The organism is Paenibacillus sp. EB106-05-06-XG162, assembly GCF_058791655.1.
This window is the reverse complement of sequence record NZ_JBYTDT010000015.1, coordinates 57,672-150,909: the sequence shown is the minus strand read 5'-3', so window position 1 is coordinate 150,909 and position 93,238 is coordinate 57,672. Positions and strand designations below refer to the sequence as shown.

The 93,238-nt window shown below is 44.2% G+C and carries 85 protein-coding genes; 63 read left to right on the top strand and 22 right to left on the bottom strand.

The window, feature by feature from the left end:
• The 3 genes from AC3WU2_RS24715 to AC3WU2_RS24705 all read left to right on the top strand — a co-directional run.
• Window positions 1-1,976, top strand: a 1,976-nt coding sequence (locus AC3WU2_RS24715; RefSeq protein ID WP_492457644.1) for a dynamin family protein, incomplete at its 5' end; no start/stop codon positions are given.
• Window positions 1,977-2,237: 261 nt separating this feature from the next.
• Complete coding sequence (locus tag AC3WU2_RS24710; protein ID WP_492457643.1) at window positions 2,238-4,010, top strand: ABC transporter ATP-binding protein; 1,773 nt, start codon at window positions 2,238-2,240, stop codon at window positions 4,008-4,010.
• A complete protein-coding gene (locus AC3WU2_RS24705) occupies window positions 4,007-5,845 on the top strand; it encodes an ABC transporter ATP-binding protein (RefSeq protein ID WP_492457642.1) in 1,839 nt (612 codons plus the stop codon). Before AC3WU2_RS24710 ends, AC3WU2_RS24705 begins: the two co-directional genes overlap by 4 nt.
• 66 nt (window positions 5,846-5,911) lie before the next feature.
• Here the strand turns inward: AC3WU2_RS24705 and AC3WU2_RS24700 are convergent, their stop codons facing one another.
• Complete coding sequence (locus AC3WU2_RS24700) at window positions 5,912-6,787, bottom strand: helix-turn-helix domain-containing protein (RefSeq protein WP_492457641.1); 876 nt, start codon at window positions 6,785-6,787, stop codon at window positions 5,912-5,914.
• A 144-nt stretch (window positions 6,788-6,931) separates the two neighbouring features.
• Between AC3WU2_RS24700 and AC3WU2_RS24695 the strand changes: the two genes are divergently transcribed.
• Both AC3WU2_RS24695 and AC3WU2_RS24690 read left to right on the top strand, forming a co-directional pair.
• The gene (locus AC3WU2_RS24695) at window positions 6,932-8,305 is read left to right on the top strand and encodes an MATE family efflux transporter (protein WP_492457640.1); all 1,374 of its coding nucleotides are present in this window, start codon (window positions 6,932-6,934) and stop codon (window positions 8,303-8,305) included.
• A gap of 65 nt (window positions 8,306-8,370) precedes the next feature.
• On the top strand, window positions 8,371-11,685 hold the full coding sequence (locus tag AC3WU2_RS24690; protein ID WP_492457639.1) for a DEAD/DEAH box helicase: 3,315 nt from the start codon (window positions 8,371-8,373) through the stop codon (window positions 11,683-11,685).
• A 65-nt stretch (window positions 11,686-11,750) separates the two neighbouring features.
• On the opposite strand, the gene AC3WU2_RS24685 is transcribed toward AC3WU2_RS24690, so the two are convergent.
• Window positions 11,751-12,926: an FAD-dependent monooxygenase gene (locus tag AC3WU2_RS24685; RefSeq protein WP_492457638.1), complete on the bottom strand. Its 1,176-nt coding sequence runs from the start codon at window positions 12,924-12,926 to the stop codon at window positions 11,751-11,753.
• A 92-nt stretch (window positions 12,927-13,018) separates the two neighbouring features.
• Here AC3WU2_RS24685 and purT point away from each other — a divergent pair, with 92 nt between their 5' ends.
• The 6 genes from purT (at window position 13,019) to gyrA (ending at window position 21,647) form a co-directional block, all read left to right on the top strand.
• Entirely contained in the window at window positions 13,019-14,197 is a 1,179-nt protein-coding gene (purT, locus tag AC3WU2_RS24680) for a formate-dependent phosphoribosylglycinamide formyltransferase (protein WP_492457637.1), read from the top strand.
• Between the two features lie 206 nt (window positions 14,198-14,403).
• Window positions 14,404-15,219 carry a GDSL-type esterase/lipase family protein gene (locus tag AC3WU2_RS24675; RefSeq protein WP_018755407.1) on the top strand — a complete coding sequence of 272 codons (816 nt, stop codon included), beginning with the start codon at window positions 14,404-14,406 and terminating at the stop codon, window positions 15,217-15,219.
• Between the two features lie 15 nt (window positions 15,220-15,234).
• Entirely contained in the window at window positions 15,235-16,203 is a 969-nt protein-coding gene (locus AC3WU2_RS24670; RefSeq protein ID WP_492457636.1) for an ABC transporter ATP-binding protein, read from the top strand.
• Window positions 16,196-17,182, top strand: a complete 987-nt coding sequence (locus AC3WU2_RS24665) for an ABC transporter permease (RefSeq protein WP_492457635.1) — start codon at window positions 16,196-16,198, stop codon at window positions 17,180-17,182. The genes AC3WU2_RS24670 and AC3WU2_RS24665 overlap by 8 nt, the downstream gene beginning before the upstream one ends.
• Before the next feature lie 35 nt (window positions 17,183-17,217).
• Window positions 17,218-19,200 (top strand): DNA topoisomerase IV subunit B, encoded by a 1,983-nt coding sequence (gene parE / locus AC3WU2_RS24660; protein WP_492457634.1) that lies wholly within the window; start codon window positions 17,218-17,220, stop codon window positions 19,198-19,200.
• 14 nt (window positions 19,201-19,214) lie between these two features.
• Complete coding sequence (gene gyrA, locus AC3WU2_RS24655; RefSeq protein WP_492457633.1) at window positions 19,215-21,647, top strand: DNA gyrase subunit A; 2,433 nt, start codon at window positions 19,215-19,217, stop codon at window positions 21,645-21,647.
• Window positions 21,648-21,766: 119 nt separating this feature from the next.
• Here the strand turns inward: gyrA and AC3WU2_RS24650 are convergent, their stop codons facing one another.
• On the bottom strand, window positions 21,767-21,934 hold the full coding sequence (locus AC3WU2_RS24650) for a hypothetical protein (RefSeq protein ID WP_018755412.1): 168 nt from the start codon (window positions 21,932-21,934) through the stop codon (window positions 21,767-21,769).
• Window positions 21,935-22,128: 194 nt separating this feature from the next.
• Here AC3WU2_RS24650 and AC3WU2_RS24645 point away from each other — a divergent pair, with 194 nt between their 5' ends.
• Window positions 22,129-22,539: a MarR family winged helix-turn-helix transcriptional regulator gene (locus AC3WU2_RS24645; protein ID WP_018755413.1), complete on the top strand. Its 411-nt coding sequence runs from the start codon at window positions 22,129-22,131 to the stop codon at window positions 22,537-22,539.
• On the opposite strand, the gene AC3WU2_RS24640 is transcribed toward AC3WU2_RS24645, so the two are convergent.
• From AC3WU2_RS24640 to AC3WU2_RS24625, 4 genes are all read right to left on the bottom strand, one after another.
• The gene (locus AC3WU2_RS24640; RefSeq protein WP_492457632.1) at window positions 22,536-23,837 is read right to left on the bottom strand and encodes a CapA family protein; all 1,302 of its coding nucleotides are present in this window, start codon (window positions 23,835-23,837) and stop codon (window positions 22,536-22,538) included. The two genes, AC3WU2_RS24645 and AC3WU2_RS24640, sit on opposite strands and share 4 nt — an antisense overlap.
• Complete coding sequence (locus AC3WU2_RS24635) at window positions 23,830-24,516, bottom strand: RluA family pseudouridine synthase (RefSeq protein ID WP_492457631.1); 687 nt, start codon at window positions 24,514-24,516, stop codon at window positions 23,830-23,832. Before AC3WU2_RS24635 ends, AC3WU2_RS24640 begins: the two co-directional genes overlap by 8 nt.
• A 2-nt stretch (window positions 24,517-24,518) precedes the next feature.
• Window positions 24,519-25,382, bottom strand: coding sequence for a class I SAM-dependent methyltransferase (locus AC3WU2_RS24630; protein WP_492457629.1), 864 nt, complete (start codon window positions 25,380-25,382; stop codon window positions 24,519-24,521).
• Between the two features lie 307 nt (window positions 25,383-25,689).
• Complete coding sequence (locus AC3WU2_RS24625) at window positions 25,690-26,397, bottom strand: response regulator (protein ID WP_018755417.1); 708 nt, start codon at window positions 26,395-26,397, stop codon at window positions 25,690-25,692.
• A gap of 135 nt (window positions 26,398-26,532) precedes the next feature.
• Between AC3WU2_RS24625 and AC3WU2_RS24620 the strand changes: the two genes are divergently transcribed.
• Window positions 26,533-28,614 carry a sensor histidine kinase gene (locus tag AC3WU2_RS24620; protein ID WP_492457628.1) on the top strand — a complete coding sequence of 694 codons (2,082 nt, stop codon included), beginning with the start codon at window positions 26,533-26,535 and terminating at the stop codon, window positions 28,612-28,614.
• Here AC3WU2_RS24620 and AC3WU2_RS24615 read toward each other — a convergent pair.
• The 3 genes from AC3WU2_RS24615 to AC3WU2_RS24605 all read right to left on the bottom strand — a co-directional run bounded on the left by AC3WU2_RS24615 (window position 28,607) and on the right by AC3WU2_RS24605 (window position 30,489).
• Complete coding sequence (locus tag AC3WU2_RS24615) at window positions 28,607-28,930, bottom strand: helix-turn-helix domain-containing protein (protein WP_018755419.1); 324 nt, start codon at window positions 28,928-28,930, stop codon at window positions 28,607-28,609. The two genes, AC3WU2_RS24620 and AC3WU2_RS24615, sit on opposite strands and share 8 nt — an antisense overlap.
• A gap of 171 nt (window positions 28,931-29,101) precedes the next feature.
• Window positions 29,102-29,650 carry a signal peptidase I gene (lepB, locus tag AC3WU2_RS24610; protein ID WP_379348020.1) on the bottom strand — a complete coding sequence of 183 codons (549 nt, stop codon included), beginning with the start codon at window positions 29,648-29,650 and terminating at the stop codon, window positions 29,102-29,104.
• Window positions 29,651-29,733: 83 nt separating this feature from the next.
• Window positions 29,734-30,489 carry a YwaF family protein gene (locus AC3WU2_RS24605; protein ID WP_492457627.1) on the bottom strand — a complete coding sequence of 252 codons (756 nt, stop codon included), beginning with the start codon at window positions 30,487-30,489 and terminating at the stop codon, window positions 29,734-29,736.
• Between the two features lie 196 nt (window positions 30,490-30,685).
• Here AC3WU2_RS24605 and AC3WU2_RS24600 point away from each other — a divergent pair, with 196 nt between their 5' ends.
• The 5 genes from AC3WU2_RS24600 (at window position 30,686) to AC3WU2_RS24580 (ending at window position 34,677) form a co-directional block, all read left to right on the top strand.
• The gene (locus tag AC3WU2_RS24600) at window positions 30,686-30,853 is read left to right on the top strand and encodes a hypothetical protein (RefSeq protein ID WP_379348016.1); all 168 of its coding nucleotides are present in this window, start codon (window positions 30,686-30,688) and stop codon (window positions 30,851-30,853) included.
• A 200-nt stretch (window positions 30,854-31,053) separates the two neighbouring features.
• Window positions 31,054-31,446 carry an SET domain-containing protein gene (locus AC3WU2_RS24595; protein ID WP_314590064.1) on the top strand — a complete coding sequence of 131 codons (393 nt, stop codon included), beginning with the start codon at window positions 31,054-31,056 and terminating at the stop codon, window positions 31,444-31,446.
• A 199-nt stretch (window positions 31,447-31,645) separates the two neighbouring features.
• Window positions 31,646-32,593 (top strand): DeoR/GlpR family DNA-binding transcription regulator, encoded by a 948-nt coding sequence (locus AC3WU2_RS24590; protein WP_492457626.1) that lies wholly within the window; start codon window positions 31,646-31,648, stop codon window positions 32,591-32,593.
• Between the two features lie 30 nt (window positions 32,594-32,623).
• The gene (locus AC3WU2_RS24585; RefSeq protein WP_492457625.1) at window positions 32,624-33,667 is read left to right on the top strand and encodes an aminoglycoside phosphotransferase family protein; all 1,044 of its coding nucleotides are present in this window, start codon (window positions 32,624-32,626) and stop codon (window positions 33,665-33,667) included.
• Window positions 33,668-33,801: 134 nt separating this feature from the next.
• The gene (locus AC3WU2_RS24580; RefSeq protein ID WP_492457624.1) at window positions 33,802-34,677 is read left to right on the top strand and encodes an AraC family transcriptional regulator; all 876 of its coding nucleotides are present in this window, start codon (window positions 33,802-33,804) and stop codon (window positions 34,675-34,677) included.
• A 39-nt stretch (window positions 34,678-34,716) separates the two neighbouring features.
• Here the strand turns inward: AC3WU2_RS24580 and AC3WU2_RS24575 are convergent, their stop codons facing one another.
• Complete coding sequence (locus AC3WU2_RS24575) at window positions 34,717-35,055, bottom strand: antibiotic biosynthesis monooxygenase family protein (protein ID WP_492457623.1); 339 nt, start codon at window positions 35,053-35,055, stop codon at window positions 34,717-34,719.
• Between the two features lie 126 nt (window positions 35,056-35,181).
• Between AC3WU2_RS24575 and AC3WU2_RS24570 the strand changes: the two genes are divergently transcribed.
• Entirely contained in the window at window positions 35,182-36,063 is an 882-nt protein-coding gene (locus tag AC3WU2_RS24570) for a LysR family transcriptional regulator (protein WP_492457622.1), read from the top strand.
• Between the two features lie 31 nt (window positions 36,064-36,094).
• Complete coding sequence (locus AC3WU2_RS24565) at window positions 36,095-37,207, top strand: DUF3626 domain-containing protein (RefSeq protein ID WP_492457620.1); 1,113 nt, start codon at window positions 36,095-36,097, stop codon at window positions 37,205-37,207.
• Between the two features lie 151 nt (window positions 37,208-37,358).
• On the opposite strand, the gene AC3WU2_RS24560 is transcribed toward AC3WU2_RS24565, so the two are convergent.
• Genes AC3WU2_RS24560 through AC3WU2_RS24550 form a run of 3 tightly spaced genes read right to left on the bottom strand, consistent with a single transcriptional unit; the run spans window position 37,359 to window position 39,590 of the window.
• Window positions 37,359-38,228 carry an RnfABCDGE type electron transport complex subunit D gene (locus AC3WU2_RS24560; protein WP_492457619.1) on the bottom strand — a complete coding sequence of 290 codons (870 nt, stop codon included), beginning with the start codon at window positions 38,226-38,228 and terminating at the stop codon, window positions 37,359-37,361.
• Entirely contained in the window at window positions 38,221-39,147 is a 927-nt protein-coding gene (locus AC3WU2_RS24555) for an FAD:protein FMN transferase (RefSeq protein ID WP_492457618.1), read from the bottom strand. The genes AC3WU2_RS24560 and AC3WU2_RS24555 overlap by 8 nt, the downstream gene beginning before the upstream one ends.
• Window positions 39,144-39,590, bottom strand: coding sequence for an FMN-binding protein (locus tag AC3WU2_RS24550; protein WP_492457617.1), 447 nt, complete (start codon window positions 39,588-39,590; stop codon window positions 39,144-39,146). The genes AC3WU2_RS24555 and AC3WU2_RS24550 overlap by 4 nt, the downstream gene beginning before the upstream one ends.
• A 180-nt stretch (window positions 39,591-39,770) precedes the next feature.
• On the opposite strand from AC3WU2_RS24550, the gene AC3WU2_RS24545 reads away from it, so the two are divergent.
• The 3 genes from AC3WU2_RS24545 to AC3WU2_RS24535 are packed head-to-tail and all read left to right on the top strand — an operon-like array spanning window position 39,771 to window position 42,250.
• Window positions 39,771-40,463: a response regulator transcription factor gene (locus tag AC3WU2_RS24545; protein WP_492457616.1), complete on the top strand. Its 693-nt coding sequence runs from the start codon at window positions 39,771-39,773 to the stop codon at window positions 40,461-40,463.
• On the top strand, window positions 40,345-41,793 hold the full coding sequence (locus AC3WU2_RS24540; RefSeq protein WP_492457649.1) for an ATP-binding protein: 1,449 nt from the start codon (window positions 40,345-40,347) through the stop codon (window positions 41,791-41,793). The genes AC3WU2_RS24545 and AC3WU2_RS24540 overlap by 119 nt, the downstream gene beginning before the upstream one ends.
• Window positions 41,783-42,250, top strand: a complete 468-nt coding sequence (locus tag AC3WU2_RS24535; protein WP_492457615.1) for a DUF2231 domain-containing protein — start codon at window positions 41,783-41,785, stop codon at window positions 42,248-42,250. Before AC3WU2_RS24540 ends, AC3WU2_RS24535 begins: the two co-directional genes overlap by 11 nt.
• Window positions 42,251-42,344: 94 nt before the next feature.
• Here AC3WU2_RS24535 and AC3WU2_RS24530 read toward each other — a convergent pair whose 3' ends face one another.
• Window positions 42,345-43,523, bottom strand: coding sequence for a serine hydrolase domain-containing protein (locus AC3WU2_RS24530; RefSeq protein WP_492457614.1), 1,179 nt, complete (start codon window positions 43,521-43,523; stop codon window positions 42,345-42,347).
• Between the two features lie 257 nt (window positions 43,524-43,780).
• Here AC3WU2_RS24530 and AC3WU2_RS24525 point away from each other — a divergent pair, with 257 nt between their 5' ends.
• From AC3WU2_RS24525 to AC3WU2_RS24515, 3 genes are read left to right on the top strand one after another with little or no spacing between them, the layout of a single operon-like run.
• Window positions 43,781-44,335 (top strand): TetR/AcrR family transcriptional regulator, encoded by a 555-nt coding sequence (locus AC3WU2_RS24525; protein WP_492457613.1) that lies wholly within the window; start codon window positions 43,781-43,783, stop codon window positions 44,333-44,335.
• A 4-nt stretch (window positions 44,336-44,339) separates the two neighbouring features.
• The gene (locus AC3WU2_RS24520; RefSeq protein WP_492457612.1) at window positions 44,340-44,711 is read left to right on the top strand and encodes a DMT family transporter; all 372 of its coding nucleotides are present in this window, start codon (window positions 44,340-44,342) and stop codon (window positions 44,709-44,711) included.
• A gap of 17 nt (window positions 44,712-44,728) precedes the next feature.
• Window positions 44,729-45,142 carry a YvaD family protein gene (locus AC3WU2_RS24515; RefSeq protein ID WP_492457611.1) on the top strand — a complete coding sequence of 138 codons (414 nt, stop codon included), beginning with the start codon at window positions 44,729-44,731 and terminating at the stop codon, window positions 45,140-45,142.
• On the opposite strand, the gene AC3WU2_RS24510 is transcribed toward AC3WU2_RS24515, so the two are convergent.
• A complete protein-coding gene (locus AC3WU2_RS24510; RefSeq protein WP_492457610.1) occupies window positions 45,114-45,377 on the bottom strand; it encodes a hypothetical protein in 264 nt (87 codons plus the stop codon). The two genes, AC3WU2_RS24515 and AC3WU2_RS24510, sit on opposite strands and share 29 nt — an antisense overlap.
• 176 nt (window positions 45,378-45,553) lie before the next feature.
• Here AC3WU2_RS24510 and hcp point away from each other — a divergent pair, with 176 nt between their 5' ends.
• The 5 genes from hcp (at window position 45,554) to AC3WU2_RS24485 (ending at window position 50,453) form a co-directional block, all read left to right on the top strand.
• Window positions 45,554-46,846: a hydroxylamine reductase gene (hcp, locus tag AC3WU2_RS24505; protein WP_492457609.1), complete on the top strand. Its 1,293-nt coding sequence runs from the start codon at window positions 45,554-45,556 to the stop codon at window positions 46,844-46,846.
• Window positions 46,847-46,972: 126 nt separating this feature from the next.
• Window positions 46,973-47,683 carry a DUF7002 family protein gene (locus AC3WU2_RS24500; protein WP_492457608.1) on the top strand — a complete coding sequence of 237 codons (711 nt, stop codon included), beginning with the start codon at window positions 46,973-46,975 and terminating at the stop codon, window positions 47,681-47,683.
• A gap of 74 nt (window positions 47,684-47,757) precedes the next feature.
• A complete protein-coding gene (locus AC3WU2_RS24495; RefSeq protein WP_492457607.1) occupies window positions 47,758-48,588 on the top strand; it encodes an AraC family transcriptional regulator in 831 nt (276 codons plus the stop codon).
• A gap of 76 nt (window positions 48,589-48,664) precedes the next feature.
• Window positions 48,665-49,885: a multidrug efflux MFS transporter gene (locus AC3WU2_RS24490; protein WP_492457648.1), complete on the top strand. Its 1,221-nt coding sequence runs from the start codon at window positions 48,665-48,667 to the stop codon at window positions 49,883-49,885.
• Window positions 49,857-50,453: a hydrolase gene (locus AC3WU2_RS24485; RefSeq protein ID WP_492457606.1), complete on the top strand. Its 597-nt coding sequence runs from the start codon at window positions 49,857-49,859 to the stop codon at window positions 50,451-50,453. The genes AC3WU2_RS24490 and AC3WU2_RS24485 overlap by 29 nt, the downstream gene beginning before the upstream one ends.
• A gap of 340 nt (window positions 50,454-50,793) precedes the next feature.
• Here the strand turns inward: AC3WU2_RS24485 and AC3WU2_RS24480 are convergent, their stop codons facing one another.
• Together AC3WU2_RS24480 and AC3WU2_RS24475 are read right to left on the bottom strand one after the other, a co-directional pair.
• A complete protein-coding gene (locus AC3WU2_RS24480; RefSeq protein WP_492457605.1) occupies window positions 50,794-52,128 on the bottom strand; it encodes a sensor histidine kinase in 1,335 nt (444 codons plus the stop codon).
• Window positions 52,125-52,817 carry a response regulator transcription factor gene (locus tag AC3WU2_RS24475; protein WP_492457604.1) on the bottom strand — a complete coding sequence of 231 codons (693 nt, stop codon included), beginning with the start codon at window positions 52,815-52,817 and terminating at the stop codon, window positions 52,125-52,127. Before AC3WU2_RS24475 ends, AC3WU2_RS24480 begins: the two co-directional genes overlap by 4 nt.
• 195 nt (window positions 52,818-53,012) lie before the next feature.
• On the opposite strand from AC3WU2_RS24475, the gene AC3WU2_RS24470 reads away from it, so the two are divergent.
• The 10 genes from AC3WU2_RS24470 (at window position 53,013) to AC3WU2_RS24425 (ending at window position 61,403) form a co-directional block, all read left to right on the top strand.
• Window positions 53,013-53,366 (top strand): DUF6220 domain-containing protein, encoded by a 354-nt coding sequence (locus tag AC3WU2_RS24470; RefSeq protein ID WP_492457603.1) that lies wholly within the window; start codon window positions 53,013-53,015, stop codon window positions 53,364-53,366.
• Between the two features lie 37 nt (window positions 53,367-53,403).
• On the top strand, window positions 53,404-54,168 hold the full coding sequence (locus AC3WU2_RS24465; protein WP_492457602.1) for an SDR family NAD(P)-dependent oxidoreductase: 765 nt from the start codon (window positions 53,404-53,406) through the stop codon (window positions 54,166-54,168).
• 50 nt (window positions 54,169-54,218) lie between these two features.
• Window positions 54,219-55,058, top strand: coding sequence for an SGNH/GDSL hydrolase family protein (locus AC3WU2_RS24460; protein WP_492457601.1), 840 nt, complete (start codon window positions 54,219-54,221; stop codon window positions 55,056-55,058).
• Window positions 55,055-55,687, top strand: a complete 633-nt coding sequence (locus tag AC3WU2_RS24455; protein ID WP_492457600.1) for an NAD(P)-dependent oxidoreductase — start codon at window positions 55,055-55,057, stop codon at window positions 55,685-55,687. Before AC3WU2_RS24460 ends, AC3WU2_RS24455 begins: the two co-directional genes overlap by 4 nt.
• Before the next feature lie 14 nt (window positions 55,688-55,701).
• Window positions 55,702-56,352 (top strand): DUF2306 domain-containing protein, encoded by a 651-nt coding sequence (locus AC3WU2_RS24450; protein ID WP_492457599.1) that lies wholly within the window; start codon window positions 55,702-55,704, stop codon window positions 56,350-56,352.
• Window positions 56,353-56,580: 228 nt separating this feature from the next.
• A complete protein-coding gene (locus tag AC3WU2_RS24445; protein ID WP_492457598.1) occupies window positions 56,581-57,165 on the top strand; it encodes a helix-turn-helix domain-containing protein in 585 nt (194 codons plus the stop codon).
• A gap of 47 nt (window positions 57,166-57,212) precedes the next feature.
• Window positions 57,213-57,953: a hypothetical protein gene (locus tag AC3WU2_RS24440; RefSeq protein WP_492457597.1), complete on the top strand. Its 741-nt coding sequence runs from the start codon at window positions 57,213-57,215 to the stop codon at window positions 57,951-57,953.
• A 12-nt stretch (window positions 57,954-57,965) separates the two neighbouring features.
• The gene (locus tag AC3WU2_RS24435) at window positions 57,966-59,651 is read left to right on the top strand and encodes a vWA domain-containing protein (protein ID WP_492457596.1); all 1,686 of its coding nucleotides are present in this window, start codon (window positions 57,966-57,968) and stop codon (window positions 59,649-59,651) included.
• A gap of 26 nt (window positions 59,652-59,677) precedes the next feature.
• Window positions 59,678-60,817 carry a toxic anion resistance protein gene (locus tag AC3WU2_RS24430; RefSeq protein ID WP_492457595.1) on the top strand — a complete coding sequence of 380 codons (1,140 nt, stop codon included), beginning with the start codon at window positions 59,678-59,680 and terminating at the stop codon, window positions 60,815-60,817.
• Between the two features lie 340 nt (window positions 60,818-61,157).
• A complete protein-coding gene (locus tag AC3WU2_RS24425) occupies window positions 61,158-61,403 on the top strand; it encodes a hypothetical protein (RefSeq protein ID WP_492457594.1) in 246 nt (81 codons plus the stop codon).
• A 151-nt stretch (window positions 61,404-61,554) separates the two neighbouring features.
• On the opposite strand, the gene AC3WU2_RS24420 is transcribed toward AC3WU2_RS24425, so the two are convergent.
• The 3 genes from AC3WU2_RS24420 to AC3WU2_RS24410 form a co-directional block, all read right to left on the bottom strand.
• Window positions 61,555-63,609, bottom strand: coding sequence for a serine hydrolase domain-containing protein (locus tag AC3WU2_RS24420; RefSeq protein ID WP_492457593.1), 2,055 nt, complete (start codon window positions 63,607-63,609; stop codon window positions 61,555-61,557).
• 136 nt (window positions 63,610-63,745) lie between these two features.
• Window positions 63,746-65,017, bottom strand: coding sequence for a GHKL domain-containing protein (locus AC3WU2_RS24415; RefSeq protein WP_492457592.1), 1,272 nt, complete (start codon window positions 65,015-65,017; stop codon window positions 63,746-63,748).
• A gap of 1 nt (window position 65,018) precedes the next feature.
• The gene (locus tag AC3WU2_RS24410) at window positions 65,019-65,759 is read right to left on the bottom strand and encodes a LytR/AlgR family response regulator transcription factor (RefSeq protein WP_492457647.1); all 741 of its coding nucleotides are present in this window, start codon (window positions 65,757-65,759) and stop codon (window positions 65,019-65,021) included.
• Window positions 65,760-66,181: 422 nt separating this feature from the next.
• Here AC3WU2_RS24410 and AC3WU2_RS24405 point away from each other — a divergent pair, with 422 nt between their 5' ends.
• The 6 genes from AC3WU2_RS24405 to AC3WU2_RS24380 all read left to right on the top strand — a co-directional run bounded on the left by AC3WU2_RS24405 (window position 66,182) and on the right by AC3WU2_RS24380 (window position 77,999).
• On the top strand, window positions 66,182-66,334 hold the full coding sequence (locus tag AC3WU2_RS24405) for a hypothetical protein (RefSeq protein WP_492457591.1): 153 nt from the start codon (window positions 66,182-66,184) through the stop codon (window positions 66,332-66,334).
• Between the two features lie 461 nt (window positions 66,335-66,795).
• Entirely contained in the window at window positions 66,796-69,681 is a 2,886-nt protein-coding gene (locus tag AC3WU2_RS24400) for a TrlF family AAA-like ATPase (RefSeq protein WP_492457590.1), read from the top strand.
• Between the two features lie 81 nt (window positions 69,682-69,762).
• Window positions 69,763-71,403, top strand: coding sequence for a hypothetical protein (locus AC3WU2_RS24395; RefSeq protein ID WP_492457589.1), 1,641 nt, complete (start codon window positions 69,763-69,765; stop codon window positions 71,401-71,403).
• A 258-nt stretch (window positions 71,404-71,661) separates the two neighbouring features.
• Entirely contained in the window at window positions 71,662-73,542 is a 1,881-nt protein-coding gene (locus AC3WU2_RS24390) for a hypothetical protein (protein ID WP_492457588.1), read from the top strand.
• A gap of 421 nt (window positions 73,543-73,963) precedes the next feature.
• Window positions 73,964-77,134 (top strand): GNAT family N-acetyltransferase, encoded by a 3,171-nt coding sequence (locus AC3WU2_RS24385; protein ID WP_492457587.1) that lies wholly within the window; start codon window positions 73,964-73,966, stop codon window positions 77,132-77,134.
• The gene (locus AC3WU2_RS24380) at window positions 77,121-77,999 is read left to right on the top strand and encodes an amidohydrolase family protein (protein ID WP_492457586.1); all 879 of its coding nucleotides are present in this window, start codon (window positions 77,121-77,123) and stop codon (window positions 77,997-77,999) included. The genes AC3WU2_RS24385 and AC3WU2_RS24380 overlap by 14 nt, the downstream gene beginning before the upstream one ends.
• Before the next feature lie 108 nt (window positions 78,000-78,107).
• Here AC3WU2_RS24380 and AC3WU2_RS24375 read toward each other — a convergent pair whose 3' ends face one another.
• The gene (locus tag AC3WU2_RS24375; protein ID WP_492457585.1) at window positions 78,108-79,046 is read right to left on the bottom strand and encodes an aldo/keto reductase family protein; all 939 of its coding nucleotides are present in this window, start codon (window positions 79,044-79,046) and stop codon (window positions 78,108-78,110) included.
• A gap of 185 nt (window positions 79,047-79,231) precedes the next feature.
• Here AC3WU2_RS24375 and AC3WU2_RS24370 point away from each other — a divergent pair, with 185 nt between their 5' ends.
• The 16 genes from AC3WU2_RS24370 (at window position 79,232) to AC3WU2_RS24295 (ending at window position 93,224) form a co-directional block, all read left to right on the top strand.
• On the top strand, window positions 79,232-80,560 hold the full coding sequence (locus tag AC3WU2_RS24370) for a hypothetical protein (RefSeq protein ID WP_492457584.1): 1,329 nt from the start codon (window positions 79,232-79,234) through the stop codon (window positions 80,558-80,560).
• A gap of 184 nt (window positions 80,561-80,744) precedes the next feature.
• Entirely contained in the window at window positions 80,745-81,311 is a 567-nt protein-coding gene (locus tag AC3WU2_RS24365; RefSeq protein WP_492457583.1) for an RNA polymerase sigma factor, read from the top strand.
• A 2-nt stretch (window positions 81,312-81,313) separates the two neighbouring features.
• On the top strand, window positions 81,314-82,042 hold the full coding sequence (locus AC3WU2_RS24360) for an anti-sigma factor (protein ID WP_492457582.1): 729 nt from the start codon (window positions 81,314-81,316) through the stop codon (window positions 82,040-82,042).
• A 140-nt stretch (window positions 82,043-82,182) separates the two neighbouring features.
• Complete coding sequence (locus AC3WU2_RS24355; protein WP_492457581.1) at window positions 82,183-82,407, top strand: hypothetical protein; 225 nt, start codon at window positions 82,183-82,185, stop codon at window positions 82,405-82,407.
• 150 nt (window positions 82,408-82,557) lie between these two features.
• Window positions 82,558-82,809, top strand: a complete 252-nt coding sequence (locus AC3WU2_RS24350; RefSeq protein ID WP_492457580.1) for a phosphoglycerate mutase family protein — start codon at window positions 82,558-82,560, stop codon at window positions 82,807-82,809.
• Entirely contained in the window at window positions 82,806-83,171 is a 366-nt protein-coding gene (locus AC3WU2_RS24345) for a histidine phosphatase family protein (protein WP_492457579.1), read from the top strand. Before AC3WU2_RS24350 ends, AC3WU2_RS24345 begins: the two co-directional genes overlap by 4 nt.
• Before the next feature lie 63 nt (window positions 83,172-83,234).
• Window positions 83,235-83,381, top strand: a complete 147-nt coding sequence (locus AC3WU2_RS24340; protein ID WP_492457578.1) for a DUF6463 family protein — start codon at window positions 83,235-83,237, stop codon at window positions 83,379-83,381.
• Window positions 83,382-83,645: 264 nt separating this feature from the next.
• Complete coding sequence (locus tag AC3WU2_RS24335; protein WP_492457577.1) at window positions 83,646-84,620, top strand: stalk domain-containing protein; 975 nt, start codon at window positions 83,646-83,648, stop codon at window positions 84,618-84,620.
• Between the two features lie 14 nt (window positions 84,621-84,634).
• Window positions 84,635-85,000, top strand: coding sequence for a hypothetical protein (locus AC3WU2_RS24330; protein ID WP_492457576.1), 366 nt, complete (start codon window positions 84,635-84,637; stop codon window positions 84,998-85,000).
• 48 nt (window positions 85,001-85,048) lie between these two features.
• On the top strand, window positions 85,049-86,362 hold the full coding sequence (locus AC3WU2_RS24325; RefSeq protein ID WP_492457575.1) for an ABC transporter substrate-binding protein: 1,314 nt from the start codon (window positions 85,049-85,051) through the stop codon (window positions 86,360-86,362).
• Between the two features lie 57 nt (window positions 86,363-86,419).
• A complete protein-coding gene (locus AC3WU2_RS24320) occupies window positions 86,420-87,313 on the top strand; it encodes a copper amine oxidase N-terminal domain-containing protein (RefSeq protein WP_492457574.1) in 894 nt (297 codons plus the stop codon).
• A 320-nt stretch (window positions 87,314-87,633) separates the two neighbouring features.
• Window positions 87,634-88,569 (top strand): LytTR family transcriptional regulator DNA-binding domain-containing protein, encoded by a 936-nt coding sequence (locus AC3WU2_RS24315; protein ID WP_492457573.1) that lies wholly within the window; start codon window positions 87,634-87,636, stop codon window positions 88,567-88,569.
• Window positions 88,570-88,707: 138 nt separating this feature from the next.
• On the top strand, window positions 88,708-89,553 hold the full coding sequence (locus AC3WU2_RS24310) for an ABC transporter ATP-binding protein (protein WP_492457572.1): 846 nt from the start codon (window positions 88,708-88,710) through the stop codon (window positions 89,551-89,553).
• On the top strand, window positions 89,550-90,266 hold the full coding sequence (locus tag AC3WU2_RS24305; RefSeq protein WP_492457571.1) for an ABC transporter permease: 717 nt from the start codon (window positions 89,550-89,552) through the stop codon (window positions 90,264-90,266). Before AC3WU2_RS24310 ends, AC3WU2_RS24305 begins: the two co-directional genes overlap by 4 nt.
• A 39-nt stretch (window positions 90,267-90,305) precedes the next feature.
• Window positions 90,306-92,588 (top strand): preprotein translocase subunit SecA, encoded by a 2,283-nt coding sequence (locus tag AC3WU2_RS24300; protein ID WP_492457570.1) that lies wholly within the window; start codon window positions 90,306-90,308, stop codon window positions 92,586-92,588.
• A 99-nt stretch (window positions 92,589-92,687) separates the two neighbouring features.
• Entirely contained in the window at window positions 92,688-93,224 is a 537-nt protein-coding gene (locus tag AC3WU2_RS24295) for an RDD family protein (RefSeq protein ID WP_492457569.1), read from the top strand.
• Window positions 93,225-93,238: the final 14 nt, after the last annotated feature.

Sequence of the window (93,238 nt, the reverse complement as noted above, 5' to 3'; positions counted from 1 at the left end):
GCGCTGCGGCACAGGCCGCGCCAGCGCCAGCGCAGCGCGCCACAGCGGCGCAGTCCGCGCCTGTGGCTACGCCCGCGGCTAGCGCCGCTGCCCGTGCGCGCGAGCACGCGCGCCAAGCGGCAGCGCGGCTGCGCAGCGCGCAGGCGCTGCTCGCGCCCTACCCCGCGATGAAATCGCTCGGGGCAGGGCTTGCGCGCAAAGCAGAGCGGCTCGAGGATAGCCGCTTCACGATCGCGCTGTTCGGCGCGTTTAGCGCAGGGAAGTCCTCCTTTGCCAATGCCCTCATTGGCGAGGACGTCCTGCCGGTATCGCCGAACCCGACGACGGCTGCCATCAATCAGCTGATGGCGCCAACCGAAGACTTCCCGCATGGGACCGCGGAGATTATCATGAAGACCCGCGAAGCGATGCTCGAAGATATCGCTTTCTCGTTATCCATGCTTGGTCTTGAGATGCCGTCCGAAGGTCGCCTGCTGGAGATCATCCGCAGCCTGAAGCCGGAGCAGGTGCAGCCTGCGGGCCGTCCGCATTACAGCTTCCTGAAAGCTGTCGCCAAAGGTTGGGTTGCTTCGGAATCACTTCTCGGCCAGAGCTTCCAAGCGGATCTGCCGCGTTATCGCGCTTATGTCGCAGAGGAAGATAAATCCTGTTTTGTGAGCGTGATTCATCTGCATTACAGCTGTCCGCTGACTGATCAAGGGATCGTCTTAGTGGATACACCGGGAGCGGATTCGATCAATGCGCGTCATACAGGTGTGTCGTTTAATTATATAAAGAACGCGGACGCGATTCTTTTTGTTACCTATTATAATCATGCATTCTCCCAAGCGGATCGGCAGTTCTTACAACAGCTTGGAAGGGTGAAAGATGCATTTGAGCTTGATAAAATGTTCTTTATTGTAAATGCAGCGGATTTGGCGGGTTCTGATGACGAATTGCAGGGGGTGTTAACTTATGTCGAGAACCAACTTTTGGAATATGGCATTCGATTCCCAAGGTTATTCCCTGTCTCTAGCCTTCAAGCCCTTGACGCGAAATTGAACAGCGATGAACCGGGATATATCGCATCGGGCCTACCTGCATTCGAGCAAGAGTTTATTCGATTTACGATTGAGGAACTGGGACAATTGGCGATTCAATCGGGTGAGCAAGATCTAGTCCGAGCGGAACGAATGATTCGTCAATGGATTGATGCGGCACAAGCGGATGAGCAAGAAAAGCAGCGCCAGCTAGCTCAGCTCCAACATAGCGAACAGCAAGCGGGACAATGTTGTGCCGGGTTACAACGGCAAGCTGCAGTCGATGCGCCGCTGTTGACCAAGGAAACGCAAGAGCTGCTCTATTACGTGAAGCAACGGATTCGCTATCGGTTCAGTGATTTGTTTAATTATGCATTCAACCCGGCAACGCTGCGGAGTGACAGTCAGGATCTGAAGCTCGCGCTGAAGAGCTGCGTCCTCGAAATCCATCGACTGATCGCGTTGGAGCTGTCTCAAGAGCTGCTTGCAACGACGATCCGAATTGAGCAAGCTGCGTTAAAAATGGCTGCACGCCATGCCGAACAAGCAATCCAAGACGTTCAGGCCGTGCTTCCGTCCTTCGAGATGGGCGCGCTTCTGTCGCCACAGAGTTCTCCACCCGCTGTGGATGAGAACTTGCGTTCACCGGAAGTGGATTTCAGAGAAATCTGGTCCATTTTCAAAAATCCGAAGTCATTCTTCGAAGGGGAAGGCAAAGCGCGTCTTCGCCAAGTGATGGAATCGGCCTATGTGGATTCAATTCAAGCAGCTGTTCAGGAACATGAGCGTGGATTCGTCACCCATTACTCGGCATTCTCGGAACAAGTCCTTGAGCATTATGCAGCGCAAATGCATGATGCAGCAGCAGAGCAATGCGAAGGGATTCGAAGCTCGTTAGTCCAACAGACGGACACTGAAAGCCTTGAGGAGCTTATACGAGCTCTTCGAGCGGCATAATGATTTAACCCAATTTTCAAAATGTCAAAGCCTCGTACAAAGCGTGTATTTGTACGGGGTTTTGTGTTTTTATGAATTGAATGTGCCAAAGAAAGCGATGTATTTGGATGATTTAAGAGAACACCGTACATTTGTTCCTTAATTCGCCATCACAATCTGGTTACAGGGATTAAATGACCTCAGATGCTCTTTGAAGTGATCTGAGCATGATGTTAAACTGCATGAAGTTAAAGAAGTTTTAACGAAAAAAGGAGAGAGAGAATGGACGTTTTCAGGAGACTTAAAACTTTTTACTGGCCGGAAAGACGTTTTCTCGGGTTATCGATTCTTTGCTTGGTTGTAGCAACGGCGTTAGGTCTGGTGTACCCCAACTTGCTGCGGATCATGATTGATGATGTGATCGGGAAAGAGAATTATGGCATCGTGTTACCGTTATCCCTAACCGTACTTGTTGTTGTCAGCATTAAAGGCTGCTTGCAATTTCTACACGGTTTCTTCGGAGGAAGATTAGGCAACCGGGTTGCTTACTCCATCCGCAACGCTTGTTATGAGAAGCTGCAGTACCTATCTTACCAGTACTATAACACGGCGAAGACTGGGGACTTGATGTCACGTCTTACGGCCGATTTAGAAGCCCTGCGGAACTTCGTAGGTTTTGGATTTGCGCAAATTCTAAACATGATCTTAATGGTCTTGTTCGGAACGATCATGATGGTGTCGATTAATTGGCAGCTGACGCTGATTACGATGGTCTGTATTCCACTGCTGGTATACACAGCCATTCGATTCGAGAAGAAGATTCACCCAGCATTCCGCGAAATGCGTCAAGCGATGAGTCAGTTGACGACAGCGGTACAAGAGAACATTACAGGAGTTCGGACGGTGAAATCGTTCGCTCGTGAAGCCCATGAAGTCGATAAATTTGGCACGAAGAATGAACTGTACAAAGCGAATCAAATTCGCACTGCGATGCTCTGGGGAACCTACTTCCCTGTGATGGAAATTCTCGCTTGTATGAGTGTCGTCATCTTGTTAGGGTTTGGTGGCGTACAGGTAATCCAGAAAAGTCTGACACTTGGTGAGCTGGTTGCATTCTTCAGTATGATTTGGTACATTATCGGACCGATGTGGGGGATTGGATACCATATCAACAACTACACGCAATCCAAGGCATCTGGTGAACGGATTCTCGAATTGCTCGATCATACGGTGGATGTGAAGAACCGCGAAGATGCGATTCAATTGCATCCTAATCAAGTCAAAGGTCATGTCCGCTTTGAGAACGTTTCCTTCGGCTACGGCGATGCACCGCATGCGGTACACAATATCTCGCTAGATGCGTCGCCTGGCAAAATTATCGGCCTACTCGGCGGTACGGGCGCAGGGAAATCGACGATTATCTCGCTCATTATGCGGGCATATGATGTGCAAGAAGGTCGGGTAACAATCGATGGTGTTGATCTACGTGATCTAGAAATCGAGAGCTTGCGCAGTCAAATTGCAACCGTATTTCAAGAAACGTTCTTGTTCTCAGCGACCATCCGCAGCAACATTGCTTACGGACTTCGTGATGTGACCGATGAGCAAATCGAACGTGCGGCAAGACTTGCGAAAGCGCATGACTTTATTACCGAACTTCCTGAAGGCTACGACACGGTTGTAGGTGAACGGGGGATGGGACTCTCAGGGGGTCAGAAGCAGCGGATTGCTATTGCGCGTGCGATCCTGATCAATCCGAAAATTTTGATTCTTGACGATGCGACAAGTGCTGTTGATATGGAGACAGAGCATGAGATTCAAGCTGGTTTCCGTGAAGTCATGCAAGGCAGAACAACATTTATTATCGCGCATCGGATTTCCTCGTTACGTCATGCGGATGAGATCCTCGTCTTGGATCAAGGTCACGTCGTACAACGTGGTCGTCATGAAGAATTGATTGCAAAATCAGGTCCTTACCGTGATGTCTATGATATACAGTATGCGGATCGCGCGGAACTCGAAGCGATTGCATTAGGGAAGCAGGTGATATCATGAGTGTACAGGCGGAGAAAGCACAAACGAAGCGAGGCGTGAATCAGCGATTCATCTACCAAGATGATGACCAGATCGAGAAGTCGTTCAACTGGGCGCAGTTCACGAGATTATTCGCTTTTATGAAACCGTACGCGAAGCAGATGTTGCCGGTTATTATTGTGATGATGATTCTAGGAACCATTACACGACTTGCCGTGCCACTCTTGATCAGTCTCGCGATTGATAAAGCGATTAATCCACAAATCGGTATCGATAATCCGAGCTATTCCTTGCTCTATACTTACACCGGTGTTGTGCTCGTGCTCTATATTATCCAATGGGCAGCGAATACGTACCGCATTAAATTTACGAACATTATCGGACAACGTGTCATTTATGACCTACGTTCAGCATTGTTCAAGCATATACAGAAATTATCGTTCCGTTTCTATGACACAAGACCTGCGGGCTCCGTACTTGTACGGATTACGAATGACGTCAACTCGCTGCAAGACTTGTTCACGAACGGGGTCGTCAACTCGATGATCGACTGTGTGCAGCTAGCTGGGATTATTGTCATCCTGTTGTTCCTGAACTGGAAGCTGGCGATCGCCGTGATGATTACGGTTCCGCTCATGTTCATCGTCTCGACGAAGCTGCGGAAGAGAATCCGTATGGCGTGGCAGGATGTACGTGTGAAGCAATCGCGGATTAACTCGCATTTGAACGAAGCCATTCAAGGGATTCGTGTTACTCAAGCGTATACACAAGAGAAAGAAAACATCAGTTTCTTCACAGAAATGAATACCGTTAACCGCAAATCTTGGGACAGAGCTTCGATGATGAACCAGACGTTCGGTCCTGTCATTGAGATCACCGGTGCGATCGGAACGTTCATCTTGTTCTTCTACGGGGCGTATCTTCTTAAGTCAGGAGCGATGACTGTAGGTTTGCTCGTAGCCTTCGCGAACTACGTCGGGAACTTCTGGGATCCGATTAACCGTCTTGGACAATTGTATTCGCAGTTGCTTGTTGCGATGGCATCCTCAGAGCGGATCTTCGAATATTTGGACGAAGTACCGAATGTTGCGGAAGGCAAAGAAGCGAAGGAATTACCTCCGATTCGCGGAGACGTGAATTTCAAGAATATCGTATTCGAATATGAGAAGGGCCGTCATGCCTTGAAGGGGATCTCACTTGATGTCACAGCAGGCCAATCGATTGCACTCGTCGGACATACCGGATCGGGTAAGAGTACGATCATCAACCTGTTAAGCCGATTCTATGATCCGGTTGAGGGGCAAATTCTCGTGGACGGCATCGATATTCGCGATGTCACGATCGAAAGTCTACGCTCGCAAATCGGGATTGTGATGCAGGATACGTTTATTTTCTCCGGCTCGATCCGGGATAATATTCGATTCGGACGGTTGGATGCGACCGATGAAGAAGTCGAAGCGGCAGCTAAAGCTGTCAACGCGCATGAATTTATTACGAATATGCCAGGTGGGTACGATACGCAGGTCGAAGAGCGAGGGAATGTGCTCTCGATGGGTCAACGTCAGCTCTTGTCCTTCGCACGGGCATTGCTCGCCAATCCACGCATTCTGATTCTGGATGAAGCGACTGCAAGTATCGATACCGAGACGGAAGTGAAAATTCAAGAAGCGCTGAAGACCTTGCTGCAAGGACGTACATCCTTCATTATCGCGCACCGGTTATCGACGATTCGCCATGCGGATCATATCGTTGTTCTGGATCACGGAAGAATCCAAGAGCAAGGTACACACGAATCGTTAATGACGCAACGAGGTACTTATTTTGGATTGATCGAAGCGCAATATCGTTTCTTATAATTCATTGCTTCACCTTGACGCTTACCGCCCTTACAAGGGACGGTGAGCGTTTTTGTTTGTGCTGTGCTAAGATCTGAATCGCTGCCGATATTTGCTAGGTGAGATGCCTTCCAGCTTCGTGAAGCAGGAGGTGAAATAAGCGCCTTGATTGAAACCGACTTCTTCAGCGACTCTCGCGATGGAGTCATCCGTCTGCAAGAGCAGCAGCTTGGATTGTTCGATGCGGTAGCGCTGTAAATACTCCGTAGGTGAGCAGCCGAATTGCCGATGCATACAACGAGCGATATAGACAGGATGGAAATTCGTATCTTCACCGAGCCTGGCTGCGGAGATCTCCTCACGATAATGCTGCCTGAGGTAAGCGGCGGCAAGCTCTGCACAGTGTGTTGAAGTATTCGATCCCTGTGCTTTCATGGAAGCATAGAGGCTCTGAAGCAATTCTTGAAATACGACCTGCTGCTGCCAACGAACCTGCTGCGAATCAAGCCCTTGATCTAATGCAATCAATTGTTCGATCATGCCAAAAACTTTACTCGGTTGATCGAGTAAGGTAAATTGCGGCAAATACAGGTCAAAAGTACGGGTAAGAAATTTAGATACGGGTTTTCTGGAGTTTTCGTCCGTGACCGGATCCATATGCTGCTGTTGCAAAAGTGACCAAGGCCCGTCCGTCTGGAAATGCAGCCAGTAATAATCCGTGGCTACGTCACACGCAGCTGTAGCGTAATGATAACGGTCAGGCAGAAGAATGAGTGCATGATCTTTGCGTACCTCGAAGGTCTCTTGCTCCTCTCCCATATACAAGCATCCGCTTTTAATGACGAGTAGGTCAAATACTTGGATATTGGAGCGGCTCGGGTGCTTCTGGCCTTTCAATAGGGTATGTGGTCCGCTTATTATATAATGCGGCAGAGGCGGGGCAGTAAATTTAAGCATAGGCATCGGATCCCCTTTTTCGAGTCAGTTGCTAGGTTTGAATTTTATAAATATGCGTTGGTATCTTAATATTCAATCCACAGTATACCATTTATAATTTAGACGATCTATCATGTGCAAGATGAACATCAGGAGGTTTGTATTATCGATATGGAAGATAAGAAATTTACATTGTGGGTGCTAGCTTGGCCTATATTTATTGAGGTTTTCTTGCAGTTTCTGCTGGGTACGGCAGACACGTTAATGGTGAGTCGGATATCGGACGATGCTGTTGCTGTTGTCGGCTTTTCCAATCAATTATTTAATGCGCTAATGATACTGTTCACGACGATCGCGAGCGGCGCCGGAATTCTCATAGCTCAGAAAATCGGCTCAAGGCAGCAAGAGCATGCACGCACCATCGGCATGATGGCCCTGAACGTCGGGACTGCGATAGGGCTGCTGCTTAGCCTGCTGCTTATTTTCTTTCCAGTTCCGATTGCAAGAATGCTGCAAATGCCTGAACCATTGCTTCCGCTAGGGAAAATCTATATCTCCATCGTTGGCGGGGGGATGGTCCTGACGGCGATCATGTCGACGTTAAGTACGGTCATTCGCAGTACGGGGAATACGAAAGGCCCGATGTTCACGGCCATTGGGATGAATGTTGTTCATATCTTTTTTAACTATGCATTCATATTCGGCGCGTTCGGCTTCCCACAATGGGGGTTAACCGGAGTTGCGATCTCCACCTTGCTGAGCCGTATATTGGGCACGATATTGCTGTTCATGATGTTCTTGAATGCGTTTGAACGGCGGGTAAATTGGCAGGATTTATGGAGCTTCGATTCGAAGCTGTTCAAGGATGTCATGCGAATTGCTTGGCCGTTAGGCGTGAATATGGCAAGTTGGGTATTCTCGCAACTCATTATTTTTTCCTTTATTTCGATGCTGGGTCCTAAAGAAATGGCAGCACGAACCTATATGAACACCCTTGAGTCCTTCTGCTTCTTGCTTGGTTCCTCCGTCGCGATGGCATTGCAAATTCAAGTTGCACATCTGTTTGGTGGTAAACGTACGGATGAGGCCTATCGGAGTGCGTACCGAGCACTGGGAATCGGGCTTGTACTCGTAACGGTGAATGCGTTCATTATTTATTTGTTCGGGCGACAATTTCTTGGCATTTTCACAACCGATCATGAAATTATTGCGCTTGGCGCATCGCTTCTTGGACTGAACCTGATCTTGCAGCCAGGCAAAATGATGAATATGGCGATGGGGAACTCGCTGAATGCAGTGGGGGATTCGAGGTATACGATGACGATTGCGATCCTCTCCATGTGGTCGATTGCGACAGGATTATCTTATGCGCTCGGCGTACATCTTGGATGGGGACTTATCGGAATTTATTGTTGTATGATCACAGATGAGTATTTGCGAGGCATTCTGGTATTGTTTCGTTGGAAAGGACAGAAGAAACTACGTCATGCGGAACGGCCGGATCCTGTTCCACGTACGAAACGTATGCAATCAGAAGTGTTATAAGGCTTGCGCAGATGATAGAATAAGAGAAATGTAAATCTTATCAATGCGAGGAACTTATGAATCAAATGAATCGAATAAAGATGACAAGTGAACTAATTATGGAGTTATGCGGGACGGCGTCATGGAAGCGGGGACAGGATGATTATGAAGCAGGGCGTGTCCAGCAGCTTACTTACCATGCTGAGATTATGAGTTATGAAGCCATCGTCTCTGGCAAAGCGAAATACCATGTACAAATCCAGTTGGATCCATTCGGAGATATGGAGGCTGCGTGTGAATGTGCTGCATTCCAAAAGTATTATACCAATTGTCAACATATCGCGGCGGTAATGTTCGGCATGATGGCCTCTGAGCAGAACGGGGGAATGATCGACAATGTAGCAAATGACAGTCGGAATTCTCTTCCGTCACAACGGCAGCTTATCCAGCAGAGGGAATTGCAAGGGAAGCGTCTACTGACGGATCAATTTCTAGCATTATTTGATTCACAGGAGCGGAAGGAATCGAACCTCATACCGCGTGAGATGCTGCAAGTTGAATTTGTATGTCATGCGATAACAGATCCTTTGCGGCCGTCGATTGTAACTCTTCAAATGCGGATGGGTCCCAAGAAGCTGTATACGGTGCAGACGATCAGGGAGTTCCTGCGACATCATGATGAAGGAGAACCTTTGGAATTTTCTCGCATGTTCACGTACGATCCAGCACAGCATTTTTTTCATGAACACGATCAAGCCGTCATTCAGATCTTAATGGAAATCGAACGGAATGAACGAATTTATCGAGACAGCTGGGGTGTAGAGCCAGCGTTGACTTCATATGATCAGGAGCGGGAACTAATCGTTCCGCCCCATCTGTGGGAGCGATTGCTGCCTAAACTAGTGGATGCCGGAGCGATGTATGAACAGAACCATGTTAAGAAGGGTCAGCTCAACCTCGCACAACCGGATGAACGACTACCGATGACGTTTCTGTTTCAAGAGGGGTCAGCGAAGGGGTATTGTTTGAATGCACTAGGGATAGATCAACTCCTGGTGCTTGCGCCTTATGGATATGCCGTCATGGATGGCAAATGGTACGCCATCAGGGATAGAGACGTGCAGCAGCTTGCGAGATTGCAACAGGTGATTCAGCACGAATCCACACTCCTCATATTGAAAGACCAAATGGGTTCGTTCATGGAACGTGTACTGCCATTTTTGGATCACGTAGGCACTGTGCAGATTGAGGAGGGAATGAAGGACAAGCTCCAATACATCCCTCTGCAAGCAAAAATGTATTTGGATCGCAGCGCAGAAGATCAGTTGATTGTGCGTGCGGAATTTGTATACGGCAGTCAGGTCATTGCACAGAAAACAGGCGAATCAAAATCTGCCATAGGCTCAGACGTCATTTTGTTACGCGATTCGGACAAAGAACGTTTGATCACGGCCTTAATCGAAAGTATTCCGGCGAAGCCATATCGGCAGGGATATTTGTTCGAGCATGAAGAAGATACGTACAACTTCTTGTATCATGTACTTCCGGAGCTTGAACGTTATTGTGAGATCTATGCGACAACCGCGGTGCAGGAAGTCATGTACACACCAAGTCGCTCTACAGCAGGACCGCGAACAACTGTGAGCATGAAAGGGGAAGGATCGTGGCTTGAAGTCGGGTTCCAAATGGATGATGTGGATCGGGAGGAAATACAGCTTCTGGTGCAAGCCATTATAGAGAAGAAGAAGTATTATCGTCTGCGCAAGGGAACTTTCGTGAATTTGGATCAAGAGGCATTCCTTGAAGCAGGTCGTCTACTTGATCAATTGGGCGTTACCACATCTGATGTCCGCGGACCTCAAATTGCGCTGCCAGTCTTACGCGGATTGCGATTACACAATGAAGAAGAATACCAGGGTGTTCGATTCGGCAAAGAATTCCGTAACTTTGTGGACCAACTCCGGCATCCAGAAAGACTGGAATTCGAAATTCCTACGGGACTTGCTGCGACGCTTCGCGATTATCAGCACGATGGGTTTCAGTGGATGAAGACGCTCGCTATGTATCAATTTGGAGGGATTCTTGCGGATGATATGGGTCTTGGGAAGACGCTACAGAGCATCACCTTCATGTTATCTGAACAAGAGCAGGAGGAGGCGTTGCGGCGACCGATCTTAATCGTATGTCCAGCGTCCCTCGTCTATAATTGGGAACGAGAATGCAAGAAGTTCGCACCGAGCCTGCGTGTATCCGTCGTTGTTGGTGACAAAGAGGAGCGTGGAGCGCAGATTGATGCGTTGAACTCCGATCTGATCGTAAATGGTGGTCAGCGTCCAGATGTACTCATTACTTCGTACCCGCTCTTGCGGCGTGATATCGAACAATACGAGCAGCATACGTTCACGGCTCTTTTCCTTGACGAAGCTCAAGCGATTAAGAATCATGCGTCCTTGACATCGAAGACCGTACGGCAGTTGAAGGCGCAGCAAAGATTCGCATTAACAGGTACGCCGATTGAGAATTCGCTTGAAGAATTATGGTCGATATTTGATGCAGTTTTCCCGGAATTATTCGGTTCTAAGCAAAAGTTTCAAGAGCTTGCAACGGAGCAAGTTGCGCTTATGGTTCGACCATTTATCTTGCGTAGGATGAAGCGGGACGTTCTAACTGAACTGCCAGAGAAAATTGAGACGCTGCAGGTCACGGAGTTGTCTGCGGAACAGAAGAAATTGTATACGGCTTATTTGGAGAAGCTGCGCAAGCAGACGAAGCAAGACATGCAACAGGAAGGCTTCCAGAAGAATCGGATGAAAATATTAGCCGGTCTGACGCGGCTCCGGCAATTATGCTGCCATCCGGCGTTATTCGTCGAGGATTACGAAGGTTCATCGAGCAAAATGGAGCAGCTCTTCGATATTATTGAGGAATGTCTTGGCAGCGGCCGCAGAATGCTCATTTTCTCGCAATTTACAGGAATGCTCGATCTGATCAACGACATGTTAGGCCGGATGGGATTATCCTGCTTTTATTTGGCGGGCGATACACCTGTGGAAGAGAGGCTGGATATGTGCAATCGATTCAATGACGGTGAGCATGACATCTTCTTGATTTCGCTCAAGGCAGGGGGGACCGGACTCAATCTGACCGGAGCAGATACGGTGATTTTGTATGACTTGTGGTGGAATCCTGCCGTCGAACAGCAAGCGACTGACCGAGCTCATCGTATGGGTCAGAAGAATGTGGTCCAAGTGATTCGCCTCGTATCGCAAGGCACGGTTGAAGAGAAGATATATGAATTGCAGCAGAAGAAGAAAGATCTCATCGACGAAGTGATCACGACTGGCGAAGGTTCAGTTTCTTCTTTAACCGAAGATGATATTCGTGAATTATTGATGATATAGCATTATGTAGCCCCCTCCTATCTTAGTGAGATAAGCGGGGGCTATTCGTTGTTAACTAGCACGAATCAATCATTAAAGTCTACCCGGTAGATGTACTCGAGTTGTTTGTTGTTGAAGGAAGCGGGAACCATGGGCATAACGAAATTGCGCACGGACGTAATGAATTCGTTTTCAATTTGTGCTACAACACCAAGCATTCGTGAGATGCGGGTGATCTTGTTCACACGCTTCATACGTAATTGTTCGAACCGTCTCAGCGCTTGCTCTACGGTTGATTGACGCCCTATTTCTTTGGCTAGTATGACGGCATCTTCGATGGCTTGGCACGCCCCTTGACCTAAATTTGGTGTTGCAGCATGCGCTGCATCCCCGATCAGAGCAATTCGCCCTTTCGTAAATTGAGGCATAGGCTGTAAGTCCATAATCGGCTGATAAGAGATTTGGTTCGGGTCGCTGGCCCGCAGGACATCAATCACACTTGAATGATACCCTTTAAAATGTTCGATTAATTCATCTAAAGTCTTGATTGCCTTCTTGTTCATATGATCGTTGATGCAAATGAACCAATAAGCTCTGCCACCCGAGAGCGGCACAATCCCTATACGACCAGCTGGTCCCCATGTCTCTGTAGCATACGTATCATGAATCCCGTCTGGTAATTGTGATATGATGCCTGTCCAACAGCTGTACCCAGCCGAACGTATACGGGAAGTCGGGAATAATTGACTTCGAATCGCAGAATGGATGCCGTCAGCGCCAATGACAGCGTCTGCTTCGGCTGTTGTGCCATCCTGAAATCGTAGTATGGCTTTATGATGGTTTTGTTCAATACCGATACATTTTTTCTCATATATGATCGTATTCTTCGGATCGTCGATTTTATTTCGCAGCAATTCAAGCAGCTCCGATCGTAAGATGGAGATGTATTGCGCTTCATTCGAAGGAAGCAATGCGAAATTCGTTGCATTCAATTTGCGGCCTTTGGCGGAAATGAATTGTATTGAAGAAAGAGCACGACCCTGCTGCATGAATGCGCTTTTAAGATTAAGTTTGTCAAGGGCTTGAATGGCGTTTGAGCCGATACCGAGCCCTGCGCCTGGAACGAAATTCGGATCCTGGGTATCATAGACAGTGGCTTGTATTCCTTGCTGCTGGAGCGCAATCGCGGTGCTTAACCCTGCAATGCCGCCGCCTGCAATGACGATGGATGGTTTTATGCTGATCGCCCACTTTCTTGTCAACGAAAATCTATAATTCTATCATATCATGAACTTGCAATTTTGGGGCATTCGAAGCACAATGGAGAATATTACGGTGTGGAGGTTCAGGAACAATGCTATCATCGCCTTATTCGAAATCCGCTACAAGAATGTTATTGCTCGGCTCAGGTGAGCTTGGCAAGGAAGTAATTATTGAAGCTCAACGTCTCGGGGTGGAGACGATTGCTGTTGATCGTTATGCGCATGCACCAGCCATGCATGTTGCGCACCGCAGTTATGTTGCGAATATGCTGAATGGTGAAGAAATTCGCCGCATCATCGAAGCCGAGAAGCCAGATTTTATCGTCCCGGAGATTGAAGCGATCGCTACGGCGACATTAGTGGAGTTAGAGCAAGAAGGATATCGTGTCATTCCTACAGCGAATGCAACGCGTCTGACAATGGATCGGGAAGGGATTCGTCGATTGGCAGCGGAAACGCTGCAGTTGCCTACGGCGAATTATGAATTCGCAGATAGCCTTGCAGAGCTACAAGAAGCTGTGGCTAAGATTGGAACGCCATGTGTGATCAAACCGCTCATGAGCTCCTCCGGCAAAGGGCAGAGCGTCTGCAGAACGCCAGATGATGTGGAAGCTTGCTGGAATCTTGCCATGGAAGGCGGACGTGCGAAGAAAACTCGCGTTATCATCGAAGAATTTATTCCATTTGAATCGGAAATTACGTTACTGACGGTTCGTTCTGTATCGGGAACAACCTATTGTCAGCCGATTGGGCATATTCAGAAGGATGGCGACTATGTCGAGTCATGGCAGCCGCATGCGATGACACCGGAGATGATCGCCGAAGCACAGCAGGTTGCGAAGACGATCACGGATGCGCTTGGCGGATATGGATTATATGGAGTTGAATTGTTCGTCACGAAGAATGGCATCGTATTTAGTGAAGTATCGCCGAGACCTCATGATACGGGTCTTGTTACGCTTGTGACCCAAGACCTCTCGGAGTTTGCACTGCATGTGCGTGCTATTCTTGGGTTTCCAATTCCTTCGATTCGTCTTCTAACACCAGGCGCGTCGGCCACTGTAAAAGCAGATCGTGAATCTGATACGTTTTCTTTGCATGGTGTTGAAGAGGCGCTAGCGGGTGTGAATACACAAGTCCGACTTTTTGGCAAGCCGCAGACGAAGGTTGGTCGCCGGATGGCTGTCGCGCTTAGCTCGGCAGAGGATGTTGAGACAGCACGGATACAAGCGAAGGCAGCAGCGAGCAAAATAGAAGTAAAGTATGAATAATTAGTTATTTGCGATTAGAGGAGCGATCTCAAGAAGAAACAGTGCTTGGATGGCTCTTTTTCTTTTGCAAAACGGGAATGTATGTTCTATACTAAAGACCCAGACCGTTATTCTTCAGCAGAATTTGCAAAATGCTGAAATAACGATTATTTTTAAATTTAAAGATGGATTAGTTAAGTGTTCGCTGATGTGCTAGGAGGGATAAGATGAAATCGAATCGGATTTGGCGGTTGACGGCCATTACCGGTGTTGTATCAACTTTGCTATTAATGGTTGGATTTGGTTATGGTGTGAATGATATCCTGAACCCTAGGGGCGTCACGATGACCGATGAGGTGGCCCCGAAGCCGCAAACGCCAACAACATCTGATTTATCACAGAAATCCACGATTCAAGTCACCTCGATCGGGGATTCCTTGACACGCGGCACGGGTGATTCAACAGGGAATGGCTACGTTCGCAATGTTATCAAGATGCTCGGGGATAAATGGAATAAGCCTGTAAAATTGCTTAATAATCTAGGTATCAACGGACTGCGTGCGGATGAACTTGTACATAAATTGCAAGAGAAGGGCTTTAAGAATGCCATCATGGAATCGGACCTTATCTTGCTTACCATTGGCGGGAATGATCTGTTCAGCGGTGCAGTTGAGGGAGACTTTTCCTCTGAGTCCTTTGAGCTTGACAAGATGCTGGAGAAGGTCGATGACAGTGCGAAAGATTTGAAAACGATTCTGCTACAAATATCAGAACTGAATCCGAATGCCCGAATTGTCTATGTTGGATTATACAATCCATTAGCCGATATGAAAGATATGCGCCAAATTGGGAACACGGTTGTACAGCGATGGAACAATCTCGCGTATGCGACGATTAATAAACATCCGAATATGACATTAGTACCGACAGCGGATCTGTTCCAGAGCACGCTCTCCCAGGTGATTTCATCAGATCATTTCCATCCCAATGCGCTCGGATACGAACAAATTGCTACACGAATCGTACAAGGCATTGCGCCGTGAGGAGGGGGAAAATCTGTGCTTAAGGACGAGAATCCAGTTGTATTACAAGTTGATCAGGTGAAGAAACGGATCGGGAAGAAATGGATTATTCACGGCGTTTCCTTTGATGTGCGAGCAGGAGAAATCTTTGGATTTCTAGGCCCGAACGGATCGGGCAAGACAACGACCATTCGAATGTTAGTCGATTTGATCAAACCGACGGAAGGCCAAATCGAACTATGTGGTTACAATGTAAATCGTGACCCGGAACAAGCCCTCCAATATGTTGGTTGTATCGTAGAGAATCCTGAAGTGTATACCTATTTGACAGGTTGGGAGAATTTAGAGCATTTCGCGCGGATGCAGCCCGGGATCGATCATGTTCGGATTCAAGAAGTGGTCGATATCGTTCGACTGGAGGGCCGTATTCACGATAAGGTGAAGACATACTCGCTCGGGATGCGGCAGCGTCTTGGCATTGCACAGGCATTGCTCGGTAGACCTAAGCTTCTTATCTTGGATGAACCGACGAATGGTCTGGATCCGAAGGGCATCAAGGAGCTTCGTGCCTTTATCCGTGAGCTGGCAGATCAAGGCATGGCTGTATTCGTCTCGAGTCATCTCTTGTCGGAGATTCAATTGATGTGTGATCGTGTTGCGATCATTAATCAAGGTCGAGTTCTTGCTGTAGGCGAGGTGAATGAGCTTATTGAAGAAGGAAGCAATTATGTGGTGTGGCATCTTGAGCCGGCACAGGAAGGTCGAGTGATACTCCAAGCGCAACAAGGAATAGAACTCGTCCATGTGGCAGATATTCAGCTGGATGAAGCGATGCTCGCTGGGATGGATAACGATGTATGGGTAACCCATATGGATGCAGATAGCATCTCTGATGTCGTGAAGGTCCTTGTTGGATCAGGAATTCAGGTGCACTCTGTACAGAAGATGAATCCCACGCTTGAGCAATTATTCTTGCGAATGACAGAAGGTGAATCCATTGAATAGACTCCTGCCTTTAATCCAGAACGAGACCATCAAGATGATGAAGAAAAGAAGGTTTCTTGTTGTTATTCTAATCTTGCTCGTGCTTATTCCGGTGTTTACCTATGCACAGATGAAGGTTGCGCAGAATAATCGAGAGAAATTCAAGGATTGGCGTCATACGTTGCAGCAGCAGATTACAGACAATCAGAATTCCTTAGCAAGTGATCGTGTGCCAGAGGAATGGAAAAAGTTCCGTCGGATTATGGTGCAGCAATGGCAATATTATTTAGATCATGATGTTGATCCCAGCTCACCGAATGGCGTTACCTTTGTGAAGTCTTTTATGGAGAACTCTTCATCGTTATTTATTCCCTTGCTCGTGATGGCAATAGCATCAGATATTGTTTCCTCGGAACGGACGACGGGGACGATTAAAATGCTTCTAACGAGGCCAATCCGAAGGTGGAGAATTCTGCTTAGTAAATTATTGACGTTGACGATCTTCGTCGGATTGATTATATTGACAACATTCGTGCTAAGTTATTTGATCTCCGGTAGTGTATTTGGATATAATGGCTGGAATCAGCCTGTATTTACAGGATTTCAGATTAGCGGTGTCGAAGTGGATATGACAGGCGTACATCCGGTGCCGCAGTGGCTGTATCTGATTATGCAATGCGGGTTAATTTGGTTCTCCAGTATGGTTGTGGCGATTCTGGCATTCATGGTTTCGGTGTTGGTGCGAAGTACCGCAGCGAGTATTGTAACCATGATGGCAGCGATTATCGCAGGCAGCATTCTGACGAATATGGCTTCATCCTGGCCGAGTGCCAAATATTTATTTATGGTGAACTTACAATTAACGACTTATTTGGCCGGTTCACCGCCGCCAATTGAAGGAATGACATTGCCTTTTTCCTTGATGGTTCTAAGCATATGGGCATTGGTAGCGCTCTTCATTAGCTTCCGTGTCTTTACGAAACAGGATATATTGAATTAGAATGAACAATTATGACGTTTAAAGGGGGAGCATGAATGGTCGAACAGATCGATTTGTTCAACAGTGAATCTGCACAGGGCGGAAATTCCGTGACTGGCTACGATGCTGACGACATTCAAGTGCTCGAAGGGCTGGTTGCCGTACGGAAAAGACCGGGTATGTATATCGGCAGTACCAGCACATCGGGATTACATCATTTGGTGTGGGAAATCGTCGACAATGCGGTCGACGAGCACTTAGCAAAATATTGTTCGAAAATTGACGTTACCTTACATAGAGACAATTCAATTACTGTCTTTGATAATGGTCGCGGTATTCCTACGGGGATGCATAAGACAGGGATTCCAACCCCGCAGGTTGTCTTCACGATACTGCATGCGGGTGGTAAGTTTGGCGGATCTGGGTATAAGAAATCTGGCGGGTTGCATGGGGTTGGTGCTTCGGTTACGAATGCATTATCTGAATGGCTCGAAGTCGAAATTTATCGGGATGCGAAGATTCATCGCCAACGGTTCGAATATTGGGTTGATGCAGACGGGAAAGAACATGTTGGCGAACCACGTTCGGGACTTGAAGTGATCGGGAACACGAACCGTACGGGGACGAAAGTAACATTCAAGCCGGATATTCGTGTATTCCAAGGTGGAATTCAGTTCAATTACGATACATTAGCGGAGAGATTGCAAGAAATTGCTTTCTTGAACTCGGGATTGAAAGTAACGATCAAGGACGAGCGAAGTGATAAGCAAGACGTGTTCTATTATGAAGGCGGCGCGAGTCAATTTGTTCAATACTTGAATGAAGATAAATCGGTATTGCATGATGTGATTCATTTTGCAGCGGAGAGAGAAGAGATTGAAGTCGAAGTCGCACTTCAATACAATGACGGTTATACCGAGACGATTGCTTCATTCGTTAACTCCATTCCGACGCGGGGTGGGGGAACGCATGAGACTGGGTTTAAGACCGCATATACACGTGCGATGAATGAGTACGCGCGTAAGAATAATTTCCTGAAGGAAAAAGAGAAAAATCTCGATGGGAATGATCTTCGTGAAGGTATGATGGCGGTCATTAATATTAAAATGTCTGAAGTTGAATTTGTCGGACAGACGAAGGACCAGCTCGGAAGCGTATCTGCACGTAGTGCGGTAGATGCTGTCGTATCAGATAAAATGGCATTGTTCTTAGAGGAGAATCCTCAGGTCGCTCAGACACTTATTAAGAAAGCTGTTCAAGCTTCGAAAGCCCGTGAAGCCGCACGTAAAGCGCGCGAGGATGTTCGTAATGGCAAAAAACGCAGTGAAAGCTCGAATCTGAATGGTAAGCTGACACCAGCACAATCCAAAGACTATTCACGAACAGAACTCTTTATCGTCGAAGGGGATTCTGCGGGCGGTTCAGCGAAGCAGGGCCGCGATTCGAAGCTGCAAGCAATCCTTCCGCTTAAAGGGAAACCGATGAATCCAGAGAAAGCAAAGCTAGCTGATATTCTGAAGAATGACGAGTATCGTGCCATTATTAGCGCGATTGGCGCTGGCGTTGGAGCAGAGTTCGAGAGCGAAGAGAGCAACTACTCCAAAGTCATTATTATGACGGATGCGGACACAGATGGTGCGCATATTCAGGTATTACTATTGACATTCTTCTATCGGTATATGAAGCCGTTGATTACTTCTGGACGCGTATATATTGCTCAACCGCCGCTATACAAAATCACGCGGAAGACTGGAAAGCTGGAGACGGTGCGGTATGCGTGGACGGATGAGCAGCTAACGAATTATTTGAAAGAATTTGGCAAGAATTACGAACTGCAGCGATATAAAGGACTTGGGGAGATGAACCCTGATCAGCTATGGGAGACGACAATGAATCCAGAGTCGCGTACCTTGCTGCAAGTGCAGATCGAGGATGCTGCGAAGGCAGAGCGCCGCGTATCGACGCTCATGGGCGATAAGGTCGATCCACGTAAGCGATGGATCGTTGAGAACGTTGATTTTACAGAGTTTGAAGAGTAGAAGGGGGAGAACTGATGAGTTTATCGGAACAGTTTTTACCTGCATTTTTAGAAGAAGTTGTCGGTGATCGATTTGGCCGATATTCCAAATATATTATTCAAGACCGTGCCATTCCCGATGTGCGTGATGGGCTCAAGCCTGTACAACGCCGGATTCTGTATGCGATGTATGATTCTGGGAATACGCCGGACAAGCCATACCGCAAATCTGCGAAGACAGTCGGGGACGTTATGGGTAACTATCACCCACACGGGGATTCTTCGATCTATGATGGTATGGTGCGTATGGCACAGCCATGGAAGATGGCGCATATGCTCGTGGATGGACACGGGAACTGGGGATCCATCGATGATGATCCACCAGCAGCGATGCGTTATACCGAAGCAAGACTTTCGCCGATTGCGATCGAGCTGCTTCGTGACATTGAGAAACGTACGGTTCAATTCAAAGATAATTTTGATAATACGACCAAGGAACCTGTCGTCTTACCAGCCCGCTATCCGAATTTGCTCGTCAATGGGGTGAGTGGGATTTCAGCGGGTTTCGCAACAGAGATCCCATCGCATAATCTACGAGAAGTCATTGATGCATGTATCGCGCTGATGGAGAAAGAAGATATGACGGTTGAGGACCTGATGCAGATCGTAAAAGGTCCAGACTTCCCAACCGGTGGGATTATTATGGGTGAGGAAGGAATCCGTGACGCTTACCGTACAGGGAAAGGCCGGATATACGTTCGCTCCAAGACAGAGATTGAAGATTTACGTGGAGGCCGCCAACAAATCGTGATTACGGAAATTCCTTATCAGGTTGTGAAGGTACGCCTTGTCACGGCGATTGAGAACATTCGACTCGAGAAAAAGGTTGAAGGGATCACCGAAGTTCGAGATGAGAGTGGACGCGATGGGATGCGAATTGTAATTGAGCTGAAGAAAGATGCGGATGCGCAAGGCATTCTAGCCTACCTGCTGAAGAAGACGGACCTACAGGTTACATACAACTTCAACATGGTTGCGATTGTGAACAAGACGCCAATGCAGCTTGGCATTCGGTCTATTCTGAGCGCGTACATCGATCATCAGAAAGAAGTTGTGACCCTTCGGACACAGTACGAGCTTGAGAAAGCAGAAGACCGGGCTCACGTGCTCGAAGGCTTGGTGAAGGCGCTCGATATTCTGGATGAAGTCATCGCGACGATCAAGGCATCGAAGAATCGTCAAGATGCGCAGAACAACTTGGTAGCTAAATTCCAATTCACAGAACGCCAAGCAGATGCAATCCTGACATTGCAGCTCTATCGTCTGACGAATCTAGAGATTACATCGCTTGAAAAAGAACATAAAGAATTGATGAAGAAGATCGCTTACTTGCGTTCGATTTTGGATAGCAGCAAGAAGTTGATCGGTGTTATCAAGAATGAATTGTTAGAAATTCGCGAGAAATACGGCATTGATCGCCGTTCTATCATTCAAGGTGAAGTGGAAGAAATTAAAGTGAACCTTGAAGTGATGGTGACACCGGAAGATGTCCTTGTGACCTTGTCGAATGAAGGGTACTTGAAGCGGACGAGCATGCTCTCCTTCACCCGTTCAGGAGGCGAGCTTGAGAGCTCGGGGGTCAAAGAAGGCGATTATGTGAAGTATCTGATGGAAGTGAATACGATTGACTCCATGCTGTTATTTACAGCCAAGGGGCAATACTTCTCCTTGCCTATCCATCAAATTCCAGAGTTCAAGTGGAAAGATAACGGAACGGCTATCGTCAATGTCATTCCTATTGCCAAGGAAGATCGGATCGTGAATATGATCCCGGTCAAGAACTTCGAAGAAGCAGGTCAATCGCTTGTATTCGTCACCAAACGGGGACAGGTGAAGCGGACCGAGTTGAAGGAATATATGACGAATCGTTCGAGTGCGATTGCGGCATGCAAGGTGAGCGATCAAGATGAAGTGATCTCGGTAACCCTTAGCGATGGTGCGAAGGAACTGCTGCTTGTTACGAAGGAAGGCATGAGTATTCGCTTTAAAGAATCTGAAGTGAACGGCATGGGTCGTGTATCCGGCGGTGTTCGAGGCATTCAGCTGAAAGACACGGATGAAGTGGTATCTGCGTTATGGGTCGATAGTGACGAGGGTGAAGTGATTGTTGTCTCAGACCTAGGGTATGGCAAGCGGTCGTTACTCGCTGATTATCCTGTGCAAGGCCGCGGCGGCAAAGGGATTATTACGTTTGAATTCAAAGAGGGCAAACGTGTGCGTCCGAACGGAAGTGAGATCGTAAGGGCATTCTATTGCAGAGAATCATATGTATTGACGGTTGCAACAAGTGAGCATAAGTTGCATACCTTCTCAACCGAGCAGCCACCGATTGATGAACGCAAGTCAGTTGGTAAATCGTTGGTGCCTCTGGATAAGAAAGAGACCATCATTGATATCTGGCGTGTATAGACAGAATTCCATGTCATGAAGAACCCCTAAGTAGGTTTGGGTTAGAGCATAACGTTCTAGCTCCAAACCCGACTTAGGGGTCTTTGATATTCATCGATTGTTTATGTTTTACCGATATATTAATCAAATGGTTTGTGCGGAGGGTCCAAATCTTCTTTTAGCTGCAGTGCAATGTTTAGGATGAGCCACAACGGGGCTGGTTCATCCAATCGATCTAACCACTCAGGGTCCTTAATGAGTCCGGCTTCGATAGCTTTTAAGCCGATTGTACGTTTCTTCAGGTCCATATTGTGAGCCCTCCTTTAACCTTCGCCTGATGCGTTTAAAAACTTTATTACAGCGTTAATGACCTCGATATAGGTTTTTATCACATCTTATGTTAAAAAGTTCAGTTATGTTCCAGTGACACCTTGTGGTATAATTTGGAGAATAAGACGAGCTAGAGCTGCCGCAGAATATGTTCTAGGGGGAGAGGTATCAAATGCATACGTCGGACTTTGTAAAGCTTTGGTCTAAATTATCCAAAGACTATCAAAATCATATGGAGGATCATCTTGCGCCTACATTGACGGAATCTCAACTTGAAGTACTGGAAGTGGTTGCGCAGCATGAGCAGATGAAACCATCCGATCTATTACCGTACTTAGAAACAACACCAGCTGCGATCACGACATTGCTCGACCGGATGGAGAAGAACGAATTAATTGAGCGTGTGCGGGATTCCAATGACCGTCGTATCGTCTGGATTCAGATTACAGACCGCGGCTTGCATGAGAAGAGCCGAGGCTCGCAACTTCGCAACGAATACATAAGTAACGTCTTGAATCGCATCTCGGCTCATAATCAGCAATTATTTATTTATCTATTAGGCAAAATTTCGAATAACGCTTAAGACTCAGCTTGGACTTGCACTGGAACTGCAAGAGAATGAATGTGTTGGTCTAGTTCCTTCTGTTTCTTTTTCAATGCTTGATATGTTGAAACGGATAAGTTGAGTTGATGTTCTTGGATTGTTTTTTCTACCGGCAGGACAACGTATTTACGTGCGTTTCCTTTGCCGGTTTTTTGTGTCCAGGTAAGTTGGGTATCAACATTGCGGATCTCGATTTTGCCGCTAGGGAAGGTCTTCTGAATATCGGCGCTAAAGATGACACCATAGTCCGTATATTCGTCCTTCATGTTCGAGATGAAGTTGCCCATGGAGTAAATGATATATCCCTTACGAATCGATCCATCGGATTCGGTAACTTTGACTTGTTCTAACGGTTGAATGACGTGCGGATGTGATCCCAAGATGATATCTGCACCAGCTTGAATCAGTGACCTTGCAAGCTGTTGCTGGGTGCTATTCGGCTCCCGTTGATATTCAATACCGAAATGCAGCGCAATTACGACGACGTCAGCTCCTGCTTCTCGGAGTGCTCGAATATCTTCCTTGATGCGAAGGGGGCTTAGATGAGAGACGAGATAAGGTTTATCTCTGGGGAGTGTAATCCCGTTCGTTCCGTATGTATAAGCAAGAATGCCCATTTTGATATCGTTTTTCGTCATGATAGTTAATTTCTTGGCTTCCTCCTCGGATGCAGCGGTGCCTTTTGTCACAAATCCTTGTTCTTTCAGTCGCTTTAATGTGCGGATCACACCTACTTCCTTACGGTCCATGGCATGATTATTCGCAGTTGTAACGATGTTGAACCCCGCATATTTGAGCGCTGAGGCCAGCTCTGGCGGTGCATTGAACATCGGAAAACCTGAGTAACGTAAATCGGCACCAGCGATTGGGGTCTCTAGGTTTGCCCAGACGAAATCGCCCTGCTCCAGAATCGGTTTGACTTGTGTGAAATAGGGATTGAAATTGTATTTCCCTGTCGACTTGTTATAATATGCAGGCATTTGCGGCATATGCATCATGACATCACCGACAGCGACAAGTTTGGCTTCCGTCGTATAGGATTCAACAGGTTGATCTTCCTCGGACGAGTCAGGCTGAACAGCCGTATCATCTGGCATCTGCGTCTCAGCCGGTGTTGGAGGCACAGGAAGAGGCTCGACCTGCGCACTTGCATTTGCCTTAGGTTGAGCCTCTTGAGAGGGCATCTGACAGCTTACTAGTAGCAAGATCATCCCTAGAAAGATACAAAAAAGCGCAAGTCTGGACTCGCGCTTATTATGGTTGTTCAAATTAGACATGCAATTCACTCCAACGATTCCATGGGAACATGTCTGGAGGCGAGGAATGAAATAGCAATGGTTCTTTGGTGACCGGATGTGGAAATCCGAGTTCATAAGACCATAGTGCAATTTGCTGCCCCGGCTTATTGAGATGTGCCCCGTATTTTTGATCGCCAATTAATGGACAACCGATTGTATTCATTTGTACACGGATTTGATGAGGACGACCCGTATGAAGCGTAATACGTACCAGACTCATCTGATCCTGTGAGGCCAGTACTTCATAGTCCAAGATCGCTTCCTTGGCATCGCGTGTGCCCTTCGGAACGACGGATACGATATTGGTTCGTACATCTTTGAGTAAATGATGAACCAACTTGCCACGCATGGCAGGGGGGGCCCCATGGACGACTGCCAGGTATTGCTTGTGCAGTGAACGATTGCGTACGTTCTCTGATAATCGTGATGCTGCCTTGGAAGTCTTCGCGAAGACCATTGCGCCACCGACAGGACGATCCAAGCGGTGAACGAGCCCGAGATAGACGTTCCCAGGCTTGTTGTATCGTATCTTAATATCTTCTTTGAGGAGGGTTAGCAGGTCGGGATCGCCTGTTGCATCCTCTTGCGAAGGAATATTAACGGGCTTCTCCACGACGAGCAGATGGTTATCTTCAAATAGTATATGCACAGGCTTCAAAATTAAGCCTCCCAACGACCCAATATACCACAAGGCAAAGTGAGTCCGGAACGGGAAATCGGTAACCCAATTTCACCGGATGTAAGCGTGCCGCCATAGCGTGATTTCATTGTCATGCTAAGCAAATTATGCAGTACGGTCGGTGATAAGCCTGTCGTATACGAGTTCACGAGTATAAACAGAGGGTTGTCCGACATAATCTGTGTGCAGGATTGCAGGAATGGATAGAGGTTGTTCTCTAGCTTCCACATTTCTCCGTTAGGTCCTCTTCCATAGGAAGGAGGGTCCATAATAATCGCGTCGTATTTATTGCCGCGGCGCTCTTCACGCTGCACGAATTTGAAGACATCGTCAGTAATGAAGCGAACAGGGCGCTCGCCAAGTCCAGAGAGTTGAATATTTTCTTTGGCCCATTGGACCATGCCTTTAGCCGCATCGACGTGGCATACTTCAGCACCTGCCGAAGCGCATGCAACAGTCGCTCCGCCCGTATAGGCGAATAGATTCAAGACTTTGATTGGTCGTCCAGCATTCTTGATTTTGTCCATCATCCAGCTCCAATTCACCGCTTGCTCAGGAAATAGACCGGTATGCTTGAAGCTTGTTGGTTTGATATGAAAGGCAAGATCACCGTAACGAACGGTCCAGCGTTCTGGAATTTGCTTCTTCCAATCCCATTGACCGCCGCCTGATGAGCTGCGATGATAGTGACCATGAACTTGACGCCATTCATTCGTTTCTTGATCCAGAGGCCAGATGATCTGAGGATCCGGACGACGCAGGATGATATCTCCCCAGCGTTCCAGCTTCTCACCGTCCCCCGTATCGAGTAGTTCATAATCTTGCCATTGATTTGCTAAATGCATGTTATTGCCCCATCCTTCAGTTAAAGTAGTCTTTGTTGTCATCTTTTTAAGAGGTTGTTCGAAAAGTCATCTTTTGATCACGAAGTATTTCATGGAGCGTATTCGACATCGAATCTTGCGTTCATCCTCGAAGTCCGGTACTCATTTAGGTTTTGCCTAAACTCCGTTCCTTCTGAAAGTTTTTCGCAGAAAAACTCGCTACGGAAGTATTATCCCAAGGATTCTCGCAACCTGAGTTTATGCTTACGATGTACGTTTTCTTCGAAAACGCTCAGGTGCTGAAAAGCCGACTTTTTGAACACGCACTTTAAGATATTTCGCTATTAAATTTGTAGCCTACACCGCGAACGGTGATTACATAAGTAGGGTTAGCTGGATCTGGTTCAATTTTTTTGCGCAAATTGCTGATATGTACCATGAGTGTTCGAGTATCTCCAAAACTCTCCGAGCCCCAGATATGTTGGAAAAGGTGATCGATTTTGACGACGGTGTTCGGTGTCTGTGCTAAATAGACCAATAAATCGAATTCCTTCGTTGAGAGCGATACCGCCCGGCCTTCCTGTCTGACGGATCGACTTGCAAGGTCAATCTCCAGTTGTGGAAAAGATAACACTTGCTGCGGCTGACGTTCACGGTTGATATACGGGAAACGGTTGCGTCTTAATTGTGCCTTGACCCTAGCGACGAGTTGGCTTGGGCTGAAGGGCTTTGTAATATAATCATCGCCGCCAACGGTTAAACCGTGAATAATATCTTGATCCTCGCTCTTACAACTCAGAAAGATGATTGGTACCATGGAGTGTTCACGAATTTCTTGACAAATTTCGATGCCGTCCTTATCTTTCAGTAGAATATCCAATATAATTAAATCCAGCTCGGATGTATTCACAATGTTGAGGGCTTGATCACTGTGATGCGCTACATAAACCTGATATCCTTCTCTTCGTAAATATAAAGAGATGAGTTCTGTTATTTCGATTTCGTCATCGACGATAAGAATGTTCATGGGACCCAATCACTACACCTCCGCTAAAACATTATAGCGAATTGTGGGATGGGAAGGCAATGTATACGTCGAAAATTTAAATAAATTGTGGAAATTTAGGTTTATTCTATTACAATAAGTAAAATGCAGGAGGGAAAAACAGGATTGTTCAGACGTTATCTAGGACTATTTGCATTGCTCTTGGTTTTCTTTCTAACTGGCTTAACCAGCTGCAGTGCAAAGCAGCATACAACACCATTCCCTGTTGCAGAGTCGGGGGTTCTTGATTTAAGAGGCTGGAATTTCGATCAGCAGGGTACCGTGATGATGAAGGGGAAGTGGGAATTCGTGTGGAACAAGCTGCTGGAACCGACGGATTTCAAGAGACAACAGCAGCAGAATTTCATCCAAGTACCAGGTTCTTGGAAGTTCCAGGGCAAGGAGGTATCTCCACAAGGTTATGCTACTTATCGGTTGACGATTCTGCATCATCCGATGGATCGTACCCTTGCGATTCGCATTCCGAATATTTTGACTTCGTATCGGATGTGGTTGAATGGGAAGGAAGTGGCTTCGGCTGGCACAGTAGGAACGTCGGTAGACGATGCGATTCCAGAGCAAATGCCCAAACTTGTATTTATGTCCGGGGACCGTGATCAAGATGAGCTTGTGATTCAAGTTTCTAACTTTCATCACCGAAGAGGTGGGATATGGAAGGAATTTGAATATGGAGCAAGTGAACAAGTCGTACATCATCAATACATTGTCTCATCACGTGACATGCTGATTCTCGGCATCATCCTCATGATGGGTGGATACCATTTCTGGTTGTATTTCTTGCGTAGACAAGAGCGAGCGGCGTTATACTTTGGTCTCGTCTGTATTATTATAGGCGTTCGGATGCTCACAATTGGAGATTGTTTCCTCGTTCAATGGTTCCCTTGGATTCCGTGGCATGTATCCCTTCAAGTAGAATACATTTGTCTTGCGTTAGGACCGGTATGTGGGATGTACTATGTTAGTGAAATGTTTCCGCAGGAAGCCTACCCGCGAATGAATAAGATCTTACTCGTTGTGGCAGGAACCCTGAGTTTATTCGTTCTGGTCACAGAACCGATAGTATTTTCAAAATATATTATTGTTTTCCAAGCATCACTCGGAATTATTGCGATTGTATCTGTCATCATCATGATCCGAGCGGTCAGACATCGTCGTCCTAATGCCGTTCTTGCGCTGGGGGGAGTATTCATCTTCGCAGCTTCTACAATAAATGATGTGCTCTATTACAATGAATTCTGGTACACCGGTGATATTACACATTACGGACTGCTCCTATTCGTTATCATGCAGAGTATGATTGTCTCGAAGCGTGTCTCTCAGATGATGAATGAGTTAGAAGATGTAACAATCGAGTTGCGAGAATTGAATAATAGCTTGGAGACACGGATTGAGAGCCGAACCGTGGAATTGCGGCAGATGAATGCTAGCCTAGAGCAGTCGAATCTGGATTTAGAGCGTATGGAGGATGCAAGGCGAAGGTTGCTTACGAATATATCGCATGATTTGCGTACACCGATGACATTAATTCAAGGGTATCTTGAAGCGCTTCATGATGACATAATCGTAGACCCCGATGAGCGGAAGAAATATATGCAGCTCATGCTGCGCAAAATGACGGGACTGAATCATTTGATCTACGATGTGTTCGAATTATCCAAATTAGAATCTGGACAAGTACCGATTCATATCAAGGAAATGCCCATTGAAGAGTTCATGGATCAAGTAGAACAAACCTATGCATTTGAAGTGGAAAATCGGGGGTTGCATTTTTATAGTGTAAGGCATTTCGAGAATGTCGAGCGAAATCGTCAATTGGTTATCCATATCGATCTGGAGCGGATGTTCCAGGTATTTAACAATTTAGTCTATAATGCGGTGAAATTTACACCGATCGGTGGCGAGATACGCATGCATTTCAGTTATTTGGAGGAGGAGCAGAAGTTCTGTATTCAATGTAAGGATACCGGGATCGGTGTGTCGAAGGAAGATACGGTCAAAATATTCGAGCGTTTCTATAAAAATGATTATTCACGTAATTCGAAGGGTGGGGGAAGCGGGATTGGATTATCAATCGCCAAAGAAATCATAGAGTCCCATCATGGTGCGATTTGGGTCCAGAGTGAACTGGGACAAGGCTGTCACTTCTACATCACGCTGCCAGCAACGTCTTCTAAGGCTATTACATAACATTATTATTCTTTTTTAGTACGTCCATCAACAAGTTAATAGTGTTCTTACGTTTTACATGATCCATCGTATCCAGCATGCGGATCATTTCATGTGTATCTTTGGAGGCTGGGCCGAATGTATCTCCACCGACAATATAATCAAGAGACACCTCGTAAAAAGTTGATAGTTTGATGAGCGTCTCATAGACAGGCTGGCGATTGTTAATCTCATAATGGCTGTAGGCAGAGCGAGTGATTCCGATCGTGCGTGCGACTTCTTCTTGCGAAATTTTCCGTTGCAATCGTAGTTGTCTGAGACGTTCACCCATTGTCATGATTGGCATACTCCTTCATCGTTATTAACGAAAACCTACTATTAGTAATTTATGATACAATTTGTATCGTGTCAAGTGTAAATTCATATAAAATTCAAAATAATATAGTATTAGTTACGTAATGTATCACAAAAAGAGAGCTCTTTGAAGAGCTCTCTTTTTCACGTGAGACTATAGTTTCTTGCCAAGGACATGGGAGAGTGGAATGAAGCCAATATCCCGGCTATCTTTACTATGATTGCGATTGTCACCCATAACAAAGATGTGGTCCTTAGGAACAACGAAGGTTTGTTCCGATAGGTCTAACATCGTCTCCTTAATATAAGGTTCCTTCAGCAATTGGCCATTACGATACACATGATGATCTCGAATCTCCAACGTATCGCCTGGCTTGCCAATCACACGCTTGATGAAGAATATCTCGTGTTCATCATTATGGGTTAGGAAATTGAAGAAAGGGTTGTCCAGAAACTCGTCTGAGAAAGTACGATTTCGGTCGATCCTGCTATCAATAACAACAATATCTCCATAATTCGGGGTCATCGAGAAGGTGTGTGTCCATTTGAGAATGAATAATCGCTCGGTGTCGTGCAGGGTCGGCTCCATGGAGTGTCCACTCACTTTGGTCGGTTGGATAATATACGTGCAAACGAATAGAGCTAGGATGAAGGACACCGCGATAGAGAAAACCCATCGCATGGCCTCTCGAAAGATACGCATACGTACTTGTGCTCCTTTCCATGAGGATAATTATTCTTTATACGTTTCGTACACCAATTAAGTTTCGCAGATCCCGACATGAATCAAAATTGCTTGCGACATTGAACATCACGGTTAAGCCCGCTTTTTCGGCGGATTAACAGATAGATCAGGCAGAAGATGAGTAAAGCGACGAATTCTTCAGCAATTAAATAATAGGGATAGGGTCCCAGAAAATCCAAGATGGATGGTGTATTGGGCTTGTAGGCAAGGAACATATAGTTGGCATCCAAGATCCAGTTCACCGTTCCAACGACAATGACAAGGATTTTCAAGAAGAGCATCGTGATGCCAATCGAACGAAGTCGCGGCCGATAATCCTCGACCCAAGTCATATATAATGAAGCTAGTACAATGGCAAGATGACAGATAAAGAAGTGAAAGTAGATGAAATGCGGATAAGGTACGAGCAAATTGGGCGTCAAGATCGCTTGCATTGCTCCACCGATCCCTGCAAACACCATGATCTGATACAGAAAATAACTGCGAGTCATGAGCATGAGGCACGAAAGATATAACGAAATACTACATAATTCAAGCGGTAAATGAACTTTCAGGTCCCATGTTCCATTTATCGTGTAGATACTATATAAGATGAGTTCCGGAATGATCATTGCGCCAATTATGCCCCAGCGAATCAAGACACGGAAAGGTTGGTTCTGCTGAATGACCCTTCTGGAGAGCCATAGGATAAGCATGAGGGCTAACAGCAGGATGATCCAGACGAGATGCGGCCAATGATACATTCGAAAGCTGGGATCGGACTGAACCGAGGTGTAAATCATAGGATTCAGTTGCACAATAGTTCACTCCTTTTCATTTAAATTCAACTCATTCTTTACAGTTATTGTAGAAGTTCCGTCAGGATGGTGACAGTCCTAACTTTGCATGGTACCTCTTAGGACTTTATCAGCATGCATGCTTAGGGTTGAATGAAACAGGAATGGGTACACTAGGCAGGAAGTGCAGTGATGATGAAATGAAGGAGGCATAGGGATGAACACCCATTCCACACACCTGATCCCGGCGGACCTGGATGAATCGACGATTACACAGCTGCAATCCCTCGAGTCGAAGATTCGGGATAAGACAGGATCTGAAGTTGTCCTGCTTGCTTATCGTTCTACGGAACACGATGCTTCTGATGCAAAGGCACATGTGTAAATTCGAATAATGAAGATCAGGGGTTCAAAGCATAAGTTTTTCCACCAAAAGCAGGAGTCATCCACGTTTCATGGGATGCCGCTTGCTTTTTTGCGTGAGAATGAAGTACTTCAGGTTTGCGCTTTTCGTCAAGGTGGGTTAAAATGATCCTTTCTAACCCTATCATATTGATACAGACTAAGGACGCGCAGGTGACGAGCATGATCGAGATTAAGCAATCCAAGTTAAGCAAAGGCGAATTCAATCGAGGTGTATTCGCAACTTGTGATATACCCAAAGGTGTTATTTTTCATGAAGCACCTGTTCTTCCATATCCGGAAGAAGAGCATAAGCACATCGAGCAGACCGCTCTCGCAGACTATGTATTCGAATTTGGTGTGAACCATTCGGCAGTTCTGTTAGGATACGGAAGTTTATTTAATCATTCTTATGAGCCCAATGCCTCGTATGATCTCAATTTTGATCAACTTACCGTTGATTTCTATGCGTATACGGACATTAAGGCAGGGGATGAGATTCTGATCAACTATAACGGCGAAGAAGACTGTATGGACCCATTGTGGTTCATGGAGGACGCTGCGAAGTCTGAATAGAATATAGAGCATGATGCGAAGAGGCAGAGGGAGATTCCCTTTGCCTTTTTTTGTCATATCATGAGCATTAGTGATTATAACTGAACAAAAATGAAACTATTTTTGCGTATGTAGGAAATATTTGGTTGATTAAATGAACAAAACAGAATATAATTGTGATATTACAGGAATAAATATGAAAATACAGGAGGAATACTGCATGACAATTGAAGGTACAGGCATGTTCGCTGAGGAGCGTCGTGAGAAAATTCTTGCTTTATTGCACCAGCAGAAGCGGGTTTTGGCGAAGGAATTGGCCGAGACCTTCCAAGTATCGATTGATTCAATTCGTCGCGATCTGTCGATGATGGAAGAGCAAGGACTGCTGCAGAAAACGCATGGCGGAGCGATACCTGCGATGAAGGTTCGACAATCGCCCCAGCCGCCGGAACAACGTTATGGAGAAGGTTCACCTGAAGCGAATGCGATTGCGAAATTAGCGGTGTCGTATATACGAGATAAAGATACGATATTTATCGGGAGCGGGTCCATTGCTTATGTGTTGTTACAACATTTGCCTGATCACATACCGCTCACAATCGTGACGAATTGTATGCGTGTAGCTGACGAATTGCGTGAACGGGAGTGGATTGATACGTATTTTGTTGGCGGCTTGGTCAAGGCATCAGGCAATATTACAGATGTGCTCGCTACTGAATTTATACGACAGTTCAAGTTTGATATGAGTTTCGTAACAGGTGGAGGTATATCCGATGAAGGGATTTTCGTGGCTACGCCAGAAGTCGCTGCTTTTGCTCGAACAGTATCGTCGTTATCTCGAAGACGCATTGGTATCGCGACACATCAAGTCTTAGGAATTGATGGGTTTGCGAAAGCGGGTAAGATTGAGGATCTGGACGTCCTCATTACGGATGATAAGGCGGATCGGGAAGTCATTGAACGCATTCAATCGCTGGGCGTGAAGGTGATTACTACGCAAGGGATGGAGAATGATAAGCTCGAATTTACCGTGGAATTCCAGGATCTTAACGGAGTCACGTACTACGAGAATGTATGGGCGCCAAGTTCAGCGGATGCGCAAATGCAAATTCAATTCAGACGTTCTGATGTTCAAGTTAGGGCGGTGACACAAGTGGGTCATCCATAAATCCTAGGTTTCTGCAAGGGGGATCTAATCATGAACGACAATCTATACCATTTGGAAATTCACAAATTGTGCGACATGCTGCATCTTGGAACGATGCTACAAGCTCCTGTAGCGATATCGGGCGGGTTCCTACATCGCATGTATTCCATATCAACCACACACGGAAAATACGCAATAAAAGCCTTAAATCCCCAAATCATGCGAAGACCTGCTGCAATGCATAATTTCATTCACTCAGAACGAATAGCTACGATGGCTGCCAACCATATACCGGCACTTCCAGCGATTCAATCGAATGGATCAGCTATACACGAAATCGATAATCAATTCTTTCTCGTGTTTCATTGGATGGAAGGGAAGAGTCTAAAACCTAGTGAAGTTACGGGTCTCCATTGCGAAAAAATAGGTTCTATCCTGGCAGATATCCATCTGACGGATTTCTCAGCGTTATGCCTAACGCAGGAGGAGTCTCATGTAACGGAAATACATTGGGATGATTATGCTCGACAAGGGCAAGAAAATAACTCGGTGTGGGCGAACCAACTGCTTCAAATCAAGGACTCGTTGTACGTATGGAATGCTGAGGCCAATCATTCAGCACATTTCCTTGCATCAGATCGAATAATTAGCCATAGGGATTTAGATCCTAAAAATGTATTGTGGAATCATGACAAGCCTTTCCTGATTGATTGGGAGTCTGCGGGGGAAATCAACCCTATGCAAGATTTGATTGAAACGGCGCTATATTGGTCTGAAGATGAATTCGGCGACATGGATAAAGACAGATTTCTAATATTTATCCGTAGCTATAAAAAGAAGGTTGGCGCCATTCAAGCGGATTGGCGCAAGGTGTTAGAACATGGTTTTATCAGCAAATTTGGCTGGTTGGAATATAGTTTGAAGCGGTCTTTGTGGTTGGAGTGCTCGGATGAGGAGGAACAGCAGATGGGGACATTGCAAGTAACAACGACGATCAATGCGATTATACGCTATGCGCAAATGATTCCTCATATAGAGAGTTGGTTACATCAGGAGAGTGCTACGATTATACACGAAAGTAATCAGTCATCATAATATCTGATTAAGCTGGTCCAGGTCTGTACTGGAACCAGCTTTTTTGAGATGTTGGACCCTTCAGAATGGTGCACGTAATGTCGGACCTGTGCAGATGACTTCTGCTATGCTAGAAATGTAGAAGGGAGCTTATCATGAATTTGTTGGAGAATATGAATAACGCATTACGGTATGTTGAAGAACACCTGACGCAGGAGATCGATTTTAAGGAAGTCGCGAGAATCGCCATGTGCTCGGAGTACCATTTTAAACGCATGTTTTCATTCTTAGCTAGGGTATCGCTATCGGAATATATTCGCCGCAGACGACTTACGCTTGCTGCATTTGAGCTGAACAATCCTCACAACCGAATTATCGATATTGCGTTGAAATTCGGATATGAATCGCCTGATTCTTTTACAAGAGCATTTCAAAGTTTACATGGCATTACACCATCTGAGGCTAGAAATCGAGGTCAATTGCTCAAATCGTATCCCCCAATGACCTTTCAATTAACGATTCAAGGAGGCAGTGAAATGAACTATAGGATTGTGGAGAAAGAAGCATTTCATATCGTTGGGATCCAGAAAAGAGTTCCGATCATCTTCCATGGCGTGAACCCGGACATTGCTACGATGTGGAATACCTTAGACGAAGCGGCAATTCAAGCGTTGAAGGAGCTGTCGAATATCACGCCACATGGCTTGCTTAGCGCATCCACGAATTTCTCTGAAGAGCGAATGGAGGAGAAGGGAGAGTTAGATCATTATATCGGCGTGGCAACAACGCATCCTTGTCCAGCCCATCTGTCACAGCTTGAAGTCGCACCTTCAACATGGGCTGTTTTCGAAGCAGTGGGCCCATTTCCGGAGACGCTTCAGAACATATGGGGGCGTATCTATTCGGAATGGTTCCCATCTTCAAGCTATGAACTGTCCATCGGGCCAGAGATGTTATGGAACGAGCATAAAGATGTCACATCGCCGAATTATCGAAGCGAAATATGGATTCCTGTCGTGAAAAGATCATAGCATATACGAGAGAGATGCCTGGTTCCAGGCGTCTCTTTTTTAGTTCGATCTCCCTCTGGATGAATACGCTCGTTCCACTTTACAAATTTTGACCTCATAGTGCTCATACCATTCTTTCTTGCCACGCTGCTGGGCGTCGAGATGAGATTCTTCACGTTTCCAATTGCGAATGGCTTCAAGGCTGTCCCAATATGAGATTGTAATCCCTGCGCCTGAAGCGTCTCTTACACTATCTGCGCCGAGAAAACCTGGCTGCACGGAAGCAAGACGGTCCATTTGTTCAGCCATGTCATGATAGCCGTTATCCCCAGGCGTGCGCTGACTTGTAAAGATAACCGCATAATGTGATTCGTTCGGTGCATGTTCGTTGTGATTCAATGGTAGGACTCCTTTTTATAAGAAAATAATTGAATAATTCGATTATACCGATACAATATAGATAACTAAAATGAATGTTTATCAAGTAATACATGAGTAATTTTCATGTATTGTATGGAGGCACGCGTGAATCTGATCAAATACGAGATCTTCAGCAAGGTTGTTGAATGTGAAAGTCTTACAAAAGCCGGAGAGCGATTGAATTTAACCCAATCCGCAGTAAGCCATGCGATTTCAAGCTTGGAACGTGAATTTGGTCTTAGCCTTCTGATGAGGAATCGATCGGGTGTTCAGTTAACGAATAATGGAGAACGCCTCATCCATCCTATTCGAGAGATTTTACAGTTAAATGAGAAGCTGAATCAAGAGATTGCAGCGATTAAAGGGATTGAGAGGGGGACGGTGAAAATAGGAACCTTCTCCAGCGTATCCATTCAGTGGCTGCCTGGGATCATGAAGCAATTTCATGAGCTATTTCCGCTGATCGATATCAAGTTATTCGATGGCAACTATCATGAGATTGAAGCATCGATCGCAACGGGGATCTCGGATTTTGGATTCGTTAATCTTCCGACGACAGATACATCGCTCGAAGTGATCCCTCTTCAACAGGATCGGATGAAGTGTGTATTGCCTGCCAACCATCTGTTATGCAATGAATCCACCATTCGCATCGATCAAATGAAAGATGAGCCTTTCATCATGCCCATTGCAGGATGTGATAACGATATTAAGCGGATTTTCACACAGAACCACATCGTCCCGACCATCAAGTTCGAATTAGAGGACGATCAGGCTATTTTGGCAATGGTACAGAATGGATTAGGCATCAGTATCCTCCCCGAATTGATACTATCCAGCTTTCCACACCATGTTAGTATTCGCCCCTTGGAAGGAGAGCATCATCGTTCGATTGGAATCGCGGTAAAATCATTGAAAGACTGTTCCCCTGCAGCTCGCAAAATGATTGAATTTATTACACGTTGGGTTGATCAATCATACGATTAAAATACAGCTTGAAGTAGGAAGGCGGTAAGTCATGGAGAGAAACGAACTTTCATCCGCACAATATGCAGCCCTGGCATATGTGACGGATTACGCGAGAAATCGTACAGAGGGGGCCCGTCAAACGGTTCATGACATTCTGCAAATGTCGAATATCGGCCTTGATACCTACGAAGATGCTGTCGCTAAAATAAAGTCTCATGCGAGGATTGCGATGCACTTCCATCCTGATCGCTTAGACCCGTCGGATAAAAGTGTTGCAGAAGCGTTATTGGAGCAAGGCGTGTATAAGAGCCAATTCGAGACTTTATTATCCAGTGGCAGTGTATCAGCCTATCCTGGTGGGCATCGTGATTTGTGGGAGGATAGATTATTTGGCGGCGCATATCAACAAGAGGGTACAACGAATAGCGAACGTCCTAAATATGGGGCCCTAGATCTGATGCGTCATCCGGATGGACCGGCTCCGCGCTTTGGCTCATGCTATTTCCTCCTATCCCCGGAGGTTTCTTACCGTAGTACATACACCTATATGGATTCGCATCAAAATCCTGTACAGAAAGGGACCTATGCAGCATTTGATGATATGATGGCGGCGTTACTAGAGGAGATTTTCTTAAGAGATTCTGCGCTAGGAGAACCAAATCTTCGACCACAAAAATTAGTCGACCACCTGCGTGTGAACCTCTTGAACGCCTTCCGTAATCCTTCTAAAATGGAGCCCAAACGTAATCTTAATCACTACATTGAAGCGCAGGTTCATGGGGATATTCGTCTAAAGAACGATGTAGAAATACTTGTTGCTGATCCTTCATTCCAGGGTACGTCGATTGGGCGAATCTTGGAGCAATTATGTGTGCAGTATTCCATTGATCTTTATTGGCATGGGGGTTTTTCGTTGTCGGTGGACGAAGTGCCTTCAGATTTTAGAGGTCCTGCGATGCCCTCTTTGGCTGCACGTATTGCTCATCACGGTTATATCGATGCGAGCATGATTGGCTCAGCTGCTAAGCACTTAAGGCAAGATCCTACAGCTTGGCACGATCGTGGCACTTATGCGGAAGTGCTTCAGGAATTAAAGCTCCTGTGGCATGTTCTAGTGAGGTACGGGAAACCGCACCAAAAGATCCGTGATCTCCGAAAATGAATCTTGATTAACTTCGAAAGCGTACGGGGCGAAGCTTTACCGTCATAGCCTGATACGCCCACTGCGAATACGGGTTTCCCACATGCCATCGCTTCCAGGGCTACCCTGCGTTCATTCAAACGAGTGACGAGCATGAGTGCTTTCAAGTTGTTCACCCCCGAGTCAACGGCTGACGTGATTTACTGGATACCCGTTTGATCGCCGACACAACGGTATGCCAGAGGTTCGCGGCAAGGAGGCCTGCTAGCAAGAACGACAAACCACCGAACATCAAATTGATCCAGATGCTTACGCCAGCCGCAACGATTGCAAACAGCATTTGTTCAATAGGTTTGGCGGGTGACGTAGGGGGATCCGTCAGCATGAAGAACGTAAGAAACAATACCGAGTTAAGAAAAGGAACACGGAACATGTCGCTAACATCGGCTGCCCCGAACAAGGCAATGATTAGATAAACGGAAAAATAGATTCCGAGAAAAGTAAACGTAAGCGGAAATTTACGCACCCTGAATGTGATCCAGTAACCGCCCGCGAGGAGCAGAGGCAGCAACCAGATTGATAGATCGGGCAGCCCACCCCACCAATCCTCACCAGTCGAGAAAAGCAGAAATACGGCAAGCAGTCCGAAAGCTGCAGGATTGAAAATCGGCTTTTTACGGATCATGAGCACATGCTTGGAGACGATCGCGATCACCGCTGCTAGAAGGACAATCGGCCAAGAGGTGGCGGGACTTACTATCAATCCGATAATGATGCCGGTGAGCAGGGCGCCGCTTAGAACAAGCTGCTTTCTTCGCTGAATGCGAATGATTGCATAATCAAGCAGGGTTGAAGCAGCGGCTGCAATCCCTATGTTCACCAAACCGTGATACGAGGCAGTAGCCGTGGAGACAATTACTGCAAGTCCTACGAGCACGATCAGGAGGATTCCTTTTGGTGTGCCGAAGAAATTTGGATTCTTTTTTTTGCGTTTATGATCGTCCGTTTGACGGGACTGATTATTCAAATTGTTGTTATTCATATACATACCTCTTCATTTGATCAGTCATCGTTATATCTAATGTTGAAGAAACAGTCAATCCCTCAAAATTCATGGATTCGATCATCTCCAGCCCGCGCCGCTGTTCCAGCAGAAATACGGCAGTGGAAAGACCGTCGGCGAGCATGGCAAACGGAGCGACTACCGTGCAACTAATCAGTTCGCCGTTAGAATCCTCTGTGTAAGGATTGAGCAGATGGTGTATACCTCCGTCCAATGGACTTCTTCGTTCATAGCTGCCAGAAGTACATACTGCCATATCTGAGATTCGCAGGACGCAGATATTCTGGTCTAATTGCAGTGGATGTTGAACACCGACCTGCCAGGGTTCGTCTCGTTCGTTCCGCCCGCCGGCAAATATATCACCGCCAGCATCTATTAGATACCCATCGTATTTTTCCAGTTCCCGTGTGGCTAAATCGACAGCCAATCCTTTGGCGACAGCCCCCAAATCAAGAAGTAAAGGTTTTATTAGGGTGACGCTCTGTTCTTGATCGTCGATTACAATATCCTGATAAGAAACAGGAGTAGGTGGAATAGGCACTGGCGCAGGGGGGGATCCGGTCAAATAATGTCGGGCAAAGCCTTTGCGCTCTAGCAACTGACCGACGGTCGGATCGAAGATTCCTCCAGTAATCTCGGCCAGCTGTCTAGCGAAGCGAAGTGCTTCAAATAACAGTGGGCTTACGGGTTGTGGAACCCCAGGCTTTAACGAGAGTCGTCTTAGCTCGCTATTGCTGTCAAATCGGCTGCACGTTTCCTCTACATAGCGGAACGCGGCAAAAGCACGATCGATGCTTGCATTCACCGCCTCCGTCGATATCGAAGTGACCGCTTTGATGTTGATGATCGTATCCATACAGACGAAGGAGCGGGTGACGGTGCGTAACGTCTCTATCACGATTGCTCCGCTTGACTGAGCGCGTTGAGCACGGCATTAATGAAGTCCTGTGAGCTGCGCGTTGCTCCGCTTACCGTGTCGATATCAGCGCTTTGGCTTGCAATGACTTCTGCGGGCAAAGAGTCGATGTAACGCTGAGGATACCGTGTTGCGCTGCGTGTGATTTCGACCGCTGCGATTTTCCCCTTCGTGATCGTTACATTCACCTCAACCGTCCCAAATCGGTTGGTCCCGGAGCCGGAGAAAGTACCGTCCTTATATTTCGACATGGGTGCAGATGGCACCGAAGTCGACTGCGTTGCTTGCGCATTTGATAGCGTTGCTTGCGAAGCGAATGACTGTTGAGCATCGTTTCGCGGCTGGGTGACCGAATACCCGGCGGCATATATGATACCGATGGCGGTCGAGCACATTAAGATAAAAGCTTTGCCATTGGCGGCCATACGATCATCTCCATTTCAAATTCTGAATATCACTAATCATAGGATTCGAGTATGAAAAAATCATGAAATTCCCGATACTAAAAATAGAGAAAAAAATAAGACATATCGATCAATTTTTCATTATTTTTTCATATTCGTTCTTTTATACTATTCAAATAAACAAGCTTGAAAGGGGTAGACATGCGCATTCTATTGGTTGAAGATGATGCCAAACTCGGCTTTATGATTCAATACAAGCTGGGCTCTGAAGGACATCAAGTGGATTGGGCACAAACTGCTGAGGAAGCAGAAGCGTTTCATGATACAGAGGGCTATGATCTATATATATTGGATTGGATGCTGCCTGGAAAAAGCGGTCTCGACTTATGCAAAGCGTGGAGAGAAGAGCAGGACAATACGGCGATATTGATGCTAACCGCTCGTGACGCGGTTCAGGATCGAGTGAACGGTCTGATTCAAGGGGCTGACGATTATTTGATCAAGCCTTTTGCTTTCGAGGAGCTCTTTGCCCGAATATTTGCGCTGGATCGGCGCAAGCAGTCAAGCGGCTATCATGAAGCTTACTCGATCAGTGGACTTACGCTAAATCTCCGAACACAGGAAGTGGTCAGAGACGGGGTGTCTATCTATTTGACGAAGCGGGAACTCGATTTGCTGGCCTACATGATGAGACATCCGGGAGAAGTGCTGTCAAGGGAGCGTATTTTGAACTACGTTTGGGGCAGTGGTGCGGAAGTAACGCTGAATGCGGTTGATGCTACGATTAAGCTTCTGCGTAGGAAGATCGACGAGCCCTTCGATTTCAAATTGGTGCAAAGCATTCACGGTAGAGGCTATCGATTGGTCGATAAGGAAGCTGACGGCCATGATTAAGCGTACACGCCAAAAATTACTATTCATCTATAGTGGCATCATTGCGCTGATTCTCGTTATTATGGCGGCTTCTTTTTATTTTATTTTATCAGGCGTTGTGAACAGGGATGAGCATAGTCGTCTAGAAAAGGCGGCAGAAAAAACGGTACAGGAGTGGCTTCACCACACGATGGGCATCGGCAAGAGAGAAAATGATGATCATCGCCGTCCAGGCGGAATGGAATGGGAGTTTTTGCAGAATGATCAATTCGCCGTTGTGCACGATGACCAGGGGAAAATAATTTCCTCTTCAGGCGTCCGTAATCCCCTTGTTGATGATGAAATCAGCAAGCAGCTCGTCATTGGTGGGGATAGCTCTTCATATATGCATATTGAGCAAAAAGTGTCCGAAGGCCGTAAAGTATATGCCGTTTACCAGGTAGCTGCCAATGATGGGAAGGGAAGTGTTATCTACATTGGTGAGGAAATCAGCAAACAGATAAATTTGCTGAGTGAAATGAAGTGGCTGTTATCCGGGTTAACCATCGTCCTCCTGCTTATTGCATCGGTGACAGGGTATATATTTGCAGGTCGGGCGATGGTCCCGATTGTACGCTCGCTCAAAAGACAACAGGAGTTTACCGCTGACGCCTCACATGAACTCCGTACGCCACTCAGTGTGTTGCAATCGTCTGTGGAAATTCTAGAGGAGCAAAAAGAGAAGCTGCCTGATGTCCATCAGACCGTTTTGTACCATATGAAGGACGAAATTGTCCGGATGATTCGCCTAACCGAGCAGCTTCTTATGCTTGCTCGTGCAGATTCCGGGATGCAGCAAATTAGACAGGAGTCTTTCGATTTGCGTCAGATGGTGTATGCAGTGACAGAACGTATGAAGACGATCGCCAAGGAACATCGGGTTGAAATTTGTGTTGAGGACATGCTACCGGAAGGAAAGGTTTTATATACGGGAGATCCCGACCAGATCAATCAATTGCTCTATATTTTGTTGGACAATGCAATCAAATATTCGTTTTCCGAGACGGCTGTAACCGTGCGAGTGAGCAAATCCGGAGAAATGGAATTGGATATTTCTATAGAAGACAAGGGTTGCGGGATTCCGATGGAGAGTCTGCCGCATTTGTTCGAGCGTTTTTACCGCGTTGATAAGGCGAGGTCACGGCATTGGGGAGGTACAGGCCTAGGTCTGTCGATCGCCGCCCAAATTACGCGTAATCACGGGGGGCAAATATATGTAACAAGTGAAATCAATCAAGGTTCAACGTTTATCGTGAGATTACCAGATCGAAGAAAAATTCAAAGTCAAAGGGGCACTAGCCATGATATCTGAGATTTTCAACCATCTTCATCCAATAATTGTTCACTTCCCGATCGCAATAATTGTCATCGCATTATGCTATGACGTCATTCAAATCGTGAAAAACCGCGCCCTCATGCCGAAACAGGGAATATGGCTGTGGTTAACGGCAGCCTTAGGCGCATGGTTGTCTGTCGCCACGGGCCCAGAGGATGATGCAAGAGGGAACACAACGTATCTCGATATTCACTCGACATTAGCCGACTTGACGGCTTGGGTGGTAACGCTCCTCGTTGTATGGAGGCTATGGCAGATCTATCGGGGCAATCGTCCTTTTACGAGATTCATTTTGGTTAGCTATCTCATCCTATCCATCGCTTCCTGTGCACTGGTTCTTGGTACAGGTTACTATGGTGGGAAAATGGTCTACTCGGACGGGATTGGCGTAAAAGTTAACGGCACAGATGTGAACCCGCCAAAAGCTCATTAATCTAGGTAGTGTTGTTCGAAGGTGTTCGAAATTGCAATGAAGAGCCTGTGTCTACGTGGTAAAGACACGGGCTCTAGTTACTTGCCCGAGTAACTTACACCGTTTTTTTCATTCCTAGAAACGAGATTTCACCGTCACGCTCATATGTAAACGTACATTCCCAATCGTACCAAGTATGATGAAATGTTGTCTCTGATATAGGATAGAAGGGTATAATGGTTTCCTCGTTCCATACAAAATATAATTGATCTTCATTCCGCTCGACGGTAGCTTTGCATCCATATCCTTCGTAAGTACCCATATAGTTCGCATAGATTCTTTCATCGAGGGAGTAAGGATGTGGGCGAGTCGGAACAGATATTTGCTCTCCGAATAGGATCCCTGTTAACGATTCGGTAAGTTTAAATAGGGGAACAAAATCATAATTTGTCAACATCATTACGGATGTATTTTCATCCGGGTATCTGTGCATCTCACTTCGATAACCGCGATACGCCCCTCCATGATATACTCTTCTGCGACCATAACGTTGATCAAGAAACCACCCAAAGCCATAGTTAAAATCATTTGATTTGAAGGCCAGTTCCATCGTATTTTTTGTAACCAATTGTTCAGTGTATAAAGCTTGATCCCATTTGAACAAATCATCGACTGTTGAATACATGGACCCTGTTGAGAAACTTGAACTCATATCCATGAATTCGCACGGGATGAAATCTTCCGATGAGGCATTGTATGACGAACTCATTTTATGGATGATCTTTTTGTTATCGTCTACTCCCGTGTTTTCCATGCCCAGAGGTCCGAGTATCTTATCGCTTATAAAGTTATCGAAAGTTAAACCCGTGATATTCTCAATGAGCATACCAAGCAAGAAATAGCCTGAATTATTATAGGCAAAAGAAGTGCCTGGTGTAAAAGCTAGTGGTATATCGATGAATAGTTGAAGTACGTCGTGATGGCTGAGTCTTAGTTTATTTAATCGTTGGTTGTACGCTGGGAGACTGGTGTAATTGGTAAGTCCAGATGTGTGAGTCAACAAATGTGCAACCGAAATATCTTTCAAAGGGTTCAGTTCAGGCAAGTAGAGGCTGGCGCTATCTTCGAAATCCAGAAGCTTTTGTTCATAAAGCATCATAATGGCCATTGCGGTATATGATTTCGTTAAGGACCAAATTCTGAATTTGGTGTCAATGGTGTTAGGAATGAGATGTTCAAGGTTTGCGTAACCATAGGCTTTCTTAAAGACGACTTCCCCATGTCTAGCAATCAATTGGGTTCCACCGAGTGGCCAGTTCCGTTCATAGTTGGATAAATAATCATCCAGAGATTGCGTGAGATCAGTCATTGTCAATCACCTCCCATAAAGTAAAAATATAACATGACTTTTGTTATTTGAAAAAGAGATTGAGAATTTCTCAGTGTACAGATCTTTTGATAAATTTGACAGAGATGCAGGAATAGGATACTCTATGGAAAATGAAGAAAACATAATATTTTCCTTAGTTTATCTTGTGGAGGTGAATTTGTTTGAAGAATAGAATCATGCAACAAGCACAACAGGAAATTTATAAATCAGGCTTTCGATTCACGATGGCCGATATGGCCAAACAATGCGGTATAAGCACAAAAACCATCTACCAATGGTATCCTTCCAAAGAGGATCTGATTCGCGATATGGTGCAGCACGCTATCGATGAAATCAAAGAACTTGAACAGGCTATTTTGAAGGATCATACGTTGAACAGAATGGAGAAATTGAAGGCATTACTTGTCATGCTTCCTCGAGACTTTCAGTTTTTTGATATGAAGCGACTGTATGAACTGCAGCGTTTTTATCCGGAAGTATGGGAGTATTTAAATTCTTTTATGGAAGAGCAATGGGACGGGGTGGATCAAATCGTTGCAGAGGCTCAAGCTGAAGGGTTGCTCGGGACATTCAATCGGATGCTGTTTATACAGTTATACCTTGGAGGGTTGAATCGACTAATGGAGCAAGCTTATGTTAATCAGATCGGATTAACGATTAGAGAAGCTTTAAATGAGATGGTAGACATGATGATCGATGGGATAAGGATGAGGTGAGTCCATGCATTGGATATTGTTAATATTTGCGATTGCGGCTGAGGTGGCGGGTACTACGTTCATGAAGCTTTCATTGGGATTTACGAAGCTGGTGCCATCCTTGCTGCTCATCGTCTTCTATTTGCTCAGTTTGACCTTACTGAATCTAGCGTTAAAAGGGATTCCAATTGGCGTGGCGTACGCGATATGGTCAGGCATGGGAACGCTGCTCGTCGTAGGCATTGGCTGGGCATTGTTTGGAGAACCATTGTCCATGTTGAAGCTCATTTCCATATGCCTGATCATAGCCGGTGTCGTGGGATTAAATCTCGGGAGCAATAGCCATGGGAATGCTGAAAGTTCAATGCGACAAGAACAATTGCTGCATACAACCTAGATGAGGGAGTTGTAAAAATGAGCGGTAAACTAAGGAAATTACTTTTATTTACGGATATATCCTTCCTTGTGTATTGGTTTGTCACCTATTTTCATCTGATTCCTCCTAGTTATGCGTATCAGGATTATACCAATGCGATGCTCGTGGTTTGGAACTGGTCTTTCTTTCCGCTTGATGTTCTCATCTCAGTAACCGGACTACTGAGTCTTTACTACAATCGTAAGTCGAAAGCAGTCTGGAAGCCGATGGTATTGATTTCTCTGGTGCTTACTTCTTGTTCAGGGTTGCAAGCGATCGCATTCTGGGTGATCAAGCAGGATTATGATCTGATGTGGTGGATTCCTAATCTGTTTCTGCTTATTTACCCACTATTCTTTATTCCTGGACTCGTTAGAAACGGGTTCATCGGCAATAGGTTTCTTGATGAATAATGACATTACGATTCTGGCCATCGATTTGCACGTCGATGAATGGTGCGGATCCGGCCGTATAACGCACCAGAATCCCTTGTTCATTCGCTTGTTTATATTTGTGATCATTGACATAAAACACGGATTCGGAGAAATAAGCGTAGGCAAAGGCCATGACGCAACCAACTAAAATGACTAGCCCTAGGATGATGAGCGCACGGTAGAACTTGATGCGTTTGAGACTATCCAACATCACAAAGATCGACCACCTTTTCCATATATCCATTAGATAACGCTGAAATAATGGAAAAAGTTGCTGCATTGACGTTGGCATGAAATGTTCAAATCTAATGTGTGTGTAATCACAATTCACGCTCGGGTGCTCTGCTATGCTGTGGGTAACAAATGATGTTCTTGAAGGAGGACAACGATATGTTCTGTTACCAATGTGAACAGACGCCAAGCGGCGGTTGCACCGTCGTTGGGGTATGCGGCAAGAATGAAACCATCGCGAGCTTGCAGGATACGATGATTTTTGCGTTAAAAGGAATTGCAGCCTATGCGACCCATGCGAGACAGTTAGGATACACGGATCCCGAAGTCGATCGGATTACACACGAAGCCCTATATATGACCTTAACGAACTCCAACTTTAATCTGCAAGAGCATCTGGACATGGCTATGAAAGTCGGAAATGCTGCGGTTCGGATCATGGACGTCTTGGATCATGCCCATACGACTCGGTTTGGTATTCCACAGCCGATTACGGTTAGTCAGAATAAAATTGAAGGTCATTGCATCGTGGTGACAGGACATAATCTATATGCGCTGGAGGAGTTGCTACGGCAGACTGAAGGTAAGGGGATTAACATTTATACCCACTCGGAAATGCTGCCTGCCCACGGGTATCCAGCGCTCAAGAAATATTCGCATTTGAAAGGCAATATCGGCAAAGCTTGGTACGACCAACGCAGACTGTTCGAACAGTTCCCAGGTGCGATTCTGGCGACCACAAACTGTGTCATGCCGATTAAAGGCACGTATGCGGATCGATTCTTTTCTTATGAAGTTGCAGGTCTAGAGGGTGTCGCGAAGGTTGTGGATGACGATTTTTCCCCACTCATTGAGCGCGCATTATCGCTGCCTGTGGCGAATATCGAGTCCGAGCAAGTGCTCACGACAGGATATCACCATGAGACGGTGATTGGCCTTGCGCCAGAGATCATCCAAGCCGTCAAAGACGGGCATATTCGCCGCTTCTTCGTCATTGCAGGCTGCGATGCACCTGGAACAGGCGGGAATTACTATCGTGAACTCGCGACCTCGTTACCGAACGATACGGTCATCTTGACAACATCTTGCGGCAAGTTCCGCTTTAATGACGTCGATTATGGTACCGTGGGAGATACTGGCATACCGCGTTATATCGATCTTGGTCAGTGCAATAACTCCGGTTCTACGGTCAAAATTGCTCTTGCATTAGCAGATGCTTTTGGTTGTACAGTGAACGAGCTCCCGGTCAGTATCGTATTGTCATGGTTCGAGCAAAAGGCGGTTGCGATTCTTCTTGGCCTATTCAGCCTTGGCATTCAAGATATTCGGATTGGACCGAAGCCGCCGGAGTTTATCTCGCCCGGTGTACTCAATGTCCTTGTAGAGTTGTTCGGATTGAAATTGATTACAACCGCTGAGGAAGATATGCAGGCAATGTTGGCTTTGTCCTAAGCGAGACGTAGTATCGATATAATTAGCAAGGCTCTGACGAATTGTCAGGGTCTTGTTTATGTTTGTTTGCGCGCTTCATAAATTTCCTTTGGTTGGCACAAGGTAATGGTGGAAGGAGGGTGGGCGTTGAACCATCAAGAGGACATGATTCATATTATCCAAAACGTAACGAAATCGAAAGGCAGGAAATCGCTATATCATTTTACAAGAGGTCGGAATTTGAAGATGATAGCTCAATTGGATACGCTGTGCTCCAGTTATCACATACACCCATACGATGCAGGAGAGCGCCGATTACATCCTAAGGAAGTAGCATTTCGTGAAAATCTTGTCATGATCAATGCCCATCTTCGCATTCCTGAGCAATTGATCGATGCATCGACCACCATGCAGGAATTCCGGGCAACACTGGATCGACATGTCTTTTTCTGGCCTACCAGGAGGGATTGTCTGAAGATGCTGGATACCTATACCCGAAGAGAACCGAGCGAAGCATTTGCGATTCTCGAATTCGATGCTCACGATCTATTGTTAGCGCATTTTTCAGCGGTGAAGCTGTCCAAATATGACTCCGGAAGCTCGCCGAGGTTCCCCAAGCATTGTACTTATAAGAAAAGTCCGAACATGTTCCTTCCTTTGAACGAATTCCTTCATGTAGATGGATCGAATACAACTTGGCCTTCCAGAGCATCCGACATCAAAGAAATATTAATAGAGGAGCGGGTGACGAATATATCTCAGTATATACGAAATGTTTATGTCCATAATCGTGCATCGATCCCTGACGGCTGGAAGGGTTTTGCGAAACCTTTACAAGATTTTATAGCAAGTCGATGACGACCGTTAGAGTCTTGTTTTTTGAGTGGGGAGGTTTACAATAGGTACGATTCGATAACGTCATGGAGGATAACATGTACATCAATCATTACTATTTTTACATTCATTATTGCAATGGCAGGAAATTGAAAGATACAAGAAGACTACTTCGCCCAATGACGCGAACTCTTCAGCATCATGAGCTCGTATTTGTGACAGGTGGGAATGGGAATGTGGTCATCGGAGGGCGCAAATATCCGACTCAAGCAGGCATGCTGTACTACATTGCTCCAGGCGTATTGCATTCTTTTGAACCTGATGCGAAAGTGCCGCCTAATTTCCTAACGGTACATTTTAGTTATGCGTGGGTTACCTTCAATGACACGCGTCTGGATATTACGAATGAGGCGCCAATGCTTGCACTGCCCGCGGGACAAGCATTAAAGGATTATTACCAAGTAGAGGATATCTTCGAAAAATTAGTGGACACCTGGAACGCAAAACTGCCGGGATATGAGTTTATGACGAAGACGCTGCTTCAGCAATTGCTCATCGCCATTTGGCAGAACACGAGAAAGCAAGATCGGAATTATGCTATTTCGCATAAGGTGGACAAAATTATTGATTATATGCGTCAACATATAAGTAAGAAAATCACTTTAACCGAGCTGTCAGATATGGTGCAATTGTCATCTACTTATTTATCAAAAGCGTTCAAGGGAATTACAGGTTATTCGATGATTGAGTATTTTAATAAGATGAAAATTGATCAAGCGAAAGAATTGATTCTTGAAGGCGATAAAAAAATAAAAGAGGTCGCAGAGGCCGTCGGATTTACGGATGAGTTCTATTTCAGCAGAATTTTCAAAAGGATGGAGGGAATGAGTCCATCGGAATTTTACAACAAAAATGTCCATGAGGTTTAAGATCGTGCATGGTATATAGCCATTCTGGTGGATAACATGAGGATAGGATTGTTCAGCAGAAGGAAGGCTAACGATGATGCCGATATGGAAAAGAAATCTTATCGTGTGTTGGTTCGGGATGTTCGTAACAGGCGTGGGGATGAGTCAGATTGCACCGATCATGCCGCTCTATATCAAGCAGCTTGGTGTCGACGATCCAGCATCCATTGCGCAATTATCCGGCATCGCTTTTGGGATTACCTTTATCATTTCAGCTATTTTCTCACCTATATGGGGACAAGCGGCGGACAAATTTGGACGTAAACCGATGCTCCTGCGGGCAAGTCTTGGCATGGCGATTGTTGTAGGCTGTATGGGCTTTGTGCATCATGTTTATGGATTGATCGGACTTCGAATGCTGCAAGGCACCATTACAGGTTATAGCACAGCTTGCACGACGCTAATTGCAACGCAGACGGATAAGGAACATGCGGGGTATGCATTAGGCACCCTCTCAACGGCGAATATTGCAGGATCACTCATTGGACCCACGATTGGCGGCTTTGTTGCAGAGCATTTTGGGTTGCGAAATTCTTTTTTTATCACCGGTGCACTGCTGATGATCGCTTTTATTACAACCGTCTTATTCGTGAATGAATCCTTTATCCGAGAGCATAAGAAGACGCTCCGCATGAAGGAGGTATGGCGGGCTGTGCCTGAAAAAAGCTTGACGGTGACTTTGTTCGTCACGTTCTTCGTGCTGACAGTGGCCTTATATTCGGTAGAACCGATTATTACCGTCTATATCACTCAATTGTCCAGTAATACCAGTCATGTCACGCTGTTAGCCGGACTAGCCTTCTCCGCCACGGGTCTTGCGAATATTCTTGCTGCTCCTAGGCTTGGGAGGCTGTCGGATAGAATTGGGGCCAATAAAGTGATCCTTGTCGCATTGATCGTAGCGGGGGTATTATTCATCCCGCAGGCCTTTGTCCAGAACCCTTGGCAGCTCATGGGTTTACGATTTCTATTCGGATTAGCTGCAGCGGGCTTGATCCCTTCCGTGAATATCTTGATCAAACGGATTACACCGGATGCACTGACGGGCAGAGTGTTCGGGCTCAATATGTCGGCAGGGTATTTAGGTACATTTGTTGGCTCTGTATTAGGTGGGCAAGTGGCAGCCTGGTTTAGTATTCGCGATGTGTTCTTTATTACAAGTGCATTGCTGCTGATCAACGCGGTATGGGTGTATTTCAAAGTAAATAAAAGGTATGGGAGAGATGAACATGGAAGCGTTGAAATCAAGAGAGGCTGAGGAATGGAACGCAGACAAAACGGCACTGGTCGTTATTGATTTGCAAAAAGGAATTGCGAGCAGAGGCCGACCGATAGCACCGCATACGGTTGAAGAAGTTGTTCAGAATGCAAGCAAACTCGTCAAAGCGTTCACGGAGAAAGGTGCTTTTGTCGTACTTGTCAGAGTTTCTTCGTTGGATGGAAAAGATATGTTAACCCCAAATACTGATATGAAAATGAATCCCGCACAATACGCAGCAGGTTGGGATGAATTCATTCCAGAAATCGCGGATACGCCCAATGCGCATACCATTACGAAGCGGCAATGGGGAGCATTCTATGGTACGGACCTCGATCTACAACTTCGTCGCCGTGGCATCGATACCATTGTGCTGTGCGGGATATCCACTTCCATCGGTGTGGATACGACGGCAAGAGAAGCATATCAACATGGATATCATCAAGTATTCGTGGAGGATGCCATGACGGCTACAACGCAAGAGGAGCATGATTATGTCTGCCAATATATCTTCCCTCGCATTGGTCAGATTCGTTCAAGTGAAGAGGTCGCTTTATCGTTAAGATAAATAGAGCGGCGCGGCATTTACGATGACAACGTGAATCAAATGAATAGAGCTCCTGTGACTGGTCACAGGGGCTCTATTCATTGCGTTGCTCTATCTCCGGTTTCTATCTGCGAACATACTCGTAATCGTGATCATTAATCCAAGCAGCGTGACCAATGCCGCTACCCAAGGAAGGGCTTGGAGTCCCAAAGAGCTATCTATTACGATCCCACCGAGCCATGCACCTCCCGCACCTCCGAGATTAAATGCACCAATATTGAGTGCTGATACTAAGTTAGGAGCGGATTTCGCCTTATCCAATACGCTTTGCTAATCAAAAAAAGCTCCCATGGGAGCTTTTTTATGTGAATGTAGTCGTGCACAAAGCAATCCAGCCAGTAAAAATTGCGCCCCCCGTCTGACTGTGATTCTGAGCCGTGAGATCGCCTTTGTGTGCTCTTAGAATACGCTGTGCAATCGTGAGTCCAAGCCCGGTACCGCCGTATTCTGGATTCCTTGAATCATCGCCCCTATAGAAGGCTTCAAAAATATGAGGCAAAGCGTGCTCAGGAATTCCCGGACCCGAATCTTCAATGGTGAAGAGGACTCGTGTGTCCTCCACGTGCAAGCGGATGACAATGATGCCATTGCTATGTGTATAACGAAGGGCATTATCGATCAGATTTCCGATCGCTCGCCTTAGCATATGAGCGTCGCCATGGAGTAGATGTTCCGTCGCCGATGTATTGTAGACCAAATCTATTTCTCTTTCCTTGGCTACCGGCAAATATTCAGTAACCATATCTGTGAGAAGAGCATCGATATCCAAAGGCTCTTGTCGAAGCCGTTGCTCCAAGGATGCCAGCTGGCTATAAGAAAAAAGATCGGATACAAGATGCTCCAACTGTTCTGCCTTTTTGCTGCAAATGGCAGCATATCTAGTAGCCTTCTCTGGATGGCTTGCTAGACCGCGCTCCAATCTATTTAAGAATCCTCGCAAAACAAATAATGGCGACCTTAAGTCATGTGCAATCGAGCTAATAAAGAAGCGCCGTTCTTCTTCTAATTCTGACTGACGAATCAGTGAATCACGAAGCCCCTTGCCCATCGCATGGAATGCGGCACGTACATCGGCTACTTCCATGACGGTAGATTCGGGAAGATGAAAATCTAGATCCCCGCCAGCGATTCGTCTAGCAGCAGCACTCATCGCTTCCAATGGTTTCACGACAACACGTCCCATTTGCCATCCAATAAATAGAATGGCGCATAATCCTGCGATGATGGCGAAGGCTGTCGCCAAGTGGCTCGTCTGCATCGGAACGTAGAATAGGGCTTTCCCCCGCAATTGACCTTGCTCCATGACGCTTAATTCACGATACGCGGTAGATTCTGATCCTGCAGGGACCGAATGATAGATTTCATGATCAGAAGCGTCGAGTAAGATGATTCCCACATGCGAGGTGGCGAGCATGTTCCCGAGTGCTGACTGCCAGCTCGGATCGCGCCAACGTGAGATGTCTTCCTTGCCAACTTCACGCATTAAGGTGTCCAAGGCCGTCTCCTGCCGTGAATGCTTATTGCTCTCTCCGATATAACGATCGAACAGACCTGGAATCTCATAGAACAACCGCGGGAGGATCAGCACAATAAGCATTCCGATGACCATCCATTGGCGAATTCGGAGCGCCTTCATCTTCGCACTCCTTCAAACCGATAACCCACGCCCCACACATTGGTAATAAATGCTGGCTTTCTAGGGTCTTCTTCGATTTTTTCTCGAATCCTTCCAATATGTACAGTGACGGAATGCTTGTCGCCGATCCCCTCCCAGAAGCGCTGCAGCAGCTGTTCATACGTGAATACTTGACGAGGATACTCTGCGAATAAGCAGAGAATATCGAATTCTTTGGGCGTCATGGATACTGGATGACCATCAACTCTTGCTTCATGTGCCTTTACATCAAGGACAAGTCTGCCGAAGTCGAGCACGAGTTGTAGACCTTTTTCATGCTTGCCAGACCGGCGGAGCACTGCTTTAATGCGGGCGACGACTTCCTCAGGCGTAGCGGATTTCACGATATAATCGTCACCACCTATGCTGAGGCCGCGGATTTTGTCCACATCCTCTCCCCGTGCGCTGAGGAAAAGGATCGGCGTATCTTGTGTCCTCCGTATTTGTCTGCATAACTCCAGCCCACTCTGGCCGGGCATCATCACATCCATCAGGATGCAGTCGACACGCTGACGATCCAATGCTTCTATCGCTTGTGCACCGTTGTACGCTTCAACCACTTCAAATTGCTCATCTTCGAGGAAATCCCTCATTAATTCCACGATTTCTTTATCGTCGTCAACGATCAATACCGTCCGTCTGCTATGCATGTCGTTTCCTCCAACCATGTAGTAAAAAACGATTTGGCAATATTGTAGCATATCCGTTATCGCTCGTGGTCTGATTGACTGGAATGTACCTGTTCGTTGATCGTTTTGTGACTTTTTCACCCCGTATTTCGTGATTTTCAGAAGGTATTGTAATACTTACTGATACACGAAAATCTGAAGGGGGAGGGGTTAATCATGCAAGTCGGGAGCACTATTTACAAAATATTAGCTTGGTTATTTTTAGCTTGTATTGTGGCGCAAGTATTCATTGCTGGGATGGCGACATTCTCGGATGCCGCAAATTGGTCGGTGCACAAATCGTTTGTAAAGATGTTCGCTTTGGTTCCATTCATTATGTTCCTGCTAACGTTCGTAAGTGACATAAAGGGGTTTAAGCGATGGATCAGTTTGGGTTTATTTGTGCTCGTCGTGGTGCAGTTTCTGACGATTCAAGTATTCTCATCCGTCGATGTGATTGCAGCGCTTCACCCGGTCATCGCATTGCTGATGTTCTGGGGCTCGGTCAGAACGGTGAGAAGAGCATCGTAAGGAAAATAGCGAGTCCAATTTACAGGGAGGGCTAAAGATGAATATACATTTAGACGGACAACTGGTACTTGTAACGGGAGGAAGTGGAGGCATCGGAAGCGCAATCGCAGAGCGACTTGCATCCAGCGGAGCGATTGTCGCTGTCCATTACTTCCGGAATAAAGAGGGGGCAGATGAGACGGTTCGTATGATCCGCGAGGCTGGTGGAAAGGCTGCGGCCTTTCATGCCGATCTTACCGCAATTGACCAGATGAACACCTTGGTGATTCAGGTTCAAACTGCATTCGGTGCATCTATTGACATTCTGGTTAATAATGCTGGTCAGATGAGCCGCCGGACACCGTTGATTGAATTGACGGAGGACGATTACAACGAGATGCTCAATGTCAACTTCAAGTCTTGCGTATTCTTATCCCAAGCAGTTCTTCCTGCGATGATAGCAAAAGGAAGAGGGAATATCGTGAATATCGCTTCGCTTGCAGCTGTGAGTGGTGGAGGTCCGGGCGTCGCGCTGTATGCGGCTGCGAAAGGCGCAATGCTCACCTTTACGAAAAACATCGCAAAAGAATACGCCAGTAAAGGCATTCGCGTAAACGCCATTTCTCCCGGCGTGATTGCCAATACTTCGAACGATCGGTTCAAAACGGAAGAGATTCGCAAGTTCATTATTGACGGTATCCCGCTCGGGCGGGAAGGGCTTCCGAAAGACGTGGCAGATGGCGTGTTGTTCTTGACTTCAGATCTTTCCTCTTTCGTAACTGGAGAGACGCTTGAGATCAACGGCGGCATGTACATGCGATAAGCCGTTCAAACGAATAAAAGAGATTCATATAAAAAGGAGAATCGTGAGCGATGGAAACTTCATTAAACCCGCAATGGGCCAAACTGATTCAAATGCAGCATCCTGATAAGCTGCTAGGCTTTGCGCGTCATCTCGACGACAAATTGTTAGCAGCCATTTACGGTATGGATTTGTCATCGTACCAGGTTGTCAAAGATCAATTGGTTCAACAGGCAAGAGATGCAGCGGAGCAACTGCTGGAACTCCCTGATTTTGCCGATCGGATCGATCGATTACCATTCAAAGCAGGTGAAACCGTTATCGGCGTTGGCGAGAGTACGACAGATGATCTGCTATCATGGTTTGAAATTCTTAGGCACCTGCTTGAACTGCAAAGACCACAGGACGAGATACAACTGATCAATGAAGGGATATCAGGCAACACCTCAACCCAAGTGCTCGGTCGGTTCAGCGGCATTGCCCAGAAGCAGCCGAATTGGATCCTCTGCATGATCGGGGGCAATGATGTGTTACGCGTTGGGCCTGAGTCAACCAAAACGCAAGTCAGCTTAGAAGAAACCGCCAAAAACTTAGTTGAGATTCGGCGGATTGCTGCAGCGCGTACCAATTCTCAATGGGTATGGATTACGCCGCCGACTTTCGATGAAGAGAGAATGGACGCGTTCCCATATTTTAGGATGGGGCAATTAAGCTGGCGTAACAAAGACATCCTATCGGTCGGCGACATGATCCGTAATATGCCTGACGCTGTTGTAGATACGCAAGTAGGATTCGGACAACCGGCACAGGCGAAATTCATAGGATGGGATGGCCTCCACCCTACGATTGAAGGGCATAAAGCCATCGTGCGCTGGCTTGTTGAAGATCTTACCGGGGGCACAGCGGGATGAAAATCGTCGTATTCGGAGCTACAGGTGGCACCGGACGTCAAGTTGTCATGCAGGCACTTGAGTTCGGTCACGAAGTGACCGCAATCGTTCGCAACCCAGAAGCGGTTGACATTCGCCATGAACAGTTGGAAGTCGTTCGGGGAGATGTTCTGAACCTATCTTCGTTCAGTCCATGGATCATCGGCAAAGATGCGGTTCTATCGGCGCTTGGTGTAAATCATCGTAAACCTACGACAGTCTACTCAGAAGGTACAGAGAATATCGTCAAGGCGATGGAAGGTGCAGGCGTGCGTCGGTTGATCGGCTTATCCTCGGCGGGATTGGTGGTTCCACCCGATACTCCTTTGCTGCAACGGTTAGTGATCCGGCTTGTAATTCAGCCTATGTACAAATACGCTTATGAAGAGATGGCTCGAATGGAGGTTATGGTACGGAAATCATCGCTGGACTGGACCGTCATTCGTCCTCCCCGGTTAACGAACGGATCGAAGACAGGAACGTATCGGACGGCTCTTAATAAGCCACTGCTTAAGGCACAAGGGATTTCACGTGCGGACTTGGCTGACTACATGATGAAATTGATTCCGAATTCGTCGTCATTTCAAGCCGTTGTTGAAATATCAAATTAGTCATGGAGGAGCATATGTCGAACGTCCCTAAAAACAAGATCGGGTGGATGATTATCGTTGTGCTTACGTTTGGTGCCGCCGGCTTTGCCATAGCTCCTTATGTCTTATTTGATCATGAGCAAAGTCGAGTATCGCTTAACCCTTCGTTTAATCTTCATTACCCGCTGCTGCTCGTCCATATTTTCGCATCGCTGTTTGCTCTTATTGTAGGGTGGGTGCAATTTCTTCCCGGCCTGCGAGCCAGACGACCCTACGTCCACCGGATCGTCGGACGAAGTTATTTGGCATTTGTAGCCATTGGCAGCGTAACCGGTTTGATTGTGGGGATGTATACGTCAAGTTATATCCGGCAAATGGCTTTTTTGATCTTGGTGGCGTTATGGCTATTTACCGGGTGGCAAGGATATCGGTCAGCCCGTCATAGAAAATTCGAGGCCCACGGTGTATGGATGACCCGCAATTATGCCATGACCCTTGTCGCCGCAAGCGCACGCATCGTTACGCCGGTGTGCATATTGATCTACCTCGCAGGACATAGGGGCGTGCCGTTCCAAGGCGTTGAACCTATACTGAATCAAGTGCTAGAAGTAAATGTCTGGGTTGGATTGGTCATCAATATCGTTATTTCGGAATGGGTGATTGTAAACCGTTTGAAGAAACGTTAGGACTTGATTAACGACCTACAATCCGTGAGGATTCTATCTCTATATATGAGAGCCCTTCGTCCTTCATTGGATGGGGGGCTTATATGCGTTTGTTTCTCCTTCTTTCTTAGGTTTTCGGTGTTTTTACAATGGGACATGGTAAGGAATATTTTGGTTGTCACGATTTCGTGACTATGGTAAAATCTTCATGTTCTATTACCATTACTTGGAATGATGATGGAGGAGTTTATGGGGCATCTGTTGTGTTTTCAAGTCATATTGTCGAATGGAGAAAGAGTGTGGCCCGCATCCATTTTTCCTGCCCAGGAAGAGAATGCAGCGTTAATAGATTTGCTGACAGTTCGTCAATGTGTAGAACGTGATGGAGAAGTTAGCATTTCTGTTATTGCTTACGACGCGCAAGGGGAAAGGTTGCAAGGTCATACACGGATGTATGCGCAAAATGAGCTCTCGATCATTCAAGGTCCTATTCCGTCCTACCCCCCGAATGGCATCAGCGTCAATGAAGTTTTCGGCTTATCGGAAGCGGCTCGATTGTGGGGGATTGAAGGCGGGGGTGCGACCATTCGCAAAGCGCTAGAGCGAGGGGAGTTTAGCCCGAGTGAGATTCGTAAATCAGATGGCATATTACTTGTGACTTTTTCTGGTATGCAACGTAGATACAATGCAATGATGAAAAACCAATGGATGGAAATACATACGTACTTCGTTCAGGAAGGTGCTATTCTCGAAGAACCTGAGTATCATCAGGGATCCAGTATGGAATCTTTATCGACCATCGCAAGGCGCCATCGCAAGGCAGCGGAAGTCTAGCAAATTTGAAGTGTAACTCATCCTGAAGAAAGGCAGAGGAGGATTAAATGTTGTCGAGTACAAATATCATTAAACTCATTGGTCTTATGGTAAGCGTAGCTGCTGTGAACATCCTCGTGCTCTCACCAGGATTTATAGGGGTTCAGATTGGAGCAAGCGCCCTATCCACAGCAACAGGAGTCACCTTATTATTTGCCAGCGCAGGTGCTCTTATCTACGGCATTTATCATTTCTTGTTCAAGAAACCTGTTATTATTCCTGTTAAGGAAATCAAAACGCACGAAGAATATGTCGAGAATTTATCTCGATATCGCCATGTCAAAGGAATAGAAAGCGATATAAACCTAGCCTTAGAGCAAATGGAGCGGCTGCAGAAGCGGATGAGTACCTTGCTCCAGGTTCTGAAGCAGCGATTTGAAGAGACGGAGATGAGCTTTAAGAAGTTCGCAGCCGTATCCCAAGCCGCCCAGAATCTATTCTATCTGAACACCAGGAATATATTGAACATCCTTAACGTCTTTGATGAATCGGAATTTAATCGGATGATTCAGCGCAAGTCATCCAGTTTCTCCACTGAACTTCTCCAGAAGAAAGCCAACGTGTATAACGATTACCTCACATCCATGAAGAGCTCTATTGCGAATAACGAAGAAATTCTAGTAAAGCTCGATCAACTCCTCTTAGAAATTTCCAGCCTAGATCATATTGAGCCCGGTGAAATTGAACAACTGTCCTGCATGCAGGAATTGGACGCATTAATCAAGCAAACCAAATACTATAAATCGTGAGAGGTGCAGCGAATGACTGGAAAGAGTAAGTTTCTATTATCTATCTTTATTTTGGTAGTTGTATTTATCCTTGTCTATCTTGGGGTGAACTTTACCTCGAACTTGGGCAAAACGAAAACTCAGGTCACTGCGGAAGACGCAAGCAAGCAGCTCAACAAGCTCTACAACAACATATCTGTTACAACTGATACCCCGGTAAAAGGTCAAATCGATATCAATCCTGCGGATATTGGGGAGACGCTGCCGGACATCTCGAAGTTTCCAGTTACAGTGAACAATACGACCAATAATTTCGTTGAAATATTCTCTTCAACAGAAAAGTCAGGAACAGGGATGGATAGTTGGCTAGCGGATGTTGCAACAGAATTCAATCAGGCGAATATCCAAGTGAACGGGAAGCCCGTCTCCGTCAAAATTCGTAATATTGCGTCTGGTACAGCTGCCGATTATATTAAATCCGGCAAATATATTCCTGATGCTTATACCCCTTCGAATGAGTTATGGGGCGAAATGGTCAAGGCGAGTGGGGTTAAAACGCAGCTTATAACCAAGCGGCTTGTAGGTAACGTTCCCGGGATTGTGATTACGAAAGCCAAAAATGATGCGCTTGTCGCTTCTTATGGATCTGTGAATGTTAAGACCGTGACGGAAGCGATCGCGAATAATGAATTCAGCATGGGCTATACGGATCCTTTTGCAAGCTCAACAGGGTTGAACTTCCTGATCACAGCGCTTAATACGTTTGACAGTTCGAATATTCTAAGTGATAAAGCGATCCAAGGCTTCGAGAAATTCCAAGTGAATGTGCCTTTTCTAGCCTCGACCACGATTCAAATGCGCGATGCGGCGAAGTCCGGAATGTTAGATGGGTTCGTGCTCGAATATCAGTCTTACCTAAACACAGCTGATTTGAAGAGCGGGTACGTATTTACACCCTTTGGGATGAGACATGATAGTCCGTTATACGCGCTAGGCGATCTCCCGAAGGACAAAATCGATCTGATTAAGAAATTTGCTGAATTTGTGACGCAAGACAAATATCAGAAGATGGCTCAAGATAAAGGATTCAATCAATTAAATGATTATAAATCCGAAATTGCTGTCGTGGACGGTGGACTTCTCTCCTCCGCACAGAAAGTATGGAAAGAGAAGAAAAACGGAAGTAAACCGATTGCCGCTGTGTTCGTAACGGATGTCTCGGGCAGCATGGCCGGAGAACCGATTAATCGATTAAAGGAATCTTTGCTCAAAGGACAAAAGTATCTAGGAAAAGACAATAGCATCGGGCTTGTCTCTTATTCTAATGATGTCACGATCAATCTACCTATTAAGAAGTATGACACGACACAGCAGTCGATGTTCGTTGGGGCGGTAGAGAGTCTGCAAGCAGATGGCGGGACGGCTACCTTCGACGGCATTATCGTTGCGTTAAAAATGCTTCAGGATGAGAAAGCCGTAAATCCATCGATTAAGCCGATGATCTTCGTGCTGAGTGATGGGGAGACCAATCGCGGGAATTCCCTCAAAGATATCAAGGATCTGATTGCCACCTACAAAGTACCGATCTACACCATTGGCTACAATGCCGATATTCAAGCGCTGCAGAGCATATCGAGTATTAATGAAGCAGCGAGTATTAATGCCGATACCGATGATGTTGTCTATAAAATTGCAAACCTGTTTAACGTACAAATGTAACTTTTTATAATATAAGGAGGATTCCTATGTCATTTTCGATGGAAGTCGTAAACCCAGAAGAAATTCAAGCGGCGATCGAGCAAGAGGTTAAACCCGTTCCCGAGGAAGTTGCGAAGCTACAAGCATTGGCTGATTCCAATGTTGCCTCCATTATGTCGTTAGATCTTGATTCGCTTGAGAAGCGAAAAGAGATCTTGCAATCGATCGATACGTTCGGGATGAATACGATGCGAACCTCTTCGAATAAAAACAATTTACTTCAGGTATCGGTAGGTAACTTGTCCAAAACGGGAGACGACGGCGGCCAAGTTGCGAAGGGTTTAACCGAATTGCATATGCAATTGAAGGATCTCGACCCCAGCGTCATTGATTTTACGAAAACAGGCTTCTTAGGCAAACTATTCAATCCGTTACGCGCATATTTTCTGAAGTATGAAAAAGCCGATGCGATGATCGCCGATATTGTCGTCTCGCTAGACAAAGGGAAGACGACCCTAAAGAATGACAATACGACGCTTGAAATTGAGCAGCAGGCACTGCGCGATCTGACGAAGAAGCTTCAGAAGGAAATCGAGCTCGGTACCTTGATGGATACATCCATTGAAGCACAGATCGAAGCGGCCAAGGCACGGAATGAAGACCCGGATAAAATTCGCTTCATTACCGAAGAGGTGCTGTTCCCACTTCGTCAACGGGTCATGGATATGCAGCAAATGATGGTCGTCAATCAGCAGGGGATTATGGCCATTGAAGTGGTCACCCGCAACAACAAAGAATTGATTCGCGGTGTTGACAGAGCCAAGAACGTGACCATCTCGGCCTTGAAAATTTCCGTAACGGTCGCGAGCGCGCTCTATAATCAGAAGATCGTCTTGAAGAAGATTGAGCTTCTTAACCAAACGACCAATGAACTGATTGCTGGCACGTCGAGGATGCTCAAAGATCAAGGGGCTCAAATCCATAAGCAAGCACTCGAAGCCAATATCAATGTGGAGACGTTGAAACAAGCATTTACGGATGTGTTATCGGCGCTAGATTCCATCAGCACCTACAAACAGGAAGCACTGCCGAAGATGCGAGAGACGATCAGCCAGTTCCGGGAACTAGCAGACACCGGGGAACAGCAGATTCAGCGCTTGGAGAAGGGGCATAAGTTGGGGTTATAAAGATTTATGAATGAACAGGAGGCTTCTGCTAAATGAATCGGCGGAAGCCTTTTTTTCGCATATATGTTGCTTAGCACCCGTAAAATTCTCCATTTCATCGTACGTGGAAATTGCGATAAGAAAAATTGTGGGCTAAATTGAGCATATCAGTAACCAAGCAAATGATTGGGAATTAAGACTGCAGTTTATCGAATCCGAACCAAAAGATGGGAATTCGTTTGAGTCGAATATGCTGCTTTCTATTAATAATAAGTCGGAGAATAAAAAAGAAGCTTGGTCGTTCCTGCAATTTTTAATCTCGGAGGAGATGCAATCCTCGCCGGAGCTGGAAGGGCTGCCTGTGAATAAAAGAGCAAGTCAAGCTCAAATTGATGCTTCGGCAGCAAACAAAGATATGAAGCTGAGCCCTGAATTTATTGAAGCGGCAAAGGGACTTCTTCCGCAGTTGAAGCGTTATAGTGGACTCGATCCGAAAATCAAGAAAATTTTAACCGACGAAACAGAACCATTCTTTAGCGGGCAAAAATCGGCTGAAACGGTTGCCAATAGTATTCAAAACAAAGTAAGTCTCTATCTGGAGGAATAGTCATAAAAAAGGCCGGGTACAGCTCCATTTTGGAGTAGTACCCGGCCTTTTTATAACGATTGGACATTTTCTTATTCATATCGTGGCAACACTTGAAAATGTTGTAAGAGGCCTTATCGGCCAATATGAATAAGATTGATGTGCTCCACGTTTATTTATTCTTCAAATTAATTTTAAATCGATCCCCCTTATTACCACCAAAAACGATCATCCCACCTTCAGGTAGTACTACCGAATGATTGTTCGTTACCTTTGAAAAGTTCACAACCATTCCATTCGCGTCATAAACGGCAAATCCCCCACTTACCGGAGTCTCAACGTTCATGACTCGATTGGCTGATTTTCCATCAATTTTATACCACACAGCTTGACCATTGGATGGTATGTTGCAGAATGAATCATTCCCATCATAAATGGGGTGAATCGCATCTTCTCTGATATAAGATTGTCCATCGATCACTAAATGCTCTGCATGTTTCACGTTATAGAAATTCAAATCAAAAGTATCTCTTCCCTTCATAATAGGAATACTCATTACATTTATTGCTTTATTCTTATCAACAATTTTAGTACCGGATGCGTATCCATGGTTGATATCAACGGATATATTTTTGGACAACAGTGCTTTGGTAAGATACATGCCTGAAGTTATCTTTTCATCCAAGGCGTAGTAACTTTTTCCATTTCTATCTTCCCATACCGTTTTAGTTGACTGATTTAGAGAATTAGAATCTAACTTTTGATATTCATACATCACCATAACCGTTTGACCTAGTCCTGGAATATTTATGTAAGCGTTAAGCTTTAAATAGGTTTTTCCATTCTTCGGTTGGTCAAAGCTTAGAGTTACATTCCCATCGTTGTTTTTGAATTGTCCATTGCCCGTATATACATATTTTTGAGGCGGTAGCAATCCATTTCCTAGAGTTGGTAGATCAATCTCTCCGTTCTTTATCTCCAGATTTACCGTTTTACCTACGGTACCGTATAGTCCAGAGTAAGCAATCAAATCCGATGGCATATCCACTTTCAATGGAGCTTCAAATGTTTTTTCAGGTAGGATCTCTTTAATGATGCCCTTGGCTCTTGCATATTCCAATAAAACATTAGATGCAAGCATACTATTGTAGAAAGAACTCCCTCCCGATGAAAGTACAGCTATAGAAATATCATGTTCGGGTAGGGTAGTCAAAGCCGCGTGATACATCAACGTATCTCCACCTTTATATAATGCGGTTATTCCGTAATCACTAAACGGCGCTAAACGGACGGCATCCCAACCAAGACCATAATTAATGGTGTTTGTCTCTTCAGAAACCCACACCCCTTTTCTATACTCATGACTTTGCATCGCCTTTGCTGACTTCTCAGATAAAATATCCGTTCGATTCCCGATTAATACTTCAGCGAACTTACTTAATTCTTCGGCCGTGGAGTAGACGCCTCCTGTCCCAATGAGATTGGCATTCTCAACGGGTAAAGCCTGGTCGATCCCTGGAAAATAAGTTTTTGTGAGCCTGTCTCTATCAAATGAATCACGTAGTGTTTTGGTAGAGGTTAAATGAAGAGGCTTGCTAATATAGGTTTCAAGAAATTCGCTATAACTTAAACCACTCACTCGTTCAATCAAGATTTCAAGCAGCTGAAAACCATTATTACAATATACCGAAAACTCGCCGGGGTTTGACTTTAAGCGCTCTGATTGTAATTTGATCAATAATTCATCATGATTTTTCGTATCATTATCATCAAACAATATACTATTCGCATAGTGACTACCGTAAATTCCTGAAGAATGATTCATCAACATGCGTGGCGTAATCTCTTTATATCGTTCATCTGCCATTTTAAAGTCCTTGATATACGTGGTTAGCGGTTTATCAATATCAATTTTTTTAGAATCAGCTAGCATCATCGTTGCAGCAGACACATACGTTTTACTTACCGAGCCAATTCCAAACATGGTGTCTTTGGTGATCGGACTTTTGGTCGCTTTATCGTATACACCAGCGCTATCGGATAGAACAATGGATCCATGATCCATAATTGCATATTGCAATCCACTTACACCATAATCGGACATGATCTTCGAAGCCAGCTCCTGTGCCTTTTCCTTTACAGTATCATGGTTCGTTAGAGCAAAAGCAGGGGTGACCGGTATTACAATAAGTATAGCGGTCATGAATACAGAAACCATCTTCTTCATTAATAATTCCTCCTCGAATTTTTTCTAGATGTGACTTGCTGAATTCATCATACAAGGAAGAAGGCTGCTATATTAAAAATCACCCTGAAACGAAAAAAACAATCCCTAAACAACATGTTGTCTAAGGATAGTTCGTTTAAAATGGCAGTAGGACCATATTATGAAATACGTTATGTTTCGTTTCAATGGTCATATGACCACCGTACTTGTCGCAGATTCTAGCTATGTTTGTTAATCCAATACCATGAAATTCCGGGTTTGGTTTGTGGCTGTATAAGTGGACAACTTCATTCTCCATATGATTCAAGATGTGAATGAGAAGGGTAGACTCGGTAGAATGTATTTTGATAAGCATGTACCTATCTTCTGCGATTTTCAACTTTTTAGAAGCTTCTATTGCGTTATCTAGCATGTTTCCAATGACAACACATAAGTCATAACGGTCAATATGGACTTCTTGTGAACATAAGTTAAGCTTCGTATCTATTCTTATGCCATTGGCTTGTCCAATATTAAGCGTATTCGTGACAAGAGCATCGATAACCAGATTCCCCGTATTCACCCGGTGATAGGCTCCCTCGACTTTATTTAATGTAGTCTTAATATGTTCCATGGCTGCTGATAACTCATTTCGCTTAATACACTCTTCAATATACAAAAACTGTTGATTCGTATCGTGAATGATTCTTTTAATGGATTTGAAGCTGTGAACGACTTTTTCATAATTCGCATCCTGATAATCCATCTGATGTTGCAACTGAGTATTCTCATGCATGAATTGAAATTTCTCAACGATATGATCAAAAATATAGACGATCATCACATTCAAGAAAAGAAATCCAATAACGGAAATGAAAGAATAAACGTCCTTATAAGTTAGAATACTCAGCTGGTATATACTTACGATAGGAATAACCAAGAATAATACGTAGTAACGATTATCCAAAGATAAATTTCTGCGTTTTGCAACTAGTCGTATGATCTGAATGATCGCAAACATGATCACACAACCGAGTAAAATAGCTTTCGTGTTGGCTATTTGATCTTGTTCATTTACAGGATCAAAGCTAAAGTCAACTGAATCTATGGTATAAAAAAGATAAAGGGATATAAAATTAGCGAGAGACATTAAAACAGCGTAAAGTATTGAAAAAGTGAACTTGGTTTTAAATTCTACTTTATAAGATAGCGAAAAACTAAATATCATTAGCAAGGTGAGAATCGAAGATAAAAAAGGAGTGACGGGAAAAACTAGATATAGGTAATCGATCAACCCAAAGATAATGAAGTAAATGAATCGGTTTTGTTTTTTAGCTGATTTATCAAAAATCGAGTTGAAGAAAAAATTAACTTGAATACCCATCAGAAGTACAATGCTAAAGACAATAAGAAAATTATTTTGAATCATATCAATTGACCTTCATAATCATAAATTTGGTGTAAACATCTTTAACCTCTTTGATTTTAGAACGGCCTATGGGTAATTCCAACCCATTGGACATTAGAACAACTCCGCTAGCAAACTTCCTCACATGAAGCAGATTAATAATAATGGAACGATGGATTTGCAAGAAGTTACAGTCTTTTAAGGCCACAGCATAATCTGAAATGGTGCCTTTGCTTTCATAGGTTTGATTCGCAGTAATAAAATGCAGTTTACTTTTTATGGTTAAGCTTTTGGCAGCTTCAATACTGATGAGGTCATCATATTTTACAACGATTTCTTCATAGGCTGACTTGATGACCATAAACTTTTTATCAAGTGCTTGAAAGTATTGGCACAGCTTGATGATTTTCTCCTCCAAGATGATGGGGGCTATGGGTTTAATCAAGTACTGGAATGTCATGACGTCAAAACTTTCCACCATGTATTCAGGGTAGCTTGTCAGAAAAATAATTTGTTCATCTAGGTTATTTAACCCTCTGATCTTATGGGCTGTTTGAATCCCGTTCATTCCACCCATTTCAATATCCATAATTAGAATATGGAATGGAGTGCCATGTTGCTCATAATAGGATACTAACTGCTCTCCCGAGCCGAATAATTCGATTTCAAAATCGATATTTGTCTTTATCGACAAAGTAATCAAAATGTTTTTAACGAGTTCTCTTTGTTTGTCCTCATCATCACAGATAGCCACTTTATACATCAATGATACACCTCTTATTTTCATTACCTTTATTCTAGAACTCTATGTAAGCATAATACAACGTTTAGACTTTATATAGGTAACGATTCGTTGAAATGCAATTTTGAATCCCTCAAATGACTTTTTTCGTTTGGAATAACAATGAGGGGATTTTTCCGCAGATGTAAGGGCATGAGCGCTGAAATTGTGGAGGAAAGCTGAGTTGATCCAAGGCGATTGATTGGATGGTATGCCATTATTCATCTCATTTCTTCAAGGAAAGGTATCGATTTCTGACACGATCGCCAAACATATGCCAGAACTTGTTCGGCCAACGGGTAAGCTACAGTCCAACTTGGTTAAAGAAAGATTAGGCTCTTTTTGCTCCATCAATCCTCAAGATCATTATCGAATTCCATTATTTTAGCCGTGTCAGCAGCAACGTGTTTGCTGAGCAACCGCTGAACCATATGGCCCAGGAAGAATCAACTCCAAATGAGGTAGCTAATGAGAATTTAAATGAAAAGCCGATTAATCAAGAAGAGCAGGAGATTGTTTCTGAACAATGGAATAGCAAAGATCAGCAAGAAGATTAGTCACAGCAGGAAGCAATATTAAATGAAGCAAATTTACAAGAGTTACAGTAAGCATTGAATGATGAAGAAGAAGAGCAGCCACTTAGCCTTTGATGATATTGCAAAGCCGGGAAATTCGGAGTAACAAACAAAATGATTCCGGATGGTTCAGTCTAAAAGCTGAGGATCCTTCGTTCCATGTACCTGTAGTTCCTTTGGGAATTTTACTTAGGTATCTGAAGAAGTTGGAGCGGGAATTTATTCAAAATAATCTGAAATAGAACAAGCCGGAGCATGGATTGGTCATGTGCTCCGTTCTTGTTTTTATTTTGTTAAGTTTTCTGACTGTCATGCGTAGAATGAATGTGAGAGATAGGGAATATCAAATAGATATTGTATGTCAAATTTTGACATACAATATCTATTTTCGCTGCTCTTTTACTTATTAGGTGGTATAATATACCTATAAAGGAGGGGTAAAAATGAATGATGTTCGGGGATCTAAATGGAGAAAATGGGACTTGCATTTCCATACTCCATCTTCATTTGACTATCAAGACAAGTCAATTACTAATGTTGAGATAATAGAGATGCTTGAGGTAAAAGAGATTAAAGCTGTTGCAATAACAGATCACCACGTAATGGACGTACACAGAATAGAAGAACTTCAACGATTGGGAAAAGAAAAAGGAATTACTGTATTTCCAGGTATTGAATTAAGGTCTGAACTCGGTGGAAGTGAATCGATACATTTTATCGGAATTTTTCCAGAAGATTCAGATGTTGAGGATATATCGGTAAAAATACAGGGCAAGCTTGAGATTACTTCTGCAGATATTAAGAGGAAAGGTGACGATTTTGTATATTGTGATTTTAAAGAATCGTCCAAACTAATACATGAACTAGGTGGAGTTGTAACAGTACACGCGGGTAAAAAAACAAATGGTATTGAAAGTATTCGTAATAATCATAAATACAAGCAAGCCATAAAGAAAGATCTAGTAGAAGGTGGATATATTGACGTATTCGAAGTTGGTCAACTAGACGATGTGACCGATTACCAAAATATTGTTTTCCCTCATCTAGGTAAAAGCTTTCCTTTAATTATTTGTTCAGATAACCATTTGATAAGAGAGTATCAAACAAAAGCAAGTCTATGGATTAAATCTGATTTAACATATAAAGGTTTGAAACAGGCAATTACAGAGTCCAAAGATAGAATAAAATTAGGAATAAAACCAGAACAAATAGTAAACTATGAAACAAAAAAAACCAAAATTATAGATTCAATTATTGTTAAAAAAATAAACGATAAATTAACAGATACTTGGTTTGATAAATGTGAGGTAAAGTTTAATTCAGGGCTTGTTTCCATTATCGGCAACAAAGGAAATGGAAAAAGTGCTTTAGTTGATATACTTGGACTTCTAGGAGGGTGTTCACATAATTCGTTTGAATTCTTAAATGATAAGAAATTTAGGAATTCAAAAAACAATATCTCACAGCACTTCGAAGCGACTTTAAAATGGGCTAGTGAAGATACATCTACAAAAAAACTATCCGAAAATGTGCTTGATACTGAAGTGGAAAGAGTAAAATACATCCCTCAGCAATATTTGGAGAAATTATGTAATGAAATGAATGTTGCTAGTAGCAACAGTTTTGATGCCGAAATAAAAAAAGTTATTTTTTCTCATATTAGTATAGAAAATAGACTCGGTTGTGAAACCTTTGACCAATTACTGAATTTAAAGACTAAAGAGCTGTCTGAGGAAATGAATATTTATAGAAGACAAGTTAGTGAAGTTAATTCTTCAATATGTGAAATAGAAATTAAACTTACAAGTAGTTACCGAGAACAGATAAATGAACAACTAAAAGCAAAACAAATTGAGTATGACCAACATATAAAAATGATGCCAGAGGAGGTAGAAAAGCCATTAAGTGAAAATCAAGAGGATAGCGGTTATGCTGAATTGACTAAAGAAGTAAGCTTGTTTAATTACCAAAAGGCTCAGCTTCAAGATGACAGATATAAAAAAATAGAAGAAAGAAAGATTCTTGTTAAAAAACAAGAAGCAGTGAAAAGTGCGCTTGGGAAAATTGATAATTTTATGTTGCAATTTGATAAATTATCAAAAGATTTAGGTGAACATTTAGAGTTATTGGGGATAAATCAAGAACAAGTTATTTCTTTGAAAATAAATAAGTTTACACTGTTGTCAAATCAAGAAGAAATTAATGAGAAGCTGGATAAGCTTGCTCAATATTTAGATGGAAACTCTGGTGGATCATTTAATATTGTTCATGGATTGCTTGACGAAAAATTAAGACAATTGGAAGACAAACTTGATAAACCAAATAAACTCTACCAAGAATACTTGGGTAAAATTGAAGAGTGGATTAAAGTAGAGAAGGAATTAATGGGAGATACGTTTACACCAAATTCTCTAAGCTACATACGGAACCAATTTAATGAACTTGATACAGTGTTACCAAATAAACTGGTTGAGGCTAAAGAGTTCAGAAAGCACCTTTCGAACCAAATTTTCGATTTGATTCAAAATCTAATATCAACTTATCAAGATCTTTATAATCCTGTTCAAAATGCAATAAGTGCCCATCATTTGATCAGAGAAAAATATCAACTTAATTTTGAAGTATCAATAGTACTAAGCTCTTTCGTGGATGTTTTTTTCAATATGGTTGGGAATTCTAGAGGATCCTTTTATGGAGCTGAGGACGGTAATAGAAGGTTAAAAGAAATTATTGATAGAAATGAGTTTCTTGATTTTAAATCCATCATATCTTTTATCGATGAAGTTATTCTAAACCTAGAGACTGATCAAAGAGATTCTTCTAAATCTATCATACCTGTTGAGTTGCAGCTTCGAAAAGGAATGACCAAACAAGAACTTTATGATTTTTTGTTTAATTTGAGCTATTTATCACCAATCTATGCTTTAAAGCTTGGAGATAAAGAAATTGACAAACTTTCGCCGGGGGAAAAGGGGGCATTGTTATTAATGTTTTATCTCTTAGTTGATCGTGATGACCGACCTTTAATAATAGATCAACCTGAGGAAAATCTGGATAATCAATCTGTTTTTGAACTGTTGGTTCCTTGCATCAAAGAAGCAAAAAATAGAAGACAAATATTTATTGTTACACATAACCCGAACTTAGCAGTTGTTTGTGATGCGGAACAAGTGATTTATAGTTCTATTGATAAAAAGAGTGCAAACAAAGTGAATTATCTGACAGGATCAATTGAAAATATTGAGGTTAATAATAAAATTGTAGACATTCTTGAAGGAACATGGCCTGCTTTCGACAACAGGACAAGTAAATACATTATGGTGGTATAAAGAAAAAATATTCATTAAAAACTTATTATTTGCCGCCTCTCAAGTTACCATCAACAACAATCAACCTTGGGAGGTGGATTGTTGCGGATGTCGCTTTCTTGTTTTGCTGATTCAGTGCTTGATTTTATGAGATTTTTAATATGGGATTATTTACTTTGTGTCTCGCTCTATGGGTTTTTTAAAGGTCCAACTTCGGAGGTGAATAAAGAAATGAAATTTCCAGTAGGAATAATCAAGGGGGAGCAACTCAATACCATATTTGAAGAATCTATTAAATATCATATGGAAAATTTCTACAAGACTGTTTCGGAGTATGAACCAAAACAACTTTACAGTAATTGGCGCTCGACAGTAAGGTCGATAGACGAGATAATCAACATTCCAATGGAACTTAGCAATGATAATGAAATCAACTGTTTTCTAGAATTAAGTTTTGATTTTCTTGATTTAAGGAACCAATTCAAAATAAAAAAAGTTATTGATATTTTAGAACAACGATTTGAGAAAAATGTTGCAGTGCGATTTCAACAAATGGCGTTGATGTGTTTTGCTATTGATAGCTCATATAAAGAACATGGCCTTTTTAACCAGCAGGGTGTTACTTTAGATTTATCAGGTACCTATAATGCAATTAACTATCTTCAATCAAGACGAGCGTATTATGTGACAACATTAAATTTGATACCAAAGATTGCTCATGGCAACAAGACAGTGCCTTATATAGATACATTAAATTCTTTACATTATACAATCGATATCTGTTTAGTTAATATAACAACTGCGTATTACAATTTACTGTTAAATCATTGTTTACCTGATTTTGAAATGTATTCTGACGGATACATAGCAAACCGTAATTATGAGTATGACCACTTGGAAGGTTTTTTTATGGAGCCTGAAAGACTTTCATTAATTGACCAAATTGAATTACGACCTGAATTTGTTACTCTCCCCAACATGCTTACTAAAGCAGATAATAAATTATTTTCATTTAGTGAAGTTGCTAATACTATGGCATTATTTGAAGGAGCATTCGATAAATATAAAATAAAAGATAACGTTGAATATAGAGAGTTAAGTTCTTTATTAAATGATATTGCTATTTACCTTAGGGACGATTTTCATATAGTAATTGAAGAAGATATATTTAATACCATTGCTTGTAAATATAAATCTTTTGTACTCCATTTTATTTCAGATGATTATTTTAAAAACCTAAATAGTTATTCTCCATTTCAGAAAGTTGATGGAGTATATTACACAACTATAGTTTTGCTAACAAGGTTTGTCTACAGGACATTATCACAATCGCTTTTGAAGAACAGGACTTTTCAAATCCACTCAGGATTTATTTTTGAAGATAAAGTTTCAAAGATTTTAGAGGCTAAAGGATATCAACCAACAGGAATAACTAGAATTAATCATAAAGAGTTTGATCTTATTACTATTAAAGATAATAAGTTATTTAATTTTCAATGCAAAAATAATTTTGTTGATATCTCAGAAGTGAACTACGATTATAAAAAAATAGGTAGAATTAATAGGAGATTATGTCGATATTATGAGAACGCATTAATTAAGGAAGAGAACAGAGAATATTTAATAACTTCCATAACGGGGATTAGAGATATTGAACATTTTGTGATTTCTAGATATCCCGTTATAACAAGAAATAAAAAAATAATTAATTTCTCCCACTTAGAAGACTGGCAACCAGAATGATTCGGAAATGTAATATCAAAAAATATAGGACTTAAATAGTATTGAGAGGGGATGGAAAACTATGCGAATGGTTATATTTAAGGAGTTGTTCCAACAGAGCCATTCAGATAATTTCTATATTATATAAGCTGAACATAAGAATGACCATTCGGTGCCAACGAAACCCTTGTAAGCCAAGGATTTCGCCAGTATAACAAGTTATATTCTTAAGTTCACTCTATATAATTCATTCTGAAAAGAAGATTGGAGAGAACATACATGGGTAAGATAGCGGATACTTACATAAAATATGGAGTACCTATAGACAAATCGCTTAAATATGAATCTATGGGATTACCAGTTACTACTATTCGTGCTACCAAAATATCCACATTAATTGAACACTATGATTTAGATCATGAAGAGATAGTTTGGATTAAAAAATGTGTTAATAGACAACCGATTGAAGAGGAAGTCGTTCAAAGATTATTAGAAAATAGCAATTTTGTTTGTTGCTGTTGTAAAGGAATGAAATCCGATAGTTATATTATTCATCACATAGTTGAGTATGAAGTTTCTCAAGATAATAGTTATGATAACTTAGCGGTACTTTGCTTAAACGACCATGATCTGGCTCATAGACCTCCAATGCTCACAAATAAATTAACAGCTAATCAAATAAGAAAAGCGAAAATTACTTGGGAACAGCAAGTATGTATACATAACATTGTCACATCACAGAACGAGCATAAAGAAAAATTCTTATTAAAATTTCCTAAGTATATTGAATTAGAAAAAGAAATAGTTGAATTAAGAGCACGCATCACAGATAAGGAAAAAATTATTTCTAGAAGTGAAGCTTATTATGATACGGAAATCCAAAAGTTCAAAGACCGAATTGAAGTGTTAAATACTCAAAAAGGTGAGTTGGAAGATAAAATTTCTCAATTAGCACTTAGTTTAGATGCAATGGATTTTAGTAAATCATCAGATTTATACTTAAAAGCACTTGATTGCTTATTTAAAGGCAACTTAGAAGAAGCCAAATCTCTGCTTAGTGAATCAGAATTAGAAAGTGAATTGGATGGGATACTTCTAAGAGAAGTGGAGCTATTTAGACTTCTAGAACAAAATGCTGATAGTTGGCTTCTTAGAGCAAAGATATTTTTGTTAGAGTCAGAGATTGAAAAAGCAAAAAGTAGTGCTGAAAAAGCATTACAGGTCTATAGAAAGATCGACCCGTTAATTTCTGAAGAGTACGCTATAAAGCTAGTCATTTGCTTAGAATCAATTGGTACTATTTATTATAATATAGGCGACTTTGATGCTGCAGGTAATTGCTTTGATGAGGGTTTGAATTTATGTTTAGTTCAGCGTGAGTTGGGTAATTATGGACATTCCCCAATTTTGGCTATTATACTTCAGAATATCGGTGCCTGTTATTATAGTATAGGTGATTCAGAGGAATCAATTAAATATCTTGAAGAAGCTAATGTTTGCATATCAGCAATAAATTCAATTGCTGAATCCATTAATGGACTAGAAAATCACTATTTTGTGCAAATGCAATTATTAGTTTTAACTAATTTAGGAGTAAGCTATAATAACTTGGGAAATAGGAGTAAGGCACTAGAGTTTTTATTAAAAGGTAATGAAATTTTTGAGAGAATACTTGTTTCTAACAACAATGATAATTATATGGAGCCTGTGTTTAAATTTGGAACTTACTTTGGTTCATTTTACTTTTATTCTGGTGATTATAAATTAGCTCAAAATATATATTTAAAGATTGTCCCGATTACTGAAAAAATTGACAGTTCTTTAAAAGATTTTTTCATTGCAGATATAGCAGAATTATATCGAGATATCTGTGCAACTTATATTTTTACTGAGGATTTTGATTCTGCAAAATTGTACTGTGATGAAGCGCTTAATCTATTTCGTCAGATAGGTTCATTTAATAATGATAAAATTGGAATGCAAATGGTAGATACTTTAGTTTATTCTGCGGTAGTATCTCTTAATCAAGAGCAAGATAGTTTTGAAAAAGTTGAGATCCTACTAAATGAAGCCCTAGATATATGCAGAAAATATCCTGATAATGAAGATGCCAGACTATATCCCGAAACAATTAAAATGATGCTTAATTCAAAAGAATGAGAATAGTTATGAATTTTACAATTTAATCTATAATCCTCGATACTTTAACTTGCGAAAACAGTAGGTTGATTTATAGAGTCATTATGAGGAACCGTTTGTCGAGGCTATAACCTCGGACGAGGCTTTTGAAACCGTCAAGCGCGACAAAGCCTTTCTTCTTATCTATTGCGTATAGCTATTTATTGACCCACACGTACCTGTCATTGATGGGAGGTTCGCGTGGGTCATTTTTTTAGAAACTTTCACGGCCTTGGCTGGCGTAAGTTATTTGTTGATGAGAATAGATGCCTCTTTCTCGCAAAACACTTCCAAATAATGGTATAATAAGAACTTAATAGGCGTTATTTCACGAAACTATCATTGTGATCAATCGTATTGTATACGATACATATTCATTACTGCGAAACAAGGAGATGAGCTCATGACTTCAAATATGACCGCGGAACGCATCCGCATTATCGAATATGATCCTTCCTACGCTGGAGCGCTCGCGGAGATGTGGAACCGCAGCAACGAAAGCTGGGGCGGTGGAACCGATCAGAGAACAGAGGACAGTGTGCGTCGAGAGTTGGAGATTTCTTCTCACCTGCATCTATTTATCGCCGTCGATGGCGAAGAGGTAGTTGGATTCTGCAGTTTCTCACACTATCGTCATGACGAAGGCGCGTTGTATGTACCGTTGTTGAATGTGCGTCCCGATTATCACGGTCACAAGGTCGGTCGCAATTTGATTCTGAACGCCGTCCGCAGAACAGTCGAAGCGGGGTGGCCTCGCCTTGATCTGTTTACTTGGCCAGGTAATACGAAGGCAGTGCCGATGTATAAGAAATGCGGGTTCTTCTGGGAAAAAAGTGATGATTACGTCCATCTGATGAACTTCATTCCTACCGTACTGCAAACCGAAGCCCTTGCTCCCTATTTCGAGGAATTCGATTGGTATGCCGACAGCACGCGCGAACTTGTCATTGAGCCGGATGGCCGCCAGGAGCGGGGTTTTGATTATTTTGATTATACTTGGCAAAAGGGCGATCTTTTCTTGCGAGCATCATTTGAGAAGACGGGTCGCGGATTAACTGCGCTCGACACACCTGACTATGCAATTTACACAGAGTTGGATGATCATGATCTTGTGTTTGGCTCCGCCTATAAGATTCGCTACCACATCACGAATCGCTCTGCATCGGATCTGGCGATTGAGATCAAAGGTCATAACGACAAGAATATTCGATTTGACCTAGACGCTGCGCCAACGCTTGCCCCAGGCGAAACGGTCATCGTGGAAGGCGAGTTTGCGCTGGATCCCGTTCGGGAGGAGCAGAATGCGAAGAAGACTCATCCTGTCGTAAAGAGCGAATGGGTTATCGGTGGTAGACGGGCGGCGTTCCGCATCGGTGTCGCCCCCAAATTCCCGCTCAAGATGAAAATGGAGCTTCCGACCCGTGAATTATATCCGGGTTCGCCGGCAGAATTGTATCTGAACGTGGAGAATAATTTCACCTTGGAAGCGGAGTTCGCTCTTAATTTGCCGGAAGATGAATGCTTGGAATGGACTGAACGTGCGGTACACTTCAAAGTTCCGGCGAAGAGCAAAGCCTCTATCCCTGTACCCTTCATCCTGCGTTCTTATGGACTCTACGCACACGATATTGAGGTGACGGCCGTTCCTGTGGGTGAGCGCGCGGTCTCTTTCAATAGCAGACTATCCGTTCTCGTGAAGGGAATATATGGGCGCTATGGAGGGGAGAACGGAGAGCAATGGGTCGCCGTGAACGGCGCATATTCACTTCACCTCAACAAGATCGACAATAGCATGTGGATCGAATATCCCGGCTCCAGCCACAACTTTTGGTGGACCTATCCGAAGCTAGGCAAGCCGTTCGCTGAAGAATTCTCCAAGAAACAAGCCAGCGAAGTGAAGATTTATTCGGAAAACGAGAGCCAAGTGCTCGAAGCGATCTACGCATCGGAAGAGTTCCCGGGCGTAGAGATCAAAACGGTGGTCAAGCTGTATGCGAATGGAATCGTCGAGTTTCATAACGAAATTTGCAATAACAGCGGAAAAGCGCTGGAAGAGCCTATGTACGCGCTAACGAATTTCGGCTTCTTCGGTAAGCGCCTCATCCTGCCATACCAGGGCCATTACGTAGATATGGGCGATGCTTATGCCAGCGACCCGAGTCATTGGGATAGCGCACAGATCACGGAGAATTGGCTGTTCTGCAAGGAAGAGAACAGCACCTGCGGGATCTGCTGGGATGATTCTCTGAAGCTGCTTCGACCAGAGTACACACTTGGGCTTGAGCATCATCTTGGCCTCATTGCCGCCGGAGAAGTTGTGCGCACGAAGACGACAGTGTTTGCGCTGAATACCTTTGCGAATTGGTCGGATTTCCGCTCCTTCGCAAGGAAGCAGCGGGATAAAGTCACCCCGGTGCTCGACGATCATCTAGCATTCACGATCGGTGGCGGGAATCCGTTCGCTGCGGGAGCACTTCAGGCAGAACTAAGCGAACGGAAGATGATTCCGCTTGCTGGGAGCCTTGAACTGTTCATCCAGAGCGATGACGGAGAGCAGAAGAAGGTCGCTGACATGGATTTGAGTCGTGAGAAGGATATGCGCGTTGCAAGCTGCGAGTATGTACCTCAGCCATCGGAATTACAAAGACATAGCGGATCTGCTTGGAAGGTTCGGGCCGTATATCGCGGTGAGGATCGCGTTCAGAAGCGGTCGGGCCTGTGGTTGCCTCAGACGGCATCGACCATCGCTTGCGATATTGAGGAAGGACCAGGAGGGCCCGTCTACGCGGTCAGCAACGGCGTGATCTCGATTGCGGCTGCTCCTGCATTCGGGAGCTGCGTGCATTCCCTGAAGTATGGTGGGGGAGAATGGCTTGACAGCTCCTATCCAGAAGCGGTACCCCGTTCATGGTGGAATCCTTGGTACGGTGGACTCGGTGTGGAAATTCCCGGCATCGGTGGATTCAGCCGGCAGCAGGAGCCGAGAACCATGGGGTGGATGGAGACGAGAGATGACCAGGGCAATGTCTGGAAGGGACTCCGAATAACCACTTCCATCGAGAAACAGGAAGCCAATCGGGGGATTACGATCAACCAGCATTACCTTATGCTGCCTGGCGTACCTGTCCTTTGCGTACTTCATTCGGCGACCAATAGAAGCGGAATGGTTCTGCCTCAGTTTAATTTATCTGATGATAATTACTTCAAGCCCTCACCTGTCTATTCTGAAGGATGGATGGAGCTTCCGAACGAAGGCAAGTTTCTACTCGGACAGATGGAAGGAAATCTTGAGTCCAAGGGGCTTTTGCGAATTGGTGCGGATACGCGTAAAGACATGCTTCATACTATAATTCGTTATCCTAATCAATGGGCTTCCTTTTATGTGAACAATCAGGTGTTTAATTATGGCGTAAATCACCAACTTCCACTGCTGAACGGAGCAACGACTTGGACACAGCCGACCTTCATGCTCTTTGGTGAGAACGCGCTGCATCTTGAAGATCTCCGTGATCTTCAGAAGCTGACTTTTTCCAATCTTACTGACGATAAGGAGATTTCCAATGCCGATTATTGACATTCACATTCATCTGTCGGATATCGATAGCTTTCATCAAACAGCGAGGGACTTGTCCAAAGTCGATTACACGGCCGCTGGCCTCAAGGCTGAATTTGACAAGAACGACGTTATTCTCGGCATTGGCATGGGGGTCACGGAGCAGGTGAAAGGAGCCTTTCCGGACTCCACCTCCCCCAATCCGATGGGCCTTGACTTGGAAGATCGTGTACCGCCATTTCTAATGGAATGTGTGGGCATCAATCCGAACATGCTCACAGGGAAGAACGCTCAAGCGGAGCTGGACCGCATCGAAGCGAGGCTAAAAGCTCCCGAGGTCGCGGGAATGAAGCTGTATGCGGGGTACTATCACCACTATGTCTATGACAAAATTTATTCCCCGATCTATGAGCTGGCTGCTGCGTACAGCTTGCCGGTGGTCATTCATACCGGAGATACATACTCCAAGAATGGATTGCTTAAGTATTCACACCCACTCACTGTGGACGAATTAGCCTACCAGCAGCGTGGTGTAAACTTTATGATCTGTCACCTCGGCGATCCTTGGGTGATGGACGCTGCTGAAGTCGTGGCCAAGAATCCGAACGTCTATGCCGATTTGTCCGGCCTCGTCGTCGGTGATCGGCCCCATTTTGAGCGGTTCATGAATGAGCCTCTATTCATGGATCATTTCCGCCGGGCGCTAGTGTACTCCGATCATTACGAGAAAATGTTGTTCGGGACCGATTGGCCGCTTGCGCCAATTGACCTGTATGTGGAATTCGTCCGCCGGCTCGTGCCTGAGCAGCACCACGAGAGAGTATTTTACGAGAATGCCTTTGAACTGTTCCCGCGCATTGAGCAGCGAATTGCTGCGGCGCTCTGAGACGAGAGGGGATAACGCAATACGCTTATCCGAAGAAGACGTTAACGGATGTTATACATCTGACTAACGTCTTCTTCATTTTCTGCAGCATTTTATTATCAATCGAACTTATTGCAGGATACCTTCAATACGATGGAGCACGTCTTCGCCTAGTTCGATGCCTGATGCTTTCGCATTTTCAGTTACCTGATCCGGACGACTGGCTCCGACAAGTGCACTTGCTACGTTGTCATGGCGTAGAATCCAGGCCAATGCGAGATTTCCAACGGAAATCTCGAGCTCCGCAGCAATTTCTGCAAGCTGCGCTACTTTAGCAATTTTCTCATCCGTGATCCCCTCGCGCACCCATTCCAACTTGGCGGCACGACTGTCCTGCGGGATGTTGGCGACGGATGTATATTTACCGGTCAACAACCCTTGTGCAAGTGGACAGAAGACGACTTGACCGATGCCGGAACGTTCGCTAAGCGGGATGATTTCCTTTTCGATATAGCGATCGAACATATTATAAATGGGTTGATTAACGATGATGCGGTCCAATAAATATCGGTCGGCAACCCCGAGTGCCTCCGCGATCTCGGATGCTTGCCACTCGCTTACGCCGGCATAGAGCACTTTGCCTTGGCGAATGAGATCGTCGATGGCCCGAAGTGTCTCGTGCAGCGGTGTTTCCGGATCGTGGCGATGGCAGTAGAAAATGTCGATGTAATCGTGATCAAGACGTTTCAAGCTTGCGTTCACTTGCTCGGTAATGTGTTTGCGCGATAATCCGCGGTCGTTAGGACCGTCTCCCATGGGCCAGAATGCTTTGGTAGCCAGTACATAGGATTCACGCGGATAATCCTTGAGTACTTTTCCGACGAGTTCTTCCGCGGCTCCATTCTCGTAGACATTCGCCGTATCGAAAAAATTAATACCCAGATCGTAGGCGGTTTTAATCGAATTCACTGCATTTTCGCGTTCGACGTAACCTCCATAGGTAAGCCAGCTTCCCAAGCTGATTTCACTGACTTTAAGTCCGCTTCCGCCTAATCTTCTGTATTTCATTGGGTAGTCCTCCTTAACTCGTATTCCTCGTGTACTATACCAATTTATATACAATTGAAGAGGCGAGATGCTCTAAAATCGTAGATGTGCTTAAAATAATATTTTTTTCTGTACATTCAAACCTCTTGGTTCATTCCAGCGTTACCTTTTAATAACATCATATTTTCATAGGAGGTTGTCAAAGGATGAAAAAAATGGGGAAGCTGCTTCTTGCAGTTACGCTAAGCGCAATGCTGCTGGTACCGGGGCTCGCTATGGCTGAAGAGGCTACAGTAGGTAAAGGTGACGTAAAAACGGACGCACCGACGGCGGCTGAGTTTGGTTTACTTAACGGTGACCGTAATGGCGTTGACGCTGAATATTTAGCCAAGAGCACGACTCGTATGCAAGCGGCTATTATCTCGCTGCGGCTGCAGGGGAAGCTTGATGAGGCAAGCGCATATACGGGTAAGGAGAATTTTGACGATGCGAATCAGGTAGGAGCAAACAACCAAGCTATTCTTGCTTATCTGAAGAGCAACCCTCAATACGGTTGGAAGGGCGATGGAGCGAATCATTTCAGTCCACTAGCACCTGTAAGCTCACAACAGTTGTATAAGGTACTGCTTGAGGTTCTAGGTTATAAATCGGATAAGGACTTTGCTTACGAGGATACAGAATCTTTTGCTGCAGACAAAGGGATGAACCAAATCTCTGGTGTCTCAGCGTTGATAAATAATCATGTCTCCACAGCACTTGTTGAATCCTTATACGGATCGATGTCTGATGGACAGAAGCTTTTTGATAAATTACAGAAAGACGGCATCATTCCTGCTTCCGCGAAGCTGCCTGATAGAATTGGTATACGTACGGACGCCAAACTTGGAACTGTCCTCGTAGACGGTAAAGGCCGTACACTCTATTACTTCTCCAAGGATGCTCAGAATTTAGATGCCTGTCAAGGGCCATGTCTTGCGAATTGGCCTATCCTAAGTGCGGATCAACTACAGATTCCAGCTTCGATGAATCCTGAAGATTTTACCGTTGTGACGCATGCGGGAGGTGCGAAGCAGTGGATGTACAAAGGCTGGCCTCTCTATACGTTCGCAAAAGATAATAAAGCTGGCGATACGCTGGGTGAAGGCGTTATGGGCGTATGGTTCGCGGCTAAGCCGGACTACCGTGTTATGCTTGGTTCCAACGCAGAGTTAGGTCCGTATCTGACAGACGATCAAGGTCGCACATTATACTATTTTACGAAAGATAAGCCGCAAATGAGCGCTTGCGAAGGCGAGTGTCTTGCGATTTGGCCGGTATATGGGACCATAGAAGGCAGTGTGCCATCAACCCTGAATAAGGAAGACTTCGGCGCCATCACACGTCCTGACGGCACCAAGCAAGCGACCTTCAAAGGCTCCCCGCTGTATTACTTTGCGAAAGACGTCAAGCATGGCGACACATTGGGTCAGAAAGTGAAGGATGTATGGTTCGTGATTGATCCCGGTAAATTCAATGGTGTACCAGCGGCTAAGTAGACTGTAATCAGAACATAAACTAGTGAAATTATAGACTTGTCAAAATCGTAATTACCCACATCAGCAGGGGAACTGTAACATCGGTTTCCTTGCTGATGTCTTCTTGTTTTTAGCCATAAAAATATTGCGCGTGTAAAACCAGGTTGAAATATTGAACCGGTGCGACCAAGGAGGCCTCGTCCGTATGCACCATCTATCTGACTACGAATTAATGCTGCTCGTGAAACAGAAGGAACAGGAAGCGTTGTCCATTTTGTACGATCGTTACGTGTCCCTCATTTATTCCTTCGCCTGCAAAGCGACTCGAGACGAACAAGCCGCACGGGATATTGTCCAATCCGTTTACGTCCGGCTGTGGACGACGGATTCGGGGTTCAATCCAGATAAGGGAAAGTTCACAAGTTGGCTAATTACAATCACCCGAAATTTGACGATGGATTGGTTGCGCCAGCAGCGCAGGCACAGCAATGGGCTTATTCCTTATCTCCCCGAAGAAATGGAAAGCATCCCTGATCAAGCGGCCACACCTGAAGTACATGTGGAGAGAGAGTCACTCAAGGAGCAAATTCGCAATGCCTATCGCTTTTTGTCTAAGCAACAGATCGAGCTTCTAGAGGATTTTTATTGGCGAGGTTACAGCCTGAGAGAATTGGCCGAGCACTATAGGGAGCCTTTGGGCACCGTGAAGAACAGGCTGCATCAGTCTTTGAAAATATTACGCAGACATCTGGTCGTAGAAGGAGAGGGATGACCTTGAACGAGAAAACACAATCCGTTTGCGAATTGTACCTGGATTATTTATCTGGTGTATGCACTGAGGAAGAGCGCATTGTCTTTGAGCGTCATCTGCCAGGCTGCGAAGCCTGCCAAGCGGAGACCGCTGAACTACAACCGGTATGGGAGAGGATGTCCGCAGATATGGAACAAATCGAACCGCCAGAAGATTTGAAGCAGCAAGTGATGAAGGCGGCTTTTGCTGCTGAGACAAACCGTCGAAGTGTAAAATTACGTTGGTTGCGAAAAGCTCCTGCCGCTGCGGTGATTGCTATGTTCCTTTTCGGTTCGGCATGGAACTTCTGGTTGTATCGTGAACGTATAAATATGTCAACGACTGCTGAAACGCAGTATGTAGACCCATCACAGATCAAAATAGCTATTCCGCTGCAATCTCAATCTCTTGATGATTCCAAGGCTTCTGGCATCGCCTACATCCTCGACAAAGGGAAGAGCAAGCAGTTCGTGGTATATGTCTACGGAGCCACGCCAACGACCGGTGATCAAGCCTATCAGGTCTGGCTCATTAAGGATGGTATTCGCTCCAGCGCAGGAACGTTTCGGGTTGCATCTGAAGGTGCCGGTGTCGGCATGCTGACGTTGCCAATGGAATCTGATACTCCCAATTTTGATCGGATCGGGATTACGCTTGAACCGGACGACAAGGGAGACCAGCCTCGCGGTGAAAAAATGTTCGGATCAGTGTAACACATTGCAATGAAGCCCTTAGAGGAGTTATAGGAAAGGTTAGCGAATAATATTGAATATACTATATCGAAGGTGAAGATCAATGATTTTCTGTCCAAATTGAAGTGTTACTTCAAATTGTTATACGAGGAGAAAACACAATGGATTTCGAAAAAATCAGAAAAACTTTGACATGCTCGGATTGCCCGGGAAGCGAGATCAAGATCGCGCACAGCTTTAACGAGGGTGGCATCTATTCACGGACACCGATGAAAAGAGCGGAGCGTACGGAATACCGGCACCTTAGCGAACGGATTCTATTCGTTTGCAGCCAATGTGGTTGGATTCTTCGGGAATATGCCGAAGACACGGGTAAGTTAAAGTAGAACTTGAGTTGGAAAATAAGAAAGTGAAGGAGCTGCTTGCGTGCAGCTCCTTTCTCGTTTATTGAAGTAAAGGGCAGGAGAGTTGAATAACTGAGCGAATACTACTAAATACGATTAATTTGAAAACTAAACTTAGATGGAGACATTACAATGAAGATTTTTTTAGTAAGGCACGGCATGGATGAAGAGGGATTTCGAGGAGGTTGGAGTAACAGGGGGTTAATTGACCAAGGCGTCCTTCAATCGAGGAAACTTGGTGAGGATCTATATCGTCATCCAGAGCAATACGGTATTCATACAATCCTGAGCAGCGATCTTGCACGTGCTGTTGAAACAACAAGGGAAAAATTGAACAAATTCTCAAAATCGAGACCATTTACTCAGAAGAATGGAGAGAAATGAATAACGGAGTGCTAGCTGGAATGCCTAATAAAGAAGCCGAGGAAAAGTATCCAGGGATTTACTTTAATACTCTACAGATGGATACTCCTTTTCCGGGAGGCGAAACTCCATTACATTTTTATAACAGAATTAGAAATTCATTTGAAAACTTATGTATGAAGCTTGAAAATCAAGAAATCCAGTCGAATGTATTGATAGTCACACATGGAGGTGTCATTAATATCTTGTATTATTTTTTAAACGGTCAGGAATGGACCAACCAATGTTCATTCTTTCCTATTGATAATACAAGTGTACATACGGTTGAGAAGATATGCGACAAATGGAAAATTACTGAAAAGAATATAACTAAACATTTATAGAATTTTTGAAAGCTTCTGAAATTCGTTAGTAACGGGCCAATCGACAGAGGAGAAACGATTAAGGTGAAATTAAAAAAATATAGTGGTGTGATGCTGGCTTGGACAGCTGTGTTACACACGGTAGTCGGGATTGTCGTTTATTGGCAGCAGATCACTGAAATCGCGAATGACGGTGAACGGGCTTATTCGGGTCAATCAAGTATAGCGTAACTGAGTGCGAGATATATTCGTAGACGAGGTATAAGAGGTCGATTCTTCAATAAGTAACGAAGACGGGGCTGCCGGCATGGATCGGTAGCCTATTTGCGCTAACTGGCAGGTTAATGTACTATGATTGAATTCGTTTAATCTGGAAACATTTTCATGTATCTAACGTCTAATATATTGAACGCAGACCTCTATATATCGACTGATTGGACACAATTTGGCGTGATAACGGGGGAGCTACAATCATTCGATGGGGGATAAACACAAGTGAAAAAGTTGCTATATACATTTGCAATGATTAGCGCAATATCTATCGGTTCAACTGCATTCGCTACGGGGGGGATAAGCATTGCGGTAAAAAACAAACAAATTCTAACCGACAGTCCGCCCATTTACGATCAAGGCAGGGTACTGGTTCCACTACGCGCCGTCTCTGAAGCACTAGGCGCCACGGTAGATTGGAATCAGAAATCCAAAACCGTGACAGTCCGCAAATGGTCGGAGACCGTTATGCTAACCGTAGGAAAAAAGACAGCTTCAGTTGGAATAGAAGGAAGCACAGGGGATTCATCAGAGAAGGTTCCCTTGGATGTTCCTGTAAAAACCTTCAAAAATCGTGTGTATGTTCCTCTTCGGTTTGTATCGGAGCAATATGGTTATAAGGTCGATTGGAACAACAATACGGTCTCCATTCAGTCACCGCTGGATCAGAATCAAAAAGCCGAGCTCTATTCAGGTGATCTGCAGACGAGCAGAAAATTTGTCATGGATGCGATTCACTCGGGGATTGGTCACTACGAGCATATGCCGTTACAAACCTTGCATGCGTACGAGGACTACAGTACCACCTTCATCTTTCCCGAGGGAGAGGCGTTGCGGTTTTTTGCAATTGAAGGGAATGAAACGGTAACACTTTTTGAATATCAGGACGATTTTCTCGTGGCGACCTGGCAGGCTCATATCAATGAGAACGGAGAGGATTCCATTCAGCAATTATTGAAGGATAATCTCATTGACCATACAGGACCGACACCGAAAATCAATAAATCCTTTTTATACTACAGCCACGGCATTATGGGGGATAGCAGTTGGGAGGAATCTGGCCAAATCAGTATAAGTGGTAAAGTTACCCAAACAGGCAGTAAAAGTGAGATAGCAGGAGAGGTGAAGAGCTCTTCCGGGACAATCACACTGACACGACCGGATGAAATTCGGAAGGAAGTTATTAAAATACCGCAATAATTACGAGCCGTTGAATGAAACAGATGAAATCATACTCTTCGACTTGGACGAATGCCAATACAGGTAGTAAAAATAACAAAATCAGTATTCATCCAGGTACTACACACTTCTTTGAATTCCCCAAAAATGGACCGACCTATGGTTCTGCATCGGACGCTACTTTCCCAGAAGCAGAGCCGGATTTAATTAGTGCACTTGGCAAAGACGGAACAATTGGATATGTACTGAAAAAGGACCTGGACGGTGAGATTCCAAACTCTCCTAAGGAAGCATTAGCTATACAAAAAAAGCTTGAAGATGCAGGCGGTGTTCGAGAAATCCCACTATATGATGTTGATGGTGAAACCGTGATTGATGTATTCAGTATGGGTTGGAAATAGATAGCGATATGCTTTGCTTATGAAAAAATATTAATTTAGGGGAAACATATGAAAAGAATAATGTATTTATTATTAATTATTTGTTTATTCATGCTTACGTCATGTCAGAAAAAGCCATCTCCACTAGATACTCCAGTTACCATTAAAGTATTAGCTTGGAATAAGGATATATTTTATCAGCAATATGGAGATTTATTTCTTATTGATAATAAAGTTGTGGATCTAGACGTTATTTCCGTAACAGATTATTTGAAAGATAAAGAGAGTAAAACGGAAGTATTTGAAAGAGTAATTAAAGAACAGCATCCAGATGTAGCACTGATTAGCACGGACTCTTATGAAATTTTACAAGATAAAAATATGTTAACCCCTCTATTACCATTTATTAAGAAATCGGACGTTGAACTTTCAGATATTACTCCCGCAGTGGTCAATTTTCTGAAAGACGAAACAGGAGAATTATATGGTCTTGCGGCCACTTTTGTAGGAAAAGCAGTGTATTATAACAAAAAACTTTTTGATCAATTTGGCATTCCTCTACCTAATGACTCTATGACTTGGGATGAAATTTTTTCATTAGCCAAACGATTCCCCAAAGAAATTGATCGAAACACACCGTTACTGGGATTATATGATAGAGATTTTTCCAACCCTATGGTAATGGCTTTAAAAATTGGCGGGGGTGGGGGATTATCTTTTTTTAATGGTAAGGAAATCACGATGAATAGCCAGTCCTGGAATGAAATATTTCAAAGTGTGATAGATTGCGTGAAGATAGGGGCTTGTGGAGATTACACAGCACAAGTAAAAGATCAGGGATGGAAGCAGGAGAAATCGCTAGCAAGTACCTATCCTTTTTTAAAAGGGAATATTGCAATGGCTATTGATGATTCTAAATTATATACATTGATCGATCGAAAAGCAGAGCAATATAAGAATATAGATTGGGATGTCGTGTCATTTCCTATTCGTGCTGAACATCCTGATATGGGAAACGGTATGGATATCGAAGAAATTTTTGTGATCAATTCAGAATCGAATAAAAAAGAAGCTGCATGGGAGCTCATTAACTTTGTAAATGGAAATGGTTACGCTAAAATATTCTCCCGAGTCAATACACTGGGGCTATCAGCACGAGAACCTTCCTCAGATCAGGGAGAACATAACATTCATGCTTTTTACAATTTGGATCAAATGATGAATACGACGATGACGCAGATGAGAAAGTTACCGCGGCCAGTAGTTGAAAAACTCGATGAGCTGTCTTTAAAATACCTTGCTGATGTTTATGAAGATAAACTTACTGTCTCCGAGATGTTAAATCAATTCCAATCTAACTTGCAAGATTATATGAGCAACTGAGTTCCACAATCATGATGAATTTTGAAGTTTGAAAATTTGGAGGTTGTGTGTAGGGATATGAAAAAATTAACGAGTGCTTTATTCGGGTGTTTAGCGATTTTACTTTGTTCAATGCCAATGTATGCTGAATCTAATAATAAGCTTAAGCTTATTATCAACAGCGAAATAATTAATTCAGATTCTCCGCCTTTGGTTATTAATGGAAGAACTATGGTTTCATTAGATTCACTGAGGAAGTTAAATCTTAATTTGGATTGGAATTCGAAAAATAAAACCGTTACCGTAACGACGAAGGCTAGTAAAGATAAATTGATTCTTAAAGTAGGTGAGAAAGAAGCTACATTCAAAAATACAAAGATATCATTAGAATCACCTGTTCAACTAAGAAAAAATCGAGTAATGGTTCCTTTACGTTTTATTAGTGAGGCTTTTAAATCAGAAGTAAGATGGGATAAAGAAACAACCACAATTGTTATTCGAAGTTTTGATAAGATAGACACTTATTCCACATTATATCAAGGGGATGATTTAGTCGCTGCTCGTAAAATAGCTGTATCCCTCCCTATAATTGGTGAAAACAAATTAGCCTCGAGTAAAGAAATGTCGTCTCATCAATTGTATTTTCCAGAAGGGGAAGTTTTGCGATACTACCATACATGGGGGAATTTAATTTCTTATTATGAAATTAATAATGATATGAGCTATTTAGTTTGGGAGGGAGTGGAAAGTCAACCAGGTATCTATTCTAAAGAAAATGGAAAGCGACCTGGCCCTGAAAAAAGTGAGGTTTATTTTGATCTTGCAAGAGATTCTAAAGATGTAGCTTATGGTAAGGTAAAATCAGAAGAAGTTTTAAGGGGGAAGTTAGATTCTAGTTCAAACTTTTTAGCTGGTATGATTCAATCGATTCCTGATGAAACACGAAATGATAATGTTTTAATAATTTTATAGAAAACCTTTACCTTAATTGATTACATGTAGCACATAAAGGGCAAAGCTTCCACTTGCAGAACCTCCCCAAAAATACGTTTACGATCTACCGCTGAGTGAATGAGCCGATCCAAATTTTGAATGCGTTGTTGCATGAAAAATCCCCTCTCATCGTATTTTCCCGACCTATGCATTGTTGATATCTATTCTATGGTCAAAATATATACTGATATAGCTTAGAGAAGACATGCTGTTATATTTTTCGATAGAAACTGGCGAAAAAGTATCCAAATAGTATAATTGTTATATATATCCTATAGCGGACTGACCAGGAGGACGGCATGAAATTTCAACCAGTGTATTATGATGGGGAATTATTTCTACCGAAGATCGAATTAAATATGACATCGAACCAATCGATTGGCATTATAACGGACTTGAAGCGAAAGCAGCTTTTAATGAATCAATTAGTGAATCATTCCCAATATTATTTATTTCGAGCTGGGCAAAGCGAGTATATGCGTTTAACGGTGGAAGAGCTAATCACTTTCCTAATCAAAGTAACGGAGAGGAATGAGCGTGTCGCTTTGTTAATGGATTATTTTGCTTTAAAGGAAGAACGGAAGGTGAAAATCAAGGATCTAAGCTCATCGAAAAGGATGTATGTGACATTGCTGCGTGCCTTTTTTGCGCATCAACCTACACTTGTACTGGAGGAACCCTATTTTTACTTGGAAGAACAAGATCGTCGGCATTTTAAACGAATTTTAGATAACCTTTCGAAAGAAAAGCAGATTTTAATTTTAACTTCGAATCTAGAGGATGCCATTATTTCCTGTGATGCAATTTACCGATTGAACGAATTCGGATTGCATCAATTGGATATTCGGGACTCAGAAGAGGATAAGCAGGAAGTACAGAAACAAGATGAGGCCAATATAACCTTGCAGAAGATATCTACAAAAAGAAATGACAAAGTGATTTTATTTAATCCGCCTGAAATCGATTTTATAGAAAGTATAGATGGTTCGATCCATGTTCATGTGGGTGGGGAAAATTATGACTGTGCTTTGACGCTAACCGAGCTCGAGCAGAGATTGTTAAATTTCGGTTTTTTTAGGTGTCATCGATCCTACATCGTTAATCTGCAAAAAGTAAGAGAGATTATTACATGGACGAAGAATAGCTACAGCTTGCGATTAAATACAGGTAAAGATGCCGTGGTTCCGTTATCTCGTTCAAAATTGCATGAATTAAAAGCACTTCTTAACATTTAATTTCCGTGGTATTGCCGAACCAATCAAGCATTCAATGGTACCATTCAGGCGATAATAGCTACATTTCGGCGGGTTTTGATGGCTGGAAGCATGCAATCTTTATATATTTAAGCCATCAACTCTAAGGAAGTGGTGTTAATGAATGTTATCCAAGTAGAACATATTCGAAAGAGATTTGGAAATAAGGATGCATTAGCAGATGTGTCTTTTTCAATTCCGAAAGGGGAAATTTTTGGTTTCCTAGGTCCGAGTGGTTCAGGAAAAACAACATTAATAAAGATTTTAACTGCGCAGTTAAATCTGACGAGTGGACAGGCAAGTGTATTTAACCAGCCAGCAGAGATGATGCATCAGTCTCCACAGAAGATGCGCTTTGGCATTTTGACGGATAACAGTGGTCTATATGAGAGATTAACTATAGAGGAAAATTTAGAGCTGTATCGCCAATTATATGATCTTCCTAGATCTTCGATCGGTAAGGTGCTGCAGTTTGTAAACTTAAGCGGAGAGCGCAAAAAGAAAGTCAATCTCTTATCGAAAGGGATGCGTCAGCGTGTCATGTTGGCATGTGCGATTATCCATGAGCCAGAATTATTATTTTTAGATGAACCTACTTCGGCTTTGGATCCAGCTAACTCAGCACATATTTATAAAGGCTTACGCTACTTAAATGAGAAAGGGACAACGATCTTTTTAACTACGCATGATATGGCTGAGGCAGAATTGATATGTAACCGTGTAGCGATTTTGTATCAAGGACAAATTCAAACCATCGGCTCACCAAAGGAGCTTAAAAAACAGCATCGAGAAAACGTAGTTTGTGTTGACTTAATAAATGGGGAAGCATACGAGCTCCCGATCGATGAGGGAACGGCTGATCAAATAGCCGATTGGATGAAACGAGGGTTAATTGATCGATTAGAAACGAAAGAACCGAGTCTAGGTGAGGTCTTCATTAAAATGACAGGAAGTGAGTTACTATGAGTATCTCATTAAAACGTGCTCGAGCGATATTTGTGAAGGATTACAAAGAGTTTTCACGCAATTATGCGATCTCCATTAGTTTGCTTTTTCCAATTATCTTGTCACTTCTTTTTCGAAGTGCAGGCCCGTCTTTGAATGGAGCTTTCGCTTTCGGTCTTGTTCTTAATACTTCGTTTGTGTTACTAACGTGTTTAGTACAAGCATGCTTGATTGCGGAAGAAAAGGAACGTAACACTTTACGATCATTAATGATGACTCCGGCCACGGCCATGGATGTTTTAATCGGTAAAAGTACTTTAGTCTTTGTCATGTCTGCTGTTGCTCTGGCTATTGCTACGTATTTAATTGGCTATGAGCCAGCTAGTATATGGGCGTTTGTGTCAGCAATCATTCTTTCGATTATTCTATACATAGCAGCCGGGACGATATGTGGTTTATTCTCCAAGACGTTGTTTGATGCATCATTATCTATACTTCCGGTGGCGTTCGTATTTACTGCAGCACCATGGGGAGCGTTTCTAGAGGAAGATTTTCCGATTTTCAAAGTGCTGGATTATACACCAAGCATTCAACTTGTGCATTTGCTAAATATACGCAATTTAGGCTTTACGACGGGAGATTTACTAAAACCCCTCCTCATTATTTTGGTATGGACGGTTGTATTAACGATTGTATCTGTTGTTTTGTACAAACGACGGTTAAAGGATGAATAATAAAATCGCGTATTTCTACCGAGGAGGGATCAAATTCCGATGAATTTAGCCGTAAAGTTGATGCGAGAATTCAAAGACCGCGATAACCGTCAAAAGCTAAAAGGCTATCGGGACAAAGCGGAGCTCATCAGGGAACGGAATTTGGAAGCTTGGGACGATCAGCGGATGCAATCGGAATCTCTCCGGCTGAAAAAGGAAGCAAAATCGGGTACGCCTTTGGATGAGCTGCTTGTCGATGCCTATGCGCTAGTCTGCGAGGCAGCGAAGAGAACGCTCGGATTACAGCCTTACAATGTCCAGATCATGGCTGCTATCGCTCTGCACGAGAGATTTTTGATCGAGCAGCATACCGGCGAAGGAAAAACGCTCTCTGCTGTTATGCCTGCTTATCTAAATGCGCTAACCGGCGAAGGCGTTCATGTACTGACTTTTAACGATTATTTGGCAAATCGAGATGCGGAGTGGATGGGCCCGATCTATCGCTTCCTCGGGTTAACGATAAACTCGGTTCAAGCGGGCATGAGCCTGTTCGAGAAACGGGAAGCGTACGCTGCGGATATAACCTATGTTACGGCCAAAGAGGCGGGATTCGATTATTTGCGCGACACGATCGCTCTAGACGAAGTCGATACCGTGCATCGTCCTTTCCACTACGTCATCGTCGATGAAGCGGATTCACTACTTCTCGACGAAGCGCGGGTGCCGCTAGTCATCGCCGGCGAGCCGGGCTCTTCCGGCAACGACGGCACTCGTTTCGCAGCCGTGGCTAGGCAGCTCGAGCAAGATGAGCATTATGACTTCGATGAGTTCAAGCGGAACGTTTATTTAAATGATGCGGGCTCAGCGAAAGCGGAATCGCTGCTCGGATGCGGCAATTTATACGAAAGCCATAATAGTCATTTGATAATGTCGTTAAATTGCGCGCTGCATGCGGAATTGTTATTGAAAAAAGACGTCGATTACATCGTCCGGGACGGTAAAATCGAGCTGATCGACGAATATACCGGCCGCGTGGCGGAGAACAGGTATTTGCCGGACGGGCTGCAAGCCGCGCTTTCGGCCAAAGAAGGGCTACAGTCGAAAGCCGGCGGGAAAATTCTCGGTACGATCACCCTTCAACACTTTCTTAGCCTATATCCAAAGATTTGCGGAATGACGGCTACCGCGCACGCTTCTGCAATGGAATTCGAAGATATTTATGCGTTGCAGGTCGTGCAAATTCCACCGAACCGGCCAAACATACGGATCGACCATCCGCACCGGATTTATACCCATAAAGAAGCCAAGCTTAAGGCGATTGTACAAGAGATTTTGTCCGTCCATACAACGGGACGTCCGATTCTCATTGGTACGTCAAGCGTCGAGGAGTCTGACATGCTGGCGGAGGCGCTAGCGGTTGCCGACGTATCTTACCATGTTCTGAATGCGAAAAACGATGCAAAAGAAGCCGAGATCATCGCCAAAGCTGGAGAAATCGGCGCCGTGACGGTGTCTACGAATATGGCGGGACGCGGCGTCGACATTCGTCTCGGCGGCGGCAACCCTACGCAAGCAGAAGTTGTCGCCAAGCTAGGCGGGTTGTACGTGATTGGAACGCATATGCACCAAAGCGTGCGGATCGACAACCAACTGCGCGGGCGATCTGGTCGCCAAGGCGACCCGGGAGCTTCCGTATTTTTCATAAGCTTGGAGGACGAGTTGATGCTTCGGTTCGGCATCAATAAAGTAATTCACGCTCCTAGACAGGATGAGACTCTCGAAGAGTCGGTGCTCCCCAGTAAAATCGCGCATATTCAGCGCGTTATTATGGGCCAAAACTTCCATATCCGCAAGGAACTGAACTGTTATTCGGATATGGTGGAGGAACAGAGGCGTATTCTATACGAGGAGCGGCTCGGGATTTTGAAAGGCGAGACGCCGATGAGCCCTTCGGAGCAACGGGTAAGGCTTTATTATATCGACAAGTTCTGGGCTGACCATCTGGCATACGTTTCTTACATTCGCGAAAGCATCCATTTGACGAGCCTTACGAACCGCAATCCGATTGACGAATTTCATGTGCAAATCATCCAAGCATACGAGCAAATTCCGGCTAAAATAAATAGAGAGTCGGCAAATATGCTCGTAAAGCTCGGAGGTTCGAATGATCCGGAGAAGTGGGAAAAGTTTGGGCTGAAGAGCCCTACTTCCACATGGACTTATATCATGAACGATCAATACATAGAGTACCTGCAGAATCCCAGTTCATGGGCCCCAGAGACGATACTCGCTTATTGGCTTCGCAAGATGTTGAGACCGGTATTCGGGTGGTCAAAATTTTGATCGGGACGAATACGAGCGAACGCTCGATTCGTCTTGTGCTGAAAATCGAAGCGTTGACTCCGTGTTGACTTCGTACAGTATCAGGTCAGGAGGGATAGAGTGGTACAAAGGCATGAAAATCTAAAAAGTGTATCTGTTAGCACCCGCTTAATCGCTTTTTTGTGGGATTATGTTATCATTTTGGGTTATCTCTTCCTGTTGTTCGGAGTATCTTTTCTGGTAAAACCGTTGCTGATTCCACTGTTTAGGGCAAGCCCTTTATCGGGGGAAATTACAGGGTTTCTATTGATTACGTTGCCTGTATATCTTTATTTTGCCTTAAGTGAGGGGTCGAAATCGCATGCGACATGGGGAAAACAAAAAATGGGGATTGTGGTTACCGACGTGATTGGTCAACCAATCGGACTTGGAAACTCTCTTTTACGCTCTGCCATAAAATTCATCCCATGGGAACTGGCTCATTTCACCATTTGGCATATTGTCATCCCTACTGATTATCCAGATTATTTAATTTATTCATTATTTACCGCGGTTTATGGACTGGTGTTTATTTATCTGATAAGTCCCTTAATGAACAAAAATAGACAAACTATTTATGACTTTATTGCGGGGACCGTTATTAGGCACAAGGATTAAGAATCCATCATTCC

What these genes read in the sequence shown, in the direction of transcription:
- AC3WU2_RS24350 (WP_492457580.1), top strand. Translation starts at nt 82,558, where the DNA reads ATGAAGATTTTTTTAGTAAGGCACGGCATGGATGAAGAGGGATTTCGA.
- AC3WU2_RS24485 (WP_492457606.1), top strand. Translation starts at nt 49,857, where the DNA reads ATGGAAGCGTTGAAATCAAGAGAGGCTGAGGAATGGAACGCAGACAAA.
- AC3WU2_RS24465 (WP_492457602.1), top strand. Translation starts at nt 53,404, where the DNA reads ATGAATATACATTTAGACGGACAACTGGTACTTGTAACGGGAGGAAGT.
- AC3WU2_RS24355 (WP_492457581.1), top strand. Translation starts at nt 82,183, where the DNA reads ATGGATTTCGAAAAAATCAGAAAAACTTTGACATGCTCGGATTGCCCG.
- AC3WU2_RS24520 (WP_492457612.1), top strand. Translation starts at nt 44,340, where the DNA reads ATGCATTGGATATTGTTAATATTTGCGATTGCGGCTGAGGTGGCGGGT.
- AC3WU2_RS24460 (WP_492457601.1), top strand. Translation starts at nt 54,219, where the DNA reads ATGGAAACTTCATTAAACCCGCAATGGGCCAAACTGATTCAAATGCAG.
- parE (WP_492457634.1), top strand. Translation starts at nt 17,218, where the DNA reads ATGGTCGAACAGATCGATTTGTTCAACAGTGAATCTGCACAGGGCGGA.
- AC3WU2_RS24645 (WP_018755413.1), top strand. Translation starts at nt 22,129, where the DNA reads ATGCATACGTCGGACTTTGTAAAGCTTTGGTCTAAATTATCCAAAGAC.
- AC3WU2_RS24345 (WP_492457579.1), top strand. Translation starts at nt 82,806, where the DNA reads ATGAATAACGGAGTGCTAGCTGGAATGCCTAATAAAGAAGCCGAGGAA.
- gyrA (WP_492457633.1), top strand. Translation starts at nt 19,215, where the DNA reads ATGAGTTTATCGGAACAGTTTTTACCTGCATTTTTAGAAGAAGTTGTC.
- AC3WU2_RS24515 (WP_492457611.1), top strand. Translation starts at nt 44,729, where the DNA reads ATGAGCGGTAAACTAAGGAAATTACTTTTATTTACGGATATATCCTTC.
- AC3WU2_RS24330 (WP_492457576.1), top strand. Translation starts at nt 84,635, where the DNA reads ATGAAACAGATGAAATCATACTCTTCGACTTGGACGAATGCCAATACA.
- AC3WU2_RS24375 (WP_492457585.1), bottom strand. Translation starts at nt 79,046, where the DNA reads ATGAAATACAGAAGATTAGGCGGAAGCGGACTTAAAGTCAGTGAAATC.
- AC3WU2_RS24705 (WP_492457642.1), top strand. Translation starts at nt 4,007, where the DNA reads ATGAGTGTACAGGCGGAGAAAGCACAAACGAAGCGAGGCGTGAATCAG.
- AC3WU2_RS24480 (WP_492457605.1), bottom strand. Translation starts at nt 52,128, where the DNA reads ATGAAGGCGCTCCGAATTCGCCAATGGATGGTCATCGGAATGCTTATT.
- AC3WU2_RS24580 (WP_492457624.1), top strand. Translation starts at nt 33,802, where the DNA reads ATGAATTTGTTGGAGAATATGAATAACGCATTACGGTATGTTGAAGAA.
- AC3WU2_RS24695 (WP_492457640.1), top strand. Translation starts at nt 6,932, where the DNA reads ATGGAAGATAAGAAATTTACATTGTGGGTGCTAGCTTGGCCTATATTT.
- AC3WU2_RS24470 (WP_492457603.1), top strand. Translation starts at nt 53,013, where the DNA reads ATGCAAGTCGGGAGCACTATTTACAAAATATTAGCTTGGTTATTTTTA.
- AC3WU2_RS24380 (WP_492457586.1), top strand. Translation starts at nt 77,121, where the DNA reads ATGCCGATTATTGACATTCACATTCATCTGTCGGATATCGATAGCTTT.
- AC3WU2_RS24675 (WP_018755407.1), top strand. Translation starts at nt 14,404, where the DNA reads ATGAAATCGAATCGGATTTGGCGGTTGACGGCCATTACCGGTGTTGTA.
- AC3WU2_RS24630 (WP_492457629.1), bottom strand. Translation starts at nt 25,382, where the DNA reads ATGCATTTAGCAAATCAATGGCAAGATTATGAACTACTCGATACGGGG.
- AC3WU2_RS24560 (WP_492457619.1), bottom strand. Translation starts at nt 38,228, where the DNA reads ATGAATAACAACAATTTGAATAATCAGTCCCGTCAAACGGACGATCAT.
- AC3WU2_RS24455 (WP_492457600.1), top strand. Translation starts at nt 55,055, where the DNA reads ATGAAAATCGTCGTATTCGGAGCTACAGGTGGCACCGGACGTCAAGTT.
- AC3WU2_RS24585 (WP_492457625.1), top strand. Translation starts at nt 32,624, where the DNA reads ATGAACGACAATCTATACCATTTGGAAATTCACAAATTGTGCGACATG.
- AC3WU2_RS24450 (WP_492457599.1), top strand. Translation starts at nt 55,702, where the DNA reads ATGTCGAACGTCCCTAAAAACAAGATCGGGTGGATGATTATCGTTGTG.
- AC3WU2_RS24700 (WP_492457641.1), bottom strand. Translation starts at nt 6,787, where the DNA reads ATGCCTATGCTTAAATTTACTGCCCCGCCTCTGCCGCATTATATAATA.
- AC3WU2_RS24410 (WP_492457647.1), bottom strand. Translation starts at nt 65,759, where the DNA reads ATGTATAAAGTGGCTATCTGTGATGATGAGGACAAACAAAGAGAACTC.
- AC3WU2_RS24385 (WP_492457587.1), top strand. Translation starts at nt 73,964, where the DNA reads ATGACTTCAAATATGACCGCGGAACGCATCCGCATTATCGAATATGAT.
- AC3WU2_RS24440 (WP_492457597.1), top strand. Translation starts at nt 57,213, where the DNA reads ATGTTGTCGAGTACAAATATCATTAAACTCATTGGTCTTATGGTAAGC.
- AC3WU2_RS24445 (WP_492457598.1), top strand. Translation starts at nt 56,581, where the DNA reads ATGGGGCATCTGTTGTGTTTTCAAGTCATATTGTCGAATGGAGAAAGA.
- hcp (WP_492457609.1), top strand. Translation starts at nt 45,554, where the DNA reads ATGTTCTGTTACCAATGTGAACAGACGCCAAGCGGCGGTTGCACCGTC.
- AC3WU2_RS24320 (WP_492457574.1), top strand. Translation starts at nt 86,420, where the DNA reads ATGAAAAAATTAACGAGTGCTTTATTCGGGTGTTTAGCGATTTTACTT.
- AC3WU2_RS24370 (WP_492457584.1), top strand. Translation starts at nt 79,232, where the DNA reads ATGAAAAAAATGGGGAAGCTGCTTCTTGCAGTTACGCTAAGCGCAATG.
- AC3WU2_RS24305 (WP_492457571.1), top strand. Translation starts at nt 89,550, where the DNA reads ATGAGTATCTCATTAAAACGTGCTCGAGCGATATTTGTGAAGGATTAC.
- AC3WU2_RS24475 (WP_492457604.1), bottom strand. Translation starts at nt 52,817, where the DNA reads ATGCATAGCAGACGGACGGTATTGATCGTTGACGACGATAAAGAAATC.
- AC3WU2_RS24365 (WP_492457583.1), top strand. Translation starts at nt 80,745, where the DNA reads ATGCACCATCTATCTGACTACGAATTAATGCTGCTCGTGAAACAGAAG.
- AC3WU2_RS24310 (WP_492457572.1), top strand. Translation starts at nt 88,708, where the DNA reads ATGAATGTTATCCAAGTAGAACATATTCGAAAGAGATTTGGAAATAAG.
- AC3WU2_RS24545 (WP_492457616.1), top strand. Translation starts at nt 39,771, where the DNA reads ATGCGCATTCTATTGGTTGAAGATGATGCCAAACTCGGCTTTATGATT.
- AC3WU2_RS24315 (WP_492457573.1), top strand. Translation starts at nt 87,634, where the DNA reads ATGAAATTTCAACCAGTGTATTATGATGGGGAATTATTTCTACCGAAG.
- AC3WU2_RS24690 (WP_492457639.1), top strand. Translation starts at nt 8,371, where the DNA reads ATGAATCGAATAAAGATGACAAGTGAACTAATTATGGAGTTATGCGGG.
- AC3WU2_RS24650 (WP_018755412.1), bottom strand. Translation starts at nt 21,934, where the DNA reads ATGGACCTGAAGAAACGTACAATCGGCTTAAAAGCTATCGAAGCCGGA.
- AC3WU2_RS24420 (WP_492457593.1), bottom strand. Translation starts at nt 63,609, where the DNA reads ATGAAGAAGATGGTTTCTGTATTCATGACCGCTATACTTATTGTAATA.
- AC3WU2_RS24590 (WP_492457626.1), top strand. Translation starts at nt 31,646, where the DNA reads ATGACAATTGAAGGTACAGGCATGTTCGCTGAGGAGCGTCGTGAGAAA.
- AC3WU2_RS24325 (WP_492457575.1), top strand. Translation starts at nt 85,049, where the DNA reads ATGAAAAGAATAATGTATTTATTATTAATTATTTGTTTATTCATGCTT.
- lepB (WP_379348020.1), bottom strand. Translation starts at nt 29,650, where the DNA reads ATGCGTATCTTTCGAGAGGCCATGCGATGGGTTTTCTCTATCGCGGTG.
- AC3WU2_RS24615 (WP_018755419.1), bottom strand. Translation starts at nt 28,930, where the DNA reads ATGACAATGGGTGAACGTCTCAGACAACTACGATTGCAACGGAAAATT.
- AC3WU2_RS24535 (WP_492457615.1), top strand. Translation starts at nt 41,783, where the DNA reads ATGATATCTGAGATTTTCAACCATCTTCATCCAATAATTGTTCACTTC.
- AC3WU2_RS24400 (WP_492457590.1), top strand. Translation starts at nt 66,796, where the DNA reads ATGAATGATGTTCGGGGATCTAAATGGAGAAAATGGGACTTGCATTTC.
- AC3WU2_RS24390 (WP_492457588.1), top strand. Translation starts at nt 71,662, where the DNA reads ATGGGTAAGATAGCGGATACTTACATAAAATATGGAGTACCTATAGAC.
- AC3WU2_RS24595 (WP_314590064.1), top strand. Translation starts at nt 31,054, where the DNA reads ATGATCGAGATTAAGCAATCCAAGTTAAGCAAAGGCGAATTCAATCGA.
- AC3WU2_RS24415 (WP_492457592.1), bottom strand. Translation starts at nt 65,017, where the DNA reads ATGATTCAAAATAATTTTCTTATTGTCTTTAGCATTGTACTTCTGATG.
- AC3WU2_RS24550 (WP_492457617.1), bottom strand. Translation starts at nt 39,590, where the DNA reads ATGGCCGCCAATGGCAAAGCTTTTATCTTAATGTGCTCGACCGCCATC.
- AC3WU2_RS24300 (WP_492457570.1), top strand. Translation starts at nt 90,306, where the DNA reads ATGAATTTAGCCGTAAAGTTGATGCGAGAATTCAAAGACCGCGATAAC.
- purT (WP_492457637.1), top strand. Translation starts at nt 13,019, where the DNA reads ATGCTATCATCGCCTTATTCGAAATCCGCTACAAGAATGTTATTGCTC.
- AC3WU2_RS24540 (WP_492457649.1), top strand. Translation starts at nt 40,345, where the DNA reads ATGCTACGATTAAGCTTCTGCGTAGGAAGATCGACGAGCCCTTCGATT.
- AC3WU2_RS24435 (WP_492457596.1), top strand. Translation starts at nt 57,966, where the DNA reads ATGACTGGAAAGAGTAAGTTTCTATTATCTATCTTTATTTTGGTAGTT.
- AC3WU2_RS24600 (WP_379348016.1), top strand. Translation starts at nt 30,686, where the DNA reads ATGAACACCCATTCCACACACCTGATCCCGGCGGACCTGGATGAATCG.
- AC3WU2_RS24640 (WP_492457632.1), bottom strand. Translation starts at nt 23,837, where the DNA reads ATGTCTAATTTGAACAACCATAATAAGCGCGAGTCCAGACTTGCGCTT.
- AC3WU2_RS24710 (WP_492457643.1), top strand. Translation starts at nt 2,238, where the DNA reads ATGGACGTTTTCAGGAGACTTAAAACTTTTTACTGGCCGGAAAGACGT.
- AC3WU2_RS24565 (WP_492457620.1), top strand. Translation starts at nt 36,095, where the DNA reads ATGGAGAGAAACGAACTTTCATCCGCACAATATGCAGCCCTGGCATAT.
- AC3WU2_RS24430 (WP_492457595.1), top strand. Translation starts at nt 59,678, where the DNA reads ATGTCATTTTCGATGGAAGTCGTAAACCCAGAAGAAATTCAAGCGGCG.
- AC3WU2_RS24490 (WP_492457648.1), top strand. Translation starts at nt 48,665, where the DNA reads ATGCCGATATGGAAAAGAAATCTTATCGTGTGTTGGTTCGGGATGTTC.
- AC3WU2_RS24495 (WP_492457607.1), top strand. Translation starts at nt 47,758, where the DNA reads ATGTACATCAATCATTACTATTTTTACATTCATTATTGCAATGGCAGG.